The 110,619-nt window shown below is 57.4% G+C and carries 117 protein-coding genes and 1 pseudogene; 29 read left to right on the top strand and 89 right to left on the bottom strand.

The annotated features are described in order from the left end of the window. Positions 1–244 precede the first annotated feature (244 nt). The 6 genes from GQF00_RS00590 to ilvC form a co-directional block, all read right to left on the bottom strand. Complete coding sequence (locus tag GQF00_RS00590; RefSeq protein ID WP_161317010.1) at positions 245–829, bottom strand: sulfite oxidase heme-binding subunit YedZ; 585 nt, start codon at positions 827–829, stop codon at positions 245–247. After that, positions 829–1,824, bottom strand: a complete 996-nt coding sequence (msrP, locus tag GQF00_RS00585) for a protein-methionine-sulfoxide reductase catalytic subunit MsrP (protein WP_161317008.1) — start codon at positions 1,822–1,824, stop codon at positions 829–831. Before msrP ends, GQF00_RS00590 begins: the two co-directional genes overlap by 1 nt. 155 nt (positions 1,825–1,979) lie before the next feature. Beyond that, complete coding sequence (locus GQF00_RS00580; RefSeq protein WP_161317006.1) at positions 1,980–2,828, bottom strand: hypothetical protein; 849 nt, start codon at positions 2,826–2,828, stop codon at positions 1,980–1,982. After that, positions 2,825–4,201 carry a CHASE2 domain-containing protein gene (locus GQF00_RS00575; RefSeq protein ID WP_161317004.1) on the bottom strand — a complete coding sequence of 459 codons (1,377 nt, stop codon included), beginning with the start codon at positions 4,199–4,201 and terminating at the stop codon, positions 2,825–2,827. Before GQF00_RS00575 ends, GQF00_RS00580 begins: the two co-directional genes overlap by 4 nt. Before the next feature lie 101 nt (positions 4,202–4,302). After that, the gene (gene pssA, locus GQF00_RS00570; protein WP_161317002.1) at positions 4,303–5,082 is read right to left on the bottom strand and encodes a CDP-diacylglycerol--serine O-phosphatidyltransferase; all 780 of its coding nucleotides are present in this window, start codon (positions 5,080–5,082) and stop codon (positions 4,303–4,305) included. A gap of 95 nt (positions 5,083–5,177) precedes the next feature. After that, a complete protein-coding gene (gene ilvC, locus GQF00_RS00565) occupies positions 5,178–6,194 on the bottom strand; it encodes a ketol-acid reductoisomerase (protein WP_161317022.1) in 1,017 nt (338 codons plus the stop codon). A gap of 155 nt (positions 6,195–6,349) precedes the next feature. Here ilvC and ilvY point away from each other — a divergent pair, with 155 nt between their 5' ends. Beyond that, entirely contained in the window at positions 6,350–7,234 is an 885-nt protein-coding gene (gene ilvY, locus GQF00_RS00560) for an HTH-type transcriptional activator IlvY (RefSeq protein WP_161317000.1), read from the top strand. Positions 7,235–7,480: 246 nt separating this feature from the next. Here ilvY and ilvN read toward each other — a convergent pair whose 3' ends face one another. Further along, entirely contained in the window at positions 7,481–7,972 is a 492-nt protein-coding gene (gene ilvN, locus GQF00_RS00555; protein ID WP_161316998.1) for an acetolactate synthase small subunit, read from the bottom strand. Continuing rightward, a complete protein-coding gene (locus GQF00_RS00550; protein ID WP_161317020.1) occupies positions 7,972–9,693 on the bottom strand; it encodes an acetolactate synthase 3 large subunit in 1,722 nt (573 codons plus the stop codon). The genes ilvN and GQF00_RS00550 overlap by 1 nt, the downstream gene beginning before the upstream one ends. A 474-nt stretch (positions 9,694–10,167) precedes the next feature. On the opposite strand from GQF00_RS00550, the gene GQF00_RS00545 reads away from it, so the two are divergent. After that, positions 10,168–10,623, top strand: coding sequence for a DUF4124 domain-containing protein (locus GQF00_RS00545; RefSeq protein ID WP_161316996.1), 456 nt, complete (start codon positions 10,168–10,170; stop codon positions 10,621–10,623). A gap of 69 nt (positions 10,624–10,692) precedes the next feature. On the opposite strand, the gene clpB is transcribed toward GQF00_RS00545, so the two are convergent. The 4 genes from clpB to rluD all read right to left on the bottom strand — a co-directional run bounded on the left by clpB (position 10,693) and on the right by rluD (position 15,644). Further along, positions 10,693–13,275, bottom strand: a complete 2,583-nt coding sequence (gene clpB / locus GQF00_RS00540) for an ATP-dependent chaperone ClpB (RefSeq protein WP_161316994.1) — start codon at positions 13,273–13,275, stop codon at positions 10,693–10,695. A gap of 207 nt (positions 13,276–13,482) precedes the next feature. Beyond that, positions 13,483–14,229, bottom strand: coding sequence for a peptidoglycan editing factor PgeF (gene pgeF / locus GQF00_RS00535; protein WP_161316992.1), 747 nt, complete (start codon positions 14,227–14,229; stop codon positions 13,483–13,485). Positions 14,230–14,242: 13 nt separating this feature from the next. Further along, the gene (locus tag GQF00_RS00530) at positions 14,243–14,650 is read right to left on the bottom strand and encodes a hypothetical protein (RefSeq protein ID WP_161316990.1); all 408 of its coding nucleotides are present in this window, start codon (positions 14,648–14,650) and stop codon (positions 14,243–14,245) included. A gap of 22 nt (positions 14,651–14,672) precedes the next feature. Next, positions 14,673–15,644, bottom strand: coding sequence for a 23S rRNA pseudouridine(1911/1915/1917) synthase RluD (rluD, locus tag GQF00_RS00525; RefSeq protein WP_161316988.1), 972 nt, complete (start codon positions 15,642–15,644; stop codon positions 14,673–14,675). Between the two features lie 70 nt (positions 15,645–15,714). Here rluD and GQF00_RS00520 point away from each other — a divergent pair, with 70 nt between their 5' ends. Beyond that, positions 15,715–16,530 carry an outer membrane protein assembly factor BamD gene (locus GQF00_RS00520; RefSeq protein ID WP_161316986.1) on the top strand — a complete coding sequence of 272 codons (816 nt, stop codon included), beginning with the start codon at positions 15,715–15,717 and terminating at the stop codon, positions 16,528–16,530. Positions 16,531–16,657: 127 nt separating this feature from the next. Here the strand turns inward: GQF00_RS00520 and GQF00_RS00515 are convergent, their stop codons facing one another. After that, positions 16,658–18,283, bottom strand: coding sequence for an NAD+ synthase (locus tag GQF00_RS00515; protein WP_161316984.1), 1,626 nt, complete (start codon positions 18,281–18,283; stop codon positions 16,658–16,660). 91 nt (positions 18,284–18,374) lie between these two features. Here GQF00_RS00515 and GQF00_RS00510 point away from each other — a divergent pair, with 91 nt between their 5' ends. The 3 genes from GQF00_RS00510 to GQF00_RS00500 are packed head-to-tail and all read left to right on the top strand — an operon-like array spanning position 18,375 to position 21,564. Further along, positions 18,375–18,614: a PP0621 family protein gene (locus GQF00_RS00510; protein ID WP_161316982.1), complete on the top strand. Its 240-nt coding sequence runs from the start codon at positions 18,375–18,377 to the stop codon at positions 18,612–18,614. Then, a complete protein-coding gene (locus GQF00_RS00505; RefSeq protein WP_161316980.1) occupies positions 18,607–20,160 on the top strand; it encodes a PAS domain-containing sensor histidine kinase in 1,554 nt (517 codons plus the stop codon). Before GQF00_RS00510 ends, GQF00_RS00505 begins: the two co-directional genes overlap by 8 nt. Before the next feature lie 12 nt (positions 20,161–20,172). Beyond that, positions 20,173–21,564, top strand: coding sequence for a sigma-54 dependent transcriptional regulator (locus tag GQF00_RS00500; protein WP_161316978.1), 1,392 nt, complete (start codon positions 20,173–20,175; stop codon positions 21,562–21,564). Here GQF00_RS00500 and GQF00_RS00495 read toward each other — a convergent pair. After that, complete coding sequence (locus GQF00_RS00495) at positions 21,513–22,616, bottom strand: FAD-binding oxidoreductase (protein WP_161316976.1); 1,104 nt, start codon at positions 22,614–22,616, stop codon at positions 21,513–21,515. The two genes, GQF00_RS00500 and GQF00_RS00495, sit on opposite strands and share 52 nt — an antisense overlap. 98 nt (positions 22,617–22,714) lie before the next feature. Here GQF00_RS00495 and GQF00_RS00490 point away from each other — a divergent pair, with 98 nt between their 5' ends. Continuing rightward, on the top strand, positions 22,715–23,236 hold the full coding sequence (locus GQF00_RS00490; protein ID WP_161316974.1) for a GspH/FimT family protein: 522 nt from the start codon (positions 22,715–22,717) through the stop codon (positions 23,234–23,236). 13 nt (positions 23,237–23,249) lie between these two features. Here the strand turns inward: GQF00_RS00490 and GQF00_RS00485 are convergent, their stop codons facing one another. From GQF00_RS00485 to murJ, 12 genes are all read right to left on the bottom strand, one after another. Beyond that, entirely contained in the window at positions 23,250–23,669 is a 420-nt protein-coding gene (locus GQF00_RS00485; protein WP_161316971.1) for a type IV pilin protein, read from the bottom strand. Positions 23,670–23,686: 17 nt separating this feature from the next. Next, positions 23,687–26,707, bottom strand: a complete 3,021-nt coding sequence (locus GQF00_RS00480) for a PilC/PilY family type IV pilus protein (protein WP_161316969.1) — start codon at positions 26,705–26,707, stop codon at positions 23,687–23,689. Between the two features lie 9 nt (positions 26,708–26,716). Beyond that, positions 26,717–27,256 carry a PilX N-terminal domain-containing pilus assembly protein gene (locus GQF00_RS00475; protein WP_161316967.1) on the bottom strand — a complete coding sequence of 180 codons (540 nt, stop codon included), beginning with the start codon at positions 27,254–27,256 and terminating at the stop codon, positions 26,717–26,719. Then, entirely contained in the window at positions 27,253–27,978 is a 726-nt protein-coding gene (locus tag GQF00_RS00470) for a PilW family protein (RefSeq protein WP_161316966.1), read from the bottom strand. The genes GQF00_RS00475 and GQF00_RS00470 overlap by 4 nt, the downstream gene beginning before the upstream one ends. After that, a complete protein-coding gene (gene pilV, locus GQF00_RS00465; RefSeq protein WP_161316964.1) occupies positions 27,975–28,496 on the bottom strand; it encodes a type IV pilus modification protein PilV in 522 nt (173 codons plus the stop codon). The genes GQF00_RS00470 and pilV overlap by 4 nt, the downstream gene beginning before the upstream one ends. Continuing rightward, positions 28,496–28,984, bottom strand: coding sequence for a GspH/FimT family protein (locus tag GQF00_RS00460; RefSeq protein WP_161316962.1), 489 nt, complete (start codon positions 28,982–28,984; stop codon positions 28,496–28,498). Before GQF00_RS00460 ends, pilV begins: the two co-directional genes overlap by 1 nt. A gap of 249 nt (positions 28,985–29,233) precedes the next feature. After that, positions 29,234–30,169, bottom strand: a complete 936-nt coding sequence (gene ispH / locus GQF00_RS00455; RefSeq protein ID WP_161316960.1) for a 4-hydroxy-3-methylbut-2-enyl diphosphate reductase — start codon at positions 30,167–30,169, stop codon at positions 29,234–29,236. A gap of 84 nt (positions 30,170–30,253) precedes the next feature. Next, positions 30,254–30,724 carry a peptidylprolyl isomerase gene (locus GQF00_RS00450; protein WP_161316958.1) on the bottom strand — a complete coding sequence of 157 codons (471 nt, stop codon included), beginning with the start codon at positions 30,722–30,724 and terminating at the stop codon, positions 30,254–30,256. Further along, the gene (lspA, locus tag GQF00_RS00445; protein WP_161316956.1) at positions 30,717–31,211 is read right to left on the bottom strand and encodes a signal peptidase II; all 495 of its coding nucleotides are present in this window, start codon (positions 31,209–31,211) and stop codon (positions 30,717–30,719) included. Before lspA ends, GQF00_RS00450 begins: the two co-directional genes overlap by 8 nt. Before the next feature lie 72 nt (positions 31,212–31,283). Then, the gene (ileS, locus tag GQF00_RS00440; RefSeq protein ID WP_161316955.1) at positions 31,284–34,091 is read right to left on the bottom strand and encodes an isoleucine--tRNA ligase; all 2,808 of its coding nucleotides are present in this window, start codon (positions 34,089–34,091) and stop codon (positions 31,284–31,286) included. Positions 34,092–34,102: 11 nt separating this feature from the next. Further along, entirely contained in the window at positions 34,103–35,053 is a 951-nt protein-coding gene (ribF, locus tag GQF00_RS00435) for a bifunctional riboflavin kinase/FAD synthetase (RefSeq protein ID WP_161316953.1), read from the bottom strand. Positions 35,054–35,174: 121 nt separating this feature from the next. After that, positions 35,175–36,752, bottom strand: a complete 1,578-nt coding sequence (murJ, locus tag GQF00_RS00430) for a murein biosynthesis integral membrane protein MurJ (protein ID WP_161316951.1) — start codon at positions 36,750–36,752, stop codon at positions 35,175–35,177. Between the two features lie 280 nt (positions 36,753–37,032). Here murJ and rpsT point away from each other — a divergent pair, with 280 nt between their 5' ends. Then, positions 37,033–37,299 (top strand): 30S ribosomal protein S20, encoded by a 267-nt coding sequence (gene rpsT, locus GQF00_RS00425; protein ID WP_022986431.1) that lies wholly within the window; start codon positions 37,033–37,035, stop codon positions 37,297–37,299. A gap of 77 nt (positions 37,300–37,376) precedes the next feature. Here rpsT and proB read toward each other — a convergent pair whose 3' ends face one another. The 4 genes from proB to rplU form a co-directional block, all read right to left on the bottom strand. Next, positions 37,377–38,510 (bottom strand): glutamate 5-kinase, encoded by a 1,134-nt coding sequence (gene proB, locus GQF00_RS00420; RefSeq protein WP_161316949.1) that lies wholly within the window; start codon positions 38,508–38,510, stop codon positions 37,377–37,379. 114 nt (positions 38,511–38,624) lie between these two features. Beyond that, positions 38,625–39,815 (bottom strand): Obg family GTPase CgtA, encoded by a 1,191-nt coding sequence (gene cgtA / locus GQF00_RS00415; protein ID WP_161316947.1) that lies wholly within the window; start codon positions 39,813–39,815, stop codon positions 38,625–38,627. Between the two features lie 146 nt (positions 39,816–39,961). Beyond that, the gene (gene rpmA / locus GQF00_RS00410; protein ID WP_161316945.1) at positions 39,962–40,222 is read right to left on the bottom strand and encodes a 50S ribosomal protein L27; all 261 of its coding nucleotides are present in this window, start codon (positions 40,220–40,222) and stop codon (positions 39,962–39,964) included. Between the two features lie 32 nt (positions 40,223–40,254). Next, entirely contained in the window at positions 40,255–40,566 is a 312-nt protein-coding gene (gene rplU, locus GQF00_RS00405) for a 50S ribosomal protein L21 (RefSeq protein ID WP_161316943.1), read from the bottom strand. Between the two features lie 278 nt (positions 40,567–40,844). Between rplU and GQF00_RS00400 the strand changes: the two genes are divergently transcribed. The 3 genes from GQF00_RS00400 to GQF00_RS00390 are packed head-to-tail and all read left to right on the top strand — an operon-like array spanning position 40,845 to position 42,690. Continuing rightward, entirely contained in the window at positions 40,845–41,816 is a 972-nt protein-coding gene (locus GQF00_RS00400) for a polyprenyl synthetase family protein (RefSeq protein ID WP_161316941.1), read from the top strand. A 20-nt stretch (positions 41,817–41,836) separates the two neighbouring features. After that, positions 41,837–42,421 (top strand): YajG family lipoprotein, encoded by a 585-nt coding sequence (locus GQF00_RS00395; RefSeq protein WP_161316939.1) that lies wholly within the window; start codon positions 41,837–41,839, stop codon positions 42,419–42,421. Beyond that, positions 42,418–42,690: a SelT/SelW/SelH family protein gene (locus GQF00_RS00390; protein ID WP_161316937.1), complete on the top strand. Its 273-nt coding sequence runs from the start codon at positions 42,418–42,420 to the stop codon at positions 42,688–42,690. The genes GQF00_RS00395 and GQF00_RS00390 overlap by 4 nt, the downstream gene beginning before the upstream one ends. On the opposite strand, the gene GQF00_RS00385 is transcribed toward GQF00_RS00390, so the two are convergent. The 4 genes from GQF00_RS00385 to GQF00_RS00370 all read right to left on the bottom strand — a co-directional run bounded on the left by GQF00_RS00385 (position 42,691) and on the right by GQF00_RS00370 (position 45,570). Then, a complete protein-coding gene (locus tag GQF00_RS00385; RefSeq protein WP_161316935.1) occupies positions 42,691–43,872 on the bottom strand; it encodes a sodium:proton antiporter in 1,182 nt (393 codons plus the stop codon). Between the two features lie 14 nt (positions 43,873–43,886). Then, positions 43,887–44,081, bottom strand: a complete 195-nt coding sequence (locus GQF00_RS00380; RefSeq protein ID WP_161316933.1) for a CPXCG motif-containing cysteine-rich protein — start codon at positions 44,079–44,081, stop codon at positions 43,887–43,889. Further along, the gene (locus GQF00_RS00375; protein ID WP_161316932.1) at positions 44,078–44,488 is read right to left on the bottom strand and encodes an HIT domain-containing protein; all 411 of its coding nucleotides are present in this window, start codon (positions 44,486–44,488) and stop codon (positions 44,078–44,080) included. The genes GQF00_RS00380 and GQF00_RS00375 overlap by 4 nt, the downstream gene beginning before the upstream one ends. 65 nt (positions 44,489–44,553) lie before the next feature. Then, entirely contained in the window at positions 44,554–45,570 is a 1,017-nt protein-coding gene (locus tag GQF00_RS00370) for an AraC family transcriptional regulator (RefSeq protein ID WP_161316930.1), read from the bottom strand. A 165-nt stretch (positions 45,571–45,735) separates the two neighbouring features. Here GQF00_RS00370 and GQF00_RS00365 point away from each other — a divergent pair, with 165 nt between their 5' ends. Together GQF00_RS00365 and GQF00_RS00360 are read left to right on the top strand one after the other, a co-directional pair. Continuing rightward, on the top strand, positions 45,736–46,569 hold the full coding sequence (locus GQF00_RS00365) for an NAD(P)-dependent oxidoreductase (protein ID WP_161316928.1): 834 nt from the start codon (positions 45,736–45,738) through the stop codon (positions 46,567–46,569). A gap of 158 nt (positions 46,570–46,727) precedes the next feature. Then, positions 46,728–46,934, top strand: a complete 207-nt coding sequence (locus GQF00_RS00360; RefSeq protein WP_161316926.1) for a hypothetical protein — start codon at positions 46,728–46,730, stop codon at positions 46,932–46,934. A 5-nt stretch (positions 46,935–46,939) separates the two neighbouring features. On the opposite strand, the gene GQF00_RS00355 is transcribed toward GQF00_RS00360, so the two are convergent. After that, positions 46,940–47,320, bottom strand: coding sequence for a hypothetical protein (locus GQF00_RS00355; RefSeq protein WP_161316924.1), 381 nt, complete (start codon positions 47,318–47,320; stop codon positions 46,940–46,942). Positions 47,321–47,605: 285 nt separating this feature from the next. Between GQF00_RS00355 and GQF00_RS00350 the strand changes: the two genes are divergently transcribed. Together GQF00_RS00350 and GQF00_RS00345 are read left to right on the top strand one after the other, a co-directional pair. Continuing rightward, positions 47,606–48,034 (top strand): phasin family protein, encoded by a 429-nt coding sequence (locus GQF00_RS00350; protein WP_161316922.1) that lies wholly within the window; start codon positions 47,606–47,608, stop codon positions 48,032–48,034. Between the two features lie 276 nt (positions 48,035–48,310). Continuing rightward, a complete protein-coding gene (locus GQF00_RS00345) occupies positions 48,311–49,648 on the top strand; it encodes an AarF/ABC1/UbiB kinase family protein (protein ID WP_161316920.1) in 1,338 nt (445 codons plus the stop codon). 91 nt (positions 49,649–49,739) lie between these two features. Here GQF00_RS00345 and GQF00_RS00340 read toward each other — a convergent pair whose 3' ends face one another. Continuing rightward, positions 49,740–50,291, bottom strand: a complete 552-nt coding sequence (locus tag GQF00_RS00340) for a porin family protein (RefSeq protein ID WP_161316918.1) — start codon at positions 50,289–50,291, stop codon at positions 49,740–49,742. Positions 50,292–50,532: 241 nt separating this feature from the next. Here GQF00_RS00340 and GQF00_RS00335 point away from each other — a divergent pair, with 241 nt between their 5' ends. After that, complete coding sequence (locus tag GQF00_RS00335; protein WP_237440335.1) at positions 50,533–52,908, top strand: hybrid sensor histidine kinase/response regulator; 2,376 nt, start codon at positions 50,533–50,535, stop codon at positions 52,906–52,908. A gap of 24 nt (positions 52,909–52,932) precedes the next feature. Here GQF00_RS00335 and GQF00_RS00330 read toward each other — a convergent pair whose 3' ends face one another. The 6 genes from GQF00_RS00330 to GQF00_RS00305 all read right to left on the bottom strand — a co-directional run bounded on the left by GQF00_RS00330 (position 52,933) and on the right by GQF00_RS00305 (position 57,656). Then, positions 52,933–54,312, bottom strand: coding sequence for a VWA domain-containing protein (locus GQF00_RS00330; protein ID WP_161316916.1), 1,380 nt, complete (start codon positions 54,310–54,312; stop codon positions 52,933–52,935). Continuing rightward, on the bottom strand, positions 54,312–55,241 hold the full coding sequence (locus GQF00_RS00325) for a MoxR family ATPase (protein ID WP_161316914.1): 930 nt from the start codon (positions 55,239–55,241) through the stop codon (positions 54,312–54,314). The genes GQF00_RS00330 and GQF00_RS00325 overlap by 1 nt, the downstream gene beginning before the upstream one ends. A gap of 104 nt (positions 55,242–55,345) precedes the next feature. Further along, a complete protein-coding gene (locus GQF00_RS00320; protein WP_161316912.1) occupies positions 55,346–55,708 on the bottom strand; it encodes a putative quinol monooxygenase in 363 nt (120 codons plus the stop codon). Positions 55,709–55,787: 79 nt separating this feature from the next. Next, entirely contained in the window at positions 55,788–56,465 is a 678-nt protein-coding gene (locus GQF00_RS00315; protein ID WP_161316910.1) for a nitroreductase, read from the bottom strand. A 123-nt stretch (positions 56,466–56,588) separates the two neighbouring features. Next, the gene (locus tag GQF00_RS00310; protein ID WP_161316909.1) at positions 56,589–56,906 is read right to left on the bottom strand and encodes a hypothetical protein; all 318 of its coding nucleotides are present in this window, start codon (positions 56,904–56,906) and stop codon (positions 56,589–56,591) included. A gap of 117 nt (positions 56,907–57,023) precedes the next feature. Beyond that, complete coding sequence (locus GQF00_RS00305) at positions 57,024–57,656, bottom strand: TetR family transcriptional regulator (RefSeq protein WP_161316907.1); 633 nt, start codon at positions 57,654–57,656, stop codon at positions 57,024–57,026. Positions 57,657–57,895: 239 nt separating this feature from the next. Here GQF00_RS00305 and GQF00_RS00300 point away from each other — a divergent pair, with 239 nt between their 5' ends. The 4 genes from GQF00_RS00300 to GQF00_RS00285 all read left to right on the top strand — a co-directional run bounded on the left by GQF00_RS00300 (position 57,896) and on the right by GQF00_RS00285 (position 63,570). Beyond that, on the top strand, positions 57,896–59,902 hold the full coding sequence (locus tag GQF00_RS00300; protein WP_161316905.1) for an SDR family oxidoreductase: 2,007 nt from the start codon (positions 57,896–57,898) through the stop codon (positions 59,900–59,902). 292 nt (positions 59,903–60,194) lie between these two features. Continuing rightward, a complete protein-coding gene (locus tag GQF00_RS00295; protein WP_161316904.1) occupies positions 60,195–62,156 on the top strand; it encodes a GMC family oxidoreductase in 1,962 nt (653 codons plus the stop codon). Continuing rightward, positions 62,153–62,596 carry a hypothetical protein gene (locus tag GQF00_RS00290; protein ID WP_161316902.1) on the top strand — a complete coding sequence of 148 codons (444 nt, stop codon included), beginning with the start codon at positions 62,153–62,155 and terminating at the stop codon, positions 62,594–62,596. The genes GQF00_RS00295 and GQF00_RS00290 overlap by 4 nt, the downstream gene beginning before the upstream one ends. Further along, entirely contained in the window at positions 62,593–63,570 is a 978-nt protein-coding gene (locus tag GQF00_RS00285; RefSeq protein ID WP_161316900.1) for a hypothetical protein, read from the top strand. Before GQF00_RS00290 ends, GQF00_RS00285 begins: the two co-directional genes overlap by 4 nt. Before the next feature lie 139 nt (positions 63,571–63,709). On the opposite strand, the gene GQF00_RS00280 is transcribed toward GQF00_RS00285, so the two are convergent. Both GQF00_RS00280 and GQF00_RS00275 read right to left on the bottom strand, forming a co-directional pair. Further along, complete coding sequence (locus GQF00_RS00280) at positions 63,710–64,204, bottom strand: nucleoside triphosphate pyrophosphohydrolase family protein (protein WP_202560307.1); 495 nt, start codon at positions 64,202–64,204, stop codon at positions 63,710–63,712. Further along, positions 64,191–65,156 (bottom strand): alpha/beta fold hydrolase, encoded by a 966-nt coding sequence (locus tag GQF00_RS00275; protein ID WP_161316898.1) that lies wholly within the window; start codon positions 65,154–65,156, stop codon positions 64,191–64,193. Before GQF00_RS00275 ends, GQF00_RS00280 begins: the two co-directional genes overlap by 14 nt. Before the next feature lie 228 nt (positions 65,157–65,384). Between GQF00_RS00275 and GQF00_RS00270 the strand changes: the two genes are divergently transcribed. Then, the gene (locus GQF00_RS00270) at positions 65,385–66,827 is read left to right on the top strand and encodes an adenylate/guanylate cyclase domain-containing protein (RefSeq protein ID WP_237440332.1); all 1,443 of its coding nucleotides are present in this window, start codon (positions 65,385–65,387) and stop codon (positions 66,825–66,827) included. Next, entirely contained in the window at positions 66,811–67,827 is a 1,017-nt protein-coding gene (locus GQF00_RS00265; RefSeq protein ID WP_161316896.1) for a hypothetical protein, read from the top strand. The genes GQF00_RS00270 and GQF00_RS00265 overlap by 17 nt, the downstream gene beginning before the upstream one ends. 267 nt (positions 67,828–68,094) lie before the next feature. On the opposite strand, the gene gspD is transcribed toward GQF00_RS00265, so the two are convergent. The 5 genes from gspD to GQF00_RS00240 form a co-directional block, all read right to left on the bottom strand. Beyond that, entirely contained in the window at positions 68,095–70,155 is a 2,061-nt protein-coding gene (gspD, locus tag GQF00_RS00260) for a type II secretion system secretin GspD (protein ID WP_161316894.1), read from the bottom strand. Between the two features lie 12 nt (positions 70,156–70,167). Beyond that, complete coding sequence (locus GQF00_RS00255; RefSeq protein ID WP_370519433.1) at positions 70,168–71,025, bottom strand: type II secretion system protein N; 858 nt, start codon at positions 71,023–71,025, stop codon at positions 70,168–70,170. 125 nt (positions 71,026–71,150) lie between these two features. Beyond that, a complete protein-coding gene (gene gspN / locus GQF00_RS00250; RefSeq protein ID WP_161316890.1) occupies positions 71,151–71,891 on the bottom strand; it encodes a type II secretion system protein N in 741 nt (246 codons plus the stop codon). A gap of 9 nt (positions 71,892–71,900) precedes the next feature. Continuing rightward, a complete protein-coding gene (gene ssb / locus GQF00_RS00245; RefSeq protein WP_161316888.1) occupies positions 71,901–72,434 on the bottom strand; it encodes a single-stranded DNA-binding protein in 534 nt (177 codons plus the stop codon). 95 nt (positions 72,435–72,529) lie between these two features. Further along, positions 72,530–73,897, bottom strand: coding sequence for an MFS transporter (locus GQF00_RS00240; RefSeq protein ID WP_161316886.1), 1,368 nt, complete (start codon positions 73,895–73,897; stop codon positions 72,530–72,532). 347 nt (positions 73,898–74,244) lie between these two features. Between GQF00_RS00240 and GQF00_RS00235 the strand changes: the two genes are divergently transcribed. The 4 genes from GQF00_RS00235 (at position 74,245) to GQF00_RS00220 (ending at position 78,679) form a co-directional block, all read left to right on the top strand. Beyond that, positions 74,245–74,895 (top strand): response regulator transcription factor, encoded by a 651-nt coding sequence (locus GQF00_RS00235; RefSeq protein WP_161316884.1) that lies wholly within the window; start codon positions 74,245–74,247, stop codon positions 74,893–74,895. A 155-nt stretch (positions 74,896–75,050) separates the two neighbouring features. Next, positions 75,051–77,882, top strand: a complete 2,832-nt coding sequence (gene uvrA / locus GQF00_RS00230; protein WP_161316882.1) for an excinuclease ABC subunit UvrA — start codon at positions 75,051–75,053, stop codon at positions 77,880–77,882. Between the two features lie 21 nt (positions 77,883–77,903). Further along, positions 77,904–78,158, top strand: a complete 255-nt coding sequence (locus GQF00_RS00225) for a hypothetical protein (RefSeq protein ID WP_161316880.1) — start codon at positions 77,904–77,906, stop codon at positions 78,156–78,158. A gap of 137 nt (positions 78,159–78,295) precedes the next feature. Then, positions 78,296–78,679 (top strand): hypothetical protein, encoded by a 384-nt coding sequence (locus tag GQF00_RS00220; RefSeq protein WP_161316878.1) that lies wholly within the window; start codon positions 78,296–78,298, stop codon positions 78,677–78,679. Between the two features lie 43 nt (positions 78,680–78,722). Here GQF00_RS00220 and GQF00_RS00215 read toward each other — a convergent pair whose 3' ends face one another. The 29 genes from GQF00_RS00215 to rpsJ all read right to left on the bottom strand — a co-directional run bounded on the left by GQF00_RS00215 (position 78,723) and on the right by rpsJ (position 92,915). Beyond that, complete coding sequence (locus GQF00_RS00215) at positions 78,723–79,058, bottom strand: DOPA 4,5-dioxygenase family protein (RefSeq protein WP_161316876.1); 336 nt, start codon at positions 79,056–79,058, stop codon at positions 78,723–78,725. 199 nt (positions 79,059–79,257) lie between these two features. After that, entirely contained in the window at positions 79,258–79,641 is a 384-nt protein-coding gene (gene rplQ, locus GQF00_RS00210) for a 50S ribosomal protein L17 (protein ID WP_161316874.1), read from the bottom strand. A 50-nt stretch (positions 79,642–79,691) separates the two neighbouring features. Continuing rightward, entirely contained in the window at positions 79,692–80,699 is a 1,008-nt protein-coding gene (gene rpoA, locus GQF00_RS00205) for a DNA-directed RNA polymerase subunit alpha (protein ID WP_153502337.1), read from the bottom strand. Between the two features lie 20 nt (positions 80,700–80,719). Then, positions 80,720–81,346, bottom strand: a complete 627-nt coding sequence (gene rpsD / locus GQF00_RS00200; protein ID WP_161316872.1) for a 30S ribosomal protein S4 — start codon at positions 81,344–81,346, stop codon at positions 80,720–80,722. Positions 81,347–81,362: 16 nt separating this feature from the next. Beyond that, on the bottom strand, positions 81,363–81,761 hold the full coding sequence (gene rpsK, locus GQF00_RS00195) for a 30S ribosomal protein S11 (protein ID WP_161316869.1): 399 nt from the start codon (positions 81,759–81,761) through the stop codon (positions 81,363–81,365). A 35-nt stretch (positions 81,762–81,796) separates the two neighbouring features. Beyond that, positions 81,797–82,153: a 30S ribosomal protein S13 gene (gene rpsM / locus GQF00_RS00190; RefSeq protein WP_161316867.1), complete on the bottom strand. Its 357-nt coding sequence runs from the start codon at positions 82,151–82,153 to the stop codon at positions 81,797–81,799. A gap of 115 nt (positions 82,154–82,268) precedes the next feature. Continuing rightward, positions 82,269–82,385, bottom strand: a complete 117-nt coding sequence (rpmJ, locus tag GQF00_RS00185; RefSeq protein ID WP_008928865.1) for a 50S ribosomal protein L36 — start codon at positions 82,383–82,385, stop codon at positions 82,269–82,271. A 17-nt stretch (positions 82,386–82,402) separates the two neighbouring features. Continuing rightward, a complete protein-coding gene (gene secY / locus GQF00_RS00180) occupies positions 82,403–83,785 on the bottom strand; it encodes a preprotein translocase subunit SecY (protein ID WP_161316865.1) in 1,383 nt (460 codons plus the stop codon). 11 nt (positions 83,786–83,796) lie between these two features. Beyond that, a complete protein-coding gene (gene rplO / locus GQF00_RS00175) occupies positions 83,797–84,231 on the bottom strand; it encodes a 50S ribosomal protein L15 (protein WP_161316862.1) in 435 nt (144 codons plus the stop codon). 3 nt (positions 84,232–84,234) lie between these two features. Then, positions 84,235–84,417, bottom strand: a complete 183-nt coding sequence (rpmD, locus tag GQF00_RS00170; RefSeq protein ID WP_153502334.1) for a 50S ribosomal protein L30 — start codon at positions 84,415–84,417, stop codon at positions 84,235–84,237. Positions 84,418–84,440: 23 nt separating this feature from the next. After that, a complete protein-coding gene (gene rpsE / locus GQF00_RS00165; RefSeq protein WP_161316860.1) occupies positions 84,441–84,938 on the bottom strand; it encodes a 30S ribosomal protein S5 in 498 nt (165 codons plus the stop codon). A 12-nt stretch (positions 84,939–84,950) separates the two neighbouring features. Beyond that, positions 84,951–85,301, bottom strand: coding sequence for a 50S ribosomal protein L18 (rplR, locus tag GQF00_RS00160; RefSeq protein ID WP_035234276.1), 351 nt, complete (start codon positions 85,299–85,301; stop codon positions 84,951–84,953). Positions 85,302–85,318: 17 nt separating this feature from the next. Continuing rightward, positions 85,319–85,852, bottom strand: coding sequence for a 50S ribosomal protein L6 (gene rplF / locus GQF00_RS00155; protein ID WP_161316858.1), 534 nt, complete (start codon positions 85,850–85,852; stop codon positions 85,319–85,321). Between the two features lie 30 nt (positions 85,853–85,882). Next, positions 85,883–86,275 (bottom strand): 30S ribosomal protein S8, encoded by a 393-nt coding sequence (gene rpsH, locus GQF00_RS00150; protein ID WP_161316856.1) that lies wholly within the window; start codon positions 86,273–86,275, stop codon positions 85,883–85,885. 37 nt (positions 86,276–86,312) lie between these two features. Continuing rightward, entirely contained in the window at positions 86,313–86,618 is a 306-nt protein-coding gene (gene rpsN / locus GQF00_RS00145) for a 30S ribosomal protein S14 (protein ID WP_161316854.1), read from the bottom strand. A gap of 11 nt (positions 86,619–86,629) precedes the next feature. Next, positions 86,630–87,169: a 50S ribosomal protein L5 gene (gene rplE / locus GQF00_RS00140; protein ID WP_161316852.1), complete on the bottom strand. Its 540-nt coding sequence runs from the start codon at positions 87,167–87,169 to the stop codon at positions 86,630–86,632. A 13-nt stretch (positions 87,170–87,182) separates the two neighbouring features. Further along, positions 87,183–87,491, bottom strand: coding sequence for a 50S ribosomal protein L24 (gene rplX / locus GQF00_RS00135; protein WP_161316851.1), 309 nt, complete (start codon positions 87,489–87,491; stop codon positions 87,183–87,185). Positions 87,492–87,506: 15 nt separating this feature from the next. Beyond that, the gene (gene rplN, locus GQF00_RS00130; RefSeq protein WP_022986486.1) at positions 87,507–87,875 is read right to left on the bottom strand and encodes a 50S ribosomal protein L14; all 369 of its coding nucleotides are present in this window, start codon (positions 87,873–87,875) and stop codon (positions 87,507–87,509) included. Positions 87,876–87,925: 50 nt separating this feature from the next. Continuing rightward, complete coding sequence (rpsQ, locus tag GQF00_RS00125; protein WP_161316849.1) at positions 87,926–88,189, bottom strand: 30S ribosomal protein S17; 264 nt, start codon at positions 88,187–88,189, stop codon at positions 87,926–87,928. 2 nt (positions 88,190–88,191) lie between these two features. Beyond that, the gene (gene rpmC, locus GQF00_RS00120; protein WP_161316847.1) at positions 88,192–88,383 is read right to left on the bottom strand and encodes a 50S ribosomal protein L29; all 192 of its coding nucleotides are present in this window, start codon (positions 88,381–88,383) and stop codon (positions 88,192–88,194) included. 3 nt (positions 88,384–88,386) lie between these two features. Then, complete coding sequence (rplP, locus tag GQF00_RS00115) at positions 88,387–88,800, bottom strand: 50S ribosomal protein L16 (protein ID WP_035234261.1); 414 nt, start codon at positions 88,798–88,800, stop codon at positions 88,387–88,389. 13 nt (positions 88,801–88,813) lie between these two features. Then, positions 88,814–89,512, bottom strand: a complete 699-nt coding sequence (gene rpsC, locus GQF00_RS00110; RefSeq protein WP_161316845.1) for a 30S ribosomal protein S3 — start codon at positions 89,510–89,512, stop codon at positions 88,814–88,816. 4 nt (positions 89,513–89,516) lie between these two features. Continuing rightward, positions 89,517–89,861 carry a 50S ribosomal protein L22 gene (rplV, locus tag GQF00_RS00105; RefSeq protein WP_022986491.1) on the bottom strand — a complete coding sequence of 115 codons (345 nt, stop codon included), beginning with the start codon at positions 89,859–89,861 and terminating at the stop codon, positions 89,517–89,519. Positions 89,862–89,871: 10 nt separating this feature from the next. Next, on the bottom strand, positions 89,872–90,147 hold the full coding sequence (gene rpsS / locus GQF00_RS00100; RefSeq protein ID WP_161316843.1) for a 30S ribosomal protein S19: 276 nt from the start codon (positions 90,145–90,147) through the stop codon (positions 89,872–89,874). Positions 90,148–90,169: 22 nt separating this feature from the next. Further along, positions 90,170–90,994 carry a 50S ribosomal protein L2 gene (rplB, locus tag GQF00_RS00095; protein WP_161316841.1) on the bottom strand — a complete coding sequence of 275 codons (825 nt, stop codon included), beginning with the start codon at positions 90,992–90,994 and terminating at the stop codon, positions 90,170–90,172. Between the two features lie 18 nt (positions 90,995–91,012). After that, on the bottom strand, positions 91,013–91,309 hold the full coding sequence (gene rplW, locus GQF00_RS00090; RefSeq protein ID WP_161316839.1) for a 50S ribosomal protein L23: 297 nt from the start codon (positions 91,307–91,309) through the stop codon (positions 91,013–91,015). Then, complete coding sequence (gene rplD / locus GQF00_RS00085; protein WP_161316837.1) at positions 91,306–91,908, bottom strand: 50S ribosomal protein L4; 603 nt, start codon at positions 91,906–91,908, stop codon at positions 91,306–91,308. Before rplD ends, rplW begins: the two co-directional genes overlap by 4 nt. A 14-nt stretch (positions 91,909–91,922) precedes the next feature. Beyond that, positions 91,923–92,558 carry a 50S ribosomal protein L3 gene (rplC, locus tag GQF00_RS00080; protein WP_161316835.1) on the bottom strand — a complete coding sequence of 212 codons (636 nt, stop codon included), beginning with the start codon at positions 92,556–92,558 and terminating at the stop codon, positions 91,923–91,925. Positions 92,559–92,603: 45 nt separating this feature from the next. Further along, entirely contained in the window at positions 92,604–92,915 is a 312-nt protein-coding gene (gene rpsJ / locus GQF00_RS00075) for a 30S ribosomal protein S10 (RefSeq protein WP_022986497.1), read from the bottom strand. Between the two features lie 400 nt (positions 92,916–93,315). Between rpsJ and GQF00_RS00070 the strand changes: the two genes are divergently transcribed. The 3 genes from GQF00_RS00070 to GQF00_RS00060 are packed head-to-tail and all read left to right on the top strand — an operon-like array spanning position 93,316 to position 97,403. Then, positions 93,316–94,752, top strand: a complete 1,437-nt coding sequence (locus tag GQF00_RS00070) for a mannose-1-phosphate guanylyltransferase/mannose-6-phosphate isomerase (protein ID WP_161316833.1) — start codon at positions 93,316–93,318, stop codon at positions 94,750–94,752. Then, complete coding sequence (locus GQF00_RS00065) at positions 94,749–96,113, top strand: phosphomannomutase CpsG (protein WP_161316831.1); 1,365 nt, start codon at positions 94,749–94,751, stop codon at positions 96,111–96,113. The genes GQF00_RS00070 and GQF00_RS00065 overlap by 4 nt, the downstream gene beginning before the upstream one ends. Next, positions 96,114–97,403: a right-handed parallel beta-helix repeat-containing protein gene (locus tag GQF00_RS00060; protein ID WP_161316829.1), complete on the top strand. Its 1,290-nt coding sequence runs from the start codon at positions 96,114–96,116 to the stop codon at positions 97,401–97,403. It abuts the gene before it with no gap. Here GQF00_RS00060 and GQF00_RS00055 read toward each other — a convergent pair. From GQF00_RS00055 to GQF00_RS00005, 11 genes and pseudogenes are all read right to left on the bottom strand, one after another. Then, entirely contained in the window at positions 97,360–98,433 is a 1,074-nt protein-coding gene (locus GQF00_RS00055; RefSeq protein WP_161316827.1) for an alginate lyase family protein, read from the bottom strand. The two genes, GQF00_RS00060 and GQF00_RS00055, sit on opposite strands and share 44 nt — an antisense overlap. Continuing rightward, complete coding sequence (locus GQF00_RS00050) at positions 98,421–99,884, bottom strand: alginate biosynthesis protein AlgX (RefSeq protein ID WP_161316824.1); 1,464 nt, start codon at positions 99,882–99,884, stop codon at positions 98,421–98,423. Before GQF00_RS00050 ends, GQF00_RS00055 begins: the two co-directional genes overlap by 13 nt. Continuing rightward, positions 99,865–100,491: an alginate O-acetyltransferase AlgF gene (locus tag GQF00_RS00045; RefSeq protein ID WP_161316822.1), complete on the bottom strand. Its 627-nt coding sequence runs from the start codon at positions 100,489–100,491 to the stop codon at positions 99,865–99,867. The genes GQF00_RS00050 and GQF00_RS00045 overlap by 20 nt, the downstream gene beginning before the upstream one ends. Next, on the bottom strand, positions 100,424–101,563 hold the full coding sequence (locus tag GQF00_RS00040) for an alginate O-acetyltransferase (RefSeq protein WP_161316820.1): 1,140 nt from the start codon (positions 101,561–101,563) through the stop codon (positions 100,424–100,426). Before GQF00_RS00040 ends, GQF00_RS00045 begins: the two co-directional genes overlap by 68 nt. A 12-nt stretch (positions 101,564–101,575) precedes the next feature. Next, positions 101,576–102,994 (bottom strand): MBOAT family protein, encoded by a 1,419-nt coding sequence (locus GQF00_RS00035; RefSeq protein ID WP_161316817.1) that lies wholly within the window; start codon positions 102,992–102,994, stop codon positions 101,576–101,578. 2 nt (positions 102,995–102,996) lie between these two features. Further along, positions 102,997–104,376, bottom strand: coding sequence for an alginate export family protein (locus GQF00_RS00030; protein WP_161316807.1), 1,380 nt, complete (start codon positions 104,374–104,376; stop codon positions 102,997–102,999). After that, on the bottom strand, positions 104,357–105,703 hold the full coding sequence (locus GQF00_RS00025) for a tetratricopeptide repeat protein (RefSeq protein ID WP_237440331.1): 1,347 nt from the start codon (positions 105,701–105,703) through the stop codon (positions 104,357–104,359). The genes GQF00_RS00030 and GQF00_RS00025 overlap by 20 nt, the downstream gene beginning before the upstream one ends. Further along, positions 105,685–106,821 carry a PilZ domain-containing protein gene (locus tag GQF00_RS00020; protein ID WP_161316805.1) on the bottom strand — a complete coding sequence of 379 codons (1,137 nt, stop codon included), beginning with the start codon at positions 106,819–106,821 and terminating at the stop codon, positions 105,685–105,687. The genes GQF00_RS00025 and GQF00_RS00020 overlap by 19 nt, the downstream gene beginning before the upstream one ends. Before the next feature lie 56 nt (positions 106,822–106,877). Then, positions 106,878–108,344, bottom strand: a complete 1,467-nt coding sequence (locus tag GQF00_RS00015) for a glycosyltransferase family 2 protein (RefSeq protein ID WP_161316803.1) — start codon at positions 108,342–108,344, stop codon at positions 106,878–106,880. A 5-nt stretch (positions 108,345–108,349) separates the two neighbouring features. Continuing rightward, entirely contained in the window at positions 108,350–109,663 is a 1,314-nt protein-coding gene (locus GQF00_RS00010; protein ID WP_161316801.1) for a nucleotide sugar dehydrogenase, read from the bottom strand. A gap of 693 nt (positions 109,664–110,356) precedes the next feature. Further along, positions 110,357–110,619: pseudogene (locus GQF00_RS00005) on the bottom strand (EF-Tu/IF-2/RF-3 family GTPase); the annotation flags it as partial.

The following is a 110,619-nucleotide window of genomic DNA, read 5'->3' as shown; positions in this document are numbered from 1 at the left end:
TTTGTTGACTCGTTCAGAACTGAAATCTCTTAAAGATCCCGTCCCGAACAGGTCCCACACGTTTGCTTGCCTGATTGTTAAAGAGCGTCTCGTCCGAAGCACCGTCTTGCGTTGTTGCCCCGTCGAGGAGTGCGCATTCTAGAGATTTTCCGGGGGGCGTCAACACCTTTTCTGCACCTTTTTCATCAAACGGTCACGTCTTGACCATGAAGTGCAAAAAAACGCCAAACAAGCCCGCTTTCGTCTACTTATTAGCCATGCTGCGCCCATGGAGCAGCCGATACAAGAGCAAAACCAGGGCAACACTGACGAAGATCAGGGTTTCTCCGTAACCCGACTTCTGTACCCAGCTCTGATGCACCAGCCCCAACAACGCCGCCAGAAACACCAGGCGGTGCAATTTCACCCACCGCTGCCCCAGTCGACGACGAGACGTCCGCGTGCTGGTCAGTGCCAGAGGCCAAAGTGCCAACCAGGCCACCATGCCAACAATGATGTAGGGGCGCTTTGTCAGCTCCTCCCCCAAATAGGCAGGATCCCAGCCCAGCAACAGGGTCGCCCAAGCCATAAAGTGCATAGAGACATACGCGAAGGCCCAGAGCCCAAAGGTTCTCCGCCATATCACTAATCCCGGGATCCCGAGCATCTGTGCAGCAGGTCGCATGGCAAGACAGGTCAACAACATGACCAGAGACCACCAACCAAGCAGCTCCACAAGTGTTTCCGCCGGGTCCGGACCTAACCGGCCAGACACTGCAAAGTAAACTATCCCGAAAAGGGGCAGCGCCCCCAAAAGCCAGGCCAGCCAGCTCCATTGCTGTGTTTTCATCAGTAAAACTTACTCAGATCCATGCCCTTATACAGAGAAGCCACCTCCCCATAGCCGTTAAATGGCCGGGTGGGCACCCAATTGGGGTCGAAAAACGAATTGGGAAGTCGCCGCTCACGACTCTGAGACCAGCGCGGATGATCCACTGCCGGGTTCACATTCGCATAGAAACCGTACTCATCCGGGGCCAGCATGTTCCAGGTGGTCGCAGGCATGGTCTCGGTAAATTCTATACGGACAATGGATTTGATCGATTTGAAACCATATTTCCAGGGCACCACCAACCGGAAAGGGGCACCGTTCTGATTGGGCAGGGTTCGCCCGTAAAGCCCTACCGCCATCAGCGTCAGGGGATGCATGGCCTCATCCAGGCGCAACCCTTCCCGGTAAGGCCAATCAATGCCGGTAAAGGGAGAGCGAACACCTGGCATCTGCTTTGGGTCGGCCAGACTGGTGAAGGACACATATTTCGCCTTGCTGGTCGGGCCCAGCTTTTTCAGCAAACTGGCCAGGGGGACTCCCACCCAGGGGATCACCATGGACCACGCCTCCACACAGCGCAGGCGGTAGATGCGCTCCTCCAACTCAAGCCCCTTGAGCAGGTCCTCCAGGGGGTACTCGCCGGGCGTCTCCACCTCACCAGCCACCGTCACGGACCACGGATCTGTTTTCAACGTATGAGCGTTCTCGGCGGGGTCAGTCTTCCCGGTGCCAAACTCATAAAAGTTGTTGTAACCCGTCACATCGCCGTAAGGTGTGAGCGGCTCTGCACTGTCAGGGCCGCCATCTACCGCCCGCGCCACTTGATCCTTGAGCCATAAAGGCCGCGAAGCATCCTCATTCACCGCCTCAACCTCTCTGGCCCAGGCCGGCAACGCACTAAACAAGCCCGCGAGACCTCCCAGCATCATTAACTCTCGGCGCTTGAGATAAACCGATTCGGGAGTAATCTCGTGACTCTTTGGGGCAGAAGGGTCTTTATGGCGGATAATCATGACAGCTCCCTGGCCTGAGTTTCTGGTTAGCCTAACCGAAAAGAGGGGCCCCTTCGTGAAGGCACCCCTCTTCGATGTGAAAGACCGGGCACTGTTACACCCATCAGACTATGTGCCGCCATGAATATGCATCAGGCATGGCAGCTGCAGGCCCATCAGTCCGACACCTCACCTTTCGGGCCTTCCACCAGCCGGGACAACAAACCGCTCGCCAATTCATAGCGATCCGCGGACTCCCAAAGCTGCTGAAAACCTTCAAAACGGAACGCACCGCCCTCCTCAACCAAAGATATTGCCCCTAGCAACGGGTGCCGGGCCTCCTGGTAACTCACGGGCAGATCACTCTTCACCCCTTCCCGCCAAAAGATCGAGAAGTTTCGACAGCGAGCCCCCGCACAGACGGACATTCGATAGTCGCCCGCAGGCAACTCACTGGTGTCAATCTGGCTGACCCCCTCCCGGAGCAGTGCGACCTGCGGCTCCAAAAGGGCACTACCAGATGAAAAGCTGATGTAGTCCGGTGCCGCTTCCTTGCTGTGCACAATAATCAGGACATCCCGACGCTGCAGGACATTCTCGAAAGGCTCGATGTAAAACACATCCAGGCCTTCCCGGCCGCGAGACGCCATGGCCACCGCGCGGACCTCGTCCACGTCGCCCGAATCCGCACCAAGCACAGAAAGCGCCCAATCCAGCACGTTATCGGCAACCGTATCTCCCGTTTCAGCTACCTCCATCCGGAAAGGGCTGTTCTTTGCCGTCACCACTTGCTCACCTCCGGCTACCTGGATCCTGACCAGGGCCTGACCCTGAGCCACAACCTGCTCACCAGGCTGAATCACATCAAACAGCGCCGCCTGACGGGGTGAGTCAGCGATGATAGTGACCTGACCCGGAAGTTCGATATGCGTAATAATCCCCACGGATCCGGACTGCGCTATCCCTTTCAGGGGCAGGGCACAGACGACCAGCGCGGCCAACATCAACGCCATCATTCCTTTCATAAAAACCCCTTCAGTCCCTTGCTGCGAACCCGCTGGAAGCGGTCGTTAGCCTTGAAGAATACGCTCCTTAGCTGCACGGCCAGCACCGGCAAGGCAAAATCTATCCAGACCCCCTGACTGAACGCCAGCAGGCTCACCGGCACGACGATGACGATGATGACCCCGGCGCTCACGAAGGTTGCGGTGTAAGGCGACATCACCAGGAAAAACCAGGACGTGCCAAGCACCAACACAAATTCGATAACCATGATCAGCCACAAGGGCGGCCTCTCCACCTGATCCAGCCCCTGCAAGGCCACAATGCTGTTAGCCAGTATCAGGGACCCCGGCATCGCCCCCAAAGGCGTTTGATGGATATCGCCGGAGTCAGGATGTGTCGCACCAATGATCACGATGGCATCTTGCAGCATTGAGGCAGTGGGCAACGCCTCCGTGGCCAGCAATGAATGCGCAGATACCTGGGTCAGTGCAGGCAGGGATACCCCTTTCCAGGGAACCGGCAAATAACCGTCTTTCGGGGCCGGCGGGAGCGCATAAATAATCCGGTGACGAAGATCGGACTCAGAAAAGTCGATCACCTTGTTGTCATCCAGCACCAGGCTTCCGCCAAAAGCCGGCTCGCCAGAGCAATCCCTGCCCTGTCCGCGAACCAGCGATTTTTCCAGTTGATCGACGGGGTGATCGAAATGCAACAAGACGGAAAGCAGCTGGACCGAAGGCATCAATTTCAGTTTGCCTCCTTCACACCCCGGAACAATCAACTGCCAGTTTCGGATAACTCCGTCACTATCCGGACGAAAAAGGGGGGCCGCCCAGTGCAGGTATTCGCTTTTCGCAATGATGGAATCGAGTTCGGAGTCACGAAACCCGGGAAGGACACTCCCCGACGGTTTGGCCAGGGTCTGCGTCTTCATGAACACCAGATGCGTGCGCTGCGCCTCTCCCTGCGTGTAGCGAACAAGTACGTCCAGTAGAGGCTGCAGATCCGAACGACGACTGAAATCAAAATCCACCACAAGCTGCGCCGGTGCCGCCTGGAGCATCCGCTCTACCAGAGCGGCAATCTTGTCCGCCGGCGTCAACCAGGGCTCTTGCCATTCTGTGTAGGTTTCGGCGTCCACATTGACCATGAACAAGGGCTGTTGCGGGCGTGGTGCCAGAGAAGTATTGGTGACAAGACGAGACAACCAGTCCAGCCCCCTGTTTTGCTGCGCCTTTACGAAAGCCGCATCGGCATTCATCTGGATCCAGATGACAATGGACATACCAATAAAAACATTGATGGAAAACTGCTGCACCCACTGGGGCAAACGCCGAAAACGTTCGCGGGGGCGCCCTAACCAAGCCAATCCTTGCTTGAGTTTTTTATTCATTCCGCCAACCGCCAACAACGCACCCCGCAATTCCCGGAAGAAAAACTGTGCTCAACGATCAGCGCACAGCCCGCTGCCATTTCGAGGGGCGCGGTGTGCTATCAAGTCCGTTTGCGTAATTGCCAGGCACTCATCACCAGCCCGACCACCACATACATCACCGCCACACTCAGCAACACCAGAGGCGGATCCAGGAACACAATGGCGAAGGCGATAATCACGCCCAGCAGTACCTTGAACGGTACCCGGCCGATATGGAACTCCTTGAAGGAGTGGTACTTCACCGAGGAAACCATCAGCAATCCGGCACCGGCCACCATGAGTGCCACCAGCCAGGATACGTCCGCACCTTCGATACCCCGGCTGGCGCCCAGCCAGACCATGGTGGCCACCAGACCTGCACCGGTGGGGCTCGGCAGGCCGATAAAGAAACGCTTGTCCGTGGACTCGGCCTGCACATTGAAACGGGCCAGACGCAGGGCGGCACAGGCCACATAGATGAAGGCTGCGACCCAGCCAAACTTGCCCAGCCCGGACAGCGCCCAGGAATACGCTACCAGACCCGGGGCCACACCAAACGCAACGCAGTCAGACAGGGAATCATACTCTGCGCCAAATTTGCTCTGGGTGTTGGTCAGTCGCGCTACACCACCATCCATGCCGTCGAGAATACCGGCCACGATAATGCCCAGCGCCGCATTTTCGAACATGCCATTCATCGCCGATACAATGGCGTAGAACCCCGCAAAGAGTGCGCCTGTGGTGAACAGGTTAGGCAGCAGGTAAACCCCCTTGTGGCGGGCACCGGTGCGATGCTCGGCTTCCACAACCTCAAAGGTCTCGGGCTGCGCTGTCGTTGTTGTCTTTTCGTTGTCCTGCATGGTGGTCCATCCAAATTGGGTTCGCCTAGTCTAACGCAGAGCCCGCAAACAAAAAACGCGGCCGAAGCCGCGTTTTCTGTGAGCATCACAAAAGCTTAGTTCTTGCTCTTGTCCACGATCTGGTTTGCCTGGATCCACGGCATCATGCCGCGCAGCTTCTCACCCACCTGCTCGATGGGGTGCGCCGCGTTGTTGCGACGGGCCGCGGTCATGGACGGGTAGTTCAGGGCACCTTCGGAGATGAACTGCTTGGCATACTCACCGCTCTGGATACGCTTCAGGGCGTTGCGCATGGCCGCACGGGATTCGTCATTGATCACTTCAGGACCCGTCACGTACTCGCCGTACTCCGCATTGTTGGAGATGGAGTAGTTCATGTTGGCGATGCCGCCTTCGTACATCAGGTCAACGATCAGCTTCAGCTCGTGCAGACACTCGAAGTAGGCCATTTCCGGCGCATAACCCGCTTCTGTCAGGGTTTCAAAACCGGCTTTCACCAGCTCTACGGCGCCGCCACACAGTACCGCCTGCTCACCGAACAGATCGGTTTCGGTCTCGTCCTTGAAGGTGGTTTCGATGATACCGGTACGACCACCACCCACGCCGGAAGCGTAGGACAGGGCCACGTTCTTGGCATTACCAGAGGCGTCCTGGAAGATGGCGATCAGATCAGGGATACCGCCGCCCTTGGTGAACTCGGTGCGAACGGTGTGACCCGGGGCCTTCGGAGCAATCATGATCACGTCCAGATCCGCGCGCGGCACGATCTGGTTGTAGTGGATGGCAAAACCGTGGGCGAAAGCCAGGGTGGCGCCTTTTTTCAGGTTCGGCTCGATTTCCTCACGGTACAGCTGGGACTGGAACTCGTCCGGAGTCAGGATCATCACCACGTCAGCCGCGGCAACCGCAGCCGGTACGTCGCTAACCTTCAGGCCATGAGCTTCGGCCTTGGCGATGGAAGAAGAACCGGCACGCAGGCCCACGGTCACATCAACGCCGGAATCGTTCAGGTTACAGGCGTGGGCGTGGCCCTGGGAGCCGTAACCGATGATGGCCACTTTCTTGCCCTGAATGATGGAGAGGTCGCAATCCTTGTCGTAATACACTTGCATGCTCATAGCTCTGACTCGTTCTGGTAACGGAAAATTCGGTGGCGAGGCGCTCAGCAAGGGCCTCAATCAGGCCAGCCACTCTAGGCTATTCGCCTTGTTGCGTAAAATGATATATTTGAAACATTGCATTCCAATTACCGCAACGCGGCAGCCCTATGGACACCAAACCCCTGCGCCTGTTTCTGACCCTGGCCGACACCCTGCACTTCGGCCGCGCCAGCGCCATGTGCCATGTGAGCCCCTCCACCCTGAGCCGCACGGTACAGCAGCTGGAAGACGAACTGGGCGCCCCGCTGTTTTACAGGGATAACCGCAGCGTCACCCTGACCCGGGAAGGCCAGCGCTTCCAGGAGTACGCCCGTGACACCCTGACGCAATGGGATAATCTACGCCACGCCTTACAGGAAGACCGGCGGGTACTGCAAGGAGAGCTGAGCCTGTACTGCTCGGTAACCGCCAGCTACAGCTTTCTCTATGACATCCTCAGTAGCTTCCGTCACCAGTACCCCCGCATCGAACTCAAACTGCACACTGGCGATCCGGCCCAGGCCGTTCACCGTGTCCAGCAAGGCGAGGAAGACATCGCCATCGGCGCCCGCCCGGATCACCTGCCCGGCAGCATCGCTTTTCGCCCCATCGCACGCTCCCCACTGTTGTTTATCGCTCCCGCCAGCCAGCCACAGCTGGCCGAACGGCTGGGCGGGCATGCAGACCGGACAGCCTGGCAGGACATTCCCATGATTCTTTCCGAGGAAGGTCTGGCCCGGGAGCGCACCGACCGCTGGTTTCGCCAGCTAGGCGTCAAACCCCGGATTTATGCCCAGGTCAGCGGCAACGAAGCCATTGTCAGCATGGTGAGTCTGGGGTTCGGGGTGGGCGTAGTGCCGAAGATCGTGCTGGATAACAGCCCGTTGTCGGCACGGATCCGCCCGCTGGATGTCCAGCCGGCGCTAGCCCCTTACGAGGTGGGATTGTTCACCCAGGAACGGCGCCTTGAAGAACCACTGATCAACGCATTCTGGTCGCAGGTGACAGAATAGTAGCGAGTTTCGATTTTCGCAGATCAAAACACCCCGCCTGAACAGCACAATGGTTTCGCCCTTCGAAACTCGTTACTCGCGGTTCCTGTACCTCGCTGAGGCTCGGATCGCTTGCAGGCAAGCTCCCACAGCAGCCATCTATTCAGAGGTTGAGTTTTGCTGCACTACAACCGCCGCGCGACCACGAAAAAGCCGCTCAAAGAGCGGCTTTTTCGTCTGGCGTTCAGCGTCAGGCGTAAAGCGTACTCACAAGCTCAACACCTTCTCGCCACGGGAAATGCCAGAGACACCGGAACGCACCACTTCCAGCACCTGGGCTTCACCGATGGCGCCAATGAAGGCATCCAGCTTGTCGGTGGCGCCGGTGAGCTGAATGGTATACACCGTGCTGGTCACATCCACGATCTGACCGCGGAAGATATCCACGCTGCGCTTGACCTCGGCACGCTGGGCGCCCGTGGCCTTCACCTTGATGAGCATCAGCTCACGCTCGATGTGGGCCCCTTCGGTGAGATCCACCAGCTTGACCACCTCGATCAGCTTGTTGAGGTGCTTGGTGATCTGCTCGATCTTCAGGTCATCCCCATAGGTGGTCAGGGTCAGGCGTGACAGGGTGGTGTCCTCCGTGGGCGCCACCGACAGAGAGTCAATATTGTAACCCCGCTGGGAGAACAGACCGATTACCCGGCTCAGTGCGCCCGGCTCGTTTTCCATGAGAATAGAAATAATTCGACGCATCAGGTCCGCTCCGTCTTGCTCAGCCACATATCGCGCATGGAACCATCTGCAATCTGCATCGGGTACACGTGCTCGGTGGGGTCAACATAGATATCCATGAATACCAGACGATCCTTCAGGGCAAAGGCTTCGTCCATGGCCCCTTCCAGATCCTCGAACCTGGTAATCTTCATGCCCACATGGCCATAGGCTTCGGCTAGCGCCACGAAATCCGGCAGGGATTCCATGTATGACTGGCTGTGGCGGCCACCGTACTGCATGTCCTGCCACTGGCGCACCATGCCCAAGGCCTGGTTGTTGATATTGATGATCTTCACCGGCAGACCATACTGCAGGCAGGTAGACAGCTCCTGGATGTTCATCTGGATGGAGCCTTCACCGGTCACACAGGCAACGGTAGCGTCCGGGAACGCAAACTGTACGCCCATGGCTGCCGGCAGTCCGAAGCCCATGGTGCCGAGGCCACCGGAGTTGATCCAGCGGCGCGGCTTGTCGTACTGGTAGTACTGAGCGGCGAACATCTGGTGCTGCCCCACGTCAGAAGTCACATAGGCGTCGCCTTTGGTGGCCTTGTAGAGGGCTTGCACCACCTGCTGGGGCTTCATGGGACCATCTTCGTTGGTCTCGAAACGCATGCCGTGAATCTTGCGCCAGCCAGCAATCTCTTCCCACCAGCGCTCCAGCGCCTTCTGATCCGGCTCGCCGCCATGCTCATCCAGCGCCACCAGCATCTCTTCGAGCACCTGGTCAACCGGTCCCACGATGGGGATATGCGCCATGATGTTCTTGGAAATGGTCGCCGGATCGATATCGATGTGGATGATCTTGGCGCCCGGGCAGAATTTCTTCACGTTGTTGGTCACACGGTCATCAAGACGCGCACCCACCGCCAGAATCACATCGGAATTGTGCATGGTCATGTTGGCTTCGTAGGTGCCATGCATGCCCAGCATCCCCACATTCTGTGGGTCGGTGCCCGGGAAGCCGCCCAAGCCCATGAGGGTGTTGGTCACCGGGAAGTTGAGACGGTGCGCCAGCTTGGTGAGCAGCTCGCTACCCTCGCCCTGCACCACACCGCCACCGGCATAGATCACCGGACGCTTGGCCTTCATCAGCTCTTCCACCGCCTTGCGGATCTGACCGGAATGACCACGGCTGACCGGCGCGTAGGAGCGCATCTTCACTTTCTTAGGGTATTCGTAGGGGTGCTTCACGTTCGGCGCGGTCTGATCCTTGGGGATATCGACCAGAACCGGCCCAGGACGCCCCGTGGTGGCAATGTAGAACGCCTTTTTCATGATCTCCGGGATGTCCTTGGCGTCGCGGACCATGAAGCTGTGCTTCACCACCGGGCGGGACACGCCGATCATGTCGGTTTCCTGGAAGGCATCATCCCCGATCCAGTCGGAACGTACCTGGCCAGACAGCACCACCATGGGAATGGAGTCCATGAAGGCAGTAGCCAGACCGGTAATGGCGTTGGTGGCCCCCGGGCCGGAGGTCACCATCACCACACCCGGTTTGCCGGTGGCGCGGGCATAGCCGTCAGCCGCGTGGGTGGCAGCCTGCTCGTGGCGCACCAGAATATGGTTGACGCTCTCCTGCTGGAACAGCGCGTCATAAATGTGCAGTACAGATCCACCGGGATACCCGAAGATGTACTCCACGCCCTCGTCTTGCAACGCACGGACCACCATTTCCGCGCCGGATAACATTTCCACGGTTGCTACCTCAAAATCAGAATGCATGAGCCAACTGCTGGCATATACGAGCAGCGGGACGATGTTGCTTGTGCTGGAGACCTGCAACGAGAACACCGCATTTGGGCATTCTTGAGTCCTGTCAGAGGTGGCCGACACAGACGCAGGCAGAGAGGTATCAGGAGGCTCTTAAAAACGAAGAGGGAAAAACAAAGAGAATCATCCCACTTGTCGTTCAGAAACCTCCGGAGGCTCCCACAGCGGGACGAGAGTGCAGTGATACTGCTGACCGGACATCGCGGTAACGATGCCCCGGGTCCCGGCCACACAATCGCCGGTAAGCGAATGAGGGTCCCGATCTCCGGAAAAACCTGATTTTGTCAGAAATGTGCGATAAATCAAAGCCCTTTGTCGGCTTTGACTTGCAGAAAAACCCTCTCTCCCGTCATGCTAAAGTCTGACCTTGAACTCTTACCGAACAAGAAGACTGACACCATGAGCCGATTCAGCCTGTTCCTGAGCCTTGCCCTGCTTGCTTTAGCCTCTCCCGGCATGGCCGAGAAGTTCTACAAGTGGGTGGATGAAAACGGGGTTACCCACTATGGCACCCAAGCCCCAAATGGCACCCAGGCCAGCGAGATTAATACCCGCACCAATGCCAGCTCCAGTCAGGGTGACGCCATTGAGGCCCTGAATGCCCGCCGTCAGGCCGAAGCCCGCAAACGAGAAAAAACCGAGCAGGCAGCAACCGAATCCAAACGTGCAGCGGAAAACCCGACCGAGGTGACCAAGGAGCGCTGCGAAGAGCACAAAAAGAATCTGGAAACCCTTCAGAACAGCCCCGTGGTGCGCACCGAAAATCCGGATACCGGAAAACTGGAAGTCATCGACCAGGAAAGGCGGGAGAAGATGATCGAAGAGGCCCGCGAGGCACTGGAACTGTGTGATTAACACGAACTGTACCGTCGCAGCCCAACCAAAAAAGCCGCTCAGTTAAGCGGCTTTTTGGTGGGGGAGGGTTTACCGGTTGAACCGGAAACCCTCACCTTCCACATCCACTTTGATCACATCGCCCTGCCCAAACTCACCTTTCAGCAAGGACTGCGCCAGAGGATTCTCCAGCTGCTGCTGGATTGCCCGTTTCAGGGGACGAGCACCGTAGACCGGATCGAAGCCCGCTTCCACCAGCTTGCCCAGGGCGGCATCGCTAATCTCCAGACGGATATCCCGCTCGGCCAACCTTTTTTGCAGGAAGCCAAGCTGAATGGAGGCAATACCCTTGAGCTGATCCTTCTCCAGGGGATGGAAAACCACTGTTTCGTCAACACGATTGATGAATTCCGGACGGAAGTGATTACCTACCACTTCCATCACTGCCGACTTCATGGCCTCGTAATTGCCGTCACCTGCCAGCGTCTGGATCAGATCCGAGCCCAGGTTGGAGGTCATCACCACCACGGTATTGCGGAAATCCACGGTGCGACCCTGACCGTCCGTGAGGCGGCCGTCATCCAGCACCTGTAGCAGAATGTTGAACACATCCGGATGGGCCTTTTCCACCTCATCCAGCAGCACCACCGAGTAGGGTTTGCGCCGCACCGCTTCCGTCAGGTAGCCGCCTTCTTCATATCCCACGTAACCTGGAGGCGCCCCCACCAGCCGCGCCACGGAGTGCTTCTCCATGAACTCGGACATATCAATGCGTACCATGGCCTCTTCGGTGTCAAACAGGAAGTTGGCCAGCGCCTTGCACAGTTCGGTCTTGCCCACACCAGTGGGACCGAGGAACAGGAAGCTCCCATTGGGTCGATTGGGGTCAGACAGGCCGGCCCGGGAACGACGCACCGCATTGGACACCGCTTCCACCGCCTCATTCTGGCCAACCACTCGGCCATGCAGCGCCTCTTCCATGCGAAGCAGCTTGTCCTTTTCGCCTTCCAGCATTTTCGATACCGGAATACCGGTCCACTTGGACACCACTTCGGCAATTTCTTCCTCGGTAACCTTGTTTCGCAGCAGCTGGGTTTCCGCCTGCACCTGCGCTTCCTGATCCTGGGCCTGCTGGACTTTTTTCTCCAGCTCAGGAATCAGGCCATACTGCAGTTCGGACATCTTGTTAAGATCACCGGCGCGTCGGGCCTGCTCCATTTCCACCCGAGCCTGTTCCAGTTCCGCCTTGTATTCGGCGGCACCCTGCAGGGCGGCCTTTTCCGCCTGCCAGATTTCATCCAGGTCGGCGTATTCTTTTTCCAGCTCACCGATCTCCTCTTCCAGCTTGTCGAGGCGCTTTTTGCTGGCGTCGTCATCTTCCTTGCGCAGCGCTTCGCGCTCCATTTTGAGCTGGATAAGGCGGCGGTCCAGACGGTCCATTTCTTCCGGCATGGAATCAATTTCCATGCGGATACGGCTACCCGCTTCATCAATCAGGTCGATGGCCTTATCCGGCAACTGGCGATCGGTGATATAGCGATGGCTGAGCCGCGCCGCCTCGACAATGGCGCTATCAGTGATGTCCACACCATGGTGAACCTCGTAACGCTCTTTCAGACCACGCAAGATAGCGATGGTGTCTTCCACCGTCGGCTCATCCACCAGCACCTTCTGGAAACGGCGCTCCAGCGCGGCATCCTTTTCGATGTACTGGCGGTACTCGTCCAGCGTGGTGGCGCCCACGCAATGCAGCTCACCCCGGGCCAGGGCCGGCTTGAGCATGTTGCCCGCATCCATGGCGCCATCGCCTTTACCGGCACCAACCATGGTGTGCAATTCATCGATAAACAGGATGATGCGCCCCTCCTGTTTGGCCAGTTCGTTAAGGACGGCCTTGAGACGCTCCTCGAACTCACCACGGTATTTGGCGCCGGCGATCAAGGCGGCCATATCCAGCGACAGCACCAACTTGTCTTTCAGCCCTTCCGGCACTTCGCCGTTAACGATGCGCTGGGCCAGCCCTTCCACGATGGCGGTCTTGCCGACACCGGGCTCACCGATCAACACAGGGTTATTCTTGGTGCGGCGCTGCAACACCTGAATAGTGCGGCGAATTTCATCGTCACGACCAATTACCGGATCCAGCTTGCCGGCCTCAGCACGTTCTGTGAGGTTGACGGTGTACTTGTCCAGCGCTTCGCGCTTGTCTTCCGCATTGGGATCATTCACCGTTTCGCCTCCCCGCACCTGGGCTATCTTTTCCGCCAGCACCTTCTTGGTGACGCCAGCATTCTTGAGAATCTTGCCCAACTCGCCGTTATCGTCGCAGGCAGCCAGCAACACCACTTCCGATGACAGATACTGATCGCCATTCTGCTGGGCTTCGCGATCCGCAAGATTCAGCAATCGGCCAGTCCCCTGGCCCATCTGCACATCGCCATTGAAATTGCTCACCGTGGGCAGCTTGTCCACGGCCATGTTCAGCGCGGTAATCACATCGGCAGGATTGGCGCCGGTCTTCTCCACCAGCGGCCTGGCCACACCCCCCTGCTGCTGCATCAACGCCAGCATCAGATGCACAGGCTCAATGGTGCTGTTGCCCTGCCCCACGGCCAGGGACTGCGCATCCGACAGGGCCTCCTGAAGACGCGCGGTTAGTTTATCCATTCGCATTATTTGGCTCTCCTTTGTCCGGCGGAAATCCACCCGGACACTCCCTGACGGCAAGCGGCCGGTGATCACCGGTAATCAATCAACTGATCCTAAGATGGGTCCGATTGGGCCAAGTTCAAGAGTATGTGAAGAAAGAGGCAGGATTTATTGCGGTGGATCAAGAAATGCGACTATCCGGGGAGATCGCTGCAAGGACGCAAAGTCTGACTACGAATCAAGCCAGATCAGGGAAGCGAAACGCCCGGTCTCCCCTTCCTTGCGATAGGAATAAAACCTTTCCAGATCACAGGCAGTACAGAGTTCGCCACCCTGCACATCATCAACGCCAAGGCTGGCAAGCTCGATCATGGCAGCATGGACCACAGAGAAACGCCAATGGTGGGGCGTCGCGTCTTCCTGAAAGGCCGGCTTGAAGGCCGGATTGCCAGCGGTGAAGGCCCGGTAAACCTCGTCACCAACCTGATAGCACTGACCGCAGATGGCAGGGCCAAGCCAGGCACTCACCAGTTCGCCATTGGGCGCAATTTTCTGCACTCCCTCGGCAACTATCCCAGCCTGCAAGCCACGCCAGCCGGCGTGCACCGCCGCCACCGCAGAGCCGTCCTGACGCGCCAACAATACCGGCAGACAATCCGCGGTGAGCACCACACAGGGCCAACGCAGCTGGTCCGTCCAGACGCCATCAGCCTCGTTGCCCTGATCATCCGCCCGGATCACCCGCTTGCCGTGAACCTGCCACAGCCAAGCCGCCGGATGGTCCGCCTGGAGCAGTTTCTCCACATGATGGCGCGCCTGTTCCACCCGACCAGGTTGATCACCACAGTTCAGGCCAAGATTGAAGCCGTCCCAGGGTTTGGGGGAGAGACTACCCACACGGGTCGTCACTGCCACCCTCACCGCCGGGTGCGGGTGCCAATGAGGCCAGAGCCAGTCTGAACGCTCGGGGAGAGTCATGGGGTTCTCCTGGTTACTCATGAAGGGCAACGTTGCAGCGAGCTTCTGCCTTTTTGAGCCTGAAAACAACTTCATGGGGCGCCGACGACACCGGCATCGTAACCTGATCGCCGGATATCACCGGAGCGCCAATCGCAGCAGAAGACATGACCGTGACCGAATCAATTTCATGCCGGATATCCATCAGGGCTACTGTCTGTGCGCCGATCAATTGCTTGCAGCGGCGAGCCAGATATTCATCCAGCACAGTCCATCGGGTTGCATGATCAGCAACATAACTGACCTTGTAGCCAGCGCCATCGATCTGCGCTTCCTGATAGCCCTTCACGCCATCCCAGGCATGGTAGTTGCTGATACAGCCGGATAGCAGCAACGATAGAACAGGTGCTGCCAATTTTCCCTTTATCGCACGAATTATCATTCTTCTTCCTTGAAAAGAGGCGTTACTCTGACCTCGCGTCGTCTTCCAGCACCTTGATCAGACCCTGCATGTCGCTGGGCAACGGCGCCTCGAACTCGCAATACTCCCCGCTGGCCGGATGAATCAAGCCCAGTTTGCGGGCGTGCAGCGCCTGGCGAGGGAAACGACGCAGGGCCTGACGCAGTTCTTCCGTGGCCCCGGCCGGAAACTTGAGGCGGCCACCATAAAGCGGATCACCGACCAACGGGTAGTTGCGGTGGGCCATGTGGACACGAATCTGGTGGGTACGCCCGGTTTCCAGCTTGACCTGAATGCGGGTATGGGCGCGGTAGCGGTCCAGCACCCGATAGTGGGTAACCGCTTCCTTACCGCCTTCCTTAACCACAGCCTGTTTTTTCCGGTCTACTGGATGGCGACCAATAGGCGCATCTACCTTGCCACCACCGGTCATTACGCCGACCGCTATCGCTTCATACTGGCGGAACAGGCTCTTGTCCTGCAGCTGGGACACCAGACTGGTGTGCGCCTCCAGCGACCGCGCCACCACCATCAGGCCGGTGGTATCCCGATCCAGGCGATGGACAATGCCGGCGCGGGGCAGGCTGTTTAGTCGCTCATCATGGTGCAGCAAGCCGTTCAGCAGGGTGCCGTCCGCATGACCCGCTGCCGGGTGCACCACCAGACCGGTGGGCTTGTTGATGACGATCAGATCCTCATCTTCATACACCACGTCCAGCTCAATGGCCTGCGCCTGATCTTCGATTTCCGGCTCGATTACCACCTCAAGGCTGAGGAATTCATTGCCCGTAAGTTTTTCCTTGGGCTTGGCTTTCTTGCCGTTGACGGTGAGCACACCATCCTTGATCCAGCCCTGCAGACGAGAGCGGGAAAATCCATCAAACAGCTCCGCGGCAGCCTGATCCACTCGCTGCCCGGCCTGTTCCGCCCGTACCTGCTCGGTACGTTGAATTTTCTCGCCGCCAAGATGTCCCATAATCCAACCTGTGTTTAAATGTCGCACGACTTTAGTAACGCGCCATTGTAACCCGTCCGACGAGGAAAGAATGCCACGCATTTTCTGGCCAGTACTGGCCCTGATGCTGATAGCCGGTTGCGCCAGCAACAAGGACGCCCCGGAGCTCACTGAAGCAGCCCAGTATCGCGAAGCTTACGACTCCATTGAGTCCAGGAATTATCTCACGGCCATTGACCAGCTCAAGGAGCTGGAGGTCCGCTTCCCCTATGGGGATTACGCGGAACAATCCGGGCTGGACCTGATCTACGCCAATTACATGGCCGTGGACTACCCGGCTACCGTAGTGGCAGCCCAGCGCTTCATGCGCAACTATCCCGCCCATCCGCGCATGGATTACGCGCTCTACATGCGCGGCCTGGCCAACTTCAACATGGAGAAGGGGCTGTTCGATAACATGGTCAGCTCTGACCGCTCCGCCAGGGACATGGATGCTGCCAAGGATGCCTTCCGTGATTTCGAGCGCCTGGTGACACGCTTCCCGGACAGCGAGTACGCCCCCGACGCCCGTTCGCGGATGGTCCATATCCGTAATCAGCTGGCTCGTCAGGAGCTGCACGTGGCACGCTACTATGCCCGTCGTGGTGCCATCGTTGCTTCCGTCAACCGGGCCCAGTACGTGGTCAAGCACTACCAGCGCACCCCGGCCGTGGAAGAAGCCCTGGCGATCATGGTGAAAAGCTATGAACGACTCGAATACCCGGAACTGGCCGAAAAAAGCCGCGCGGTGCTGGCACTGAACTACCCGGAAAGCAAGTATCTTGATAAGGAAAAGCAGGTGGACCTGGCCTGGTGGCCGGATGAGGACAACGGCATTCTCAGCCTGCTGACCTTCGACTTGCTTTAACGCTAGAAGCTACAAGCTACAAGCTACAAGCTACAAGCTACGAAAAAGGGTGGCTCCGACCAACATTCGGCGCCACCCTTTTGATCCTGCTTTTAAGTTTGATCTTGCTTGCGTCTTGCAGCGACCTTTAGTCCCCCGGCCGCCAGCCATTAGTAATCGGATAGCGGCGATCCTTGCCGAAGGCGCGGCGGCTGACCCGTGGCCCCACCGCCGCCTGGCGACGTTTGTATTCATTGCGGTCGGTGAGCTTGACCACCCGATAGACGGTGTCGCGCTCAAAACCATCCCGGATCACCGCTTCCGCACTCATGTCCTGCTCCACATAGCGCATCAGAATCGCATCCAGCTCGTCATAGTCCGGCAGGGAGTCGCTATCCACTTGATCCGGGGCCAGTTCCGCGGACGGCGGACGGGTGATAACCCGCTCGGGAATGATTTCCGAACCGGCCTGCTGATTTCGCCACCAGGCCAGGCGAAACACCATGGTCTTGAACACATCCTTTAGCACCGAGAAGCCCCCTGCCATGTCGCCGTAAAGCGTGGCATAGCCCACCGCCATCTCGCTCTTGTTGCCAGTGGTCAGCACCACGGAGCCAGTCTTGTTGGACAGGGCCATCAGCAGCACACCACGACAGCGGGCCTGCAAGTTTTCTTCGGTGGTATCAGCGGGCAGGCCCTCAAACGCATCGCTGAGAATATCCATAAACCCAGTGAATGCTGGCTCAATGGGCAGCACCCGGTAATTGACCCGCAGGGTGCGAGCCTGCTTTTCCGCATCCTCCAGACTGATTGCCGAGGTATAACGGAACGGCATCATCACCGCTTCCACCCGTTCCGGGCCCAGCGCATCCACGGCGACAGCCAGGGTGAGAGCCGAATCGATCCCGCCTGACAAGCCAAGCAAGGCGCCCTTGAACCCGTTCTTGTTTACATAGTCCCGGGTAGCCAGAACCAGAGCCTGATAGATACCCTGTTCCACCCCGGGCAACGGCAAGACTTCACCCACCGGATCACAACTGCCGTCCAGACACTGCAAATCCACCGGAATCAGCGCTTCATTGAAGCTGGCCCCTTGCACACAAGGTTCCCCCCGGGAGTTGCAGACAAAGGACGCGCCATCGAAAACCAGTTCGTCCTGACCGCCTACCAAGTTGCAATACAGAATCGACATTCCGGTTTCACGACTGCGCGCCTGCACCTGCTCAAGACGCTCGGCAACCTTGTTTACCCGGAATGGCGATGCATTCAGGTTAAGCACAACATTGGCGCCCGCCTGCTGGAGCTGGCTGGCCGGCTCGCTGTGCCAGATGTCTTCACAAATGGTGATCCCAAACGTCCAGCCTTCGAGCTCGAAGGTGCATGGGCCATCGCCAGGCTGGAAATAGCGCTTTTCATCAAACACCCGATAGTTGGGCAGGCACTGCTTGAAGTACTCATGGCGAGGCTGATGCTCTCCGGGGAACAATACACCCGCCGCATTGCGACGCAGGCCATTGCGAACGGCCGGATATCCCAGCACCACCGGAACACTGATGGCTGCACCGATTTCAGCCAGGGCCGCATCCACACGGCTGTTCAGACTGGGGCGCAACAGCAGATCCTCTGGCGGGTAGCCGGTCAGCATCAGCTCCGGGAAGACCACCAGTTCGGCACCCAGCAACCGTCTCGCTTCATCCGCCGCTGCGATAACCCGCTGGGCGTTTCCCTCGATGTCTCCCACCAGCGCATTCTGCTGGGCCATGATAATTCGCATCTCGACCGGCCTTTCATGAAATGAGCGCTGATTGTACTCTTTAGTCCGCGATCCATGAATGCATCAGGATGCACAAAACAGGGAGAAAACAATGGGGCTCATTCGTCTGCTGATCATTGCAGCACTGATTTACATCGCCTGGCGGGTGGTGAAGAACCTGCTTTCCTCGCCCCGGCAGGCTGACAGACCCGCCCCGAAGCAGCAGAACGAACTGATGCGCAAATGTGCCCAGTGCGGCGTGCACGTGCCCGATCACGAAGCCTTCAGTCATAACGGCAAGCATTTCTGCAGCCAGGAACACCAACGTCTGTATCTGGAGCATCATGAGTAGCAGCCAGGGCTGGACACCGGCCCGCATCTATAACGTCTATCGAATAGCCATTGCCTGCGCCCTGCTGTTCCTGCACTTTGCGCCTGATGCCCCATTGATTGGCAAACACTCTCCGGATCTGTTCCAGACAGCGCTGTTTGTGTATCTGGGCCTGACACTGGCCTCCACCACCCTGGATTTTCGTCGTCACCGCCGGGCATTTCCGGGATGGGCTCAGCCCACCGCCCTGATTAGCGATCTGATCATGCTGACCCTGGTGGTACATGCCAATGGCGGGCTTGAAGGGGGGCTGGCCGTGCTGCTCCTGGTGACGGTGGCAGCGGGCAATATCCTGCTACGTGGGCGTCTGGGCTTTCTTATTGCTGCCCTGGCCACGCTGTCAGCCATGTTTGAGCAGTTTTATTTCTCCATTCAGGAACAGTTCGACTCGCCGTTTCTTCTCACCGAATCGGGATTGCTGGGCATTGCCTTCTTCATGGTGTCTCTGATCATCCAGCAAATTGCCCAACGCCTTGAACACAGTGAACAGATTGCGCGCCGACAGCGTGTTGCCATCGAGCGACTGGAGGCGCTAAATCAACAGATTGTTCAGCGTATGCGCACCGGGGTAATGGTGTTCGATGACCAGAACCAGATCCTCATGTCCAACCAATCCGCCAACAACCTGTTCGATGCCCCCATGCTGGGCAAGCGCTTGCCGCAGGGTTTGATCAGCCGCCATGAGCGCTGGCTGGACAACCCCATGCTGCCGCTGGCGATCCTGAAGGTCTCGGAACAAAGCCCCAATCTGAGCCCGCGTTTCGCCAAACTCGATACCGGCCACGAAAATCTCACCCTGCTCTTTCTTGAAGACACCTCACGAGTGGCCCAGGAAGCCCAGCAGCTGAACCTGGCCTCTCTGGGACGACTGTCAGCTACCCTCGCTCATGAGATTCGCAACCCGCTGAGTGCCATCAACCACGCCACCGACCTTTTACTGGACGGGGAACCCTCCGAGGAAGACCAGCACCTGCTTTCCATCATTCGCAATCATGTCACCCGCGTGAATGGCATCATTCACGATGTGCTGGACCTGTCCCGACGGGGCAAAGGCAATGCTGAGCGGTTTGTACTTTCTTCGGTGCTACATCCCGTGCGAGACAACTGGAACATGAAAAGCGACAACACGCCCATTGAGCTGACCTGTGGCCAGGATGTAGAGGTACGCTTTGACCCAAACCAGCTGACGCGGATACTGGACAATCTGATCGCCAATGCTCTCAGGCATGGCGGTGAAGGCATAAAAGTTTCTCTTAGTTGCGGCAACCATGACCGGACCGGGCTACCCTGGCTGCGCATACGTGACAATGGCAAAGGCATCAGTGAAGAAGCCGCTCGACACCTGTTCGAGCCCTTCTATACCACTGCCCCCGATGGTAATGGGCTGGGCCTCTACCTGTGCCGAGAGCTGTGTCAGGCCAACCAGGCCACACTGGATCTGGAAGACACCGGGACAGGCGCCAGCTTTGTGATAACCTTTGCCCACCCGCACCGGCAATTTCAATAACAGAGTTTGAATATGAGTGCAGATACCCCCCATGTTCTGGTTGTGGATGACGAAGCCGACCTGCGTGAACTGCTGGTTATTACCCTTGGTCGCATGAAACTCAAGGCCACGGCAGCGGAATCCCTGGGGGCAGCCAGGGACAAACTGAACTCAGGCCATTTCGATCTTTGTCTCACCGACATGAACCTGGGCGATGGCACCGGACTGGAACTGTTGCAGCATATCTCGCAGCACTGCCCGGAAATGCCTACAGCAGTCATTACCGCCTACGGCAACATGGAGACTGCCACCGAAGCCATGAAACTTGGCGCCTACGATTTCATTTCCAAACCGGTCGCACTGGACCGGCTGCGCCAGTTAATTGAAGACGGGCTTGATATCAGCCATGTGGAAGAACATCAGGAAGAAGAAGACAACCTGATTGGTGAAGCGCCAGCCATGCAGGCCCTGAAGGCCCAGGTCAGAAAGCTGTCGCGTAGCCAGGCCCCTATTTATATCAGCGGGGAGTCCGGAAGCGGCAAAGAGCGTATCGCCCGTCTGATCCACAACCTGGGTCCGCGACGGGAGAAACCCTTTGTCGCTGTGAACTGTGGCGCAATTCCTTCCGAACTGATGGAAAGTGAATTCTTCGGCCATCGTAAAGGCGCATTTACCGGCGCGGTGGAAGACCGAAAAGGCCTTTTCCGTGAAGCTGACGGCGGCACCCTGTTTCTGGATGAGGTAGCAGACCTGCCGTTGCATATGCAGGTAAAACTGCTCCGTGCCATTCAGGAGAAAAGTGTCCGCCCGGTGGGCGAAGCCAGAGAATTTCAGGTCAACCTTCGCATCCTCTGCGCCACCCACAAGAATCTGACCCATGAAATGGCTGAAGGTCGCTTCCGTCAGGATCTATTTTATCGATTGAATGTCATTGAAGCGCATGTGCCGCCGCTTCGTGAACGGAAGGAAGATATCCCTGCCCTAGTCGACCACATTCTCCAGCGTCTTAGTCAGGCATGGGATACCACCACACCCAAAGTCAGTGGCCAGGCCATGAAGGCCCTGTGTGAATATCCGTTCCCAGGCAACGTTCGCGAGCTGGAAAACACACTGGAGCGCGCAATGACCCTGTGCGACGGCATGGTCATCGAAACCGAAAACCTGCATTTACAGGGCCAGTCCAGCCAGGCTCTCGCTGCAAACAGTCATTATGAAGGCAGCCCTCCCGCTTCTCCTGAGCGAGATCCAGGGCAACCTCTGGAAGAGTTTCTTCAGGATATCGAGCGCCAGGAAATTCTCAAAGCCCTGGACGCCACGCACTGGAATCGAACTGCGGCGGCGAAGAAACTGGGGATGACCTTCCGCTCTCTTCGCTATCGATTGAAAAAACTGGAGTTGGACCGGGATGACGCCGGCACAGAATAAACATCAGGATCAGTAAACGGGACATCACCACACATCATCTGGGCAAGGAGCTCGGCACTGGCAGGTGCCGAAACAAGACCGTTGCGATAGTGCCCTGCCGCAGCAAACACGCCCTGCAACCCAGGCAACGGGCCAAGAAAAGGAAAATCCCTTTCACAACCGGGACGAACACCCGCCCAGTGAAAGCTGGGCTTGTATCTGGATAGCGACGGCCACAACGCTTTTGCAATTGCCTCAAGCCGATATCGCCCCTGCACCGTGGGATAAAACGATGCATCCCCTTTTCTCAAAGTTGATCCCACCAACACAGCGCCATCATTTCGCGGTATCAGGTAGCCTTCTTCGGTCAACATTACCGCTGGCACCTGCCCCGGCTCCAACTTGTACAGCAGCATCTCTCCCTTCGCGGGAAACAAGGGCAAACTCACTCCCAGCTTCTCGAGCAATGATTGCATACCCACACCAGAGCTCAATAATACCTGGCTCGATAACCAGCGACGGCCGTCCTTGGCACAAACCTGCACCCCCTTTGAACAACGCTGAACATCAACAACATGGGCGAACTCAAACCGCACGCCTCTCCGCTGTAGTTCATGCCGCAACAATTTCAGCAACCCGGGGTTTCTGATATTCCCTTGTGCAGGAAAAAAGACACCGGCTTCGGCATTAAAATCGGTCATCAGGGATCCTGCCGAACGTCGCTCTGCAGCAACCTGCCAGCGTTCGGCCCATGCCAAGGCTTCATCGATCTCTTTTTCCCTGGCAGACACCCAGACGCCACCCCGGTTCAGCAGTGTTCGTGAAGAATCACCACAGGGATCGAGTCTCTTCAGCAGGCGCTCAAAACGGGGGAGTGCATCAACAGCAAGACGCGTCATCGCATCACTATATCGCCAGGAGAACAACGGCGTAAGAATCCCACCTCCTGCCCAGGAGGCAGGCGGAAAAGCATCGGGAGCATCAATCACCACCACCGATCTCTGACGCTGTGTAAGCTCAAGCGCACTCAGCAGCCCGACAATCCCTCCACCTACAACAAGCACATCTGACATGAGCATTACCGGAAAAGACTTACACAAAGGAAAGCAACATTAGCACAACCCCCGAACTGATTTCGAATTAGTCTCCGATTAGAGAATCGGAGCATCAAATGAAACCAATACCCGCCCCAAAAGCATCACGCCAGAAAGGTTTTACACTGATTGATCTCATGCTAATGACCCTATTACTGGCCATGCTTTCTGCAATTGCCAGTCACACATGGAGCAGCGTCATCTCGCGTTATCGCGTAACAACAGCGACATCCAATATTCACGCCCTTCTCAGGAGCGCCAGAGCGAATGCCATATCCGAGGGAAGTCAGATGATTTGCGACGGAGATCACGGATGCTCAAGATTTGAAATAACCCGTACCCTTTGGGCTGGCCACGACCAAAATGGCGACGGAAAACTTTCCCGCTCAGAAATTTCTGAACACTACAGTCTGCCTGAAGGAGTCACTCTTACCTGGAAACGCTTTCGCGGCAATGCACTAATATTTGGCAATCGGGGAATAACACACTTCCAGAATGGAAGCCTGTATATATGCAACAAGATCACTGCGAGAAGGATTGTCATGAACTGGATCGGCCGCCCCAGGGTAGAAACAGCCGATCCAGAAGACTGTCGTTAACGAATAGAACCTTTCACCAGTGTGGACCGGAATCAGTTGTACACGAGGATTTCTTCATGCAAGTCCGACCTTCACTGTCAATCTTCATGATCTCGGTCCCGTCCATCAGCCCTTTGGGGGTTGCACTGATCTCATACTGCTGATCACCATCCCCTTGTATGGAAATGGCAACAGAGTAAAACTCGCTGTTCGCCAAAGTTGGCGACAAGCTGGAAAGAGTCGCTCCATTGTAAGAGAAGTTCTTTGCCCGGTAGCGCTCAAGCGCCCCGGCCAATGCCATCATCTCCGCCTGCGCATCCGACTGACGGGACTTCTGAACATACTGAACATAACTGGGGTAAGAGATAGCGCCCAGTATGGACACTATCATTACTACCACCAGAATCTCGATCAAGGAAAAGCCACCCTCTCGGGTCTTGATTTTATGCTGCATAATGCACCGATCCCGGATCAATTAGCCTTAAACTCGTTTGCCTGAGTCTTATCCATCTGATACCAACGACGCTTGCGAAGATGGTCGTACCCCAGATCCTCCGCACCAATCACTTCAGTACCAACGACCACATTCACGTTGCCTTCGCCATCCGTCACCAATACCGGCGTGGGAGGCGGGGTAGACTGTTCCAACTGCTCACGACGATCTGTTGGTACCGTACCGTCATTATTAATTGGAACTGCTTCGGCAGTGTCCAGGCTAACGGTATGAAGGTAGGCTTGCCCGTAGGTAACGGCGCAAGCATTATCCTCTTCGGCTTCCTGCTTCGGTTCATAGGTGGTAAACCGCAATACATTTTTGAATATCACAGGAGAAGCCAGCGATTTCTCACCCTTCTCGAGGAAATAGTACCAGCCCATGGCGTCGTCTTCGGGTTTGCCGGAACTAACGTTCGTCATATCTCCAAGGGAAACATCCTTCGGTGCTGCCCCATTACCGGCAAGGGCTGTCTTGTCTTTGACTACGAAAATTCCGTCCGTGACATTTTCATCAAGCGGATGGGACCGATAGCCCGAACTAGCCGCCACAAACAATGTTTTGGTTCCACCATCATTCAAATACGCCACAGCCGGAGCCTCATAGAAACGGCGATTGCCGGAAGCTCCTGAGCCGCTCAGTGACGCCAGGCGATGTACTTTCATGTCCTTGTCACCGGATTGATCGATATCAACCCGGAACAGCTGGCCGCCCAGATCACCAAAGTACAGGAAGTCGGCGACACCATCGAACTCTTTGTCGACCACAGAAATACTACCGGGCACAGACCACTTCATATTGCTGTTATTGGTATCTGCACCGCTATCGCTGGCCGACCAAACCAAATCCCCCGTCTCAGCATTCACAATGTAAATTGCGTTGCCCATGGAATCGCCATTATTTCGCGAGTCACCTTGTTTCCTGTCATGGCCGGAGGGGTCATAGCCGCCGCCAAAAACCAATACCGGCAACACATCATCTCCGACGGGTATCTGTGTCAGCGTTGGTGTGGACCATGTCTGCCCCAGATCATCAAAGTCGCCACTGCCACCTGAAATCTTCCACTTCAGCGAAGGGCTGTTCAGGTTACCAACATCCAGGGCGTAGTAATCACGGCCACCACGACGCATGCCACCATACAGAAACACATCAGCCGGAGCCGCTTCAGCAGTATCCCCAGGGCGTCGCCAGGCAACCCAGCTGCCGTCGAGGCCATAGGTCTGGCGTTCATTACCATTCTTCAACCCCTGGCGCTCGATGGTGTACTGGTTCGCCTTACTGATGAACTCATAGGGCATGAAGACAAACTTTTCCTCACCATTTGTCGTATCAATCGCGTGGAGCATGCCCCCATTGTTGGAAACAAAAACAACATTGTTATCACTATTGCCGCCATAGTTAACCATCAGAGGCACACTGTGCAGCGGGTCCCCCCACATGGTTTTCAGCTCGTCCATGAGGGCGTCAAAGTTCTCATCAGGGGCATTCCCATCCAGCCCTACGTCTTCTTTGCTCAAAGACGGATCATCCCAATCCAGCTTGCTGGTATTTCCTGCGGAATTTGTATAGAACAATGTGCGGCTGGCGACTTCTTCACGCGCCCCACCCAACTTGGCGTCATCCCCATCGATATTTTCACTCCAGTAGCTGTGTGAAAATTCTTTGAAATAACCAGTATCAGGGTCCACCGCATTATTGCCATCCTGTCCCTTGATGACGCCATCTTCCAGTTTGTAGCGCTTGAGGTTTCCTTCCCAGTAGCTGCCTGCACTGGGCTCAAAGATGGAATAGTACAACTGATCAAGGTGCTGGAAACGGTTCATCTGGTTGATCGCAACACCCGGTGCAGCAATAGAGCGGGATCGCTTGTCGATCAAATCGAAAATTTCCAGGAAAGCCCCCGCCAAAGATTCGGCATCTGATGCGGTATAGGTGCCGTCGGCACCATCTGTGGAGACAGCCTGCATATTGGACAAATTGTCCCCCATGTGAAGGCCGACATTGTAAGTAACGATATTGTCATCGTTATACAGATCATCGGAAATTCTTTCCTGACAGTCATAGGAGTTTTTTGCGCCATTGCAGAGAGACGGCCAACTGCTGCCGTTAGGCTCACCGTCTGTGAAAATAACAAGGTGATTGGTTTCACATTCGTTCGCCGAATTGATCGGCGACACGTATCTTCCATTACTGTCAACAATAGGCGCTTCATTCACACATGAAGTGGTGAGCTCACACTGCTCTGTAGTTCCGACAAGCTGATACTCCTCATACTGATAGGAGCGACAATAGTAACCGCCGGGCCAACGCCACCCCCAACTGGTGCACTGGCGCCGGCAGTTCCAATAGCCGGTGTAACATTGTTCTCCGTTCGACAAGGCTACCCAGTCATACTCCTGCACATCCTCACAGGTTTCCGTCTCCTTGTATTCGAGGCAAACCGATTTAGTAGTGTCGTCAGAAGATTCATTGCCGTAATTCGCCTTGTATGGACGGTCACCGACCATGTATCGGCTCATCTCCCAATAGGCAGACGCAGTGGGAGTCCCCCCGGTTGGGTCACCAGAACCACTCGCTGCATCACCTGCGGAATTCAATGCAGACACAGTGTCTTTGAAAACACGTTCTGTTTTTGCGTTGATCTCGGTGACGGGAATCAATACATGACCAGCGTTAGAGGAGCCTGAGCGAAAACGGCCAATCCCCATTTTCACGTCATCTGGGACGGAATCAATGAGTACATGCATGGCATCTTCAAGCATGTTGATGCGACGATTATCCGCGTCACTACACCAACCCACATTCGAAACAGAGTCTTTACACCAGCGCATACTCCCTGACGTATCCAGAAGAACCATCACATTGGCAGAAGGTCTGTTCTGGTTGTTGTCCGCTGCCGCCTGGGAATAATAGATTTCGGTATCATCTGCATACAGTTTTGTAGGCGCCATAATTATCGCCAGCAACATCAGCAGGTAAACCCTAACTGGATTATTCATTGTCCCCTCCTATTCAATCTCTGAGCCTGGTTTGATACCCCGCTTCAAAGCTTCCTGAAGGTGGTGGTTATCCAGGTTGAAACTTTTCATTTCGCTCTCGCCGAGCATTGCGATCTTGTAATCCACAAATACGGCACCACCCCCTGTGGTGCTTATCTGAGAGCCCTCGATGGGCTCATAACCATCAAGGCGACTGGTGGAAGCAGCGCGCAACAACCCTCTTGAGTCAAGATAATCATTGTTTCCGCACACCCCTTCCTTGCTCGTATTACTCTTTGAGACACAGCGCTGAAGAGAATTGCTGCCCGATAACTGTGCGTAAAGGTCCTCTCCAGAAAGGTCACTGAGCTCTTCATAAGCTTCAATCAAAGCAGTCTCAGCTGCCTCAAAAGTCATCGCGTCAGCCTGAGTACCAGTCGCCACCTTGGCGGAAAAAACACTGGATTTCATGGCTGATAGCCCTAGCAGTGAGACCACCACCAGGATCATGAGGGCAACCATCAATGCCGCGCCTTGCTGCCGATGCAACTTGATCAATTCCGATTTCATACCGCATCCCAGTTGTAATTACGTAGTTTCACTGTTGACATAAACACGCGCCGAACAGAACGATCCTTGGGCTCATCAACAGTCTTGGTCAGCACATGGATTTTTCTGGCGCCATCACTTTCCGGCAAGTTATTACTCTCTTCTTTGAGCAAGAAGGCGAACCGGACAGCAACCACTGGATTCACGCCTTGAGAACCCGCTTCCACATAACGGCTGACATTGGCAAAACCATCCTCGTTTTGGTCTATGCCGTAGAGCACTTCGAAAGCCTCTATACCATCAAGAAGTACTACGCCCCCGCCCCCGGTAAGACTGCCTTGGCAAACCAGCTCTGAGTCCCCGTTGACAAAGTAGCTGTTAACAATCTCTGTTACCGCGCCAGCCACGGAGCCCTCACAGTCCGAAGTGCCGTGATAGGAGACTGTAAGCCGGTCAAAATCTGCGCCGTTTGATGAACCTGGTAGCCCGCCCGCAGCAGCAAACCGAACCCCCTTGTCAAAGGTTGACGACACACCGCTCATTTCCAGGCCCGTACGACGAAGGTCAGCAACCAAAAAACGCACGAACAACTGACCGTTTTCTTGCACCCGGGAAAGCGTCTGCTGAAGCAAAAAAGACTGTTGGTTGGCCAGAAAAAGCTGCACTGCAGCGCCAGTAATCAACAAGCCAAGCAACATTGCCACCATGAGTTCAATAAGGCTGAATCCTCGCTCCGCTTTCATCGAGAAACCTCCATCACCACACAGGACGTGCCTTCATCCGTATTTACGCCGGTATCTGTCATGCAATCATCCGGGGTTTGCTGATTCCAGCTGACCAGAACACAACTCATGTCTGTCGCATGCTTGCACTCATCTACCGTTATCATTCCACCTGGAAGTAAATTGGCCGCCTGCCAGGCAAGCACACTGATATCCCATTCAGCCACGTCATCAGGCGTGCATGTACTATCGATACAGTCTTTCAGGCTCCCCAACGTTTTCCCCGGAGCAATAGTTTGATCCGGCCAATTATCAACATCCAGATAACTGGCCATGGCACTCTCATTCGCCATAAAGCTCTCCAGCGCACCCTGAGCAAGCAAAGTCGCCTGGGCACGATGGTTGGCGTCCTCCGCCGCTTTCAGAGCTGTAAGCTGCATGGCGGCATAACCCAACACACCAATAGCAAGCACCAGAATTGCCACTAGTACCTCTATTAAGCCGACCCCTCGCTGTTTATTCTTCGTAGACACTTTCATCAGCTACAGCTCTTAACTTCGTTGGTTACTTTGCCAAAGGGGGAAATGGTGATGGTCCGGCCTTTTTCACCACTGCGATCATCACAAAGAGTAAAAACCGCTTCTCCCACATTGGTTAGTCCGTTGCTGCGGAACTGGATTTCACTGAGGCCATCTTCGGACTTAATTTCCCCACTCCCCTGAGGTAAAAACGTCTGGTTTTTCTCCGTGGTTACAGAAGCAGGGTATTCGATCATCCAGCCCGCCCCCCAGTTACTTCCGGACACCGGCTTGAGTGTCACGGTCGTCCGCAAGCTGACCGCCTGGAGGCGGGCGGCATTAACAGAAGAGATGAAATCTGAAGCCGTTGCCCGAATGGCTCCACTGGCCTGCATCTCATTGAAAGCAGGAACAGCGATCGCCGCCCCGATCGCAATGATCAAGACAGAGACTATGAGTTCGATGATGGTAAACCCCGCCTGACGGCGTGGGTAACGTGGCTTGCTCATCCGCACCCCAGAAGTAGTTCTTATTTAACCTGATCTCACTTTAACAATAGCCATTCAGCCATCAATCGAATGGAGACCAGTGGGAGGTTAGCAACCCCGAACGGTATACCCTGCTGAAAAACAATGGGTTTTGGTACTTTTGGGTGTGAGCCGCCTCACACTATGGTCGTATACCTGCGCAACTTTTATCCTATACAAAAGTATTAGCTTGGTATTGAGATATCGGCGGCAGAAAAAACCGGACAGGCGTTACGGACGTAACGCCTTGGGCATGGAAAAACGGATATTTTCTTCGCGACCAGGAATTTCCCGGGCACCCTGACCGCCATAGGATTTGAGGGTGGCGATAACCTGCTGCACCAGCTCTTCCGGAGCGCTGGCACCAGCGGTAACACCAACGCTTTTCTTGCCTTCCAGCCAGGTTTTGTCGATCTGACCCGGCTCATCCAGCAAGTAGGATTCGGTGCCACAGCGCTCTGCCAGCTCACGCAGGCGGTTGGAGTTGGAGCTGTTCACCGAACCCACTACCAGCACCAGATCGCATTCCAGTGCCAACTGGCGTACCGCATCCTGACGATTGGTAGTGGCATAGCAGATGTCTTCCCGCTTGGGGCCATGGATGCCCGGGAAGCGCTGACGCAGGGCGTCGATGACCTTTGCCGTATCGTCCACACTGAGCGTGGTCTGGGTGACAAAAGCCAGTTTTGACGGATCACGCACCTGCAGGGCGGCCACATCTGACTCGTCTTCCACCAGGTAGATATCACCGCCATGGGACTTGTCGTATTGCCCCATAGTGCCTTCAACTTCCGGGTGTCCCTCATGGCCAATCAGGATGCTTTCACGGCCTTCTCGGGCGTAGCGGATGACCTCCATATGCACCTTGGTGACCAGCGGGCAGGTGGCATCGAACACCTTCAGCTGCCTGCGCTCGGCTTCCTGCTGTACCGCCTTGGACACACCATGGGCGCTGAAAATCACGATGGTGTCATCGGGCACCTCATGAAGCTCTTCCACAAACACCGCTCCGCGCTGGCGCAGGTCATCGACCACAAATCGGTTGTGGACCACCTCGTGGCGGACATAGATAGGGGGGCCGAAGACTTCCAGGGCCCGGTTAACGATGTCGATGGCGCGATCCACCCCGGCGCAAAAGCCGCGGGGATTGGCGAGACGAATTTCCATAGGACGAGGAACCGCGAACAGTGAGTAGTTATCAGCGAAAGATCGTTATGTCGATTCTAACGGTTAATGCCTCTGGATTCACTGTTAGTTCAGGGTGACGGGCTGCTCAGGGGCATAACGCTCAACAGCAACAATCTCGACCTCGAAGGTCAGGTCGCGGCCAGCCAGTGGGTGATTGAAATCCACGTATACCCAATCATCTTCCACGCGACTGATCACCCCCGGCAGCTCGCCGCCAGCGGCATCGGCAAAGCTGAGCACCATGCCCGATTCGAGTGTGTCGTATTGGGCAAAGGTGTCACGGGTGAAATGCTGCAGGTTGTCTTCGTTGTACTCCCCAAAGGCCTTTTTTGCCTCCAGAAACACACTACGCTTGTCACCCGCCTTGAGGCCGCGAATGGAGCTTTCAAAGCCCGGCAACAGGGACTCATCCCCCCAGACGAACGAGGCCGGCTCGCCACCAAAGGTAGAGTCCATCTCGGTACCATCCATCAACCGCACCGCGAAATGCAGAGTGACCTGGGTCTCGGGGCCTGCGCGAAGAATCTCAGTCATGGTTCTTTTTCGCTCCCAGGAGCATATCAAGAAGGATCAGGCCCGCACCGATGGTGATGGCCGTGTCGGCGATATTAAAGGCCGGAAAGTGGTAATCCCCCCAGTAAAAATCAAGGAAATCCACCACATGCCCCAGCACCAGACGATCATAAAAATTGCCCAATGCTCCGCCAAGAATCAGTGAAAGCGCCGCCCCCTGCATTTTTTCTGCCTTGGTCAGCCGCGCCAGCCAGATCAGGATCATGACCGACGCCGCCACCGCGATGGCGGTAAAGAACCAGCGCTGCCAGCCGCCAGCATCGGCAAGAAAACTGAACGCTGCCCCCGAATTGTAGGCCAGGGTCAGGTTAAAGTGCGGGAAGACTTCCAGACGCTCATAAAGGGAAAAACGATCCACCGCCATATGCTTGGTGATCTGATCGAGCACGATCACGACCACTGAAAGCCACAGCCACATTAGCTGCCCGGGAATCCTGGCTAAGGTCATTGGTTCTCTACCTGGTTAATACGTTGGGTGCTCCGGCGGCGATGAGCTAACGCCCATGTCCGCCCTGCGGCATCAGGCGTAATGGCGGATTTCGCCATCGCCATCCACGTTGGTGACACATCGGCCGCACAGTTCTTCATGTCCGGCATGACTACCCACATCCGCTTGATGGTGCCAGCAACGAACACACTTGGTGTTTTCAGACGCTACAACCTGAACCTTGAGTCCGGCAGCAGCCTCCTCCAGCTCGGCGGGCGCTTCTGCCAGTGGTTTGAGCGTCGCCGCGGAGGTAATGGTCACAAAACGCAGCTCATCGCCGAGTTTTTCCAGCAAGGCCTGCTTGTCCGCATCCACGAACAGGGTCACTTCAGCACTGAGGCCACCCTTGATCAATTTATCGCGGCGAGCCCCTTCGATAGCCTTGTTCACTGCCTGCTTTACGTCCTGTACCTGATCCCAGAAATCACGCCCCATTTCCGCGTCATCCAGAGCAAACAGGCCGTCATACCACTCTGCCAGGAACACAGAATCGAGACGCTCGCCGGGCAGGTTCTCGTAAATCTCTTCAGCCGTGAAGCTGAGGATCGGTGCCATCCAGCGCACCAACGCCTGGGCGATATGGTAAAGAGCGGTCTGGCAGGAGCGACGCGCCACGGAATCTGCCTGGGTGGTGTACTGGCGATCCTTGATGATATCCAGATAGAACCCGCCCAGATCCAGCGCACAGAAGTTATGCAGGCGCTGGTAGATCTGGTGGAAATGGTAGCCGTCGTACAGGCCCTTGATCTCCTCCTGCAGCTGCAGGGCGCGATCGACAATGTAGCGGTCCAGCGCCAGCATCTGCTCCGGCTGCAGCGCATCGCTGGCCGGATCAAAACCGCTCAGGTTGGAAAGCAGGAAACGGCTGGTATTGCGAATGCGGCGATAGCTGTCGCCCATCTGCTTGAGGATGTCCTTGGACACGGACATCTCGCCGCGATAATCCGTCGCCGCCACCCAAAGACGCAGGATATCGGCGCCCAGGTCATTCCACACTTCCTGGGGAGCAATCACGTTGCCGATGGACTTGGACATCTTGCGGCCCTGCTCATCCACGGTGAAGCCGTGGGTCAGCACCGTGTCATAAGGTGCCGAGTCGCGGATCGCCAGACTGGTCAGCAGGGACGACTGGAACCAGCCACGGTGCTGGTCGGAGCCCTCCAGATAAAGATCCGCCGGCGCACGCAGCTGCTCGCGCTGATCCAGCACACAGTAGTGAGTCACACCGGAATCAAACCACACGTCCAGGGTATCGGTGACCTTGCTGTACTGGTCCGCCTCGTCACCGAGCAGTTCTGCCGGCTCCAGATCGAACCAGGCATCAATGCCTTCCTTCTCGACACGTTGCGCCACCTGCTCGATGAGGGCCGGGGTATCCGGGTGCAGCTCGCTGGTTTCCTTGTTCACGAACAAGGCAATGGGTACGCCCCAGGTACGCTGACGGGAGATACACCAGTCCGGGCGATCGGTGAGCATGCCCTCGATGCGCGCCTTGCCCCAGTCCGGCAGCCACTGCACCTTGTCCACTTCCTGACGGGCACGCTGAAGCAGACCATTCTTGTCCATGGACACGAACCACTGGGCGGTGGCCCGGAAGATCAACGGCGTCTTGTGGCGCCAGCAGTGAGGGTAGCTGTGTTCCAGTTTGGCAAACTTCACCAACGTGCCGCTGCCCTTGAGCGCGTCAATCACCGGCTCGTTGGCCTTCGCCACATGGATGCCGCCCACCACGGCCAGGTCATCACGAAACTTGCCGTTATCCAGCACCGGGCTGATCGGATCCAGGTCGTATTTCTGGCCCACCACAAAATCGTCAGCACCATGGCCCGGCGCAGTATGGACCAGGCCGGTACCGGCATCGGTGGTGACGTGCTCACCGAGAATCACCGGCACCTGATAGTCCAGGAACGGGTGTTTCAGTGACAGCCTTTCCAGCTTGGCGCCCACCACGGCGGTAGAGCGGGACACATTTGCCAGCCCCCACTTTTCCACCAGATCATCGGCCAGGGCTTCTGCCACCAGCAATTCACGGGACTCGCCATCCAGATCACCGCGGAGCAGGACATAATCCAGCTCCGGGTGCACGGACACTGCCCGGTTGGCCGGCAGGGTCCAGGGGGTGGTGGTCCAGATCACCAGGGCCGGGGCTTTCGCCTCAATGCCACTGCGGGCGGTGAAGTCCGCCACGTCCACCACCGGGAAGGCCACGTCGATGGCGAAGGAGACCTTGTCGTAATACTCCACTTCCGCCTCGGCCAGCGCAGAGCCGCAGTCCAGACACCAGTGCACCGGCTTGAAGCCCTGCTGCAGGTGGCCGTTGTCCACGATCTTGCCCAGGCCCCGGATGATGTTGGCCTCGAAGCCGTAATCCATGGTCAGGTAGGGATTGTCCCAGTCACCGAACACACCCAGGCGCTTGAAGTCGGCCTTCTGGCCTTCCACCTGCTTGCTGGCGTACTCGCGACACTTCTGACGGAAAGTGCGGGCGTCCACCTTGTGGCCGGCCTTACCGACTTTCTTTTCCACCATCAGCTCGATGGGCAGGCCATGACAGTCCCAGCCCGGCACATAGGGGGCATCGAAACCCGCCAGGGTGCGCGACTTGACGATCATGTCCTTGAGGATCTTGTTCACCGCATGACCAATGTGAATATTGCCATTGGCGTAAGGGGGGCCATCATGAAGAATGAATTTGGGACGGCCGGCAAAGGCCGCGCGAATCTTCTGGTAGAGCTCTTTGTCTTGCCACTCTTTCAGACGCGCGGGTTCACGCTGGGACAAACCGGCCTTCATGGGAAAGTCGGTATGAGGAAGGTTAAGCGTTGCCTTGTAGTCCGTCATAAATATCGCTGTTAAGTACGCTTTTCAAAGTAAGCCCGAACCGCTTCCACATCCTGCCAGATGGCAGTCTTGAGCTGATCCAGGTCCGCAAATTTTTCTTCCGCCCGCACATAATGGCGGAACGAAACAGTGAGGTGTTTTCCGTAGAGGCTATCCTTGCCAACGCCGGCATCGCTGTAGTCCAGCAGATGCACTTCCAGGCGGTTCTCGGTGCCATTAACCGTGGGACGGGTGCCCATGTTGGCCGCGCCGGCCTGCGCCTGGAAGCCTTCGCCATCCACCGTGACGGCGAAAATGCCATGCAACGGTGAGCGTAATCGTTTAAGCGCCAGATTGACCGTGGGCAGATTGAGGGTGCGACCGATCTTGTCACCATGGCGCACCCGGCCACTGATTGCGAACGGACGCCCCAGCAAGGTTTCCGCCAAGGCGAAATCGCCTTCCTCCAGCGCCCCACGCACCCGGGTGCTGGAAACGCGCTCACCCTCGATTTCGCACGTGGCGGTATCGGTCACCGCGAAGCCATATTGCTTGCCCGCATCCTGCAGGTAGGCAAAATCCCCATCCCGGCCACAGCCAAAACGGAAATCATCACCCACCACCAGATACTCGATCCCCAGCCCTTCAACCAACAGGCTGCGCACAAAGGCATCCGCAGTCAGGGAACGAAAACGCTCGTCGAAGCGGACACACAACACCTGGTCCACGCCTGCCTCGCGAAGCGCGATCAGCTTGTCACGCAGCGACATCAATCGGGCGGGTGCCTGATCCGGTGCGAAGAATTCCTGGGGCTGCGGCTCAAACAGCATCACTGTGGCCTTGCTGCCACGGCGTCGGGCTTCCGCGATCACCTGATCCAGAATCCGTTGATGCCCCTGATGCACCCCATCGAAATTGCCAATGGTGGCTACACAGCCGCGATGCCTGTCGCGCAAATTGTGAATGCCGCGAATCAGTCGCATCTCACCCTCGCCTTGAAAGACGCACGATTATACAGGAACGCGACGTGCAACACGCAACACGCTTGCACGCCGGCGTGGATAATCCCGGTTTTTTATCACCGGGAAACACCCGACGCGGCACTCAGCGCCGCAGATGACGGACCCGCAGACCCAGAATAACCAGCGCCAGGCCATACAGAACCAGCCCGGAGAGCACAATCAGGCTCAACCAGCCCACCCGATGCAGCGCCCCCGCTTCGGTCCACACCGTGGTCTGCATAGACAACCACCAGGTCGCTGCCGCCATACCCAGGCCGGCCACCAGCATACGCCCCCAGTGGAACAGCCAGCCCGCTTGCGGTGTATAAACGCCGGCCCGGCGCAAACCCACATATAGCAGGCCCGCATTCAACCAGGCAGAAAGGGCCATGGCGGTGGCCAGCCCCACGTGACGCAACTCCCACACCAGCAGTGCGCCGAAGGCCATATTCGCCACCATGGCCAGCACCCCGATCTTCACCGGGGTTTTGGTGTCCTGACGGGCATAAAAGCCCGGCGCCAGCACCTTGATCAGCATGGCCGCCAACAGCCCTGCGCTGTAGGCCCGCAGGGATTGAGCAGTCTTGTCCACATCAAACGCAGTGAACTCGCCATACTGAAACAGGGTCGACAGCAGCGGTTCGGCCAGTACCGCCAGGGCCAGCGCCGCCGGCAAGCCAATCAACAGGACCATACGAATAGCCCAGTCCATCATCCGGGAAAAACTCTCCGGGTCTGCCTCGGCATGCTGCTTTGACAGGCTTGGGAGAATCACCGTGCCGATCGCCACCGCAAAGATACCCAGAGGCAGCTCAATCAAACGATCCGTGTAGTAAAGCCAGGTCACCGAACCGGTCTCCAGCAGCGACGCCAGCACCGTATTGACCAGCGAGTTGAGCTGGTAGACGGAGGCCCCGAACAGTGCGGGCACCATCAAGGTCATGATCTTGCGCACGCCCGGGTCATTCCAGCCCATCCGCGGCACCGGCATCAGATTCAGCCGGGCCAGAAACGGCAACTGGAACAGCAACTGTGCCGCACCGGCAATTAACACACCCCAGGCCAGCGCCACCGCCATGCGGTCCTCGGAAAAGTACGGGGTCAAAAACAACGCACAGCCGATCAGGCTCAGGTTCAGCAGCACCGGAGTGAAGGCCGGCACCGCAAAACGGTTCCAGGTATTGAGAATGCCACCGGCAAAGGCGGTCAGCGCAATAAAAAAGAGATACGGGAAAGTCAGCCGCAGCATTTCCACGGCCAGCGCCCGCTTCTGCGGCTCATCGCCAAAACCGGGGGCAAACACCCATATGATGGCCGGCGCCGCCAGCACCCCGAGCAGAGTGACCAGCATGAGTGTGCCACCGAGCGTTCCCGCCACCCGATCCACCAGCAGTTTGGTGGCCGCAAGACTGCCCTTGCTGCGATATTCCCCCAGCACGGGTACAAACGCCTGATTAAAGGCCCCTTCGGCGAACAACCGACGCAAAAAATTGGGAATTTTCAGGGCCACAAAGAAGGCATCCGCCCCCGCTGACGCACCAAGCATGCGGGCAATCACCACATCCCTTACCAGGCCCAGCACCCGCGACAGCATGGTCATGGTCGACACTACCAATGTCGAAGCCAGCAACCCGGCACTTCTGGGACCTGTCGGCTGTTGCGAATCCGTGTTTTCGGTCATCAGTTCTCCATGGGACCGGGCGAATGAGGGCCTTAATGGCCTCCGCCTGAGGCAGAATCGGGCAAGATTAGCGAAAGGCCGTCACAACCGCTACCAATGATCATTTCACGCCCCGTTTCCCATTGACAATGGTCCGTGAGATCGGCATAGTTGCGCGTCTTTAGACCGTGACACGCCTGTTTTTTGATCAGAGCATTGGATCACAACCGGGCGAGTCGGCCGGTAACGGCCCGTGTCATAACCAATTTTCGATCTCAGAATTCAAGATAGGAGCAGGACCTTGGCTAATTCACCGCAAGCACGCAAGCGTGCGCGTCAGGCGGAAAAGCGCCGTCAGCACAACGCAGCGATGCGCTCCATGGTGCGCACATACCTGAAAAAGGTGAACGCGGCTATTGCGTCCGGCGACCAAGGTGCCGCCCAGGAAGCATACACCCAAGCGGTATCCGTGCTGGACAAAGCCACCCGTAAGGGCAAGTTTCACCCCAACAAGGCAGCTCGCCACAAGAGCCGCCTGAACACCAAGATCAAGGCAATGGCTGCCTGATCGAACGTGCTCAAGTTGGACACAAAAAAACCGGCTTTTGCCGGTTTTTTTGTGTCTGAAAACACTCGCAAAAAGCATCAGGCGTCCGGCAACAGGCCTCCAGCGTCCATTACCACCATGTTATCCCGGTGGATCAGCTCTTCCTCGTTCATGAAACCCAGCACATCGGCAATTTCTGTGCTTTTCTTTCGACACAGCCGACGCGCATCCGCTGCATCGTAATTCACCAGCCCACAGGCGATGCGCTCCCCCTGCTCGGTTTCGCAGGCCACCATTTCGCCGCGGGAAAACTGACCAAACACATCCACCACTCCCACCGGCAACAGGCTTGAGCCACCCTCACGGACCCGCCGCACCGCACCGGCATCCAGCACCACGCGACCGCGCATTTGCAGATGCCCCGCCAGCCATTGCTTGCGCGCATTCATGGGGGAAGTATCCGGCAACAGGGTTGTCCCCGGACCCTGACCATCCGCCAGCTGGATCAGCACGTCGGGACTGCGGCCCGAGGCGATGGTGGTAAGAGCCCCGGAACGGGCTGCCAGCTTGGCGGCTCGCACCTTGGTCGCCATACCGCCACGACCCAGCAAACCGCCACCTCCGGCTACCCGCTCAATGGCAGGATCTGAAGCCTGCGCTTGCGTGATTAATTTGGCATCGGGATTACTGCGAGGATCCGCATCAAACAGACCATCCTGGTCCGTGAGAATGACAAGCCGGTCAGCCTCCACCAGATTGGCCACCAGCGCCGCCAGGGTATCGTTGTCGCCAAAGCGGATCTCGTCCGTGACCACCGTGTCATTTTCGTTAACCACAGGCACCACACCAAAACCCAGCAGGGTCAACAGCGTGGCACGCCCATTCAGGTAGCGCTTGCGATCGGAGAGGTCATCGTGGGTGAGCAGCACCTGGGCGGTATGCAGATTATGTTTCTGGAAACGCGACTCCCAGGCCTGCACCAACCCCATCTGACCGACGGCGGCAGCGGCCTGCAGTTCATGCACGGAATCCGGACGACGGGACCAACCCAGTCGCGTCATGCCCTCGGCAACCGCACCGGAGGAAACAATCACGACCTCAATCCCGCGACCGCGCAACGCCACCATGCGATCCACCCAGGACTGCATCAGGGCACAATCCAGCCCCCTGCCATCATTGGTCAACAGGGCACTGCCGATCTTGATAACCCAACGCTGGCGATCTGCTGTCACCTTGACTCCTTCAATCAGTAACACGTTGAACGTTTCAAGCCACAAGGAAAAAGACACCAGGCCGCAGCAATGAAAGCCCCCTTTTGCCACTCACCACTTGCAGCTTGAATCTGTCTACGGCTCGTAGACGATCTCCACGTCGTGATCGTCATCATCATCGTCGTCGTCCCGATCATTGTCCCGGGCTCGACGCGCTTCAGCCTTAAGCTCCTGCACCTTGTCGCGCGCCTCTTCTTCGAGGCGGGCACGCAGATCCTGTTGCTCTGCCGCGTACTCAGGATCTTCCAGCTCAAGGCGGCGGCGGTCCTCAATGGCATTCATCAGCGCATAGACCAGATCTTCGCAGCCAACGCCCGCTGCGGCAGAAATACGGTGTACCGGCCCCTGCCAGCCCAGCTCTTCGACGATGGCATCAACACAGGCATCCGCCTCTTCATCCGCCAGCAAGTCAATCTTGTTGAACACCAGCCAGCGCTCCTGCTCGGCGAGAGCCGGCGAGAACTGATCCAGCTCATCGGCAATGGCATCGATATGATCCGCTGGATTAGAGCCATCCATAGGCGCCAGATCCACCACATGCAGCAGCAACCGGGTGCGAGCCAGGTGCTTGAGGAACCGAATCCCCAGACCTGCCCCTTCCGCAGCACCCGGAATAAGTCCCGGAATATCTGCCACCACAAAGCTGCGATGTCGGTCTGCCTTTACCACGCCCAGATTCGGCACCAGGGTGGTAAACGGATAATCCGCCACCTTGGGCTTGGCCGCAGAAATAGCCCGAATCAGAGTGCTCTTGCCCGCATTGGGCATGCCCAGCAACCCCACATCCGCCAGCACCTTCAACTCCAGACGAAGCCGACGGGATTCCCCCGGCTTGCCTTTGGTGGTCTTGCGCGGCGCCTGATTGGTGCTGCTCTTGAAGTGGATATTCCCCAACCCGCCACGGCCTGAACTGGCAATCATCACCGGCTTGCCGGGCTCGGTGAGATCCGCCAGCACCTCTTCGGTGTCGATATCAATGACAGTGGTCCCCACCGGCACCAGCAGGATGACGTCATCAGCAGACTTGCCTGTCATCTGGCGCCCCTTGCCCGGCTCGCCATTGCGCGCCTTGAAGATGCGCTCGTAGCGGTAATCCACCAGAGTGTTGAGGTTGCTGTCAGCCTGAAAGAAGACACTGCCCCCGGCACCGCCATCGCCGCCATCCGGCCCGCCAAATTCCACGTATTTCTCACGACGGAAACTCAGGCAGCCATCGCCGCCCTTACCGGCATGTACTTCAATGGTGGTTTCGTCGACAAATTGCATGGAAAAGGACTCTCTTTCGGATCGCTGCCATTCTACGGCAATGAATTCACTTTGGGGACACATGCACCAGGAAGCGACCTCCCGGATTTAAATACAAAAAAACCCCGCGGGCAGAGCCTCGCGGGGCTTTTTTAGATCCTTTCGGATCAGGCCGCAGGCTCGATTACCACATATTTGCGGTTCAGCGGGCCCTTGACTTCAAACTTAACGAAACCAGTTTCAGTGGCAAAGATGGTGTGATCTTTGCCCATGCCAGCATTAATGCCTGCATGAAACTTGGTGCCGCGCTGACGAACGATGATTTCGCCTGCGTTTACCAACTGGCCGCCGAAACGCTTAACGCCAAGGCGCTTACTCTGCGAATCACGACCGTTACGAGTACTACCACCGGCTTTTTTATGCGCCATGATCTAAATCCTCTCGAATGTGTGTCTAAGGATCAGCCCTGGATCCCGGTGATTTTCACCGCAGTGTACCACTGACGGTGACCTTGTTGCTTGCGGGAGTGCTTGCGACGACGGAACTTGATGATCTTCACTTTCTTGTGACGACCCTGCTCAAGCACCTCAGCGGTCACCTTGGCACCATCCACAACCGGCTGACCGACCTTTACGTCGTCGCCGTTGGCAACCAGCAGCACCTGGTCGAAATCCACGGATTCGCCAGTTGCTACTTCAATCTTCTCGATGCGAACAACATCGCCTTCTTCTACGCGATACTGCTTGCCACCAGTTTTGATTACTGCGTACATCATTGTGCTCCAGCACGTACTCCACTCAGGCGGGAACGCCCTGTTTCCAGGACCGGGCTCCACTTGCAGGCCAGGCAGAGGGTTAAATCGGGTCGCGAATTGTAGGCCAATAGCAGCGCCCACGCAATCCCGCAAGCCAGATATTTTCCCTCTCCGCGCGCCCTTGGCGCCGCTTTGACATCCACCAGTGACAATAGGGCAGAATTCATTGACTGCCAGCCCCCCCCTGTTAGCATTGCCGGCTGTTGCGCCACCTTCATTCGCCTGGACTCAAGTACATGGATTTCAAGGCTATTTATGCCTCGGTCGAGCAGGACTTTGCCGCCGTAGACACCTTCATCACCCACCACCTCGACTCCAAAGTCCCCCTGATCCGTGAAGTGGGCGACTACATTGTGCAGTCCGGCGGCAAACGGCTACGACCACTGGTGGCCATTCTCTGCGCCCGCGCCTCCGGGTATGAGGGCGAAAAACACGTGGATGTGGCAGCAATCATCGAATTCCTCCACACCGCCACCCTCCTCCACGATGATGTGGTGGACGAATCCAACCTGCGGCGCGGCCGCCCCACCGTCAACGCAGTTTGGGGTAACGCCGCCAGCGTTCTGGTGGGCGACTTCCTGATTTCCCGTGCACTGCAGTTGATGGTGGCGCTACGCCACCCACGCCTGCTGGATATCTTCTCCCAGAGCACCAACACCATCTCCGAGGGGGAAGTGCTGCAGCTGATCAATGTGCGCGATCCGAACACCAGCGAACAGAACTACATGCGGGTCATTCATCACAAGACCGCCAAAATGTTCGAATCCGCCGCCGAAACCGGCGCCGTACTTGGCATTACCGACAGCCACGACTTCACCCCCGCCTTTGCCGACTACGGCCGCCACCTGGGTATTGCCTTTCAGCTAATCGACGATGTGCTCGACTATCAGGGCGACGCCACCGAACTGGGCAAGAATGTGGGCGACGATCTGGCGGAAGGCAAACCCACCCTGCCGTTGATCTACACCATAACCAACGGCTCGCCGGAACAGGCCGACTTGATCAAGGGCGCCATTCGCAGCGGCGGCCTCGATCACCTGCAGGAAATTGTTGAAACTGTTCGCGCCAGCGGAGGTCTTCAATACACCATCGACAAGGCCGCGGAACACACCCGGCTGGCCCTGAATGCCATTGCAGACGTACCGGCCTCACCGTACAAGACGTCCCTTGTTACGTTGGCCGAAGAATCGCTCAAGCGAACCTACTGATACCCCAACGAGGAGACACCATGCTGCGTGCCACCCTGCTGCTGACCCTGAGTGCGGCCTTTGCCGGCTGCGCCCTGAGCCCCCAGTCCATTGATGTTCAGCCTGTTGCGAACGTTCAAACCACCAATATCGGCCAGAACCAGCCGGTACAGGTCTTTGCCGTGGATTCCCGCGACCAGCAGGCCTTCGGTACCCGCGGCGGCGTGTACAAGGAAACCTCTCTGGTTCAACCTGCCAACGATGTGAAAGCAGCGGTGGAGGAAGCGGTACGCCAGGGCCTGCAGAAGCTTGGTTTCAATGCTTTTAACCCCGGGGCAGATGCCACCCGCCTGGAAGTGCGCCTGGAGCAACTGGATTACGTGCCGGAAAAAGGCTCCGTGGTCAATACCGTTACCCTGTCGTTGAACCTGGTAGGTGAAGCCAGCCGGCCGGATGTGTCTTACACCGGCACCTACAAAAGCAGCGTAAAGCATGACCTGCCCATCACTCCCAGCGCCAACCGCAATCAGGCAATGGTCAACGAGATCCTCAGCGGGGCAATTACTCGCATGCTGGAAGATCCCAAGATGCAGAACTTCCTGCTGGGCAACGATCCGGCCGGATGAAGCGCGTCACCATCCACTACTGCCGCCAGTGCAACTGGCTACTGAGAAGCGGCTGGTATGCCCAGGAGTTGCTGAACACCTTCAGCGATGAGCTGGATGAAGTGGCCCTGCAACCGGGCACCGGCGGCGTCTTTCGCATTACCGCCAACAACCAGAGCATCTGGGAACGAAAAGAGGACGGCGGCTTTCCCGAGATCGGCGAATTGAAGCGGCGGGTCCGGGATGCGCTGTTCCCGGAACGGGATCTGGGACACATCGACCGAAAATAGTCAGTCCCGCCGCCCCAGCCAGCGAATGCCAGGGCTGGCGCTTACTCCATGCAGAAAAACGCTCAATAACACGGTGGCCATCACCAGCTGACTGACCACCTCCAGCCCCTCTCCAGCACCATGCTGTTCAAGGAACACCAGGCCCAGCACAATGGACGCCAACCCCCGCGGGCCAAACCAGCCCATGAACAGACGCTGACGCAAGGTCAGGGCCGTTCCCGCCAGCGCCAGCAACACCGGACCGATACGTACTACTGTCAGGCTCAACAGCCCATACAGCAGATAGCGCCACTCCATACTGGCCAGCGATGTCACCACCATCAGGCCGAACAGGAAAAACACCGAGTGACTCAGCCAGCTGCCCAGCAAGCCATAGAAACGATCTTCACGACGGCGCGGCTGATAACGCCACTGCAAGGCCAGGCCCGCCACAAAGGCAGCGATAAACATGCTGGCCTCCACCGCCTCAGACAACAGTAGCGCCATGATCGGCAGCGACAGTACTGCCATCTGCTCACCATCCTCCGCCAGCCAGTCACGGCGCTGGGCCGCCGCCAGCAACAGGCCGCCCGCACCACCAACCAATAACCCAATGAGAGTGCCGTAACCCAGTTGTTCAACCATGTATTCCAGTAACACACCGCCAAACTCAAGGGACTCCATGCCGGTAAGCACAATAAAGAACAACAGGAAGGGCACGCTCAGGCCGTCGTTGAGTCCGGCCTCCACACTAAGGGTTTCGCGAATTTTTTCCGGCACCGCCTCACTGTTGACGATTACCTGGCCCAGGCCGGCATCCGTGGGTGCCAGAATGGTGGCGACAATCGCTGCGTACCAGATCCCCAAAGACGGGAAAAGCCACCAGGCAAGAACCCCACCCAGCACAATAGTGACCAGCATTCCCACGGTCAGCAGACGCGCCGATAACGCACCGTCCTTACGCAGTTCCCGCAGGCTGGTGTGGCACGCATCCGTAAACAGTAACAACACCAGGGTCAGCTCAGCCACGGTAAGAAAAGCCCCGCCACCCGATGCCATGGCCAGTCCCGGTGTCAGCACCGAGGCCACGACCATCCCCGCCAGTGTGAAGAGCATGGGCGCCGTCACAAGCCCACCCTCAAGTCGCCGGGACACCAGCCCGTAGACAAATACCAACGCGATAAAGATACCCAGCAACAACATCCCCGTGTCCTTCGTCAGTCATTTTCCGGGCGCACCTGCACTCCCGGCTCATCGCTCTCGTAAGGCACCGTCACGGTAAACACCAGCGGACGGCAACACACCTGACAATCTTCCACGTACTCCTGATCCTCCACGGAAGTATCAATCAGCACCTCAATGGTTTCCCAGCAACAGGGGCACTGTACCGATACCGGCACCAGCCCGCTCATAGCGTCTCCAGGACGGACAGATCCAGTTTATCGATCCAGGCAGGCTGATCACTCTCCGCCCAGGGCTCCGGCTGTCCCTGCCCCCACACGGGGCCGGGCCAACAGGGATCGCCCTCAAAACGCGCTATCACATGAATGTGCAGCTGGGGCACCATGTTGCCCAGAGCGCCAATATTGATCTTGTCGGCGCCGGTCACGGTTTCCAGCTGAGCCGCCAGGGTGTTCACCTGTTTCAGCAGGACGATCTGTTCATCCTCCCGCAGGTGATGCCATTCGCGGAGCCCCTCTCGCTTGGGCACGATGATCAGCCATGCAAAACGCTGGTCGCTCATCCAGCGTAACCAGCACAACTCCGTTTCACCCAGAGCACGAGTATCCCCCGCCAAGCGAGGATGCAATGTGGCCATGAAAATGCCTCAAGAAAAGTGGCGGCAGGCGCCGGTAACCAGCGCCTGCCAGGGGGTGGCGAATGTTACTGACGATAATCGGAAGGACTGCGACTGGTCCAGCGACGAAAAGCGCGGGCAAAGTTGGACGCATCCGAGTAGCCCAGTGACATGGCGATTTCATCCACGGTGTGATCGGACTGAGTGAGAAACTCCACCGCCAAACCCTTGCGCAAACCATCCAGGATTTCCTGATAACTGGTACCCAGCTGCTGCAACTTTCGCTTCAGGGTGCGCGAGGACATATGTAGCTCACTGGCCACCTCCTCCACACTGGGAAAACGCCCACCACCGGCAAGAATAATCCGGCGAACCTGCCCCAGCAGAGCTGGCGGCGCTTTGATGGTGGCCATCTCCTGCTCACACTGGTCCGCCGCCATCCGCGCCAGCCGCGGGTCGGCAAACTGCAATGGATAATCCATGCGCTCCGCCGGAAAACGCATCTGATTATAGGCACAGTCGAAATACACTGGCACCGGCATCAGCGGCCGCATACGCTCGAAATATTCCGGTTCCGGGTAGGAAAAACGCAGCTCCCCCAACACTTCCATGCCAGGCAACAACTTTTGTCCCATGAAATGGAAACTGGAAAACAGGCTTTCCATGGTCAACGGCGTCAGCCCACCCAGGGACAACAACTCGTTAACCTGCATAACCGCCATGTCCCCTTCCAGGAAGGTTTCCAGCTGCACCATGGTGCTGCGGGTGCGGAAATACTTCACCGCCAACTCAAGGGCATCCCCCAAAGTGGCGCTGCTCATGGCGGCATAACCGAGAAAACCATGGGATGACAGCGTCATGGACGCCCCCAGCTCCCAACCAATCCAGGGCTCACCCGTCATGCGGATCGCCCTGACCGCCACCCGCTCAAAATCCTGGGCCGACACCCTTGCCTTGGGATCGCGCCAGCAACCGGGTTCAATTTGTGTGCCCGACAGCAGCTCTTCACTGGCGATGCCACGTCGTGCCAACACGTCCAGCATCAGGGACAGATATTCCGCAGAGACCGAGTACTCTGCCGGATCCATCTTCAATATTGTCATCGCTATTATCCTGATTATGCCGTCCATGGCCCCAAATGACCGAGCCAGACACCTTATCTTGCCATTCATAATGTGACAAGTGACCGTGGGACACCTGGGGAGGGCGCTATTGCCAATAAACCAAGCGCTTGCTAGGTTTGCAGGCCAGATTCTCGGGAGAATTCCATGTCCAGCACACTACAAAACAAGACCCTGTTCATCTCTGGCGCCAGCCGTGGCATTGGCAAGGCCATTGCCCTCAAGGCCGCCCGGGATGGCGCCAATATTGCCCTGTTTGCGAAAACCACAGAGCCCCACCCAAAACTGCCCGGTACCATCTACACTGCCGCCGATGAAATTCGCGAAGCGGGGGGCAACCCGCTGGTCTGTGTGGGCGATATCCGCCACGAAGATCAGCTCCAGGCCGCCGTAGACAAGACCGTAGCAACCTTTGGCGGCATAGATATTCTGGTCAACAACGCCAGCGCTATTGCCCTTACGGGCACCGAAGCCACCAGCATGAAGTCCTATGACCTGATGCATCAGATAAACAGTCGCGGCACCTTCATGGCCAGCAAGCTGTGCCTGCCCCACCTGAGAAAAGCCGACAACCCCCACATTCTCAACCTGGCACCACCACTGAACATGGCTCCCCACTGGTTCGGCCGCCATGTGGCCTACACCATGGCAAAATATGGCATGAGCCTGTGCGTGCTGGGCATGGCAGACGAGTACAAGGGCAAGGTGGCAGTGAACGCTCTGTGGCCTAAAACGGTGATCAATACAGCGGCGGTGCAGAACCAGCTGGGCGGCGTGCCTGCGGTACAGGCGGCTCGCCAGCCATCCATCATGGCGGATGCCGCCTATGCCATCGTCACCCGACCAGTATCGACGGCCAGCGGATGCTTCTTCATTGACGAGGAGATACTGAGAGAAACCGGCACCCGCGATTTCAGTGTCTACCGGGTTGATCCCAACCTGGAAGATGACAAGCTACTGCCAGACTTTTTCCTGGACTGACGCAGGTTACAAAAATTGTCACATGCTGCCGGGGACTGGCCCACAGACGGAGCAGGCCCCGCCAGCATGGCAGCAACCGACTGAAATTATTAAAAAAAACCCATCACAAAGACTGGCACGGTTCTCGCTTTTATCTCTGCAGGTAAACGGGGACAGTCATGAGCAAGATACTAAAACTCAGCACATTGCGGCCAGACACAGCACTGGAAAACCTGAACCGGCTCACCGGGCTGGATTTTCAGCAGTGGCCAGAGTCATTACAGATCGAGCAGGACTGTGCCGCGCCGGTTTCCGGACAAGACGAAAAGCCCACCCGGGAAGACACCGGGCAGGCGGCAGCGCAGCACTGCTTCCTGCAAGGCTGAGACAATCAGAAGTTGGAAATCAGCTTGTCCGACGCGCCCAGCTCAGAGCCTCGGCGCTGCATAAACAGCTCTTCCACGACGAAGTTCATAGCGGGGTCCGCAAGACGAAGGGACACCTGCACCTGCTCCACCTCGGCACTCAGCCGCAAGCGGATTGATCCGGACAGCAACGCACTTCCTTCACCGGTCACTTCAGCGGTATCGACCAATACGGCCCGGTCGTTAGTCCTGTCCACATAGCGCACAACCAGCTGCACCTGCCCCGCAGCACCCGCAACCCTGACCCAGGAGGCCACATTGAACTCGGCTTCCCACTGCTTCACTTTGCCTGGACGCCCTTCGGCCCAGATCCGCGACGGCACTTTGGCGATGAATTTTTCTATCATTCTTGTCCTCTGCTCTCACGAATCCCTGAATAACGCCTTGCGCAACCAAAGCCTCCTCAGTTCTTTCTTGCCAGTGTACGCATGGGAAGAAATAACGACCATGCGTTGTTTGGCGTACTGACTTTGATGGATATCACACCTTGGAACATGATGACCATTGCCCCTATGTATAATTGTCTGACAAATATGGCACCCCTAACAGCCAATCCCACTTACTCTTCCCAACACGCAGCGCGTTTTACTGCTGCACATTTTTACACCGGACAATTTAAGGAAGTATGCATCATGGGCGAGCTGAAAGATCTGCGCGAACAAAGCGAAACTCTGGTTAACCGCGCCAAGGAACTGGGCAACAAACTGTACCTGGCAGGCCTGGGTGCCTATGACAAGGCCGAAGAAAACTCCGAAGAGCTGTTGAACAAGTACGTTTCCACTGGCACCGAAGCATTCGGTGAAGAAGCCGAAGGCAAGCCGAAGGCCCTGCTGGCCGGTCGCGGCGCCCTGCTGGCTGCCCGCGAACTGCTCGACAACGCTCCGGAAAAGCGTCAGGCCTTCTACGAGAAGCTGGTTACCGCCGGCAAGAAAGAACGCGGCGAAAAAGCGGAAGAAACCAATGAATTCGTGCTGGCCGGCCTGGGCGCCGTTGCCACCGCACGTGAAGAAGGCGAGAAACTGTTCAACGAACTGGTTTCTGCCGGTCAGAACCGTAGCTGATTCTGAACCCTTTCTGTTGTTACTCTCCTTTTAGGGGCCATCTTTGGCCCCTTTCTTTTGTGCCATTCGCCCTCCTCGTCTCAGGTCAGAGCGCCTCATCCTGCTCAATCACACCGCAACATCTTTTCGCCACTCAAACTCGCAACCTGTCTATCCTGCGCTGACTCCTTACCATCGCGGTCAATGGATCTGTCCTCTCCAGCCCTGTACAGCCTTCACCCATCGGCGCTAAGTTAACGGTTATAACAACGCCAACAGACCGCTACGAGAGAGACCATGGCTGACTCACGCCGCCGCAAACGCCCCACCACCACCACCGGACGCCTGTTCCGGCTGACTGGCATGACCACCTCTATCGCGACTCGCGTGGCAGGGCATCAGGTGAAAGGGCTGTTCCAGTCGGACAGTGCCAAGGCCGCAGACCGTGAAAAGCTGATGCAACATATCGGCAAAGAGGTTGCCGCCACGCTGGGAGAAATGAAAGGTGCGGTGATGAAAGTGGGGCAGATCGCCTCGCAGATGCAGGATATCCTGCCCCGGGAGATCAGTGAGCAGCTGAAGGTGCTGCAGAACGCCTCGGCCCCCATGCCGTTCCATGTCATCCGTCGCCAGCTTGAGCGGGAACTGGGAAACACCATCGGCGAACTGTTCGCCAGCTTCGAGGAAACACCCTTCGCTGCTGCTTCCATTGGGCAGGTACACCGGGCTACCACCCACGAAGGCGACGACGTGGTGGTCAAGATTCAGTACCCCGCGGTCAAGGAGTCTATCGATTCCGACATGAAGCACCTGCGCCGAATCCTTCGCCTTGGCAGCCTGCTCAAGGTAGATGAAGCCGCCCTGGATGGCGTTTTCCGCGAAATTCGCAATCAGCTGGAAGAAGAGCTGGACTATCATCAGGAAGCCAGCAACCTGAACCAGTTCAGGGAGTTCCACCAGCATCAGCCATGGCTGATCATCCCGACCGTGTACGACACCCTCTCCAGCGAAAAAGTGCTGACCCTGAGCCTGGAAACCGGCACCCCGCTGGAGCAGGCCAACGACCAGAACGGATTTGACCAGACCACCCGGAATCTACTTGGCGAGCGTCTGTTTGATGCCATCGGCGAGCAGATCTTCCGGTTCCGCACCGTTCATTGCGATCCACACCCCGGCAACTTTGCTTTTCGTCCCGACGGCAGCATCGTGATGTATGACTTCGGCGCCGTAAAACGGCTTCCTGGCGCCGATGCCGACCTGATCAGGGACATCGTTGAAGCGGCCCTGCAACAGGACTGGGGGCAGCTTGATGCCCTGCTGCAAACTCTCGGCGCCCGCAAACAGGAGGGGCAGGTCAGTGACCAGTTTTACGCCACCTGGATCGAGATGCTGTTGCGTGCCTTTTCCAGCGAGCCTTTCGATTTCGCCAGTTCGCACCTGCATACAGACATTATGAAGCAGGTACGCAAGACCCCGCTGGAACAGATGATGAAGTTCCAGCCGTCACCGCGAACCCTGCTCATCGAACGGGTGGTCAGCGGCCACTACTGGACACTCATGAATCTGGGCGTCAATGCGGCTTTCAGGCCAAACCTGGAAAAAGCCCTGAACGGTTCAAACCGCGCCAGCGCTTGACCCCACTTCCTGACGCCCCCAAAAAAAGGCCCGGCCACCTGTTGAGGTAGCCGGGCCTTTTTCATCGGTAAGATTGTGATTGTCAGTGCAATCAGAAGGCTGAGCGAAGCCCTACGCTGATACCGGAAATCTCTTCCTCGTCGGTATCGATGTAGCGCATGTATTCCAGGTTGGCACCCAGGGTGTCGGTGATATTCATGTCCAGACCAGCACCCCAGGACTCATCCTCGAAGTTTTCACTGTCGCTGAACGAATACGTCACGCCGGCAACTTCACCATCCGCGGAAACCGTACCTTTCGCCTTGGTATAACCCCCAATCACATAGGGGCGAACAGTGTCGCTGATGGGCGCACCCAGTTTCACATAACCACCGTAGAGGTGATCCAGCTCAAAATCAGCAATGCCCTGGGAATCCTCATTCAGGCCCACACCACCGCGGGCTTCCAGCGCCAGAAAATCCGTCACTTCAAAGCCGGCATTCACTGTCGCTGCATCAATTTTCAGGGTATCGGTGTCAAACTCTTCATTGTCGTATTGAATCTGGCTATAGCTGCCCCCGACATACGGGCCCGTCGCCCAGGCCTCCTGACCAGCCACAAGCGAACAGGACAACACCAGTGCACCACGCATCCAGACTTTCATTCGAGACTCCTTTTCCAATTCAGTCAGTAAATTCGAAACACAGATAGGCGCAATGTTCCTGTTATTCCGGTAAATTCTGTAAAATCGGATCCAGAACTTGTCCGGCCCCCTGTATTCAGGGCTTCGCAGAGTAGCCGTGACTAGCATTGAATCAATCCCAAGACCAGACAGGTCCAGATAACTGCCAATAACAGGATCGGGAATGATAATGGGACGCGTCTTGCCAATGGGGCTCATAGTGATGGCTCTCATGCTGCCATTACTGGGCCACAGTCTTACCCTGACGGAAGACAAACATGAGTATCAGGGCGCCATCGGCATGCAGTGGCTCGCCGACCCGGACCATCGCCTGACTCCCAGCACAGCCTTCCAGATACTGCGTGAAGGAGCAGGCACAACCCTGGACAGCCAATACCCCTCACTGGGATTCCAGGATGGCCTGCAATGGTTTCTGATCACCCTGGACAACAATACCCGGTTCCCTTACTGGTTCCTGCGTATTGCTCGCCCCCATCTGGATTATCTGGATATCTACCTGTTTGATCGCAACGGCAATGCCATTGATCATCAACGCATGGGCGATCGCATCCCCTTCAACGAGCGGGAATTTCGTCATTACCACCTGATTAGTTTGCAGAGCTTCCCGCCCCAGGACCGCAGCTATCTGTTGATGCGCGCACAGGGCGACAACGTGATTGAAATGCCGGTCAGCATCAAGACACCGGTAGCATTCAGTCAGCAGGACAACCAGATTTCTCTCCTTCACGGCATCTACTATGGCGCAATCATCGCCATGTGCATGTTCAACCTGCTGCTTTTCTTTTCCATCCGCGAACCCAGCTACCTGCTCTATGTACTGTATCTAGGCACCTTCGGCCTTAACCTCTTCACCCGGGAGGGACTCAGCTACCAGTGGCTATGGCCGGACTTCCCGATGTGGAATCACTATTCACTGCCAGTGCTCAACCTGCTGACCCTGGCCTTTTCAATGCTGTTCGTGATGCATTTCCTGGAGCTGCGTTCGCGACTGCCAAGAATGAGTCGCGTAATCCGCTGGGTCACCGCTCTCGCGCTGGTGTCGATACCGTTCACCCTGCTCAGCTTCCACTACAGCATCCAGATCACCAGCGCAGCCGCCCTGCCATGGCCCTTCATCATGGTGGTACTGTCGGCGAGCCTGATCTTCCAGGGCTACAGCCCGGCACGGTATTTCCTGCTCGCATTCCTGTCTGTCGCCATCGCCACCTCGGTGTTCATCCTCAAGACTTTCCAGTTGATAGACGCAAGCTGGATGATCGAGAACATCATGCAGCTAGGCACCTTTCTCGAAGCGGTGCTACTGTCTTTCGCCCTTGCCCATCGCATGACAGTACTGAAAAGCGAGAATGCCCGTATCCAGCGCGAAGCCAATGAGGCGCTGGAACAACGGGTCGAAGAGCGCACCCGGGAACTCAACAGCGCGCTTAGCGCGCGCAGCGAATTTCTGGCCGTCATGAGCCACGAAATCCGCACCCCGCTGAACGGCATCATCGGCACCGTGGACATGCTGAAAAACTCGCCGCTCAATAATGAGCAGCAACACAATCTGAATATCATTGAGCAATCCGGCAACAGCCTGCTCAACCTGATCAACGACATCCTTGATTACTCCCGCATCGAAGCCGGCAAGATGCCAATCGAACAGACCCGCTTCAATCTGCATGAGGTGATTAACGATGTACCGGCACTGTTTCAGCACAAGGCACGGGTACACTCCAATTCCCTGACCAACGAACTGGACGCTGAACTTGGCCAGTTCTGTATCGGCGATCCAGTGCGGCTGCGTCAGATTCTGGTCAACCTCATCAGCAATGCCGTCAAATTCACAAACAACGGCAGCATCACGCTCAGCGCACAACGCGACAAGGACAATGGCGACTATGTGTTTTTTGAAGTGGTGGACACCGGCATCGGCATTTCTGCCGACCAACTGACCAACCTGTTCGACCACTTCCAGCAGGGCGACAGTTCCACCAGCCGACGTTACGGCGGCACGGGTCTGGGGCTGGCTATTTGCAAACAGCTGGTAGAAATAATGGGGGGAGAGATTGGTGTTACCAGCCGCAGAAATGAAGGCTCGCGATTCTGGTTCCGCTTACCACTTCCTGTCACCGAAGCCGGCACGCAACTCCCGTCCGTACCGGAAGTTACCGATATTACCCGCTCTGGCGGCCGGCTGCTGATTGTGGACGACAACCACATCAATCTGATGGTCGCGGAAGGGCTTTGCAAGAAACTGGGTTACACCACTGAAGTGGCGGAAAGCGGCATGGAGGCCATCGCCGTATTGCTGTCCGAAGCGGAGTCCTTTGACCTGATACTGATGGATTGCGAAATGCCGGAGATGGACGGGTTCGAAACATCGCGCGCCATTCTCAAGCTGCAGAAAGAAGGACGCCTGCCCCGCGTGCCCATTATCGCCCTCACCGCCCATGCGGTGCCGGACAAGATTCAGGCGTGCCACGATGCCGGCATGGTCGGCCACCTGGCCAAACCCATCAACAGTGAACGCCTGCTGATGACACTGAAGCGGGTTCTCCGCGACCCGGACATCCGTCTCTCCGGGCGGGGCACCTGAATAGCGGCACAGCCAGCCCCTGTCTCAAGCCGGACGCAGGCTGCCCAGCAGCCCGTCCACCACCCGCTCCAGGTCTTCAAGGTTGGCGCAACGTCTGGCCACCCGACAGTGGGGCAGGTAACTGGCCATGACTGCATCGCCACTATTCCATTGACTGCGCGACTCCGGGTTGAGCCACCAGACCTGTTTTACACGTCGCCGGATCTGGCCCAGTAGCTCGGCCCTTTCCGGCAGGTAGTTATTGCGCGCATCACCCAGAATGATCACCGTGGTATGGCGATCCAGCGGCCCCTCACACAGACGGAGAAAGCCTTCCAGCATCTCCCCGTAATCCGTCCCACTGCCAGACAACCTGTCCAGCACCCGCGCTACTGCCACATCTGGAGGGAAGCGCAGGAAATCCTCGCTGATCTCATCAAAACGGGACGCAAAGGCGAAGCTTCGGACCCGTGGCAGCACATCATTTAATGCGTACAAAAACTGCAGCAGAAACCGGGCTGCATCACTTACTGAACTGGAGACATCACAGATCACCATCACTCGACTTTTTTGTGGTGGCTTGCGACGCCATACCAACGAGGCAGGCACTCCATCGTGACGAATGCTCCGCCCCAGAGTGCGTCGGGCATCCAGCTGCCCCCGCCTGGCCACCTTCATGCGCCGCTGGTGGGCGCTGGCCAGCCGCCTCGCCATCTTGCGCACCAGGGATTTGACCTCGCGAAATTCACGCAAATCCCGAAACGCCACCTGACGCATGGTCTGTTCACGCAGCTCCCGACCGCGGGCCGCCCCATGCAACAGAAATTGTCGCCGCACCAGGCTGGCCGCCTGCTCACGCACCTGCCCTCGCCACTGGCGCAACCCATCCGCCCGGGCTTCAGCAGCCGCACCACCGCGTGACAATTGCAGCACCCGATCATCCACGGCGCCCATCCCCATGTTCATGAGTAACCGCCGCGTGTAGAGGCCCTGCTGGGTAATCACCTGCATTTGCGTAAAGTCCATGGCGGCGGCGGCCTCAGCCATGCGCTGCTGCAACTGGTCGGCACTGGCCGAGAGCAGCGCATCCAGTTCCGGGCTGGCCGATTCACCATCAGCATCACCCGATGCCTCTGCGTCACCAGGTCCCAGTGCCTCTGGCATGCCGGCGGCCACCTCTTCATCTCCTGCCTTGTCTGCTTGCCGCCTCTCGCCCTCGAAGTACCGGGCGAAGGTTTCCTCAAAGGCCGCCCGGTGCTGCTCTTCCTTGACCAGACTTATAGACAGCACATCGTGAAAACGCCGCCGGGAGTCGTAACCCACCAGCGCCACAGCCTGCATGGCAATGGTGGCCTCATCTGGCGAAATACGCAGGCCGGCACCGCGCAGGGCCTGCACAAACTCGGACAACCGGCGTGACAGCATCAGCGCTTACCGAACTTGCGAAGCCAGGCCGGCAGCAGTTCCCGGGCCAGAGTCACATCCTGCTCGGTCTTCAGCACCAGGTTCAAGGTATCCGCCACCACGGCCTGATCAAGGCTGTCTGCATGCAGCAACACCAGCGCCCGCGCCCAGTCCAGGGTTTCGGAAATTGCCGGCAGCTTTTTCATTTCCTGTTCGCGAAGATACTGAATGAACGCCACCAGCTGTTCGCGCAGCTCGGACTCCAGCTCCGGGACACGGGCGGCCACGATGGCCGCCTCATGGGCCGCTTCCGGATAGGGGATATAGAGATGCAAACAGCGCCGCTTGAGCGCATCGGACAATTCCCGCTGGTCATTACTGGTGAGCAGCACCAGCGGCTGATGGCGGGCAGTGACGGTGCCCATCTCGGGAATGGAAATCTGAAAATCCGATAACAGTTCAAGCAGGAAAGCTTCGAACTCCTGATCCGCCTTGTCGATCTCGTCAATCAACAACACCGCAGGCTCTTCGCTACGCAGCGCCTGCAGCAACGGCCGCGGCTCGAGAAAGGTCTCGCTGTAGAAGGCTTCACCCAGATCCCCGAGACGCGCCATGCTGGCGTCCAGACTATCTGTATCCGCCAGCATGCCGCCCAGCTTGTCGCGAAGTAGCTGGGTATAGAGCAGCTGCTTGCCATACTTCCATTCGTACAGTGCACGGCTTTCATCCAGCCCTTCATAGCACTGCAGGCGAATCAGCGGCGCTTCCAGAAAAGCAGCGGCCGCCTTGGCAAGTTCGGTTTTGCCCACACCGGGCGGCCCCTCCACCAGCACGGGCTTGTGCAGCTGGGCAGCCAGATAAACAGCCAGCGCAATCTGGTCACTGCAGATATAGCCCTGCTCGGCAAAACTGCGGGTGATATCTTCAACGGAATCAATTCGGGTTTTCATGAAGGCTCCTGCACCAGGGTCTCACAGGGTACCTCAGTACAGGCGCATCAGGCACGGGTCAGAAACGACACTCGCGTGTTGCATGAAGCATGCTGAACAATCGATCAGTGAATGGTGATGTTACCCGCCAGCACCAGCGGGGCAATGTCCTGAACGTCTTCAACAATGGGCTCCCCGTCGACACTGCTCACGTCATAACGGGCAGAGAGAACCTCGCCGTCAATCATGTCAGGGATGGCATCCAGAAAGGCATCCACATGATCAGAGCCGAAGTGGATTTCCAACGCGTCCAGATTGCTCCACTGCTGCCAGACCATAATCACCCGGGGATCATCAGCCTGCACGTAAACCTCATAGGACAGGCAGCCCGACTCCTTGCGAGACGCACAAGCCAGATCCTGGACCAGATCCAGCGCTTCAGGCTGGAGATCTGCCTTGATGGGGAACGTGCCTTTAACAATGATCATGGAGGAGGGGAACCGCTAGAGGAAAACGACCATGATAGCACATTTTTCACACGTCTGCCGGCACCCTTCCCCCAACAGCTCAGTCGCAGAAACGAACAGAATCCTGCACAGATACCCGCCCTACCCGGGTCTTGTTGGCGGCGATGGAGGGATCTTCATAGCCAAAGCTGATTCCCAGCACGATGGCGGTACTATCCGCAATACCCAGTATTTCGCGCACATCCGCCGGGTAGTAACGCATGCTGCCCTGGGCGCAAGCACCTAAGCCATAGGCACTCAATGTCAGCAGCAGAGACTGGACATACATGCCCACATCCAGTGCCACAGTCACGCCAAACGCCTTCTCCATACCAATAAAGGCCACATGGGGCGCATCGAACAACTGGAAATTGCGCAGCTCTGCCTGACGGCGGCCCTCCCGGTCTTCACGGGCAATGCCCATGCTGCCGTACAGCGCCATGGCACAATCCACCTGTCGGTCACGATAAACCCCTTCGAAGCGGGGAAGGCTGTCGTAATCCGGCTCGAACGGAACCCCCTGACTGACCTTTTCCACCATGCGATCCCGGAGGGTATCGCGGGCCTGCCCGCTGGCCACCCACACCTGCCAGGGCTGGATATTGCAGTTGGAAGGAGCATGCTGGGCCAGGGCGAACACCTCATCGAGCACGGCCTGGGGTACTGGCTTGTCCAGAAAACCGCGCACGGAACGGCGCTGCCTGAGGGCATCGGCAAGGGTAATGGAATCGGCGTTCATGGATCACTCCTGACTGCGTAGAACCGGATGGGACGGCAAATTGCCAATCCCGGCAGTCTAGCGATACAGAAGAAACGGTGCGATGACAGGAACGCTCACCGTCATGAAGGGGAGAAAAGTTGGTCAGGAAACCTTGAGCATGGCTTCGCAAATCTGGTCGATGACCGGTTCGGTGCCATCCAGGCGACCCTCAACCCCCTCCACCCCCAACCGGGCAGCACAGACAGGACAAAGGATCGTGAACACCAACTCTCCCCCCTGACTGGGAGCAGGCAGTACAGCCCAATGCTCGGCACGGGCACGCTGGCCTATGCGATGGTAATAATCGAGGTTGATGTCTCCGCCTGGCTCAAAATCAAACGTGGTCGGACAGCGGCTGCAGTTGAGCCACATGTCGTACAACGCCGCTGCATCGTAGGGGTCTCTTGAATCGAATGCCATTGCCACCTCCTGACTTGTGGCGCGCCCATCATCCTTGCGAGTATGCACTCACCAAACCTGCCCCCTTATAGGGCAAACATGGTTCAAAACCCATGAAACAGATCACAGTTCCCAAGCTTACAGCCGTTCGCCTGAGGCCATGGCGCGCCCCCCTAACACCAACATCTGAAGCTGGAGCCGGGCATGATCCGCCAGCACCTTGCGAGCGGCGGCGCTGCTGTCGAGCATGGATATCCCCGCCCCAAACATGATCGCAATGGCCGCTTCTGCTTCCTGTTCGGCAGGAACAGCATCGCCGCCGCGGGCAGCCACTGCCTGACGAACATCCTCCGCCAGCTCATCCACCAGCAGCTGCAGCTCCCGCTGAATGCGCAGCCGGTAACGGTCATGGCTGCCAAGGCGCTGCTGTACCAGCAACCGAAAATCGTTGCCATGATCATTGAGATAACGGACGAAGCGCCCCACCAACTCATTGACCGCCTGGGCCGGGCCGATCTCGATCATGCTGCGCCGCTCGTACTCCATGGCAGAGCGCAGCCGGAAGCAGCAGGAGTCAATCAATGCCAGCCCCAGCGCTTCCATGTCGGGGAAATGGTTATAGATGGAGGTGGCCGCCAGCCCGCACTCCCGCGCAACCTCTCGCAGCCCCAGGCTGTCCAGGCCGCGCCCTCCCTCCATCAAGGTGCGCGCAGCCTCCAGGATTCGCTCCCGGGTCTGCCGCTTCTGACGCTGCCTCACTGTCTCTGCCATAACCGTACCACTAACAACTGTTAGGCTTAATAATCCCATGAAAACTGTTCATCTGGCAACAACTACGCGGTTACAAAATAATCTTTGACAAACAAGTGTTAGCTAAACCAGAATTCACCTTACAAATGTAAGGCAAGGAGATTTGTCACCTGCCACATTGGCGGCGCATTATCAGAAAGCGCTACAACATATGACTGCCGGTCGCATTCCGGCAGCAGGGAAGCTACAAGGGGCTAAACATGAACTACTTCGTTACCGGTGCCACAGGTTTCATTGGTCGTTTTCTGGTTGCACGTCTGCTCAAGCATGACGATGCCCGCGTGTTTGCACTGGTTCGTTCCGGATCCGAATACAAACTGGATGCACTGCGCCGCCGCCTGGGCGTCAGCGCCGATCAACTGGTTGCCATCCAGGGCGACATCAATGAAAAGTTGCTGGGCGTGAGCAAGCGTGACCTGGATGACATGACTGGCCAGATTGATCACTTCTTTCATTTGGCCGCGATCTACGATCTGACGGCCGATGAAAACTCCCAACGCTACACCAACATCGAAGGCACCCGGCAGACCCTCAAGCTGGCCGAAAAGCTCAAGGCGGGCTGCTTCCACCATGTTTCCTCCATTGCGGCCGCCGGCCTCTACGACGGCACCTTCAGCGAAGACATGTTCGAGGAAGCCACCGGTCTGGATGATCCCTACCTGCTCACCAAGCATGAATCCGAAGCTCTGGTGCGCCAGGAGAGCAAGCTGCCCTGGCGCATCTACCGACCATCCATGGTGGTAGGCCATTCCGAAACCGGGGAAATGGACAAGGTCGACGGCCCCTACTATCTGTTCAAATTCATCCAGAAACTGAAGGATGTACTGCCCAACTGGATGCCCCTGGTCGGTATCGAGGGTGGCAAGTTCAACATCGTCCCGGTGGATTTCGTCGCTGATGCGCTGGACCACATTGCCCACCAGGAAGACGGAAACGGCCAATGCTTCCACCTCACCGCCGACCGCTCCTACAGCCTGGGCGAAATAATGGACGTGATTGCCGGGGCGGCCCAGGCCCCGCGCTGGCCGCTCAAGCTGGATAACAGCCTGTTCAACTCGGTGCCCGGTTTCGTCAAGAAGGGGGTCAGCGCCATGACCCCGAAGATGGTGCTCAATGCGGCGCTGGAAAACCTGGATATTCCGCCGTCCGCCATGCAGTTCCTCACCTTTCCCACCGAGTACGACAACCGCCGGGCCAAGGCAGCGCTGGCCGACAGCGGCATTGATGCGCCGGAGCTGCAAGGCTACATCCAGCAGCTGTGGGACTTCTGGGAAAACCATCTGGACCCGGACCGCGGCGAACGCAAGGACGAACTGCAGCCACTGCCCACCCTGCCCGAAAAAGTGGAAGGCAAGGTGGTCATGGTCACCGGTGCCACTTCCGGTATCGGCAAGGCCACCGCCCTGAAGCTGGCCCGCGCCGGCGCCACCGTGCTGGTGGTGGCCCGTACCGTGGAAAAACTCGACGAGACCCTCCACGAGATTGACCAGCTCGGCGGCACGGCCCAGGCCTACAGCTGCGACGTGTCCGATCTGAACAGCGTGGATCAGCTGGTGCAACAGGTGATTGCCGATCATGGTCATGTGGATGTACTGGTGAACAACGCCGGGCGATCCATCCGTCGCTCCGTAGTGCACTCCTTCGAGCGTTTCCACGATTACGAGCGCACCATGCAACTGAATTACTTCGGGGCCCTGCGACTGATCATGCAGCTGATGCCAAGCATGATCGAGCGTGGCGGCGGCCATGTGATCAATATCTCCAGCATCGGGGTGCTCACCAACGCACCGCGCTTCTCGGCCTATGTGGCGTCAAAAGCGGCACTGGATGCATTCACCCGCTGCGCCTCCAGCGAACTGGCCCACGAGGGCATTCGCTTTACCACTATCAATATGCCACTGGTCCGCACGCCGATGATCGCCCCCACCAAGATCTACAACCATGTGCCGACCATCAGCCCGACCCAGGCGGCGGACATGATCTGCGACGCCATTGTGCGCCAGCCCAAGCGCATTGCCACCCAACTGGGGATCATGGGTCAGGTGATGCATTTCCTCACTCCCAAGGTCACCGAGACCATCATGAACACCGGCTACAAGCTGTTCTCGGATTCCGCTGCCGCCCTGGGCGGCAAGGAAAACACACCCAAGAAAATCAGCCGCGAGCAGGCCGCCTTTTCACGGCTCTTCAAGGGGATTCATTGGTGAGAATGTCTGGCGTATGACGCCATTGATGGAAACGGAAACCGGCGCAACGCCGGTTTCTTTTTTTGGTGGCGTCCAGTGCATCAATAAAGAAAAGGCCCCGCAAGCGGGGCCTTAAATGTTCCGGAGACTACCGGAAGCATACGCAGCGGGACCATGTCCCGCAGCTATAGTCTCCCAGCCACTCCCCTCCCGCCTTGATGCATATCAGTTTTTTTTCGTTTTGCCCTGCGCCACCGCTTTCAGGGGTAGCCAGGGTCAAGCCAGCGGGCTCCATGGCCCTATACTGACACACATGAAAACCACAACACTCCGCCAGCACCCGGTCGCCATTGCGCTCTGCCAGGCCCTTTTCCCGGCCGGGGACAAGCTGCCTGCCGCCGATGTGGACGCACTGCTCACCACCCTGGACCAGCAACTGTCGGGCCACGCCCGCCTGCGCCGCACCCTGCTGGCAGGACTGACCTGGCTGAATCAACGCTACCGACTGGCCCATGGCCGCGCGTTTCGCCAGGCCAGCCCGCTGCAGCAAAGCCGCTTTATTGAAAAACTGGGCCGCACACCGGTATCAGGCAAGTTGTTGCGAGTACTTTGCCTGCCCTTCAAGGCGCTGTATCTGCTCGACGAAGACACCGCCCGGGCCACCGACTGCCGCCCGCCGGTTCAGGTGCCCGCCCAGCTGGAACGCTTCCGCTGGCAACAGCAGATCTGTGCGGCCAAAGATTGCCCTGAAGACCAGCGGCTGGAGGCCGATGTGGTGGTTATCGGCAGCGGCGCCGGCGGTGCTGCCGCCGCCTATGAACTGGCGTGCCGGGGGCTGGCCGTGGTCATTCTGGAAGAAGGCCACTATTACGACCGCCGCGATTTCAGCGGCAAGCTCAGCGACATCATTCCCAAACTCTATCGCAGCAGCGGGGCCACCGTGGCCACCGGCAACGCCACCATCCCCGTGCCTGTGGGCTGCAATGTGGGCGGCACCACCACCATCAATTCCGGCACCTGCATGCGCACCCCCCAGGCGATACTGGATCAGTGGCAGGCCGATGGGCTGGGAGCGTTCGATGCGGACAGCATGGCGCCCTGGTTCCAGCAGGTGGAAACCATGCTCAAGGTGCAACGCGCGTCTGCTGACGCCGTGGGCCCCATTGGCGACATCATCGATCGGGGGGCCGCCGCCAACGGCTTCCAGCAGCGTCACGGCCTGATGCGCAACGCGGAAGGGTGCGACGGCCAGGGACTGTGCCAGTTCGGCTGCCCCACCGACGCCAAACAATCCACCAACGTGAGCTATATTCCCCGCGCCCTGGAACGTGGCGCCTTCCTGTATTGCGGCTTCCGGGCTGACTCACTGAGACGCCGGGGCAACACCATCACCGGCGTCACCGCTTCCGGCACCGGATCTCAGGGTCAGCCGGTCCGCCTGTCGATTCAGGCCCGGCATGTGGTGGTGGCCATGGGCACCCTCTTTACCCCGCAATTTCTCAAACAACAAGGCATCCGCAACCGTCATCTGGGCCGGCACCTGACCCTGCATCCCGCCGGGGTGGTCAACGGCCTGTTCCCCGATCAGACACTGGGCAATAGCAGCTGTATCCCCCAGGGCTTCGGGGTGTCGGATCTGGCTGAAGAAGGGCTGATGTTCGAGGGCGGCACCGTGCCCCTGGCTGGCCATGGGTTATTCAGCAATCTCTATGGCCGTGAGTGGATTCGGCACACCGAAAATTATCCGCACACAGCCTACTTCGGGTTCATGATCCGCGACACCAGCGAAGGCCGGGTTTACCGTGGTCCCAGCCGGGGAGTGCCGCTGATCCGCTACCGCATGAACCGGCAGGATTTTCGCCTGTTCCTGCGCGGCATCGAAACCCTGGCCCACTGGTATCTTGATGCCGGCGCCAGGGAAGTACAGATCCCCGGCCCACACCATATCGCAACGCTGACCAGCAAGGCGGACCTGGCCCGCTTCATGAAACAGCGCCACAAACCCGCGGACTTCCTGATCACTGCCTACCATCCACTGGGTACCGCCCGACTGGGTGCCAGCCCGGAACAGGGTGTCTGTGACCCCCTGCACCAGGTATTCGGTTACGCTGGGCTGTCCGTCATGGATGGCTCCTGCGTCCCGTCCAGCCTGGGTGCCAACCCCCAGGTCACCATCATGACTCTGGCCAGCCGCGCCGCCAGCCGGCTGGCCGAGCGCTTGCTAAGCGAAAACGACGATCAGCTGGCCACCCACCAACAAGGAGAATGCGCATGAGCCTGGGACTATTGTTGAAAGAACGCATGAGCGGCTGGTTACAACTGGACGGCGAGGCAAAGCAGGACTTTGCCTTCGATATTCGCGCCTTCACCACCCAGATGCTGAGCCTCACCGCACCACGCTATTTTCAGGGCACGGTGACCCTTGGCGACCTGCCCCTTCCCTGTGAAGGCGAACTGACCATCCAGCTTTCCGGCCCCCATTACTGGCTGACTTTCGACCACCCCAAATGGGGACGGGTGCGGGCCGAAGGCAAGAAACACTATGGCCGCAACGGCCTGATTGCCTCCCTGATTACCTGCCCGCTGACCCTGAGCAGGGACCGCCAGACCATCGGCACGGCAGAGGTAGCCTACCGCGACAGCATGGTGGCCTTCCCGTTCAAGGCGTTGCGACTGGTCAGCGAAGACCGGGCCTATGGAGACCTGACACCATGATTCCCTATTACGGTCTGCAGGCGCCGGCCACGGGCGGACATTACGAATCCTGGTTTGTGCGTGCCAATCATCCCCTGCGCCCCCAGGCACTCTGGATCCGTTACACCCTGTTCCGTGCAGCGGACAACCGCCCCGCGCTCGGGGAAGTCTGGGCCATGTGGTTTGATGGTGAACAGCAACGCACCGTGGCAGCCAAACAGGAATTCCCGCTGGACGATTGCCACTATGCCAGTGACGCCATGCGGGTAGACGCCGGCGATAATCATATAGAGCCTGGCAAACTGACCGGCCAACTCCAGCACCGCGGCCAGACCCTGCAGTGGGACCTTCACTACAACGATGGCGAAGCGTCACTACTGTTTCTGCCAGCTTCTTTTTACGAGCGCCCGCTACCCAAGGCCAAATCCCTGGTCAGCCGTCCCATGATCCAGCTGCACGGCACCCTCAACGTGAACGGTGAAATCATCAATCTGGATGGCTGGCGCGGCAGCGAAAACCACAACTGGGGCAGCCAGCACACTGATCGCTATGCCTGGGGCCAGGTTGCCGGCTTCGATAATGCACCGGAGGCGTTTCTGGAATGCGCCACTGCGCAGATCCGGCTGGGGCCGGTGTACAGCCCGAAACTTTCCATCGCCGCCCTGTGCCTGGACGGAGAGCGCTTCCTGTTCAATACCATCGGCACCGCCCTGAAAGCCCGGGCACACTACCGCCCTTTCGAGTGGAGCCTGGAGACGCGCAACCGGGATGCCCGACTAATGATTCAGATGGATACCACCCCGGATCGGGTGGCGGCGCTGACCTACTACAACCCGCCAGGAGGCAACAAGTTCTGCCTCAACAGCAAACTGGCCAGGGTCACCGCCACCTTCCGGCAAAAAGGCAAGCCGGAGCGGGTACTGCACAGCGCCCACGGCGGCGCCTTCGAGATTCTCACCGATCAGGTGCCGCCGGGGGTGGAGTTGCAGGTATAGGAACGAGTTTCGAGGTACGAAAGGCAAAACCGTTGTGGGAGCTTGCCTGCAAGCGATCCGGGAGTCAGCGAGTAGCGAAAACATTAAAAGCCAAAACTCGAAAGGGTTTTGCCTCTCGAAACCCGCGCCTCGCAACTCGTCACTCGCCGCTGACGTTAGCTCCCTGCGCCGCCAGCACCCGCTCCAGGGATGGCGGCGAATAGTCCGGACCCTTGAGCACCTTGCCACGAGCATCTTTCACCGGCTTTCCGTCCGCGCCCAGCTTGCTCATGTTACTGCGATGTACTTCCTCGCAGGTCGCGTCCAGGTCAATACCAAAGGTATGGCCCGCGCCGTAGGTCACGTAGTTGATATCGGTAAGTGCGTCCGCCACCGCCACCAGATCAACCTCAAAGCCCTTGAGCTGTTCCAGCTGCTCGCGGGCCTGCGCCAGGGTATCCAGAAACGCCTGTTGATCCGCATCCGGTGACTGACAGGTGGCTTCCGCCAGTTCATGAAATTCTTCCAGCAACAGGGCAAGACGCAAGCGCACGGTGCGATCATCCGGCACCACAGGCAATGGCTCTACCGGCAGGGAAAAGGAACGGTGGAATTCGCCCACCCGGTGAAAGTTGGTGGGATCAAGCTTGGTCATTCACTTCCTCCAGAAACGCCAGGATTTCACGATTCACTTCCGCCGCCTGCTCCATCTGGATCCAGTGGCCACACTGATCCAGCAACACAGTGCGCAGATCCGGCACATAGTCCGGCATGCGCTGCAACGCCTTCTGATTGAACATCAACACAGGATCCTGCAGGCCGCCAATAAACAACACCGGCATGGTCAGCTGCCAGTTATCGTCATCCCGGCTCTCCTGCCAGGACAGATCCATGGCCCGGTACCAGTTGACCGGTCCGGTAAAACCACTGCGCTGATAACGCTCGGTGTAATAATCCAGATCCTCCTCACGCATCCAGCGCGGCGGCTGATCCGGAGCACTCATGGAATCGAGCAGACCGCTGTCATTCTTGCCCACCCGGTATTCGGCAATCCCGTCGGCAGACAGGGAATGGAAAATCTTGCGAAGGGAATCGCGGACATCCTTTTCCAGCTCCTGCTCGGGCAGGGCTGGCTGCTGGAAATAGAGCATGTAGAAAAAGCGATCCTCGAACAGACGTTTCATGGCGTCAGTGGGCGCCTCGGGCGCCGGGCCGCCATAGGGGACAGACATGCCAACCACCGCTTCAACAGCCTGAGGGTATTGCCTGGCCACCTGCCAGGACAGGGCACATCCCCAGTCATGACCCACCAGAATCGCCCGCTCATAGCCCAGCGCCTGGACCAGCGCATGCACATCCTCAACCAATATCGACATGCGGTACCCATCCACCTGCCCGGAACCGCCAGTCTCCCCGTAGCCCCGTAGATCCGGGGCCACCGCGTAGTAACCAGACTGGGCCAGCATGGGCAGCTGGTAACGCCAGGACGCCCAGCATTCCGGGAAACCATGCAGACATAACACCAGGGGCTGCCCAGTCTCACCAGCCTCGGCGATGAACATGTCCAGCCCATTGGCTGACACCTTGCGCTCTCGTATAAACGCCATACTTTTTTCCTGATTTGAGCAGCTGAAAAATCCCTGTTCAGGGCTACTTACCCAGCACGACGAAAATGCTATTGTTAGCATAAGAAACATGACTGACTTATCATGAATTTGACAGCATGACCTGCCTCAGGCAAGTCTGCACCAATCACGTTACGGGAATAACAGGGATGGACCGTGACTGAACCAGCCGAACCACAGCAACCTGCTCGAAGTCGCCTCGGAGAGTTATTGGCGCCCTACGTCCCAGACTACTTCCCTGTAGCCTGGAAGCTCGGGCTGTCCATTTCCCTGCTGATCCTCTGCGGCATGACCGTGCTCGGCACCCTGCTACTCAACAACCAGCTCAGCCGCATGCGCGACCAGGCGGACACCTTCGGCGTGGCCATTGCCCAGCAACTGGCCAATACGGCTCGCGAGCCGCTGCTGGCCGATGACACCTTCCTGCTCAAGGTACAACTCAATAACCTGACTCGCAGCGAAAGCGTCCGCGGCGCCGCCCTGTTCGACCGGGAAGGCAACCTGACTGACAAGGCCGGCATCCTGCCTCTCGCCGCCACCCCGCTGAGTGAACAGATCAAGCGCTGGGAACTGCAAGGGGAGCCGATCACCACCTATTACTACACCATCAAGGTGGGAGATACCGCCGCCGGCTACTCCGCCATTTCCCTGTCGGACCGGCCCATCATGGCCGCTCGCCAGGCCGTACAGGACACCATGATAACCGCCACCCTGATCATGAGCGTGATCGCCATCATCGTGGCATTCTTCATCAGTCGCCGCCTGGCCCAGCCGATTCAGGACCTGCTTGCCGCCACCAGCGCCATGCGCAAGGGCGACCTGAACTACCGCATCCAGGATCGCCGCAACGACGAAATCGGTGGCCTGATTGAGGCCTACAACACCATGGCCCACGGCATGCTGGAAAAGGATCAGGTAGAGAAGGTTCTTCAGCGTTTTGTCAGCCCCTCCGTGGCGCGCAACATGATGGCAGACCTGGACCAGGTGCAACTCGGTGGCAGGGATGTCCAGGCCACCGTGGTGTTTGCCGATATCGTCGGCTTTACCCGGCTATCCGAGACCCTGGCGCCGGAAGCCATCGCCGACATGCTCAATGTCTACTTCGATGCCATCACCACCGCCACCAGCTTCTACCGCGGCACCATCGACAAATACATGGGCGACTGCGCCATGATCGTATTTGGCGTGCCGGAAAAGGATGACGAACATCTGTTCCACGGCCTGTGCTGTGCCGTGATGATCCAGCGCCTGGTGGAACGGCTTAACGAGTTCCGCCGCGCCCGCAATCAAACCACCGTGGAATTCCGCATTGGCATCAACTCAGGGGCCATGCTGGCCGGCAATCTGGGCTCCCGGGATCGCATGCAGTACACCGTGGTAGGCGATGCCGTAAACCTGGCCTCGCGGCTGTCCAACATGGCCGCGGGCAACGAAATCATTGCCGCCTCGCCCCTGCTCGGCAATCCCAATATCGGCTCCCGGGTACGCGCCACGGAGTACGGGGCCATGCGTATCCGCGGCAAGTCCGAGCCGGTGGGCACCTTCCGCATTGACGGCGTACACGCCCTGTCGGAAACCCTGATGGAGCAACGCATTGCCCAATTCCTGGCCAGACTGAATACGGAGGAGCAACAACGTGCACAAGGCGAGTAGCCTGCTGCTGGCCGCCTCCGTGATCAGCGGCTGCGCCAGCCTCGGCAACCCGGAAGAAGACGTCATCGCAGCACTGAACGAACAGAACTACGCCCGTGCTATCGAAGTCATCGACGCCACCCCCGAATCCCACAAGCAATATCCCCTGCTACAGGAACAGTACGCCGGCATCCTTCAGGCCAGCGACGAATATCGCCAGCACCTGATGCAGGAAGCGGAAGCCTATGGTCGCCGTCAGCAATGGGCCGATGCCTTTGGCCTGCTGGAAGAAAATCGTGACAAGGTGGTAGCCCCCTACGCCATTGATGAGCTGACTGCGTCACTGGCCATCCTTGAAGGCCGCCAGCTCAACGAACTGCTCGCGGACCGCCGTGCCGAGCAGGCAGAAGCCATGCTGGAAAGCGCCCGACTCTCCGATACCCTCGCCAATTTTCACGACAGCCGCGCCGTGGCCGAAAAACAACGCCTGGATGAAGAGCGAGAACTGCTGGTGGCCGACCTGAACCGGCTCGGGGAATATTTCGCCGAACAACAGAAATGGCACCAGGCCAGGGACCTGCTTCGCTACGCCCAGCAGCTGGCGCCGGATCAGGAACCGTCACCTCAACTGGCCAGGGCTCAGCAAGTACTCAACAGTGCGGATCAGCGTGCCCGCGCCAAGCGCAACCAGGCACTCCAGACCGAAGCCGAGCAACTCATGGCCCGCTACCAGCGTAACGGCACCATGGACTCCCTGCTGGCCGCCCGGCGTTTTCTGGACCGACACAAAGGCAACCCGATACTGAGCAAACACCGCGACCGGCTCGAACAATGGTCTCGTCGCCGCTTCAACGAAGAAATGAACACTGGCGAAGCCCTTTATGCCCGCGGCCAGTACAAGGAAGCCTACCGAATCTGGAAACAGCTGGCGCCGCTATACCCCAACGACGAAGAGCTCAACAAGAAACTGGAGCGCAGCCGTCGGGTACTTTCCAACCTGAAAAGCCTGCAGCAGTCGTAGATAACGCGTCAGGCGTCATACATCACGCCTGACGCTGAATCGCATGCACCTTTCTGCCTCTCACCCCGAGAACCGTTTGCCCACCATTGATGAACAACATGGAGACCTGACCGGGAGTGGATGGTCTGGCGCGCCTTGCCTGCCGCGGCAGGCAAGGCGCGATCTATCCAAGACGATGCTGGCAAAGGTGTAATGCTCCCGTCGGCGAAGCCGCATAAAAAAACGCGCCACCAGGGCGCGTTTTTTATTGGCCGAAGACCCCACGGATTACTGTTCTGCTTCAGCCTCCGCAGCTTCAGCCTCTTCCTCTCCGGCAACATGATCAGCTTCATAGGCATCGCGAAATGCCTGATCCACCGGCTTGCGGCCATCAAAGACATTCTCCACCTGGGCCGGCAGCGGATACTTCACCACCTGCTCCAGCTCACCGTCACGGTTCACCGCAAACTGCAGGGCAGTAATACCCATATACTTCTCACGACTCATTTCCACCAGACGATCGTTGTCGGCAAGAATGGTCGGACGGAGAAATACCATCAGGTTACTTTTCTGTCGGGACGTGGATGTGGAACGGAACAGGAACCCAAGCAGGGGGATATCTCCCAGCAGCGGCACCTTGCGCACTACCTTGCGGATGTCATCCTTGATCAGGCCACCCAGGGCAATGGTCTCGCCATCGTCCGCCAGCACCGTACTTTGCAGCTTGCGAGTGGTGGTAACAATATCCACAGCTTCACCGGACGACTCCTTGACTGCGGAATTTTCCTGCTCCAGCTCAAGGCGAATGGTGGACAGCCCCGCCACGTGCGGCGTCACCTTGAGCGTCAAACCCACATCCTCACGCTGGATGGTAGTGAACGGGTTGGAAACCCCCGACCCCGTACTGGTGCTTTGCCCTGTTACGAACGGCACGTTCTCCCCCACAATGATGGAGGCTTCTTCATTATCCAGTGTCAGAATACTTGGTGTAGAGAGCAGGTTTACATCCGTGGAGGAAGCCAGCGCCTGCATCAATGCCCCCCACTTCAGATCACCGTTGGAATCCGTTTCGCCCAGCCCCACGGCCACCCCGTCGCCCAGGGAAAGTCCGGTGGGATCATCCGTGGCCAGAGCCTGCAGGATGGAATTCACGCTCAGGCCGGCATTATTGAAATTCACCGCGCCCACACCAGATTCATCGCTGCCGCCCACATACTGGAAGCCCAGGGACTTGGCATTTTCACCGGTGACTTCCACGATGGCAGCCTCAATCAGGATTTGCGCACGACGCACATCCAGCTGACTGATGATCGACTGCAGCTCTTTCATCATGCCCGGCTCGGCCCGAATGACCAGCGCATTCAGGGACTCATCAGCCTGGATTGAAACCTTGCCGGATGAAGCAGAGGAAGACGTCACCGCCGCTTTGCCATCACTGCCCGATTTGGCAGCAGACGCACCATCCGCAAAATTCTTGAGGATGTCCGCCAGGGTTTTTGCATCACCGTGAGTCAAGCGAACCACCTGAACGCCACTACTGGCACTGTCCGGAGTATCCAGACTCCGCACCATGCGCGCCATACGCTCTCGGGTAATTCGGTCGCCCTTGATAATCAGACGATTGGTGCGCTCATCGGCCACCACCGTCACCGCCCCTTCTTTCGCCTTGCTGCGCCGGGAAGCAGTCTGCGGCGTCAGGGTTTCCAGCATCTTCACCATGTCGCCAGCAAACGCATGCTCCAGCTTGATAACCTGCACATCCTCGGATTCCGCGTTATCCAGGCTGGAAATAATCGCCTCCATCCGGCGGATATTGTCCAGGTGGTCACTGATGATCAACGCATTGGCAGAACCGACCGCCGCCAGATGACCATACTGAGGCACCAGCGGGCGCAACACCGGCACCAATTCCTCTACCGGGGAGTTCTCCACGGGAATAACCCGGGTAACCAGTTCCTCGCCGCCAAGCTGTCCCTTGCCCACCAGCGGCAGATTACTTTGCTTGGCGGTGGTGTTAGGCACGATCTTGATAATGTCGCCCGCAGGCACTGCAGCATAACCATGCACCTGCAGCACAGACAGGAACAGCTCGTAAACCTCATCGGCAGACAACGCCTTGGTGGACACCACCGTCACATCCCGGGCCCGGACGCGGGGATCGACCACAAAATTCTTGCCTGTCATGTCCGCGATCTGGCTGATAAACGCCTGAATGTCCGCATTGCGGATATTCACCGTCCAGCTCTTGCCATCGTCACTGGCCTCAACCTGGGCCTGGGCTGACAGTACAAACACTGACAAACAGGCCGCCAACAGGGTTTTAAGCACGGATGCTCTGATAATGGACATTATTAACACCATCTAGGGCGGATAATTCACGGTAAATTGCTGGTCGCCACGCTGAACCACAATACTGGCCTGCTGGGTCTGCTTATAGGACTCCAGCGCAGCGATATCGCCTTCTTCGGTTCCCAGGCCGTGGCCGTTTACGGACAAAATTACATCGTCGGCCTCAAGGCCAACCTGACTCAATAGCTGCTTGGGTGCCCGCTTGCCCAGCTTGTACCCCTGGTTACTGCCTTGCGCCACCGGGCGCAGGGCCAGTTGGCTGATGATCGTTCGGCGCTGGCGCTCCATATCATCGGGACCGCCTTCCTGCTGTTGCACCACCTGATCACGGGCACGGGACGGCGCCGGCTGTGCCACTTCGCTGACCCCGCCCAGCGCGGTTTCCGACCAGCGCAGGGTCTCAAGACGTCCGGCCCGGCGCAGGATCACCCTGTCCGGATAGACCTCTTCCAGACTGGCATTACCGGGAATGCTGTCCCCCACATGGAACAATGCCCCTTCCTTGCCTTTCTCGGCAATGATGGCAGTAGAGAGTTCAGGAACCGGGCTTTGGAATACCCCCAGCAACTCAAGCCGCAGGCGGGTCTCGGGAGCATCCGTGGGGGCATCATCTTTGGCGGAGGCGACCGCCTGGTATTCTCCGAACAATTGCCAGCTGTCCACCTGATGCTGGGAAAGACTGCTACTCTGGCTACCACCGGAGACTTGCAGGCGAGTTCGCTCGGATTCGGGAATCGGTTGGTTGGGGCCGTACATCAAAAGCCAGACGGTTTCCGCCAACAGCCAGGCCAGCGCAACAACCAGTACCGCGGCGATCATCCCGCGAACCGGCTTGCCCCACTTCCCGATTTCTGACAACTGCGACTTCACTGTCCCGCTCTTCCTTATCATTATTTCTATATCGTTGGCGCGGTTTAAACATGCCCCGACCCAAAAGGATACAGGAGCATAAAGCAATTTATTGCTCTGTCGTGTTACTAATCACAGGCTTTTCTTTACTTGGCTCGGCCACCGATCAAGGTGAAAGGCTGCGACATCTGGAACACCACATCATCAGCGTTTCCACCCTTGCTGACTCCCAACAGTTGCGGCCAGGCGCGCATCACTGCCAGATTAAAACGCCCTTCTTCCAGACGGGCGTTCAACAGCAGAGTGTTGTCAGGGTCGGTCACCACCAGGGTCGGCACGCCAGAGTCCATGCTGACCTTGCCCTGCAACACCGGCACGGTGGCGGAGCCATTATTGCCCCAGGTCACCGTCCCTCCACTGTACTGCAGCGTGGCTCGAGCCTCTTCAATCTGCCCATCAGACACTGCCAGAGCCATGACGGTCGCATCCACTCGGCCATCCGCATTACCCTGGGGAATTCGCTCGGCTATCAGTGCCACCGGCAAGGCCAGACGCAGCTGCTCCACAGACCAGTCGTGCTGGCCGGAGCCGCCCAGCCAGCCCTTGATACGAGCCTCATCGCCACGGGTGGTCCGTGCCGCGAGGTTCAAACCCGGCGTCAGGCCATGCCAATCCAGCTGCCAGTCCAGCACACCCTGGTGCTGTTGCCAGCGCCAGTTGACCTGGGCATTCCACCAAGGCCCCCGTGGCGACTCCAGCACCAGCGGTGCACCACCGGGGCGCAGGGCCGGCACCCGCTCAATAAGCACCGCCGCCGGCATCAGAATCACCAGAAACACCGTCAGACTGACAACGAACAACAGTGCCAGTATCCACTTGCGAGGCATCAGGCCGCCTTAGAACGGAATGTCGTCGTCAAAATCGTCCGCGGGACCACTGAAACTTCCGCCTTGATTCGGGTTGGATTGCGGAGCATTACCACCGCCACCGAAGTTATCGTTGTTGCCGTAACCGCCGGCATTACCCTGACCACCCTGGTTGCCTTGATTGCCCTGGGGAGCGAAGCCGCCACCGCCCTGACCGCCGCCTTCACCACGGCCATCCAGCATCTGCATGTCGTTGGCCACGATTTCCGTGGTGTAACGGTCCTGGCCATCCTGTCCCTGCCACTTGCGGGTACGGATCGAGCCTTCGATGAAGACCTTGGAGCCTTTCTTGAGGTATTCGCCGGCAATTTCGCCAAGCTTGTTGAAGAACACCACCCGGTGCCATTCCGTGCGTTCCTGCATCTGGCCGCTCTGCTTATCCTTCCAGGATTCACTGGTGGCCAGACGAATATTGGTTACCGCACCACCACTGGGCATGAAACGTGTTTCCGGATCCGCACCCAGATTGCCAATCAGAATTACCTTGTTAACGCCGCGCGCCATTGTTTCTCTCCGTGACTCTTATGGTCAGTATTCAGGGGGCCTGGCCGGCAGCCCCCCAGCTTCATTGTCGAAGCAGGGCTCAGTCCGCCATTGTGTCAGCTTTGACCTACGACGGCGAGTCCCTGCAACTGGCTCTCATCCAGAGCGCCTGTATCAATTTTGAGCAGCACCATGGCCTGCTCTTCCACAACCACCACCTCTTCCACACCAGGCACGCGATGTAATTGGCGACTCAGTACCTGCCAGTCCTGACCGGGCTGCAACTGGAGCACCCGGTTTTCCAGCCTCGGCAATTCCTTCAGGCCGGACAATACCAGCAACCAGATTATCGCCAGGGCCAAACAGCCAAGAAACACAGCCTGCGGGCCAAACCACTGATACAGGGCCCCGCCCAACTGGCCACCCACAAACACCCCCATAAACTGGGAGCTGGAATATACCCCCATGGCAGTACCGCGAGTGCCCGCTGGCGCCGCCCGCCCTACCAGCGAAGGCAGCAGCGCCTCCAGCAGATTGAACGCAGCAAAGAACACCAGCAAGGCAAGCACATAGTGCCATAGCTCAGCCCCTGCCAGGGCCAGCAGCAGCTGTGAGATGCCCAGCAATACAATGGCCAGCCTTTTAACGGGCACAGCGCCACGACGTTCCGCCCGGATCACCAGCGGCACCATGGCCACAAACCCGGCGACCAGAACCCCCAGGTACAGCAGGCTGTGGCTCTGCAGGCTCATGCCGAGCCGCTCGGAAAGCAGCGCCGGCACCACCACAAAGGACGCAGTCATGATCACATGAAGTGTGAAAATGCCTACATCAAACCGCAGCAATGTCTTGTTCCGCAATACGCGTCGGAAGCGCTCACCTGCAGGCAATAGCTCACCCTGATGACTCTTCGGCGCCGGCACCACGAAGGCCACCAGCAAGGCCAGCCCCCCCAGCAGGGAGGTAGCCCAGAACAAGCCCGACAGGCCCAACCAGGCCGCCAGCAAAGGCCCCAGAATCAGGGCAAGGATAAAGGACCCACCCACTGACATACCGATCAACGCCATGGCCCGGGTCCGGTTCTTCTCACTGACCACATCACCAATCAGCGCCATGATCACACTGGCGATGGCACCGGCGCCCTGCAGCGCACGGCCAGCGATAACCCCGTAAATATGGTCACTCATGGCCGCCACAACGCCACCTGCGATGAACAACACAAGCCCGATCAACAACAGCGGGCGGCGCCCGAAGCGATCGGACATCATGCCAAAAGGAATCTGCAACATGGCCTGCATCAGGCCGTAGGCACCAATGGCGGTGCCAATCAGCAGTGGTGAGGCGCCTTCCAGCTCTTTTCCGTACACCGCAAAGATCGGCAGAATCATGAACAAGCCGAACATTCGCAGGGCGAAGATGGTAGCCATGTAACCGGTGGTTTTCAGCTCGGTACGCTGCAGCGCATTGGAAGATGGGGCTGTCATTGAAACCTGAAAACTCCTGCCGGTCCGGCCTTCTGGCCATTCGCTACTGTCTGGGGGGCGTGCAGTGTAGCAGATTCCCGTTCCGACAGAACATCATCCCACCCTGCCAGGCATCCGCCCCCAGCGGCTATCCGGTCACAATCACGGGAATAAAATTCGTAAACTTCGTGAAAAGGCTGCCCCAGTAAATTGAACCCCCGTCAAAGCGGTGATAGATTCACATGCTGATAAGTTTTTTTTCTTAGGCTAATGCCTAGGGTGGTTTGCAGTTATGCCATGCCGACTTCAGTCATTCTGAACCAGCCATATGCAACGCGGCAGACACCCAAGCAGTCATGGACAGGACAATGAATACCCAACAACAAAGCCAGCAGGTCTATGTAGTCGGCGGCCAACAGCTGCAAAATGCACTGCTCACCGAGTTCCTGGTAAAGGAAGAGGTTGCCACGCACTCTATCCCCTTCGTGCATGACATCACGGTGGAGACCCTGCGCACCAAAGACCAGAACCTGTTTCTGGTGGATTACCACAGCGTGGACGTGAATGAAGTGATTGCTCACCTGCTGGAAGCCGACCAGGAAGTGGAAAACGATGTCCTGATTGCCGTCTTCAACGTGGATGATGAGGAATCCCTGTCAAAACTGGCCGGCCTGCCCATGGTAAATGGCGGCTTCCAGTTCGACTGCCCCCAGGCAATGCTGAGCAAAGGCATCAAGGCCATCTTTGACGGCGAGCTGTGGTTCCCCCGCGCGGTACTGCAAACCTACCTGATGAAGAGCCGCACCTTTAACAAAACCTTCTCCCGCAGCGAGGTCAACCTCACCGACCGGGAAGTGGAAGTGCTCAAAGTCATGGCCACCGGCGCCAAGAACTCCGAAATCGCCAGCAGCCTCAACCTGAGCCCGCACACCATCAAGACCCACATCTACAACATCTTCAAGAAGATCAACGCCTCCAACCGTCTGCAGGCAGTGAACTGGGCCCAGGAAAACCTTTAAGACCTTTCCACCGCAGAGGCCGCAGAGAGAACCGAACAGCACCCGGCTCTCCCTGGGGCCGTATGTGATCTCTGTGGTCAATCACCTTTCTTTTCCCCTTCACAGTATTTCCCCTATACTGCCCTGTTCATTTTGACAGTACTCAGGGGCAGTAGATGGATACCATTCTGGTTCGCGGGGCACGCACCCATAACCTGAAGAACGTGGACCTGGATATTCCCCGGGACAAGCTGGTGGTGATTACCGGCCTGTCCGGCTCGGGGAAATCCTCACTGGCATTCGACACCCTCTATGCCGAAGGGCAGCGCCGTTATGTGGAGTCCCTCTCCACCTATGCCCGCCAGTTTCTTTCGATGATGGAAAAGCCCGATGTGGATCACATCGAGGGGCTCAGCCCGGCCATTTCTATCGAGCAGAAGTCTACCAGCCACAATCCTCGCTCCACCGTGGGCACCATCACCGAGATCTACGATTACCTGCGCCTGCTGTTCGCCCGCGTTGGCGAACCCCGCTGCCCAGAGCATGACACCCCGCTGGCAGCACAGACCATCAGCCAGATGGTGGACCAGGTGCTGGCCATGGAAGAAGGCAGCAAGCTGATGCTGCTTGCCCCGGTGATTCGCGAGAAGAAAGGCGAGCACCTGCACCTGTTCGAAGAATTGCGCGCCCAGGGCTTTATCCGCGTTCGGGTGGATGGCCGCATCTACGACATGGACGACACCCCAGATCTGGAAAAGAACAAGAAGCACACCATCGAAGTGGTGGTCGATCGCTTCAAGGTCCGTGACGACATGCAAAACCGTCTTGCGGAATCCTTCGAAACCGCGCTCAATCTGGCCGACGACATCGCCATCATTGCCCCCATGGAGAGTGCAGAGAGCGACAGTGAGGAAATCACCTTCTCCGCCAAGTTTGCCTGCTCCCACTGTGGCTACTCCATTCCTGAACTGGAACCGCGGCTGTTCTCCTTCAACAATCCGGCCGGCGCCTGCCCCAGCTGTGACGGCCTCGGCATGAAACAGTTCTTCGACGAAGACAAGGTCATCAATTCCGAGGAGCTGTCACTGTCCGAAGGCGCCATCCGCGGATGGGATCGCCGCAACGTCTACTATTTCCAGATGCTCAACTCGCTGTCACAGAGCATTGGTTTCGACATGGACCTGCCCTTTCAGGAACTGGACAAGGCCACCCGCAAGAAGATCCTTTACGGCACCGGCAAGGAAAGCATCGAGTTCCGCTACCTCAACGATCGTGGCGACATCATCAAGCGCAACCATCCGTTTGAGGGCATCATTCCCAATATGGAGCGCCGCTACCGGGAGACCGAATCCGACGCGGTGCGTGAAGACCTGCTCAACTATATGTCCACCTCCAGCTGCCCCAGCTGTAATGGCTCCCGCTTGCGCGAGGCCGCCCGACATGTATTTATCGAACAAACCACCCTGCCGGATGTGGTGCGCCTGGCCGTTGGCAAGGCCCACAACTATTTCAGTGAACTCAATCTGCCGGGTAGCAAGGGCGAGATTGCCGACAAGATTCTCAAGGAAATTCGCGATCGCCTCCAGTTCCTGGTCAACGTGGGCCTCGAATACCTGACCCTGGAACGGAGCGCAGAAACCCTGTCCGGCGGAGAAGCCCAGCGCATTCGCCTGGCGAGCCAGATCGGCGCAGGCCTCGTGGGCGTCATGTATGTACTGGACGAACCCTCCATCGGCCTCCATCAGCGCGACAACGAACGCCTGCTCAACACCCTGACCCGCCTGCGCGATCTCGGCAACACCGTACTGGTGGTGGAACACGACGAGGATGCCATTCGCCTTGCCGACCATGTCATCGATATCGGCCCTGGCGCCGGCGTCCATGGTGGCACCGTGGTGGCCCAAGGCAGCGCCCAGCAGGTTGCGGACAACCCGGACTCGCTCACCGGCGACTACCTTTCCGGCCGAAAGCAGATCGCCGTGCCGAACAAGCGCCGCCAGAACAAGGACGACAAGTGGCTCACCCTGCTCGGGGCCAGCGGCAACAATCTCAAAGGACACCCTCTCAATCTGCCCGTCGGACTGCTGACCTGTATCACCGGGGTGTCAGGTTCCGGTAAATCCACCCTGATCAACAGCACGCTTTATCCATTGGCAGCCACCAAACTGAACAAGGCAACCACCCTCAAGGCAGGCCCTCACGAAGCTATTGAGGGTCTCGAGCATTTCGACAAGGTCGTGGATATCGACCAAAGCCCCATTGGCCGAACCCCGCGCTCCAACCCGGCCACCTACACCGGCATCTTCACCCCGGTTCGTGAACTGTTCGCCGGGACCCAGGAAGCCCGTGCTCGCGGGTACAAACCAGGACGCTTCAGCTTTAACGTCAAGGGCGGGCGCTGCGAGGCCTGTCAGGGCGACGGTGTCATCAAGGTCGAGATGCACTTCTTGCCGGATATCTACGTGCCCTGTGAAGTCTGTGAAGGCAAACGCTATAACCGGGAAACCCTGGAGATCACCTACAAGGGCAAGAACATCTTCGAGGTGCTGGACCTGACCATTGAAGCCGGCCGTGAATTCTTCGATGCCGTACCTGCACTCGCCCGCAAGTTGCAGACCCTGATCGACGTGGGCCTCAGTTACATCAAGCTCGGCCAGGCCGCCACCACCCTGTCCGGCGGTGAAGCCCAACGGGTCAAGCTGGCCAAGGAACTGTCACGCCGCGACACCGGCAACACGCTCTATATTCTCGACGAACCGACTACCGGCTTGCACTTTCACGATATCCAGCTGCTACTGGACGTGCTCAACCGACTGGCTGACCATGGCAACACCGTGGCTGTCATCGAGCACAACCTGGACGTCATCAAGACGGCCGATTGGGTTGTGGACCTGGGCCCGGAAGGCGGCGATGGCGGCGGCGAGATTATCGCCGAAGGCACACCCGAAGAAGTCGCCAAAGTGAAGGGCAGCCATACCGGGCGGTTCCTGAAAACGATGCTGAAGTGACAGCGTGCAAGGCATCGCCAGATGGCAAGATTCATCAAGGTGCGGCCTTCGTTCGTGACAACCATCGCCTGGTGGTACGAAGCCCAGGCCACAGGTTTGCAGATATGGCAACTCTCTGGCCAGGGCGCTCCGCATCTATCCAGGCTCGTCACAACAGATACCAACAACGCTACGCTGCTGGATTTTCGGGTGCGTCAGGCTGGCGTTACCGGATTGGCTGACCACAACCGCCTTCTATGCAAACAGCATGAAACCCTGCGACACGCCTCACAATAACGCAGCCCCGCACCATCGTGGCCACGGGTACTTTTTTGGGGCGCCCAGACGGGGTTTCCAGCCCTGCTCAGAGTGGCACGAATTCTGCTTTATATTCTGTTAATCGCAAGGCACAGACCCAGTCTGAGGAGTATGTGATGAGCAGCACTACCGATCACCGTTGGTTAATGCAGTACAACATTGTCAATCTGGTTAATCAGTGCAGGCGACTGATTCGTGCGGAATTTGATGCCAACCTCTCTCTCACCGATCCCGAGCTGCGACACAGACTGGCCCATTACGCTGGCCGAACCCGCTCACAGGGAATGCAGCGTCTTTACGGAGAAATACGTCTGGCGTTGATAGAACTTGAAGGCCCGGATGAACTGGTCACGCCCCCGGCCCCTTTGCCGGTCCGTTTCTATCGTGGGCAGGCAGTGGACAACCATGAACAACAAGGTCCAGACAGCAGCGCCAGCAAACACCTGAAAAAAACAGGCAAGACCTTGATGTACAGGGGACGCGTAGTGGCGCAAAACTAGCAGAAAGACAGCTGATCTTTAGACGCGACTGGAATTATTGGCTTCAGGCCGAGTACTGGAACATGCTCAAATCCAGCGGCTGACTTTCCCCTAGCCACATAACCAGTTCGGTATGGTCGCGCAAGTCATCGCCACTGAGGCCATGAATGAAGATGGTCAGTCCGTTGCGGCTAGCCATCAGCCAGGGGATCACCTCTCCCGCCAGCCTGCGGGGTACCGTTAGCTGGCAACTCCAGCTGGGATGCGGGCCGACCGGCTTTCTGTGCATCTGCCCCATGGGCAGATCGAAGTTGAGGTGCGCAGACTGGCACAATGCCGCCGCCTGGCTGAATGTATTCTCATCGAAGTAGACGTGTGCGTGGAATCCCTTTATTGCCATAACTCTCGCCTGTAGCCGCTCCAGACAGCCTCCACAGCTCAAGGCTGGCAACCCGCGACGGCCGCCAGGAAAGAGGCACAAAACCACGCCGGAGGCCTTGAGGGGCTGTTACCCAGCATAGTACAGAGTCAAGGCTGTGCAACAGGCATAAAAAAACCGGGCGTTAAGCCCGGTTTTTTTGGTCACTGCAACAAATCGCTTATTCAGCGTCTGCTTCGGCAACCTCTGGACGGTCTACCAGCTCGACATAGGCCATCGGTGCATTATCACCGGCACGGAAGCCCATCTTGAGGATACGCACGTAGCCACCAGGACGGCTCTTGTAGCGCGGGCCCAGTTCGTTGAACAGCTTGCCAACCACTTCCTTGGAACGGGTGCGGCTGAAAGCCAGACGACGGTTGGCTACGGAATCTTCCTTGGCCAGGGTGATCAGCGGCTCAGCCACACGACGCAGCTCTTTAGCCTTGGGCAGAGTAGTCTTGATCGCCCCGTGCTCCAGCAGAGACACGGCCATGTTACGGAACATCGCCTGACGATGAGAGCTGTTCCGATTCAGTTTTCTGCCGCTTTTGCGATGACGCATGATTCTGTTCCTATGTTCAGGGGCGCTTCACAGCGTCCACAACAACTAACTTAGCGCAATTTGGTGTTCAGCCGGTCGTCGTCACGAAGGCTGACCGGCGGCCAGTTCTCGAGACGCATACCCAGCGACAAGCCCTTGGAGGCCAGCACGTCCTTGATCTCGGTGAGAGACTTCTTACCCAGATTCGGGGTCTTCAGCAACTCAACCTCGGTACGCTGTACCAAATCGCCGATGTAGTAGATGTTTTCCGCCTTCAAACAGTTGGCAGAACGAACGGTCAGTTCAAGGTCATCTACCGGGCGCAGCAGGATCGGATCGATCTCTTCACGCTCTTGCTTCGGCTCAGGCTTGGCGTCCTGTTCCAGATCCACAAAGACGGCGATCTGCTGCTGCAGAATAGTGGCAGCACGACGAATCGCTTCTTCCGGATCAATGGTTCCGTCTGTTTCCAGATCGATAACCAGCTTGTCCAGGTCGGTGCGCTGCTCAACACGTGCAGCTTCAACCACGTAGGCTACGCGACGAACCGGGCTGTAGCTGGCATCCAGCTGCAGGCGGCCAATGCCACGAGTCTCGTCTTCATCAGTCTGACGGGAATCAGCGGCTTCGTAGCCACGACCCTTCTGCACTTTCAGCTTCACACGCAGTTCGGTGTCGCCGGTAATGGTGCAGATCAGGTGATCAGGGTTGACGATCTCAACACTGTGATCACGCTGAATGTCATCCGCAGTCACTGCCCCGGGGCCTTTCTTGACCAGCTCCAGAGTAGCTTCTTCACGGTCTTCCATCTTCAGGGCAACGCCCTTGAGGTTCAGCAGGATGTTGATCACATCTTCCTGAACACCCTCAATGGAGGAGTATTCGTGTTGTACGCCCTCGATCTCCACTTCGGTGATCGCGCAGCCGGGCATGCTGGAGATCAGGATGCGACGCAGCGCAGTCCCCAGGGTGTGGCCAAAACCACGCTCCAGCGGTTCCAGAACCACTTTGGCGTGGGTCTGGTTGATCGCGTTGACCGCGATCGAGCGGGGCGTGAGAAAGTCGTTCACGGCGGTCATAGAGATCCCTCAGGCAGTCCTTACTTGGAGTACAGCTCGACGATCAGGTTTTCGTTGATCTCGGCAGGCAGGTCGATACGCTCTGGCTTGGACTTGAAAGTCCCTTCCAGCTTCTTCTCGTCCACCTCGATCCACGGCACGAAACCACGCTGCTGAGCCAGTTCCATGGCGTTCTTGACGCGCAACTGGTTCTTGGACTTCTCGCGAACGTTGATCACGTCACCCGGCTTCACCTGGTAAGAGGCCACGTTAACAGACTGACCGTTAACCAGGATGGCACGGTGGCTAACCAGCTGACGCGCTTCAGAGCGAGTAGAGCCGAAGCCCATGCGGTAAACCACGTTATCCAGACGACCTTCCAGAAGTTGCAGCAGGACTTCGCCGGTTGCACCTTTAGAGGAAGCTGCCTTCTTGTAGTAGCTACGGAACTGCTTTTCCAGTACACCGTAGGTACGACGAACTTTCTGCTTCTCGCGCAGCTGAACACCGTAGTCGGACAGACGTGCCGGACGACGGCCACCTGCAGCCTGACCAGGAGCCTGCTCAGCCTTACACTTGGAATCGAGCGGACGAATACCACTCTTCAGGTACAAATCAGTGCCTTCACGACGGGAAAGCTTGCACTTGGGACCGATGTATCTTGCCATCTTGCTCTAACTCCCGTTACACGCGACGCTTTTTAGGCGGACGGCAACCGTTGTGCGGAATCGGCGTAACGTCCTCAATATGGGTAATCTTGTAGCCACAACCATTCAGGGCACGAATGGAAGATTCACGACCCGGGCCAGGGCCCTTGACGCGCACTTCAAGATTCTTAAGACCGTAGTCCTTGGCAGCATTACCCGCGTTTTCAGCAGCCACCTGGGCAGCAAACGGGGTGCTCTTACGGGAACCACGGAAACCAGCGCCACCAGAAGTCGCCCAGGACAGTGCGTTGCCCTGACGATCAGTAATGGTGATGATGGTGTTGTTGAAGGAAGCGTGCACGTGAGCGATGCCGTCCGCTACGCTGCGCGTTACCTTCTTGCGACGTGCGCCACTATCTTTCTTTGACTTAGCCATAATGCCTATCCAAATCCAGCCGCTGACGTTTCAGCTTACTTGCGAATCGGTTTACGCGGACCTTTACGAGTCCGTGCATTGGTTTTGGTGCGCTGACCGCGAAGCGGCAGGCCGCGACGATGGCGAATACCACGGTAACAACCGAGGTCCATCAGACGCTTGATGTTCATGTTGATTTCCCGGCGCAGGTCACCCTCGGTAGAGAACTTGGCAACTTCGCCACGAATGACGTCAAGCTGCTCACCGCTCAGGTCACGAACCTTAGCGGTTTCCTCAATACCGGCCGCGGCACAGATCTGCTGTGCACGGGTACGACCGACCCCGAAGATGTAGGTGAGAGAAATCACCGTGTGCTTATTTTCCGGGATGTTAACGCCTGCAATACGGGCCATCCGAATATCTCCGATTCACAAAACGGGTGCGCCAGGCTCTATGGCGCCGAAAGGCGGCAGAGTCTAGCGCTACGCCGACTGAATTTCAACCAAACACTTAAAAGAAGACTGAACCTTAACCCTGGCGCTGCTTGTGCCGGGGTTCGGCACTGCAGATCACCATGACGCGACCCTTACGACGGATCACTTTGCAGTTACGGCAGATCTTCTTCACAGAAGCCTGAACTTTCATCGCACTCGCCTCGTTCGTTAACGCACCAGTCCGGTGCCGCCATACCCTTTCAGGTTGGCTTTCTTCATCAACTTCTCGTACTGGGTGGACGTCAGGTGCGAATTTACCTGCGACCAGAAGTCCATGACTACCACCACAACGATCAGCAGAGAGGTGCCGCCCAAATAGAAGGGCACGTTGGCAACAGCTTGCAGACCCAGTGGCAACAGACACACCAGCGTCATGTATACCGCGCCGATCAGGGTCAGACGGCCCATCACGGTGTCGATATAGCGAGCGGACTGCTCGCCCGGGCGGATACCCGGAATATAGGCGCCGGACTTCTTCAGGTTGTCAGCGACATCCTTCGGATTGAACACCAGCGCTGTATAAAAGTAGCAAAAGAACACGATTGACAGGGTAAACAGCAGTACATACAGCGGCGTACCCGGCAACAAGGCATCACTCACGCTACGCAATGACTGGCCCCACCAGGAATCCGGGTTGGAATCACTGAACCACTGGGTCAGCGAAGCCGGAAACAACAGAATAGAGCTGGCAAAGATAGCCGGAATAACACCTGCCATGTTCACTTTCAGCGGCAGATGACTCTGCTGCGCTGCGTACACACGACGACCTTGTTGGCGACGTGCATAGTTCACCGTAATCCGGCGTTGTCCGCGTTCCACAAACACCACACCGAAGATAACGGCCAGTGCTACCAGGAACACGAACAGCATCATGATCAGACTCAAATCACCGGTACGGGCGGACTCGAAAGTCTGGGCCACAGCACCGGGCAAGCCTGCCACGATGGAAGCAAAGATCAGCATGGAAATACCATTGCCAATACCTCGCTCGGTAATCTGCTCACCCAGCCACATCAGGAATACGGTACCAGTCAGAAGGCTCGTTACTGCCACGAAGTAGAAGCTGGCCACCTGCATGGTGGTCGCCACTTCCGGCAGCAGGGTAATACCCTGGCTCTTCAGACCTGCGCAAACGCCGAAGGACTGAATGGCACCCAATACAACGGTCAAATACCGGGTGTACTGAGTGATTTTGCGGCGCCCCTGTTCACCTTCCTTACGAAGCTGCTCCAGGGTCGGTACTACTGCCGTCATCAACTGAATGACGATACTGGCAGTAATGTAGGGCATAATGCCCAGCGCAAAAATACTCATGCGCTCCAGGGATCCCCCGGAGAACATGTTGAACAGGCCAAGAATGGTGTCCCGGTTATTGTTGAACATCTGTTGCAACGCATCCGGGTTCATGCCCGGGACCGGGATATGTGCCCCGATCCGGAACACCACCAGGGCGCCCAACAGAAAACCGATTCGCCGCCACAGCTCACGCGTTGCGTTGCTGTCTACTTTCGGCGCGCCACCATTCAATGTCTGAGCGCGATTCTTCGCCATAAAGCGTCGCCTTATTCTTCGACTTTACCGCCGGCCTTCTCAACCGCTTCGCGGGCACCTTTGGTGATAGCCACACCACGGATAGTCACAGCGCGATCAATGCCGCCCTGCAGAACAATCTTGGCGCGCTTCATATCACGACGAACCACGTTGGCTGCCTTCAGGGAAGCCAGATCGATCACGTCGCCTTCTACCTTGGCCAGTTCAGCCAGGCGAACTTCAGCAGTACCCATTGCCAGCTTGGACGTGAAGCCGAATTTCGGCACACGACGCTGCAGCGGCATCTGACCACCTTCGAAGCCGGGCTTCACCGTACCGCCGGAGCGGGACTTTTGACCCTTGTGACCACGACCACCAGTCTTGCCCAGGCCGGAACCGATACCACGACCAACACGCTTGGCGCTCGGGCGGGAACCTTCGGCAGGATGCAGATCATTCAGACGCATCACTTATTCTCCCTCTACCTGTACCATGTACGCGACCTTGTTGATCATGCCGCGTACAGACGGGGTATCTTCAACTTCAACGGTATGACCGATGCGGCGCAGACCGAGACCGCGCACACAGGCCTTATGCTTTTCCAGCCGGCCGTTGGTGCTCTTAACCAGCTTTACCTTGATCTTTTCAGCCATCGTAACGATTCCGTTATCTGCGCTTAGTTCAGAATGTCTTCGACAGACTTGCCACGCTTGGCGGCCACAGACTCCGGAGACGCCATGGTCTTCAGGCCGTTAAAGGTCGCCCGAACCACGTTTACCGGGTTGGTGGAGCCATAACACTTGGCCAGTACATTCTGAACGCCTGCGACTTCCAGTACGGCGCGCATCGCACCGCCGGCAATCACACCGGTACCTTCATCGGCCGGCTGCATGTACACCTTGGAGGCGCCGTGACGGGCCTTCATCGGGTGCTGGATGGTGGTGCCGTTTAGCTCCACCTGAATCATGTTGCGGCGAGCAGCTTCCAGGGCTTTCTGGATAGCGGCCGGCACTTCACGCGCCTTGCCACGACCAAAGCCAACCTTGCCCTTGCCGTCACCCACTACAGTCAGCGCGGTAAAACCGAAGATACGGCCGCCTTTAACTACTTTAGCAACCCGGTTTACCTGAACCAGCTTTTCCTGCAGACCTTCGTTGGGATCAACTTTCGACATAACCAAGCACCCTTAGAATTCAAGCCCGTTTTCACGCGCTGCGTCAGCCAGCGCCTTTACGCGACCGTGATATTTAAAACCGGAACGGTCAAAGGCAACGCGCTCAACGCCCGCTTCTTTGGCACGCTGAGCGATCAGCTGGCCCACTTTGGCCGCTGCGTCAGTGTTACCGGTAGCTTCAGCACGCAGATCCTTCTCTACAGTGCTAGCGGAAGCCAGTACCTGGCCACCATTCGCAGAGATTACCTGCGCATAGATATGACGCGGAGTACGATTTACGCAGAGACGAACTTCGCCCAGTTCACGGATCTTCAGGCGAGTACGTTTTGCCCTGCGCAGACGTGCAACTTTTTTGTCTTTCATGGCATTAATCTCGACGATTATTTCTTCTTGGCTTCCTTACGGCGCACTTGCTCATCAGCATAGCGCACCCCTTTACCCTTGTAGGGCTCAGGCGGACGGAAGGCCCGAACATTGGCTGCAACCTGACCTACCAGCTGCTTGTCAATGCCCTTGATAACGATCTCTGTCTGGCTCGGAGTTTCGGCAGTAATCCCCTCAGGCAGCTCGTAAGCAACCGGGTGGGAGAAACCGAGAGTCAGGTTAAGAACCTTACCCTGAGCCTGCGCACGATAACCTACACCGAGGAGCTGAAGCTTGCGCTCAAAACCTTCGGCAACACCGGTTACCATGTTGTTCAACAGAGCACGCGTGGTACCGGCCAGGGCCCATGCCTTTTGAGACTCTTCGTGGGGCTTCACGGAAACCACACCGTCTTCAACAGACACTGCAACCAGCTCGTGTACTTCGTGCTCCAGGCTGCCTTTGCCACCCTTCAGGGCAACTTTCTGGCCGTCGACCTTGATCTCGACGCCCTTCGGCAGATTTACCGGACTTTTTGCTACTCTAGACATGCTGCACCTAACCCGTCTACGCCGCTTCTGTTAGGACACTTCGCAGATCAGCTCGCCACCAACATTGGCTTTGCGTGCTGCGCGGTCAGAAATAATGCCCTGGTTGGTGGATACGATCATCACGCCGAGGCCGCCCTTAACCTTAGGGATCTCGCCAGCGCTCTTGTAAACACGCAGACCAGGACGGCTAACACGAGCGATCTTGTCGATCACCGGATTACCTTCGAAATACTTCAAATCAACCGTCATTACCGGTTTCTTGTCTTCGCTGACTTTGTATCCAGCGATGTAGCCCTCATCCAGAAGTACTTTGGCAACAGCTTCCTTTGCCTTGGAGGCAGGAATCTCGACCTGTACTTTCTTGGCCATTTGGGCGTTACGGATACGGGTAAACATATCCGCCAGGGTATCTTGCATGCTCATGCCGCAATCGCTCCGCTACTCATGCCTGTTTCTTGGCTTACCAGCTGGCTTTAACCAGACCGGGGACATCACCGCGCATAGCTGCTTCACGCAGCATGATCCGGCTCAGGCCGAACTTGCGGTAGTAACCGTGCGGACGACCGGTGAGGCGGCAGCGGTTACGCTGACGCACCGGCGAGGAATCGCGCGGCATCTTTTGCAGCTGAAGCTGGGCATCCCACTTCGCTTCAGGTTCTGCATTGGGATCCTGGATGATCGCCTTAAGCGCTGCACGCTTGGCGGCAAAACGCTTAACCAGTTTGGCGCGTTTTGCTTCCCGGTTTTTCATGGATTCTTTAGCCATGACAAATCCTCTTAGCCCTTCAGCGGGAAGTTGAAGGCGCGCAGCAGCGCCCGTGCCTGATCATCGGTCTTGGCATCAGTGGTGATGGTGATATCCAGACCACGAAGCTTGTCGACCTTGTCAAAATCGATTTCCGGGAACACGATCTGCTCACGAAGACCCATGGAATAGTTACCACGGCCATCGAAGGATTTCGCATTCAAACCACGGAAGTCACGAATACGCGGGATCGCGATGGAAACCAGGCGCTCCAGGAATTCGTACATGCGATCGTTGCGCAGGGTTACCTTGCAGCCGATCGGCCAACCTTCACGGATTTTGAAGCCGGCAACAGACTTGCGAGCCTTGGTTACCAGGGGCTTCTGACCGGAAATGGCAGTCATGTCGGCAAGAGCACCGTCCATCGCCTTACGGTCGGCTGAAGCTTCACCAACACCCATATTCAGGGTGATCTTGGTGATCTTCGGCACTTCCATGATGTTATCGAGACCCAGCTCTTCTTTCAGCTTGGGTACGATTTCGTCTTTATAAATCTTTTTCAGATCACTCATGGGTCACCTAAACCTACAGCGTTTCGCCGTTGGACTTGAAGAAACGGACTTTCTTGTCGTCTTCAAACCGGAAGCCCACACGATCCGCTTTCTGCGTCTTGGGGTTCCAGATGGCAACGTTAGAAGCATGCAGAGCCGCTTCCTGTTCTACGATGCCGCCTTGAGTACCACGGTTAGGGTTGGCTTTAACATGCTTTTTCACCATGTTAACGCCGCCAACGATAACGCGACCATTGTCCAGAACCTGCTGAACGGTGCCACGCTTACCTTTGTCCTTGCCCGCAATTACGATGACTTCGTCATCACGCTTGATCTTAAGCATTACCTTCACCCGCCTTTATAGAACTTCAGGTGCCAGGGAGATGATCTTCATAAACTGCTCGGTACGCAGCTCGCGCGTTACCGGGCCGAAGATCCGGGTACCGATCGGTGCTTTGTTGTTGTTCAACAACACCGCGGCATTTTCGTCGAAACGAATCAAAGAACCATCGGGGCGACGCACACCTTTACGGGTACGTACAACCACGGCGGTCATTACATCACCTTTCTTAACACGGCCGCGCGGAATCGCTTCCTTGACTGTGACCTTGATGATGTCACCAATGCCTGCATAGCGGCGGTGTGAACCACCCAGCACTTTGATGCACTGTACTCGACGGGCGCCGCTGTTATCGGCAACTTCGAGCATGCTTTCGGTCTGAATCATCGCTAAATCTCTCCAACTCTGCCTCTACAGGCAGCCACAGCAACGGTCCGTTAAGCCTTGTTGGCTTGTTCGACTACATTTACCAATGTCCAGGTCTTACGCTTGGACATCGGACGGCATTCCTCGATGGTTACCAGGTCACCTTCGTTACACTGGTTTTGCTCATCGTGCGCCATCAGCTTGCTGGAACGCTTGATGATCTTGCCGTAAATCGGGTGCTGAACCCGGCGCTCAACCAACACAGTGATAGTTTTCTCACCCTTGTTGGAGATCACCTTGCCGGTAGCGGTCCGGCGCATTTTTGCCTCTGCCATGACTAGTTACCCTGCTTCTGTTTCAGAATGGTCTTAACACGCGCAATGTCACGGCGAACCATCCCAAGCTCGTGGGTTTTGGAAAGCTGACCGGAAGCGGACTTCATACGCAGCTTGAACTGTTGCTCAAGCAGGTTGATTTGCTCCTGCTGCAGCTCTTCAACACTTTTATCTCTCAGCTCGCTCGCTTTCATGGCTTACATCACCGTCCGAGTTACGACACGGGTGCTTACCGGCAGCTTCGCCGCGGCCAGACGGAACGCTTCACGCGCCACATCTTCAGAAACACCTTCCATTTCGTAAAGCATTTTGCCCGGCTGAATCTGGGCAACCCAATACTCTACAGAACCTTTACCTTTACCCATCCGCACTTCGAGCGGCTTCTGGGTGATCGGCTTGTCCGGGAAAACCCGGATCCAAATCTTCCCGCCACGCTTGATGTGACGAGTCATGGCACGACGGGCGGCTTCAATCTGGCGTGCGGTAATTCGACCGCGACCAGTTGCCTGCAGACCAATAGTGCCAAAAGACACTTTGCTGCCCCGCTCTGCCAGGCCACGGTTGCGGCCCTTATGAACTTTCCGGAATTTGGTACGCTTCGGCTGCAACATCGTTCGTTACCCTTTAACCGCGGCCGCGCTTCTTCGCGCCCTTGGACTGCTTCTGCTGCTCTTCCTGCTGAACCTGCTCCATGCCGCCAAGCACTTCGCCACGGAAGATCCACACCTTGATACCGATGGTGCCGTAAGTGGTCTCAGCACGTACGCTTGCGTAGTCGATGTCAGCACGCAAGGTATGCAGTGGCACTCGGCCTTCGCGGTACCATTCGGTACGCGCAATCTCTGCACCACCCAGACGACCGGACAGCTGAATCTTGATACCTTCAGCGCCAGACTTCATGGCGTTCTGCACGGCACGCTTCATCGCACGACGGAACATCACACGACGCTCCAGCTGACCAGCGACATTGTCGCCTACCAGACGCGCATCCAGGTCGGGCTTGCGCACTTCCTCGATGTTGATATGAACCGGCACACCCATTTTGGCGGCCACATCGCGGCGCAGGCGCTCGACATCTTCGCCTTTCTTACCGATTACGATACCCGGACGAGCGGTAGCGATCGTGATGCGTACGTTTTCGGACGGACGCTCGATCTTGACACGGCTCACCGAGGCATTCTTCAGACGCTTGAACAGGAACTCACGAACCTGCAGGTCGGTAACCAGGCAGTCTGAATAAGACTTCGGTCCGGCATACCAGAGCGAGTTATGCTCTTTGACAATGCCAAGGCGAATACCGACCGGATGAACTTTCTGACCCATCTGGTTACTCCTGACCTTCCGAGACTTTCACAGTAATGTGGCAAGTACGCTTGAGGATCCGATCAGCGCGGCCTTTCGCCCGCGGACGGATACGCTTCATGGTCATGCCTTCGTCCACAAAAATTGTGGATACCTTCAGCTCGTCAACGTCAGCGCCGTCGTTGTTTTCCGCGTTTGCAATTGCGGACTCCAGCACTTTCTTAACGATTTTTGCCGCCTTCTTGGGGCTGAATTCCAGAAGATTCAGCGCCTTCTCGACTTCCAGGCCTCGGACCTGGTCCGCTACGAGGCGGGCTTTCTGAGCCGAAATTCTTGCACCGCGCAGACGGGCTGCAACTTCAGTAGCCATGGCTGTCACCTTATCGCTTAGCCTTTTTGTCCACGACATGCCCGCGGTATGTGCGGGTCAGGGCGAATTCGCCCAGCTTGTGGCCCACCATGTGCTCGGAAACCATCACCGGCACATGCTGTTTGCCATTGTGAACAGCAATCGTCAGACCCACCATCTCCGGAATAATCATGGAGCGACGGGACCAGGTTTTAATCGGCTTACGGGAGCCGGCTTCCACCGCATCTTCCACCTTGCCTAGCAGGTGGTGATCCACAAAAGGACCTTTTTTGAGTGAACGTGGCACAGCCTGAACCTCTCTCTATCCCTTACTTACGACGGTCGCGCACAATCATCTTGGTAGTGCGCTTGTTTGTACGGGTCTTGTGGCCCTTAGTCGGTACACCCCAAGGGGTAACCGGATGACGACCACCAGAAGTACGCCCTTCACCACCACCATGAGGGTGGTCTACCGGGTTCATCGCCACACCACGTACAGTGGGACGTACACCCCGCCAGCGCGTGGCGCCCGCTTTACCCAGTGAGCGCAAGCTATGCTCACTGTTGGATACTTCACCCAGGGTCGCCTTGCAGTCAGCGTGAACCTTGCGCATCTCACCGGAGCGGAGACGCAGGGTCGCGTACTGACCATCTTTTGCCAGAACCTGCACGGAAGTACCGGCGGATCGAGCAATCTGGCCACCCTTGCCAGGCTTCATTTCCACGTTATGAACCGTGGAACCCAGCGGAATGTTACGCAGCGGCAGCGCGTTTCCAACCTTGATCGGCGCATCTTCGCCGGACTGGATACGATCTTCTGCCTTCAGGCCCTTGGGAGCCAGAATGTAACGACGCTCACCATCCAGGTACTTGACCAGGGCAATGTGCGCAGAACGGTTCGGATCATACTCCAGACGCTCAACAACGCCAGGAATACCGTCCTTGTTACGACGGAAGTCGATAACGCGGTACTTCTGCTTGTGACCACCACCTTTATGACGGGTAGTGATTCGACCATTGTTGTTACGACCGCCGTTCTTGCTCTTGGCTTCTACCAGAGGCGCGTAGGGAGCACCTTTGTGCAGATCTTCGTTGACCACCTTGACTACAAAGCGGCGGCCCGGAGAAGTCGGCTTGCACTTTACAATCGCCATTATTCCTTACTCCCTTCCTTACTCTGCGCCGAGGAAGTCAATGTCCTGGCCTTCCACAAGGGAAACATAGGCCTTCTTCCAGTCAGCGCGCTTGCCAGCGACGCGACCAAAGAATTTGGACTTGCCTTTCACGTTGGCGGTACGAACAGACTTAACCTTCACCTCAAAAAGCGCCTCAACAGCCTTTTTGATTTCCAGCTTGTTCGCATCTTTGGCCACTTTGAATACAAAGGTGCCATTTTCGTCAGCATTAACTGTCGCTTTTTCAGAAACGTGCGGTGCACGCAGCACAGTCAGGATGCGCTCTTGATTCATGCCAGTGCCTCCTCAAGTTTCTTCAGAGCCGGCACGGTGATCAGCACCTTTTCAAAAGCGATCAGGCTGACCGGATCAACGCCTTGTGCGTCGCGCACATCTACCTTCGGCAGATTGCGGGAACCCAGGAACAGGTTCTCATCCAGATTGTCAGTCACGATCAGCACATTGCTCAGCTGCAGATCTTTCAGCTTCGCCGCAACAGCCTTGGTTTTCGGTGCATCGACAGTAAATTCGTCAACAACAACCAGGCGCTCCTGGCGAACCAGCTCGGACACGATGCACTGCAGCGCGCCACGATACATCTTGCGGTTCACCTTCTGAGAGAAGTCACGGTTGGTAGCAGCAAAAGTCTTGCCGCCGCCACGCCAGATCGGGCTGCGAATGGTGCCAGCACGAGCACGACCAGTGCCCTTCTGACGCCACGGCTTGCGACCACCACCACTCACATCGGAACGGTTTTTCTGAGCCTTGGAACCCTGACGGGCACCAGCCAGAAACGCAGTTACAACCTGATGAACCAGAGGCTCGTTAAAGTCTTTGCCGAAGGCGACTTCGGAAACGCTAACGGTACCTCCAGAGGCAGTATTGAGATTCATCCTCTATTCCTCTTTCAGGCCTTCGCCTTCACTGCCAGACGCACGATCACATCACCACCGGTAGCACCGGGGACCGCACCTTTAACCAGCAACAGATTCTTCTCAGCGTCTACACGCACCACTTCCAGATTCTGGACAGTCACGCGTTCAGCACCCAGATGGCCAGCCATCTTCTTGCCCTTGAACACGCGACCCGGGGTTTGGTTCTGACCAATGGAACCCGGAGCACGGTGAGACAGAGAGTTACCATGGGTCATATCCTGGGTGCTGAAGTTCCAGCGCTTAACGCCGCCAGCAAAACCCTTACCCTTGGAGGTGCCGGTCACATCAATGATCTGACCCGCCTCAAAACCCTCAACGGTCACTTCGGAACCCGGCTGCAGCTCACCTGCTTCAGCACGAAACTCCCAAACGCCACGACCTGCTTCGACACCAGCCTTGGAAAAGTGACCGGCCTGAGCCTTGGTCACACGGCTGGCACGGCGCTCACCCACCGTTACCTGCACGGCCTGATAGCCATCTGATTCTTCGGTCTTAACCTGAGCAACCCGATTCGGGGTCACCTCGATGACGGTCACAGGAACACTGACACCTTCTTCAGTGAACACGCGAGTCATGCCACATTTTCGACCGATCACACCAATCGCCATTGTTTACCTCTTCACAACCTGTCGCGGTTATTAACCCGCCCGTTGTTAACCCAGGCTGATCTGCACATCCACACCAGCAGCCAGATCCAGCTTCATCAGAGCATCCACGGTTTTATCCGTAGGCTCGACGATGTCGACCAGTCGCTTGTGAGTGCGGATCTCATACTGATCTCGCGCATCTTTGTTTACGTGCGGAGAGATCAGCACAGTAAAACGCTCTTTACGCGTCGGGAGCGGGATGGGACCCGTTACCTGCGCGCCTGTCCGTTTGGCCGTATCCACGATCTCCTGGGCAGACTGATCGATCAGACGATGATCAAATGCCTTGAGTCGGATGCGGATTCTTTGGTTAGCCATAGCTAACAAACTCCAGACTGTTTCGAACCATAATTTATATGGCAAAAAGCCCACCCACCTGATCTCCATGGATAGGTACGTGGTGTCAAAACAAGCCCGGGAACAATGCCCCGGTTGGTACTGCCCGAAGGCAGGGCGCGAATAATAGACAGCACCCCGGTTCTTTGCAAGGGGTAATTTCAAATAAAGTGCAAATTAGCCACGCGAGGGGCAAGTATACCCCCAAACTACTCCCTTAGTGGCGTTACCAAACTACCCATGGGAGCGGAATTTCGTAAAACCTGCCGCCACACCCTTCCCTGCTTCACCAGCAACAGCGCATGTTTAGAGCCGAGGAACACATTTGTATGCCACTCCCACCCGGCTTGTGGGCTTGTTGGAAAGAAGGAAGGGATTTCTGATGCTTATTCCAGTCATTATTGCCGGCGGCAATGGCTCGCGCCTGTGGCCGCTGTCTCGCGCTCATTACCCTAAACAGCTATTGCGCCTAAATGGTGAATTCAGCATGTTACAGGCCACACTACGGCGCCTGCCAGCGGACTTGCGCGCTGTTCGCCCTATAGTGGTCTGCAATCAGGAGCATCGTTTTCTGGTGGCGGAACAGTTGAATGACATCGGTATAGAAGCCGATATCCTGCTGGAGCCCTGTGGCCGCAACACTGCACCCGCAGTCGCACTGGCTGCACTGCAGGCCCGTCAGCGCGACACGAACGCCAACATCTTTGTCTGCCCGGCAGATCATGCCATCCGCAATCCCGAAGCATTGGAGGCGGCCATCAGTGCTGGCAGCCAGGCCGCCGACTCAGGCCTGCTAGTCACCTTCGGCATACAACCTAACCAGCCGGAAACTGGCTATGGCTATATATGTATGGGCGAATCACGCGGCAAACACCACCTGATAGAACGCTTTGTGGAAAAACCCGACGCTGCCACCGCCCAACAGTTCCTCGATGACGGAAACTATCTATGGAACAGTGGCATGTTCCTGTTCCGGGCGGAACGCTACCTGCAGGAATTACGGGAATACCATCCTCAGATGCTGGCCCACTGCACCCATTCACTTTTACAGGGCAAGGCAGACCTGGACTTTATCCGCCTGGACGAAACCAGCTTTGCCCGCTGTGAAGACCTGTCCATTGATTACGCTGTCATGGAGCACACCTCCATGGGAGCCGTCGTCCCGGTCGGCCTGCTGTGGAACGACCTGGGATCATGGCAATCCCTGTGGGACCATCTGGACAAGGATGGCGATGGCAACCACTTACGCGGCGACATCATTGCCCATGACAGCAGAAACAATCTGGCCATGAGCGATGAGCGACTGGTTGCCCTGCTTGGCGTGGATGATCTTGTGGTCATCGACACCCCGGATGCCATTCTGGTGGCCCACAAGAGCCAGGCACAGGAAGTAAAGCGCATCACCGACACCCTCAAGTCTCGAAAACGCCCGGAGACCGAGAACCATCGCCTGGTACACCGCCCCTGGGGCAAGTACGACTCGGTCGACAAGGGGAATCGCTATCAGGTGAAACACATCACCGTGAAACCCGGCGAACAACTGTCTGTCCAGATGCACCACCACCGCGCCGAACACTGGATTGTGGTCTCCGGAACCGCCCGGGTGACCTGTGGCGCAAACACCTTTCTGGTGTCAGAGAACCAATCCACCTTTATTCCCATTGGCGAAGTGCACTCGCTGGAGAATCCCGGACGCATTCCCCTGGAGCTGATCGAGGTCCAGTCCGGCACCTATCTGGGCGAGGACGACATCATCCGGATCAGCGACCGCTATCACCGTGAGGACGCCGCCGAGAAAGTGGCTCAACTGCCCTCATGAGTGCGTCCTGTTTTAAAGCCTACGACATTCGCGGCAGGGTTGGCGATGAGCTCGACGAAGACATGGCCTGGCGCATTGGCCGGGCCATGGCCGACTGGCTGAAAGCCAGCCGCATTGTTGTTGGTGCAGACATGCGCCTGAGTTCTCCCGCCCTGAGCAATGCGCTCTGCGAGGGCATCATGAGTAGTGGCGCAGAGGTTGTTGATATCGGACTGAGCGGTACCGAGGAGGTCTATTTCAACACCGTGTACCACGAAGCCGACGGCGGCGTGCAGATCACCGCCAGTCATAACCCGGCGGACTACAACGGCATGAAGCTGGTGCGTCGTGGCGCTCGCCCCATCAGTGGCGACACCGGGCTGTTCGAGATTCGCGACCAGGTGCTCGCCAACCGCTTTCCAGACAAAGGCTTGCGCGGCAGCCGCAAGCGCAAGACCGACAAGCGTCCCTATATACAGCATCTGCTGCGACTGGTGGATTGCCAGCCACTGGATGGCTTCTGCATGGTGAGCAACGCAGGCAATGGCGCCATAGGCCCGGCACTGGACGTCCTGCTTGAATCCCTTAATGAACGCGGCATCAGACCTTTGCTACACCGCTACCATGACACCCCCGATGGCACCTTCCCCAACGGTGTCCCCAACCCGCTGTTGCCGGAAAACCGTGCGGAAACCAGCCAGGCAGTGATTCGACATGGCGCCCAGCTGGGCGTCGCCTTTGACGGTGATTTCGATCGCTGCTTCTTTTTTGAAGAGCACGGCAACTTTGTCGAGAGCTATTACATCATTGGCCTGCTCGCTAACACCCTGCTTGCCCGGCAGCCAGGCAGCACCATTATTCACGACCCTCGACTGACCTGGAGTACCATCGACACCGTGCTGGAAGCGGGCGGCCAGCCCATGCAGAGCAAGACCGGCCACGCGTTCATTAAAGAGCGCATGCGCAAGGACAACGCCCTCTATGGAGGCGAAATGAGTGGTCACCACTATTTTCGCGACTTTCATTACTGTGATTCCGGCATTTTGCCCTGGCTGCATCTGTCGCGGCTGCTTGCAGACTCCGGCCAAACCCTGTCTGCGCTGGTGCGCGACCGGGCGCAACGCTATCCGGTATCCGGCGAGATCAACTTTTCCGTGCCCAATAGCGGCGAAGCGCTTCGCAGGATCCTCGAGCAGTATGCTCACATCGCTCTGAATCAGGACGACACCGACGGGGTCAGCCTGGAGTTCAGTGATTGGCGCTTCAATGTCCGAGCCTCCAATACAGAACCCCTGGTCAGACTGAATGTGGAAACCCGCTCAAACCCGGAACTGCTGGCCAGCAAGACCCGGGAACTGAGCAGCCTGCTGCGGAGTGCATGAATGAAAGCGATCCTTGCCGTTCTGCTACTGTCACTGTTTTGCCAGACCGGCCTGGCCAGTGTCAGGCTGACACCGATTTATGCCAATGAGGCAAGCAACTGGCCGCTCGAAACCTTTGCGGCCAACGGCCTGTTCCGCCAGATTGCCCGTTACCAGCGCGGCCATCCCCAAGCCATCGTTCTCAATGGCGGCGACTACGACCTTGCCAAATTGGCCGGTCAGCTTGATTCCCATGCGCTGAGCCGCACAGAATCGGGCTGGATCTTGCACTACCCCCTGGTCATTGGCCCCGGCACCCGGCTGAATCTGATAAACGACGACCTGTTTATTGAGGGACGTCACGGCGGCTGCCTGATCAATCGCGGTGAGCTGGTCATCACCAATAGTCATCTAGCCAGTAATGGCAACCAGAACAGCGGCTTTATTCACGGCTGGGGCGGTTCCGTCACCCGTATTCAGGACAGCACACTGAACGGGCTGGGTCGCGCCGACTACCGCGCTAACGGCATCAGTGTGGCACGTCATCGCTACCAGAGCGGTGCTGCGGCCGCGCAGCTGTATCTTGCCAACAACCAACTCCAGAACCTTTACCGCGGGGTCGATGCGGAACCTGGCAGCCGCGTACAAATCAATGACCTGTCTATCACCGACAGCCGGGAGCAGGGGGTCGTGCTGCAGAACAGCCCGGCACGCATTGAAAGGCTGCAGATCTACCGCTCCTCAGGACATGGCCTGCGTGCCGAAGGCAGCGCCTCGCTGGTCATGTCAGAAATAGATGTGGGTGACAATCAAGGCAGCGGCGTGTTGCTGGAGAACCACACCGGCCCGGTTCAGATCAGCCAGCTGCGGAGCAGCAACAATCTTGAATATGGTGTCCAGATCAAGGCGGAAAGAGGAAAGCAAGCCACGACTCTGCAAGCACTGGTTCTCCGCGACAATGGCAGCGACGGGTTGCGCCTGGACGGCAGCATGGAAGTCACCCTCGAGCAGGCTGACATCTCCACCAACCAGCGCTATGCCATTGCCATCCAGTCCTCACAACGCATTAGCGCCACCCTCTCCCAGCTCAGACTGCACCATAACCGACTGGCAGCACTGCAGACGAACGGGGAAGGCGAGTTGCTTCTGAACGGCATCAGCCTCCGCCACAACAGTAATCAGGGGAAATATCTGGCCGGCAATCTGGCCGCCAGAGAAGCGGAATTGCTGCCGCCGTTGCTTCGAGGACAAACGGTAGCCGTCGAATTTACCGAAGCTCTACCCACAATCCCGCTAGCGAACCTCCGGTAAAGCGGGACCCGAAACGGTCTGCCCCTCCCTCGGGAAGAGGCAGACGGTCGGCAAACCGGTGGGCATAGACTGGCCACCAGGCCATTTTGTGATCATCAATCACAATCTGCTTCTGCTTGAAGCGAACCCCCTGTCCATCCTTCCGCCAGAAATGCACAACCTGCTCTGCAAGCGCATGCAGCTGCTCGCCTCGTCCTTCATAGAGAGGCAAACCGTTACGGGTACCCGCCTCAGCCATCAGCACCAGCGGTGTCAATGCAAAAGCATGATACTCTTCCGCCCGCTTTCCCCTGGCCGCTTCCAGCGGCAGCAGAACCCCGCCCTTATTGCCAGGGGTAATCTGACTGATAGCCAGCCAGTATCCCCGCTCGGCCCAAGACAAACGCGCCGGATCATCCAGCACCAATGCCGATGCCATCACCGCCCACGACGACCAGTAATCATGGTTGTTGTACAAATCCATCCGTTGGCGCCGTGGCGACGCATGGGCCTGTACCCGGTCTGCCAGGGCAGCGAGCCAACGGCGCTGGCCGTCATTTATCTCCCAGGCTGTCAGGGCTCGCGCCTTCATCATGTTAGTGGCCAGCGCAGACAGGAACCATTTGCGCACCGCCTCTCCCTGCTTACTGGCACCGGGCTGCGTCAACGCCATGGATTCAGCCCATGGCGCCAACGCCTCGTTAAAACACACCTGGGCCGCGGAGCGTATGGCAGGTCGCTCACTGCGCATGTATTCGCCTATCTGGCCCAGGAAGGCCAGATACTGATAGATGCCTTCTACCTGCTGCTGATACTGGCTGGCAGCGCTCTCATCCAGTTCATCCTTGCTGGATCGGGACTGATCATATTTGCTACCCATCGCCAGTGCACCGGCGTAGGGAGGGTAACCCGACGCCATAGCCTGACAGCGCCGCAACGCCGTGGCGTCCGGCTCCGCAGTCGGCAGACGCTGAGCATCAAACAACGGAATCAAGGCGGCCTGGGAGCAACCCGCCACCAATCCCAACAACACCCCGCTCAGTAATCGCACAAGGATGTCTCCACCGTCATGGCCACCGGCTGGGGCTGTTCGAATTCCAGCAACACAGACAACAAATTTCCATGCCGGCTCGGCGGATCCAGACGCAGCAGAAAGCGCCCCGTGTCCAGCCTGGCCGGACGACGAATACGAATCTTTTCACGCTGGCCGTCATCGTAATAAGCCAACACATAGAAATCCTTGAAGTTGCTGTCCGAGTAGTTCATCTCCAGCAAAAGATGCGACTTGCCTGCCGTCAACCGGCGGCGCTCACCGGCATTGGCAAGGACTTCGATACGATCATCCACTGCCGATACCGGCACCGTGGTGGTCTGGCTTGCCAACAAGGCACGATTGGTGCAGCCACCAGAAGCCGCGGGTAACAATTGACGCCATGTTTCCTGATCTGCGAGCGGGTAGCTCACCGGCAATTCCCAAATCAGATAACGAAACTGCCCATCCTGAAACGCCTCCGACAACAGGATATCCTGCAGTGATCCAGTGGCCCCACCACCGGTCATGGCAAAGTTCACCACATCGCGGCTCAGGTATTGCTGCAGAAAACCATGGAAATTGTAGTTCTTGTAACGGTCATCCCGAATGTCCGAGTTACTGGTGCCGACCAGGGCGATGGCAGGGGCGGCCACATCACCAAACAGGGCATCGGCGCTATCGGTGCCCTGTTCCGGGACGGTAATGCTCCCCCTGACCCACTGAAAACCGTAGGAGTTGCCACACACCATGGCAACTGCTGCATTCAAGGTGCCCATCTTTCGCAACAGAATATCCGGTTGAGTCTGATATCTGACTTGTGTGATTTCATCGATGCCAGGGTCCGCCAGCATCACATCTGCCACCTGCCGGGCGCTGACCTGGGCACCATAGGGCGTCCAGTGGTGGTCACGGCGAAAAAAATATTCCTGTTCATGCTCGCCCCGCAACACTGGCTCCATATCCGCAACGCTGGCACCCAAGGCCCGCAACAACTGAGCCTTGTGGAGAAATGAACGGCGTGCTGCCGCCAGCGAGTACCGCGCACTCCAGGGCGGCTCCAATTCTTGCGCATGCATCAATCCACGGGTTGGCTGTAGCATGACAACCAGGCTGACACCGCGTTGGGCAAGCCGGTCTACCAGTTCAGCAAATGCCTGCTGGGCCGCCTCATCCATCGGAAAGGACTCCTGCAGATCGACCTCTGTGCGAAAAAACCAGAAGGGCTTGCCGGCAACCAATTGCCGCATGGCACTCATGGTTCCCTCCGCGTAGGTGGCCGGATCGGTGAGCGCGGGACAGGTAAAGGGAGGCTGCAGGAAAGCACCTTTCAGTGCCCGCGGCTCTTCCTGAGAATTGTCGCCGCTCGCCTCCGCCGTTTCCGTCAGACCAGCAGCGGACGCGACACTAGCCACCACCAGTAACAGGCAGGCCGCCAGACAACAAAGCTGATCAAGGGGTCGTTGCCACATGGCTTTCCTCCAGGTGGGCCTGCACACCCCCGCTTCCCGGTGTCACAAGCACGGTATAGATGCGGCCACGCTGCAAAACCACCTCTTCCAGCGGCAATTCGGAGCCACTGTCCAGCGCCACTTTCAGCGCCACCTTGACGCCGTTGATCTCACGCTCACCACTATTGCCCGCCAGCAACGGACCAATCACATTCACTGCCCCGTTGAGGGTCTGCAGGCTGGCAGACTGGTCCGACAGGTTGTACATCACCAGCAAGGCTTTCAGCCGGTTGTTGAAGTAGATGTCCTCATGTTTGACCAATGACGCCCCATCAAACACCAGCGTTTGCACCGAACGCGCCTCAAACTCGAACGCAAAGGGCTTGCCCGCAACGCTTATCTGCGCCTTGCCCACAGGGCGGTACAGATAGTCACCGGCCTGGCGCGGAGAAAGCGACTGCCGCCAGTCATCCATCTCCACAGCCACCTGCCCGTCCGTAATGTTGACCACCCGGATAAATGCCGAATCCGGTGGCGCGGCCATTTCATAGAGGCCCTCGTTACCGTCCTGGGCTGCCCACACCGGCAAGCTCAGCAGCATGACCAGTATCGCGATCCATGCACGCATGATGTTCTTCCCTCACAATCGGTTCCATTGATTGAATCAGTGCCCGTTCTGGTACTTCCCAGAGCACATACCTCACCCGCTCATCCCTGGCAGCAGGTCCATCGAGAAACTCACGCATAGCGGCAAACGGTCCCTGCGCCTCCAATGCGTAAACCAGCACATCTTCACTGAGCTGCTGCTTGAGAAAGCCCGAAAAATGCCACTCATCCATAGCACTGTAGCTCGTGCCTACCAGAGCCACAGGCGGCAGGTCATCTCCCAGCAGGGCTTGCGCATCCAGCATCTGATCCACCGCTGCCGTCTCATAGCGCATCAAAGGCTCCTTACGCACAGGCCCGACCCCCTCACTGGTGGGCAGATAACGCAACAGATCACCCTCATAGGGTTCAACCCGAAGTTCACGGGTTTCATAGTGATGGGAACCGGGCAAGGAAAGATTTAAGGCAACGCCGGCAGCCACTACCTGAGCACCAAGGGGACTCCAATGGGTATCTGTACGCATGAAGACCGCGCCCTGCGACGCCGCACGTTGCATCAACCCAAGAGTATCGACCCATGCAATATGCGAATCGCTGAGCGCGCCGGTAATGCGCTGGTACAGGGCATCCATTCCAGTAGAGACCGGTCGCGCACTCCATTGCGCATAAAGCCGTCGCTTTGCAGGCACCGGCACCAGCAGCACCTGCTTCCCTAACCCTTCCAGCACGCAAACGGTCGCAGCCAGCTGAGCAAGGTTATCTGCCAGAAAACGCTCGCTGCGGCTGTCGTAATAATATTCTTCCCGGCTGAATAGCCAGTCTTTCTCTCCAACCAACACGCCAGGCCGCCCCGCCTTGAACAGCAGAAAACTGGTATCCGCCCAGAAAGCTATGGACGGCTTTCTGAGAACAAACTCTTCATCCACTCGCCGTTCAAGCTTGCGCACCAGCTCGCCTTGGCGAAACTGCTGCCAGGCGGCAGGCTCGGTGACAAAGAAATGCCCCACCGGATACAGCAACGATAAAAAACCGGCGAAGATGACAGCCAGAAAAAGCCAGCCATTCAGCAGAGATGCCTGTTTCATCGGGATCATGGCAACCTCCTGTTAAAACTGAAAATACAGAAAAGGTGAAAAGGACTCAGCGGATAGCCGCGTCACCGCCAGGAAAAAACCGCACCACAATACGGGTATACGCCAACCACTCACGCTCTGGAAAATGTTGCTATTGTCCAGCCCCAGATAGAAACGCTTGTTGTAATACGCACTGGCCCTATCCCAGCACAGGGCAACGAGGCAGAACAGCAAGGTCACGGGAGAAACCCACAACATCAGGTTATCCAGGCTACCCCAACCGTTCAGGCCCAGCAGACCGGACATGATGTTCCAGGCGCCATCCACATTCCCTACCAGGAACAGCGGCCAGATGAACCACAGAAAGGCTTGGGTGCGGTAGTTCTTCCACAGGGAATAGGGCGTCGACATGGTAGTCGCCCAGCCGAGACGCCGTTCCAGCACCATCATGCCCCCCAGGGCGGCCCCCCACAGCACGAACGCTAGATCCGCACCATGCCACAGGCCTGCCAGCGTCAAAGTGGTAAATGTGGCCGCCGATACCGGCCAGCCCAACGTTTTCTTCAACGGCCGGTACAAGTAGTCCCGCAACCATTGCGACAAGGTGATATGCCAGCGCTGCCAGAACTCCGTGACACTCTGACAGACAAAGGGCTGATTGAAATTTTCCTGAAACTTGAACCCCATCATCATGCCCAGCCCAATGGCCATGTCGGAGTAACCGGAAAAATCGAAATACAGTTGCAGCGTCGAAATCACTACCGCAAACACGCCATCAATCAATCCTGGTTCAGGTGTGGCCATCAGGTAGGCCGCTACCGGCGCAATACTGTCTGCGATCAGCACCTTCTTGATAAACCCCAGCAGAAAACGACTTGCCCCCAGCGAAAACAACTCCATGGAGTGGGTGCGCTGTTCGAACTGACGTTCAAGGTTGCGGTAGCGGAGAATAGGGCCGGCGATCAGTTGCGGGAAAAACGAGATAAAGGCCGCAAAATTGATAAAACTGCGTGTGGGCCGGGCATCCCCTCGATATACATCCACCAGGTAAGCCAACGCCTGGAAGGTATAAAATGAAATACCCAGGGGCAGAATAATCTTTTCCAGAAAGAATGGATTCAGCCCCACAGACACCATCAGGGCACTGATGCTTTCCACTCCAAAGTTGGCGTACTTGAAGTAACCTAGCGCCGCCAAATCCCCCAGTACTCCGACCACCAGCCAATAAAAACAGCGCGGATGGGACCGGTACTTCTGGATCGCCAGAGCAAAGAGATAATTCCAGAGGGTAATAGCCACAAACAACAGCAGGAAGTCCGGGCGCCACCAGGCATAGAACAGATAACTGCCAATCAGGATCGTCCAGTTACGCCACCGGGTTGGCGTCAGGTAATACGCGGCCAGGAAGAGCGGCAGAAAAAGAAAAACAAAAAGGTTGGATGAAAACACCATGGTCACCACCTCCCTGCGATAACAAACAGGATCTGGTGAATCTGCTCCGCCCGCTGATAGGCATCGCCCATTTCAAACGCCGAATAGCTTAGCCTTGCCGACACCTGCATCTGTCGCCGCTCGGACAGCGCCAGCGGAAACGATTGCCACCCCAACGCCACATTCACCACATTGCCAAGATGCGATTCGCCATCCACCAATGGATTGCTGATCGGACTGTTGACCCTGATCGAGGTATTCAACCGCTGCAGCGAGCCAGCCAGCACTTCCAGCTCGGCACGGGGCCATAACTGCTGCCGGTACCAGACGGCAGCAAAGGACAGATTCTTCATTTCATAGTCGAGCAAATCTCCCAGCACTCCGGTGGAAAGATCCGCTACGCCAGGACGTCGGTTACTTTGCACCCTGCTCTGGAAATAACTGTCGTTTACCGCATAGTCCGGCTCATCCGTGGTGCCTGCCCGCAACCCCAGAGCCGGACGCCAACTCAAGCTGTCGATGCGGCCATACAACTCACTTTGGATAAAATAGCCCTGCACCCGGTCTTCGCTTTCCAGACGACTTCCCTGGCCATCGACCATATAGCGCTGCAGATCACCTTCCTGGAATAATCCGTTGACCGTATACCCGATTGCCGGAGCATGCCCGCTCTCGCCGTGCAACCGGACCCCGGCCCAGTAGCCGGTGAAATCGCGCACATCCAACAGATCTTCCAGCCGTTTCATCTGGTTTCCGGAACGATCATCCTGATAATGCAGCTGCAGTTCCCACCAGTGGCCCGGCATCCATTGCTTTCCCACACCCGCCAGCACCCTGAAAATATCCTCGTCTCGCGGATCCAGGTCTGAATCATCGGATCGGAAGGTTGTCATCTGCTGGCCGGCAACCAGATGCGCCCGCCAACGGCTGGACTGATAATCCAGATTGAGACTTTCCAGCGGCAGATCCCAGATCACCCCCTCCACGTCCTTGTAGGATTGGCGACCCAGCGCCAGGGACAGGGAGGGCGAACCAAACAACATCCGGCGACGCACCCAGATATCCCGCAGTTCCGCATAATGTTCATCCTCACGGATACGACCGTTATCGTCCGTCTGCAGGCTACTTGGCCTCCCCACCGCCAACAGCAGCTTGGCGCGTACCTGAGCGTCCCAGCGATGCCACTCGGTATCACCACTGCGCCAGTAGTAACGGGGCTCATAGCGAATCAAACCATTGGGCTCGGTTTCATCATCGAGGAATAACTTGGCGTACTCCGGAGCCTCACCGGCACTGAAATACAGCCGCTGATCATAGGTGTGACGCGGCAGGGGATCGGCGAAGGCGCTCATGATGGGCAGCACTGACAGAATGGCAACAGCACTAATACGTAATCGCGACATGGAACTGCTCCTCTAGCCAACGACGACGTTGTGCGATCAGTTTTTCCGCGGCCTGGTCTGCAGCGGGCTGCAGACTTTCCGGTAATATCAGCCTCTCATCGCTCTCCTGGCGAGCAGTGCGGGGCAGCAATACCTTGCTGGCCTCCTTGTGCGCATATGCGCGAATCGGATCACGCATTATCCCCCTCCCGGTGGCATACAAGGACGATAACGACGCATCTCCCTCCGCCATCCCGGCTTCCGCCGCCCGCGTGTAGTACATCACCGCACGTTCCATGTCCGCCTCCCCCAGAAACCCACTTTGATACAGTGTGCCCAGCGGCATCAGCGCCTGTGCCATTCCCTGACTCACCAGCTTTTCCAGATCGTCTCTGGCACGTTCCGGCCTCAACGCATACCAGGCCCACTGCATGTCCCCCTGGGCACGAAAAAACGTTGCCACCGCCGGGTCCAGCGGCATCAGTTCCGCCACCTTGGAGTTAAAATCACGATGGGAGTAAAAATTTGGCCAGGACAGCATGTAGCGCAGCTGCTCTGACAAGGCCTGCGGCTCTCCGTTATCCGCCGCTCGCTGCAGCCATCGCATCACTGAAGGATCATGCTCTGCGGTGGTAGCATTTGCCTTGATCAGGGTGGCCACACGCAGACAATACGCCCCGTCCAGAGACACATCCCCTTCAAGGTCCTGCATCAGGGCGACAAAGCTTTCTGGCGTCCCATTCTGCCAATGCATGTCCTGCAGGTATTCCACGGCCCTTGGATCACGATGCAGGGCCTGGGCATAAAACGCTTCCGCCTGCGCAATATCCCCTTTGTGTTGAGCATAGCGACCGGCATAGGTTTCGAAATAACACTCCATCACACAGCTGCGGCGATACAAACGAAGCCATTCTTGCCACTGCTGATCCGTTGCCGCACCGGGATAGAGTGCAACTACATCGAGTGCCAACCGCAAATCCTCTTCACTTTCCCGTGGACGAAGCGGCACAAGCAGCTCTCTGGCCCGGTCTTCCCCGAACGCCATGCTTCCTTGATAACGCTTGAAGAGGCGCAAACTGGCAGGCCCTGCACGGTAATCATGCTGTTGCCAGGCACGTTGATACCAGACCATCGCTTCCGCCGGATCGGCGCCCTGTTGCGCAGCCAGTAACTTGCCATATTCCACCTGTGCGGCCGAATCTCCGGCTTCTGCCAGCTCACGAAGCTGCTCCCGTGCCTGCATGGTATTGCCCTGGGCCAGCATATACCGGGCGGTGTTGGTATCCGCCGGCATCTGACAGGCCGACAAGCCTCCCAGCAGGCAAAGGATTACAAGACGGGAAACCATGCCGGATGCACCGTGACACTGACAGGCTGATTCTGATCCGACGTGGACAGTTCTCGCTGGGTCACGATCTGCATGCGCAGCAAACCGCTTTCCTCATCGCGAACCAATTGGCTAATCGTCGCCCCCGCATCGGTGTGCCCATCCATAAAGCGAACCGTAACGGCATCGCCAACTGCCGCACCCAGTGAATCTGCATTACCTTCAAACAATGCGGTCACCAGGTTCGGACCGCTGGGATCAACCAGCCGAATCAAAGCCGTATCCTCCTGGACGAACTCGCCATCGCGTACCATCAAATCGGCAATGTCACAGTCACAGGGGCTATTCAATGTGACCTCAAAAACCGCCGCATCGACCAGTGCCCTCACTTGTTTCGGATCCAGGTTATCGAGCAACACACCATTATTCAGGCGCGCCACCAGTCGGGACGAAACGGTGAGTAACGGCTGGCCACGCTCTACCTGGGTCGCCCCTTCCGGCAGCAGAAGCTGCACATAGCCATTCTCCGGCATCATCACTGTCTTGCCCGGCAAGGAGACCCAGGCATCATCCGCCCGTGTCAGGAAGGCATGCTGATAAAGCTTGTAGGCAACCACCAGAAACGCCAGCAAGCCCACAATGAAAAACAGCAAGCTGCCGAACAGTGCCCGGGCCCGGTCGAGCCAGCCTCTTGCCGTTGGCTTTTGCTTGCCTTTGCGGGTGGCCACATAGTTTTCCCGCTTCATGTTATCAATCACGTCATCCAGCTCGGTGAGCTCACCGGCCAGATAATTGCTGATCAAAAGCCTCAGCAGATCCGTATTCTGCTGGTCAATCACAGTGTACTGCCCACCCACCCGCTGATTACTGTCTTCCTGGTAGATCACCTTGAAGCTCACCGGCATGGACAGGTTTGCCCGCCCCAGGCGAAAAACAATTTCACCGTGGCAGAGCGTGCCCGGTGTCAGATTGACTTGGCCGGCAACAAACGACAATCCACCCAGCGACACGTCCTCCAGTGAAAAAATCCCCTTCACCGGGCTCTGCATGCGCAGCCGCAGGCTTCCCTGCAACCTGACGCGTACATGTTGACGTTCTTCCTGGGACTCGTGTACCTGACGAACCTTTTTCTCTTCCATGAACCTTCCCTCCGTGGCCACTCCTGCTTATCCCCAAACTTGCAGACGCGGCGTTACTAGCTACCTGTCAGCAGCATCATCAAGCAAACAAACAGACTAGCTGCTGAAAACAGCATGGTTTTTGAGCTGATGCGGTTGAGTACCACATCAAAGCCAGCATTCTGATTTGAAAGCGTCGTTTTCTGCCGCGTCCAGCTTTGCCTGTCGAGATGAAACAACGCGAAAATCTTGACCAGCGATCCCACCACCTGGTTGTAATACAGCAGTACCGGATACAACGGCCCTACCGGATGACAGGTCACTGTCAGTAAAAGGGCAACGAAGGTTCGGGATAACGAGATCCAGAACAGGTAGACGAGAAATAACTGCCAGTTTTGCAGCGATGCCAACATAAACGCGGCTGTTAACCCGATCAGGCAGGTCCACATGCTGATGCGCTGGTCGTACAAGACAAATGTGGTAAACAGCCCCAATCTTCGCCAGCCCAAACGGGTGGCTCGTAAATTCTGGCGCAGGGAATTGCCATACCAGCGAAACATCAACTGCAGGGTGGCAGGCACAAAACGATGATGAGGTGGATGCTCCACCGTCAGAGTGTGCGCATCCGGCACATAGAAAGTGTCCCAGCCCAATGTCATCAGTGAGTTCCAGCTGGATTTGTCATCACCCGTGAGAAAGCGGAATTTTCCCAGTCGCCAATGCTGCAAATGATCCGATTCCACATCGGCAATAAACTCCGGGGCAGTCAGTACCGCCGCCCTGAAAAAGGACATGCGCCCGGTCATGGTCAACACACGGTGCGATAGCGCCATGGAACACATGTTCAGATGCCGTTGAGCAAAGCGCATGGTGTGCCAGTCACGCATCACGCGACTGCCCCGCACCACACATTGCTCGTTGGTGGTTAGCCCGCCCAGATTCGGCATCAACCCGAAAAAACAGACGGAATCCCGCACACAATCCGGCGCCAACATGGTATCGCCATCCACCACCCCCACTACCGCGTCACGATCCGGCATGGTGCGGCTCACCGCCCGGAAGGCCAGCGCCAGCCCATCCCGTTTGCCCGTGCCACGGGCACGGCAAATGATCAGTTTTACGCTCCCCTGCGGATCAAACTCACGATGACACTGGCGAATCAGGTTTTCGTCCGCACGCTCTACGATGGACACCACAACCGTGGCCGGCACACCGCAATTCAAGGCTTCCCTGAACACACTGGCATAAACGTTCCAGGTAGTGTCGGCCGGAATACGAAAGCTGGTCACGACCAGATAAACATGGCTGGGCGCATATGCATCGGGATTACGGTCAATCGTTCGCCGCATGCCAGGAAAGGTAACCCGCATAAACCACAGGCCCCGCAACAAATGCATGCCACCAATGGAATAGCGCCATAATCCAATGGCACCGATCAGCAAGATAAATTTCTTGTCGCCACTATCGAGATAGTCCGGCTCGATCAGAAGCCCCAGACCCATGACTACAGATAGCCATAACAGCCATTCGCCGAAATTCTTCATGGCCGTTACCAGCAAATACCCTGGCGGTCAGCACTGGAAACACCCGGCAGATAGCCACACAGATCAATCAGCAACCGACCACTATTGACGGTGTCCGCTACGGCCTTGAAGGTGGGAATCGCGTGACCCACCACCACCACTTCGCTGTCGTCCACCAGCTGATCCATGTCATTCACCAGACATTTGAACAGCTCTCCATAGCTGCTCCACAACTGCTCAGCCACGGGACTGTGCTGGCTGGCATAGCTGACATTAGTGTCGTAGATAGCCAGCTGATACCCTTCCGCAACCAGTCGGGCGGCGAGACTTACCAGTGGGCTCTCGCGTAAATCATCTGTACCTGGCTTGAAGCTCAGGCCAAGCATGCCCACCTTCTTCATGCCCGATTCACGGATCATGGTTATGGCACGCTCCACCTGATTGTCATTACTGCTGGACAGTGATGCCAATAGCGGAGACGGCAGTGACACCTTGGCGCACCAGGCATTAAGGGCGCGTACGTCCTTGGGCAGACAGGAACCACCGTAAGCGAAACCGGGCTTCATGTAGTAGCTGGACAGGTTCAGCTTGTTGTCCATGCAAACCACTTCCATGACCCGGCGCCCGTCAACACCGGCCTGTTTGGCGATATTTCCGATCTCGTTGGCGAACGATACCTTGGTGGCATGCCAGGAGTTACAGGCATACTTGACCAGTTCAGCCTCTTCCAGTGCCATCTTCACCAGCGGTGCATCCAGTCCTTCATAGAGAGCAGCCAAGGCATCGGATGCATCCTCATTCATGCCACCGACAACAGTCATGGGAGGGTTGAAGAAATCGTAGATGGCAGTGGATTCACGCAGAAACTCCGGATTCACCGCCAGCAGAAAATCAACGCCAGCTTTTTTGCCAGACGCTTCTTCCAGAATCGGCAAAAGCTCACCACGTACCAAACCGGGTAGCACTGTGCTGCGAATCACCACCAGGTGAACATCGTCTTTACTGCGTAATGCCAGACCAATATCCTCACACACCGCCTTGAGATAACGGGTATTAAGGAAGCCACTTTCATCGCTTGGCGTCCCCACGCAGACAAAGGAGACCTGGCTGTCAGCGACGGCCTGTCTGGCATTGGTAGTTGCCGTAATGCGGCCAGCGGCCACACCCTCTGACAGCAACTCTCCCAGCTGATCCTCCACAATAGGAGACTCACCCCGCCGAACCTGGGCAACCTTGCCCTCGCTGACATCCATGCCGATTACTGTGTGGCCTTTTTTGGCGAAGCATGCGGTGCAGACTGCGCCAACGTAGCCCAGCCCAAAAATTGAAATAGTGGACATTCCCTTTCCCCAGTAGTTAGCGGCCATTTCGCAATGACCGAGAAGCAACTCCATCCTTGAAAGCCCATCTAACGCCGGGCGCGAAAGAATGTGTAGAGGGGTAACACTAAAAGGGAACAGTCTTACTAGCAGTTTTTTCGAGAATTAAGCCCTAGAGACAAGAAAATCAGACGCAGAGATAACACTAATGGCTAATTTTTTTTGATTTCCCAATTTTACTGACCCGATTTCGCAAACTGCGTCACAAAGCCAGAATTCCATTCCGTCACTGAGGATAGCCAAAAACTATTAACAAATGCATAAGCCTGGATGCCCCCGGACTGGGACCGGAAAACAGCTTTAGCGGATCAGAACAAAGCCGCTCTTTTGCCTCTTTGCCGTGAGCATGCACGCAGGGCAATACCAAACCCCTGACGTTAAATGCACGCGCACCCAAAGTTCAGCCTTGAGGCTGTCAGGCTCCCGTCGGGTCGGCATAGTTTGTCGTGATTGTCCGTTACGGGTTTTCGCCGCAAGGTGGTTTCAGCGAGAAGCCGAACTGGCAGAGGAAGGAGGGGGCCGGGATTAGCATCAACTGACCGGCTGCTGACGCTGTAACACTTTGTCTAACCCTTGATGAGCCATAAAAAAGGGCCGCCTAAGCGACCCTTTCTCTGATGACCGGGTAACGAATTACTCGGTGATCTTGGCTNCGTCGGTGGTACGGAAGTAGAACTGCGGACGGTAACCGTTGAAGAACGGGGTGTGACGACCACCTTCGTCCTTGCTCAGTACGTATACCTCAGCAACGAACTTGGTGTGCGGCTTGATAGAACCCGGCTTGGCCAGTACCTGACCACGCTCAACTTCATCACGCTTGGTACCGCGCAGCAGTACACCAACGTTCTCACCCGCACGGCCTTCGTCCAGCAGCTTGCGGAACATCTCAACACCGGTACAGGTGGTCTTGGTGGTGT

Source organism: Alcanivorax sp. DP30 (assembly GCF_009882945.1).
Lineage (GTDB): Bacteria > Pseudomonadota > Gammaproteobacteria > Pseudomonadales > Alcanivoracaceae > Alcanivorax.
This window is presented reverse-complemented; position numbering and strand designations above follow the sequence as displayed.

Bases quoted from the DNA above. Each gene is read 5' to 3' on its own strand.
- GQF00_RS00280 (WP_202560307.1), bottom strand. From the start codon at position 64,204: ATGACCAAGCTTGATCCCACCAACTTTCACCGGGTGGGCGAATTCCAC.
- rplN (WP_022986486.1), bottom strand. From the start codon at position 87,875: ATGATTCAGACCGAAAGCATGCTCGAAGTTGCCGATAACAGCGGCGCC.
- rpmA (WP_161316945.1), bottom strand. From the start codon at position 40,222: ATGGCGCATAAAAAAGCCGGTGGTAGTACTCGTAACGGTCGTGATTCG.
- GQF00_RS00355 (WP_161316924.1), bottom strand. From the start codon at position 47,320: ATGATAGAAAAATTCATCGCCAAAGTGCCGTCGCGGATCTGGGCCGAA.
- secY (WP_161316865.1), bottom strand. From the start codon at position 83,785: ATGGCGAAGAATCGCGCTCAGACATTGAATGGTGGCGCGCCGAAAGTA.
- GQF00_RS00010 (WP_161316801.1), bottom strand. From the start codon at position 109,663: ATGTCCACTATTTCAATTTTTGGGCTGGGCTACGTTGGCGCAGTCTGC.
- rpmJ (WP_008928865.1), bottom strand. From the start codon at position 82,385: ATGAAAGTTCAGGCTTCTGTGAAGAAGATCTGCCGTAACTGCAAAGTG.
- ssb (WP_161316888.1), bottom strand. From the start codon at position 72,434: ATGGCGCGCGGCGTTAACAAGGTAATTCTGATTGGCAATCTGGGTGCG.
- pgeF (WP_161316992.1), bottom strand. From the start codon at position 14,229: ATGACTCTCCCCGAGCGTTCAGACTGGCTCTGGCCTCATTGGCACCCG.
- rpsE (WP_161316860.1), bottom strand. From the start codon at position 84,938: ATGTCGAAAGTTGATCCCAACGAAGGTCTGCAGGAAAAGCTGGTTCAG.
- GQF00_RS00305 (WP_161316907.1), bottom strand. From the start codon at position 57,656: ATGGCAGAGACAGTGAGGCAGCGTCAGAAGCGGCAGACCCGGGAGCGA.
- GQF00_RS00575 (WP_161317004.1), bottom strand. From the start codon at position 4,201: ATGAATAAAAAACTCAAGCAAGGATTGGCTTGGTTAGGGCGCCCCCGC.
- GQF00_RS00290 (WP_161316902.1), top strand. From the start codon at position 62,153: ATGAGCCTGGGACTATTGTTGAAAGAACGCATGAGCGGCTGGTTACAA.
- GQF00_RS00285 (WP_161316900.1), top strand. From the start codon at position 62,593: ATGATTCCCTATTACGGTCTGCAGGCGCCGGCCACGGGCGGACATTAC.
- rplB (WP_161316841.1), bottom strand. From the start codon at position 90,994: ATGGCGATTGTAAAGTGCAAGCCGACTTCTCCGGGCCGCCGCTTTGTA.
- GQF00_RS00235 (WP_161316884.1), top strand. From the start codon at position 74,245: ATGAATACCCAACAACAAAGCCAGCAGGTCTATGTAGTCGGCGGCCAA.
- rplF (WP_161316858.1), bottom strand. From the start codon at position 85,852: ATGTCTAGAGTAGCAAAAAGTCCGGTAAATCTGCCGAAGGGCGTCGAG.
- rpoA (WP_153502337.1), bottom strand. From the start codon at position 80,699: ATGACCGCCGTGAACGACTTTCTCACGCCCCGCTCGATCGCGGTCAAC.
- GQF00_RS00370 (WP_161316930.1), bottom strand. From the start codon at position 45,570: ATGACAATATTGAAGATGGATCCGGCAGAGTACTCGGTCTCTGCGGAA.
- GQF00_RS00515 (WP_161316984.1), bottom strand. From the start codon at position 18,283: ATGCGAATTATCATGGCCCAGCAGAATGCGCTGGTGGGAGACATCGAG.
- rpmD (WP_153502334.1), bottom strand. From the start codon at position 84,417: ATGGCTGAAAAGATCAAGGTAAAGCTGGTTAAGAGCACCAACGGCCGG.
- GQF00_RS00070 (WP_161316833.1), top strand. From the start codon at position 93,316: ATGCTTATTCCAGTCATTATTGCCGGCGGCAATGGCTCGCGCCTGTGG.
- GQF00_RS00590 (WP_161317010.1), bottom strand. From the start codon at position 829: ATGAAAACACAGCAATGGAGCTGGCTGGCCTGGCTTTTGGGGGCGCTG.
- rpsQ (WP_161316849.1), bottom strand. From the start codon at position 88,189: ATGGCAGAGGCAAAAATGCGCCGGACCGCTACCGGCAAGGTGATCTCC.
- clpB (WP_161316994.1), bottom strand. From the start codon at position 13,275: ATGCGAATGGATAAACTAACCGCGCGTCTTCAGGAGGCCCTGTCGGAT.
- GQF00_RS00220 (WP_161316878.1), top strand. From the start codon at position 78,296: ATGAGCAGCACTACCGATCACCGTTGGTTAATGCAGTACAACATTGTC.
- GQF00_RS00240 (WP_161316886.1), bottom strand. From the start codon at position 73,897: ATGACAGCCCCATCTTCCAATGCGCTGCAGCGTACCGAGCTGAAAACC.
- GQF00_RS00450 (WP_161316958.1), bottom strand. From the start codon at position 30,724: ATGACTGAGATTCTTCGCGCAGGCCCCGAGACCCAGGTCACTCTGCAT.
- GQF00_RS00325 (WP_161316914.1), bottom strand. From the start codon at position 55,241: ATGAAAACCCGAATTGATTCCGTTGAAGATATCACCCGCAGTTTTGCC.
- GQF00_RS00015 (WP_161316803.1), bottom strand. From the start codon at position 108,344: ATGAAGAATTTCGGCGAATGGCTGTTATGGCTATCTGTAGTCATGGGT.
- gspD (WP_161316894.1), bottom strand. From the start codon at position 70,155: ATGTCCATTATCAGAGCATCCGTGCTTAAAACCCTGTTGGCGGCCTGT.
- GQF00_RS00510 (WP_161316982.1), top strand. From the start codon at position 18,375: ATGGGGCTCATTCGTCTGCTGATCATTGCAGCACTGATTTACATCGCC.
- rplE (WP_161316852.1), bottom strand. From the start codon at position 87,169: ATGAGTGATCTGAAAAAGATTTATAAAGACGAAATCGTACCCAAGCTG.
- rpsC (WP_161316845.1), bottom strand. From the start codon at position 89,512: ATGGGTCAGAAAGTTCATCCGGTCGGTATTCGCCTTGGCATTGTCAAA.
- GQF00_RS00025 (WP_237440331.1), bottom strand. From the start codon at position 105,703: ATGGTTTCCCGTCTTGTAATCCTTTGCCTGCTGGGAGGCTTGTCGGCC.
- GQF00_RS00310 (WP_161316909.1), bottom strand. From the start codon at position 56,906: ATGGCATTCGATTCAAGAGACCCCTACGATGCAGCGGCGTTGTACGAC.
- rpsM (WP_161316867.1), bottom strand. From the start codon at position 82,153: ATGGCCCGTATTGCAGGCGTTAACATCCCGGAAAATAAGCACACGGTG.
- GQF00_RS00315 (WP_161316910.1), bottom strand. From the start codon at position 56,465: ATGAACGCCGATTCCATTACCCTTGCCGATGCCCTCAGGCAGCGCCGT.
- rpmC (WP_161316847.1), bottom strand. From the start codon at position 88,383: ATGAAAGCGAGCGAGCTGAGAGATAAAAGTGTTGAAGAGCTGCAGCAG.
- rpsH (WP_161316856.1), bottom strand. From the start codon at position 86,275: ATGAGCATGCAAGATACCCTGGCGGATATGTTTACCCGTATCCGTAAC.
- uvrA (WP_161316882.1), top strand. From the start codon at position 75,051: ATGGATACCATTCTGGTTCGCGGGGCACGCACCCATAACCTGAAGAAC.
- GQF00_RS00520 (WP_161316986.1), top strand. From the start codon at position 15,715: ATGCCACGCATTTTCTGGCCAGTACTGGCCCTGATGCTGATAGCCGGT.
- GQF00_RS00335 (WP_237440335.1), top strand. From the start codon at position 50,533: ATGGCTCTCATGCTGCCATTACTGGGCCACAGTCTTACCCTGACGGAA.
- murJ (WP_161316951.1), bottom strand. From the start codon at position 36,752: ATGACCGAAAACACGGATTCGCAACAGCCGACAGGTCCCAGAAGTGCC.
- GQF00_RS00215 (WP_161316876.1), bottom strand. From the start codon at position 79,058: ATGGCAATAAAGGGATTCCACGCACACGTCTACTTCGATGAGAATACA.
- GQF00_RS00580 (WP_161317006.1), bottom strand. From the start codon at position 2,828: ATGAAAGGAATGATGGCGTTGATGTTGGCCGCGCTGGTCGTCTGTGCC.
- rpsJ (WP_022986497.1), bottom strand. From the start codon at position 92,915: ATGGCTAACCAAAGAATCCGCATCCGACTCAAGGCATTTGATCATCGT.
- rpsK (WP_161316869.1), bottom strand. From the start codon at position 81,761: ATGGCTAAGTCAAAGAAAGATAGTGGCGCACGTCGCAAGAAGGTAACG.
- gspN (WP_161316890.1), bottom strand. From the start codon at position 71,891: ATGCCTCGCAAGTGGATACTGGCACTGTTGTTCGTTGTCAGTCTGACG.
- GQF00_RS00505 (WP_161316980.1), top strand. From the start codon at position 18,607: ATGAGTAGCAGCCAGGGCTGGACACCGGCCCGCATCTATAACGTCTAT.
- GQF00_RS00060 (WP_161316829.1), top strand. From the start codon at position 96,114: ATGAAAGCGATCCTTGCCGTTCTGCTACTGTCACTGTTTTGCCAGACC.
- GQF00_RS00020 (WP_161316805.1), bottom strand. From the start codon at position 106,821: ATGGAAGAGAAAAAGGTTCGTCAGGTACACGAGTCCCAGGAAGAACGT.
- GQF00_RS00400 (WP_161316941.1), top strand. From the start codon at position 40,845: ATGGATTTCAAGGCTATTTATGCCTCGGTCGAGCAGGACTTTGCCGCC.
- GQF00_RS00385 (WP_161316935.1), bottom strand. From the start codon at position 43,872: ATGTTGTTGCTGGGTATCTTTATCGCGTTGGTATTTGTCTACGGGCTG.
- GQF00_RS00050 (WP_161316824.1), bottom strand. From the start codon at position 99,884: ATGTGGCAACGACCCCTTGATCAGCTTTGTTGTCTGGCGGCCTGCCTG.
- GQF00_RS00300 (WP_161316905.1), top strand. From the start codon at position 57,896: ATGAACTACTTCGTTACCGGTGCCACAGGTTTCATTGGTCGTTTTCTG.
- ilvN (WP_161316998.1), bottom strand. From the start codon at position 7,972: ATGCGTCGAATTATTTCTATTCTCATGGAAAACGAGCCGGGCGCACTG.
- pssA (WP_161317002.1), bottom strand. From the start codon at position 5,082: ATGCAGGACAACGAAAAGACAACAACGACAGCGCAGCCCGAGACCTTT.
- GQF00_RS00225 (WP_161316880.1), top strand. From the start codon at position 77,904: ATGGCAAGATTCATCAAGGTGCGGCCTTCGTTCGTGACAACCATCGCC.
- GQF00_RS00030 (WP_161316807.1), bottom strand. From the start codon at position 104,376: ATGTCGCGATTACGTATTAGTGCTGTTGCCATTCTGTCAGTGCTGCCC.
- GQF00_RS00500 (WP_161316978.1), top strand. From the start codon at position 20,173: ATGAGTGCAGATACCCCCCATGTTCTGGTTGTGGATGACGAAGCCGAC.
- rplR (WP_035234276.1), bottom strand. From the start codon at position 85,301: ATGAAAGACAAAAAAGTTGCACGTCTGCGCAGGGCAAAACGTACTCGC.
- GQF00_RS00390 (WP_161316937.1), top strand. From the start codon at position 42,418: ATGAAGCGCGTCACCATCCACTACTGCCGCCAGTGCAACTGGCTACTG.
- rplW (WP_161316839.1), bottom strand. From the start codon at position 91,309: ATGAATCAAGAGCGCATCCTGACTGTGCTGCGTGCACCGCACGTTTCT.
- GQF00_RS00040 (WP_161316820.1), bottom strand. From the start codon at position 101,563: ATGATCCCGATGAAACAGGCATCTCTGCTGAATGGCTGGCTTTTTCTG.
- GQF00_RS00545 (WP_161316996.1), top strand. From the start codon at position 10,168: ATGAGCCGATTCAGCCTGTTCCTGAGCCTTGCCCTGCTTGCTTTAGCC.
- GQF00_RS00330 (WP_161316916.1), bottom strand. From the start codon at position 54,312: ATGCTGTCACGCCGGTTGTCCGAGTTTGTGCAGGCCCTGCGCGGTGCC.
- msrP (WP_161317008.1), bottom strand. From the start codon at position 1,824: ATGATTATCCGCCATAAAGACCCTTCTGCCCCAAAGAGTCACGAGATT.
- GQF00_RS00470 (WP_161316966.1), bottom strand. From the start codon at position 27,978: ATGAAAGCGGAGCGAGGATTCAGCCTTATTGAACTCATGGTGGCAATG.
- rplU (WP_161316943.1), bottom strand. From the start codon at position 40,566: ATGTACGCAGTAATCAAAACTGGTGGCAAGCAGTATCGCGTAGAAGAA.
- rplO (WP_161316862.1), bottom strand. From the start codon at position 84,231: ATGCGTCTGAATGATCTGCATCCTGCCGAAGGTTCCCGCCCGAGCGCC.
- rplP (WP_035234261.1), bottom strand. From the start codon at position 88,800: ATGTTGCAGCCGAAGCGTACCAAATTCCGGAAAGTTCATAAGGGCCGC.
- rplD (WP_161316837.1), bottom strand. From the start codon at position 91,908: ATGAATCTCAATACTGCCTCTGGAGGTACCGTTAGCGTTTCCGAAGTC.
- GQF00_RS00495 (WP_161316976.1), bottom strand. From the start codon at position 22,616: ATGTCAGATGTGCTTGTTGTAGGTGGAGGGATTGTCGGGCTGCTGAGT.
- rplC (WP_161316835.1), bottom strand. From the start codon at position 92,558: ATGGCGATTGGTGTGATCGGTCGAAAATGTGGCATGACTCGCGTGTTC.
- GQF00_RS00460 (WP_161316962.1), bottom strand. From the start codon at position 28,984: ATGAGCAAGCCACGTTACCCACGCCGTCAGGCGGGGTTTACCATCATC.
- ispH (WP_161316960.1), bottom strand. From the start codon at position 30,169: ATGGAAATTCGTCTCGCCAATCCCCGCGGCTTTTGCGCCGGGGTGGAT.
- GQF00_RS00320 (WP_161316912.1), bottom strand. From the start codon at position 55,708: ATGATCATTGTTAAAGGCACGTTCCCCATCAAGGCAGATCTCCAGCCT.
- GQF00_RS00480 (WP_161316969.1), bottom strand. From the start codon at position 26,707: ATGAATAATCCAGTTAGGGTTTACCTGCTGATGTTGCTGGCGATAATT.
- rluD (WP_161316988.1), bottom strand. From the start codon at position 15,644: ATGGGACATCTTGGCGGCGAGAAAATTCAACGTACCGAGCAGGTACGG.
- lspA (WP_161316956.1), bottom strand. From the start codon at position 31,211: ATGACCTTAGCCAGGATTCCCGGGCAGCTAATGTGGCTGTGGCTTTCA.
- rplV (WP_022986491.1), bottom strand. From the start codon at position 89,861: ATGGCTACTGAAGTTGCAGCCCGTCTGCGCGGTGCAAGAATTTCGGCT.
- GQF00_RS00360 (WP_161316926.1), top strand. From the start codon at position 46,728: ATGAGCAAGATACTAAAACTCAGCACATTGCGGCCAGACACAGCACTG.
- GQF00_RS00490 (WP_161316974.1), top strand. From the start codon at position 22,715: ATGAAACCAATACCCGCCCCAAAAGCATCACGCCAGAAAGGTTTTACA.
- ilvC (WP_161317022.1), bottom strand. From the start codon at position 6,194: ATGCAAGTGTATTACGACAAGGATTGCGACCTCTCCATCATTCAGGGC.
- ileS (WP_161316955.1), bottom strand. From the start codon at position 34,091: ATGACGGACTACAAGGCAACGCTTAACCTTCCTCATACCGACTTTCCC.
- GQF00_RS00065 (WP_161316831.1), top strand. From the start codon at position 94,749: ATGAGTGCGTCCTGTTTTAAAGCCTACGACATTCGCGGCAGGGTTGGC.
- cgtA (WP_161316947.1), bottom strand. From the start codon at position 39,815: ATGCAATTTGTCGACGAAACCACCATTGAAGTACATGCCGGTAAGGGC.
- rplX (WP_161316851.1), bottom strand. From the start codon at position 87,491: ATGCTTAAGATCAAGCGTGATGACGAAGTCATCGTAATTGCGGGCAAG.
- GQF00_RS00485 (WP_161316971.1), bottom strand. From the start codon at position 23,669: ATGCAGCATAAAATCAAGACCCGAGAGGGTGGCTTTTCCTTGATCGAG.
- GQF00_RS00045 (WP_161316822.1), bottom strand. From the start codon at position 100,491: ATGCGTGCATGGATCGCGATACTGGTCATGCTGCTGAGCTTGCCGGTG.
- GQF00_RS00475 (WP_161316967.1), bottom strand. From the start codon at position 27,256: ATGAAATCGGAATTGATCAAGTTGCATCGGCAGCAAGGCGCGGCATTG.
- GQF00_RS00295 (WP_161316904.1), top strand. From the start codon at position 60,195: ATGAAAACCACAACACTCCGCCAGCACCCGGTCGCCATTGCGCTCTGC.
- GQF00_RS00345 (WP_161316920.1), top strand. From the start codon at position 48,311: ATGGCTGACTCACGCCGCCGCAAACGCCCCACCACCACCACCGGACGC.
- GQF00_RS00395 (WP_161316939.1), top strand. From the start codon at position 41,837: ATGCTGCGTGCCACCCTGCTGCTGACCCTGAGTGCGGCCTTTGCCGGC.
- GQF00_RS00035 (WP_161316817.1), bottom strand. From the start codon at position 102,994: ATGGTGTTTTCATCCAACCTTTTTGTTTTTCTTTTTCTGCCGCTCTTC.
- ilvY (WP_161317000.1), top strand. From the start codon at position 6,350: ATGGACACCAAACCCCTGCGCCTGTTTCTGACCCTGGCCGACACCCTG.
- GQF00_RS00375 (WP_161316932.1), bottom strand. From the start codon at position 44,488: ATGGCCACATTGCATCCTCGCTTGGCGGGGGATACTCGTGCTCTGGGT.
- rpsD (WP_161316872.1), bottom strand. From the start codon at position 81,346: ATGGCAAGATACATCGGTCCCAAGTGCAAGCTTTCCCGTCGTGAAGGC.
- GQF00_RS00365 (WP_161316928.1), top strand. From the start codon at position 45,736: ATGTCCAGCACACTACAAAACAAGACCCTGTTCATCTCTGGCGCCAGC.
- GQF00_RS00275 (WP_161316898.1), bottom strand. From the start codon at position 65,156: ATGGCGTTTATACGAGAGCGCAAGGTGTCAGCCAATGGGCTGGACATG.
- GQF00_RS00340 (WP_161316918.1), bottom strand. From the start codon at position 50,291: ATGAAAGTCTGGATGCGTGGTGCACTGGTGTTGTCCTGTTCGCTTGTG.
- rplQ (WP_161316874.1), bottom strand. From the start codon at position 79,641: ATGCGTCATCGCAAAAGCGGCAGAAAACTGAATCGGAACAGCTCTCAT.
- GQF00_RS00380 (WP_161316933.1), bottom strand. From the start codon at position 44,081: ATGAGCGGGCTGGTGCCGGTATCGGTACAGTGCCCCTGTTGCTGGGAA.
- pilV (WP_161316964.1), bottom strand. From the start codon at position 28,496: ATGAAAGTGTCTACGAAGAATAAACAGCGAGGGGTCGGCTTAATAGAG.
- rpsN (WP_161316854.1), bottom strand. From the start codon at position 86,618: ATGGCTAAAGAATCCATGAAAAACCGGGAAGCAAAACGCGCCAAACTG.
- ribF (WP_161316953.1), bottom strand. From the start codon at position 35,053: ATGCGACTGATTCGCGGCATTCACAATTTGCGCGACAGGCATCGCGGC.
- GQF00_RS00350 (WP_161316922.1), top strand. From the start codon at position 47,606: ATGGGCGAGCTGAAAGATCTGCGCGAACAAAGCGAAACTCTGGTTAAC.
- GQF00_RS00530 (WP_161316990.1), bottom strand. From the start codon at position 14,650: ATGATAATTCGTGCGATAAAGGGAAAATTGGCAGCACCTGTTCTATCG.